Consider the following 113,056-nt stretch of genomic DNA (forward strand, 5'->3'; position numbering starts at 1 on the left):
GGGATGGGTGAAAAAACGCTGGTGTATCAGGTGGAGTAAGGTTGCCTCAGCAGGCGTCATCGGGGGCTTGCCCTCGATGGCGTCAGACGAGGCAACGAAAATCTACAGCTTGCGCCACACACTGGCCAACCACGGCTGCTGCTCCCTCGGCAATCCCGCTGGTCGATAGTAATGCTCCAGCTCCACGAACCCTGCCTGCGTCAGCAACGCTTGCCACGCCGCCAGGTCGTGATACGACCCGTACCGCGGTCCATTCCAGCCTTCCTGGTTTTCACCCCGAGGGTTGGAACTGAACAACACGCCACCCGGTTTCAACGCCCCTTGCAACTGCTTGAGCACACGCGGCAGTTCCTGCTTGGGAATATGAAATAGCACGGCATTGGCGAAAATCCCGTCGAAGCGTTCGATGGGCAGGTCCAGCTTCAGGAAGTCCTGCTGCATCACCTCACAACCACTGTCTTCCCGCGCCATCTGCGCAAACCGCTCGGAGCCGTCCAGTCCTACGGCGATATGCCCCATGCGCGTGAACGTCTGCAAATCGCGCCCCGGCCCGCAGCCGAAATCCAGCACGGTAAAGGGCGCCGTGCCCTGGATATGCCGCAGCAGCGCGTCGATGTTCTGGCTCACGTCGTGGTCGCGGGTGCCTTCGCGGAAGTCTTCGGCCACTGTGTTGTAGTGGCCGAGGGTGGTGGCGGTGATGGTGTTGAGGTCGTCGGGGGCGAGTTTCATGGCCGTGCGCACTTAGGCTGAGGTCCTCGGACTATACCTCAGGCCATCGTCTGAATCAGTTGAAACACGTGTGCTCTGTGTAGGGCGATTCAGTGCCTTTTCAGCGTACGCATCCGACTTACTGACCGCAGGATTCTAGGTACCATTCACTTCTTACTTGAAAAGGCGTTGCATACCCATGGATCAGGCACCACCACTCCCGGCTGATGAAGTCACTCAGCAAAAGAAAATGGACCGATACGCCGATGTCTTGAGTCATGGACTGTTATGGCTCAATGAGCGTGCATGGCCTTTGACCGTGGGCATTTTGTCTGTGGCTGGCCTGTATCTGTATCAATACATCCAAGTGGAAAAGGTGCCGCTGAGTATTTTGTCGGCAGCCGCGTTCACCGCATTGCCGGCGATGTTCGCCATGTTGGTATTTGTCATCGGCATGATGGGGGCGTCGATCCTGATGCCTACGTTCATCTTGTTCCTACGCCTGAATGCCACAGGTGCGCGTCTGAGCGATCAACTCAATCTCAGTCGGCAATCGCCTGAGACGACAGCTCAACATCGTCGATTATTGATGCATTGGGCTGCCACGCTCGTGGTGCTGGCGGTGTTCTGGTTGTCGGCGGTGTATCTGTCCGCGAACGCAGAAAGCGGACCGTTTCAGACGGCTTGCTGGGTAGTGGCGATCGCTGTGACGGTATTGGCCTATACCTGCATCATCATTCGCGCCCGGCCGGCCAATATCGCGCGCAGTGAGCTTTCCGTCGAGTTCTGGATCGCAAGTGCGAGTGCCGGCGTCATTCAAATGCTGATTGTTCTCATGGTCACTGTGCCTGTCTCGCGCGCGTTCGGCGAATACTCTGACAGTGTCGTGCTTTTTGCGCCTGTCATGTTGGCTGAGATGGTGGTGCTTTTTCTGATTCAGGGGCTTGGGGCGTGTCTTGTGACGTGCATGAACGATCATAAGAACCCGGTCGCGCTAGCATCTTTGACTGCCCTTGGGCTTTTGATCGTACTGGGGCTTATCCCCGTGACGGGCGCGAAGTTGGGAGGCCTGCCGCTGCAAGCCTCCGCATCGGGAGGGCGTATGTGTACAGTCATGGCTTGGTCAGAGGGGGCCAAGGCTCCCAGCATGCTGGTTGACGCCAAGAAACCCGAGGCCAGCATCAAGCTGCGCGTGCTGGCGGATTCGGACGGGAGCTACAGTGTGCGCCCTTGGCAGGCCAAGGAAAAAACCATCACCTTTGTCCCCCACTCCAGCGTCGCCCAACTGGATGAGTGCCCGTAATTTCAGCGCTTGTTCAACACTCGCGCCAACCGATCCCCACCCAACTGAATCACCGCCACCAGAATCACCAGCAGCACAATCACGGTGAGCATGATCTGCGTATCAAAACGCTGGTAGCCGTAGCGGTAGGCGATATCGCCCAGGCCGCCCGCGCCAATCGCGCCGGCCATGGCTGACGAGTTGATCATGGTCACCAGGGTGATGGTGAACCCGCCGACAATCCCAGGCAGCGCTTCCGGCAGCAGCACGTGCCAGATGATGTGCCAGCGGCGGCAGCCCATGGCTTGCGCGGCTTCGATCAGGCCGTGATCGACTTCGCGCAGGCTCACCTCGGCAATGCGCGCAAAAAACGGCGTGGCGGCGATGGTCAGCGGCACCACGGCGGCCCATACGCCGTAGGTGGTGCCGACGATCAGCCGCGTGAACGGGATCAACGCCACCATCAGGATGAGGAACGGAATCGAGCGGAACAGATTGACGAACGCCCCCAGCACGCGGTTCAACGCCGGTGCCTGGTAGATGCCGCCCTTGTCGCTGGTCACCAGGAACACCGCCAGTGGAATCCCCACCAGCAGCGCAATCAATGACGACACGCCAACCATCAACAACGTGTCGATGGCGCCCTGCACTAAACGATCAAACCACATAGCCCAGCACCTCCACCTGTTGTGCCCAATTGCCGGCGCGGTTACGCAGTTCTTCTGCGCTGTGGGGCGAGCCCTTCACCGCCAGCAGCAGTTGCCCCAGGGCATGCCCCTGGATGCGTTCCACGCCACCTTGCAGCAAGCGCACGCGCCCGCCGAGGGCGCTGAACAGCGCGGCCAGGTCCGGCTCGTCGGTATCACTGCCGGTGAATCGCAGGCGTAGCACCACCGAGGCATCGGCGGTCGCTGGTTTGGCCTGTAAACGGCTTTGCAACTCGTCCGGTAGCCCATGTTGCAGCGGTGCCAGCAGGGTCTTGCTGACCTCATGTTGCGGGTTGCCGAACACTTCCCACACCGGGCCTTGCTCGACGATGCGCCCGTGTTCGAGCACCACCACGCGGTCGCAGATGTCGCGGATCACCGCCATCTCATGGGTGATCAACACGATGGTCAGGCCCAGGCGCTGGTTGATCTCGCGCAGCAGGCCGAGGATCGACTGGGTGGTCTCTGGGTCGAGCGCCGACGTGGCCTCGTCGCACAGCAGGATCTGCGGGTCGTGCACCAGCGAGCGGGCGATGCCCACGCGCTGTTTCTGCCCGCCGGACAGCTGCGCCGGGTAGGACGTGTGCTTGTCCTGCAGACCCACCAGCTCCAGCAGCTCGCGCACCTTTTTCTCACGCTGCGGCTTCGGCACGCCCGCCACTTTCAGCGGTAGCTCGACGTTCTGCCACACCGTCTTGGCCGACATCAGGTTGAAGTGCTGGAAGATCATGCCGATGCGCCGACGCAGCGCCACCAGGCGGTCTTCGTCGAAGTCACCGATGTCGACTTGATCGATCAACACCCGTCCGCTGCTAGGCTGTTCGAGGCGGTTTATTGTGCGAATCAGCGACGACTTGCCGGCACCGCTGCGGCCAATGATGCCGAACACTTCACCGCGCTGGATCGCCAGGTCGATGCCTTGCAAAGCATGCACGGTGCCGTCGTAGGTCTTGCCCAGGTTGATAAAACGCACGTGGGCGCGGTTCAGGTCCGGATGCAGTTCGGTCTGCTCGGCGTCCCTGGGCGGCAAGCCCAAGTCGCGCAGTTGAGAGTGGGCGGCGGTCATTTTTTATCTTCCCAGCCGACCTGATAGAGCTTACCGAGGGACTTGTCCAACGCAGCACGCACCACGGGCGAATGCTGGTAGATGTCGACGAACGTGATCACCCGCGAGTCGGTCTTGCTCTTGGGCTGGATCACGAACTGGATCACGTATTCCGGATGGTCGAGGCCGTCGAACAACAGCGCCGACTCGGCATCGAAGGTCTTGGACAGGCGGATATACGCCGGGTAACCCTGCACCAGGTCGGCATCGTCATAGGCGCGCACCAATTGCACGGCCTCGACTTGCAGGATCTTGATCTTCTTCGGGTTGGTGACGATGTCTTCCTCGGTGGCCTTGTAGCCTACGCCCGGTTTGAGCGTGATCAAGCCCGCCTTGGCGAGCAATTGCAGGCCACGCCCGCTGTTGATCGGGTCGTTGGCAATCGCCACGCTGGCGCCCTCGGGCAGGTCGTTGATGCGCTTGTACTTCTTCGAATACAGGCCGACGTTGTTGATGATGCCCGGCGCGTACGGCACCAGGTCAAAACCGGCGGCGGCCTTGGCGTTTTCCAGGAACGGGATGTGCTGGAAGTAGTTCACGTCGATATCGCCGGCGGCCAGGCTGACGTTGGGCGCGATCCAGTCGGTGAACTCCACCAGCTCGACCTTCAGGCCTTGTTTACCGGCTTCGGCCACGGCGGCTTCCAATGGAATGGCGAAGGCAGCGGTGGTGCCGATTTTCAACGGTGCATCGGCGGCGAACACCGCCGAGCTGAACAGTCCGAAAGCCAAGGCCAGTGCTTTGACTGGGTGGGAGAGCAGTGTTTTTTTCATGGTCGATTTCCAGTCATAAGGTGTTGGTGAAAGCAATGGAGATCCAATGTGGGAGGGGCAAGCTCCCTCCCACATTTTTGTTCAGTGGCGGTAGGTGGATCCGGTGTGTTGTTCGGGCAGGCGAGCCGCGCCGTGGAAGACTTTTTCCCGAAGGGTGCCGGTCTCATAAGCGGTCTTGTACGACCCACGGCGTTGCAACTCCGGCACCACCAGGTCGATAAAGTCCACGTAGCTTTCCGGCGTGACGATGCGCGTGAGGTTGAAGCCATCCAGGCCGGTTTCGCTGATCCAGGATTCCAACTCGTCGGCAACCTGCTCGGGTGAGCCGACCAGGGTGATGTAGCGGCCGCCCAGGGCGTGTTGCTCCAGCAACTTGCGCCGGGTCCAGTCGTTGTTCTGCAGGTTCTTGGTGGCCGACTGGATCGCGTTGCTCTTCACGTACTGGATCGGTTCGTCCAGTGCGTATTGGGCAAAATCGATGGCGGTGGACGCTGAGAAATGTGCCACGCCGGCTTCCGGGCTGGCGTAGCTCAAATATTCAGCGTGCTTGGCCCAGGCCAGCTCCTCGGTGGCGCCCACGATCACGTTGAGGCCCATGAACACCTTGATGTCATCGGGATTACGCCCGGCCTCGACCGCACTGGCGCGCACCTTATCGACTTGGACCTTGGTCGCCGCCTTGTTCTGCCCGCTGATGAATACACATTCGGCATGCCGCCCGGCGAACAGCAAGCCGCGATCCGAGCTGCCGGCCTGGAACAGCACCGGCGTGCGTTGTGGCGACGGCTCGCACAGGTGATAACCCTCCACTTGATAAAACTCGCCGTGGTGCTCGACCTTGTGCACCTTGCCCGGCTGCGCATACACCCGCGCCTGCGGATCATTGAGCACCGCGCCGTCTTCCCAGCTGCCTTCCCAGAGTTTGTAGAGCACCTCCAGGTATTCATCGGCCTGGTCGTAACGGCGGTCATGCTCGACCTGCTCGGTAAGCCCCATGGCCTTGGCGGCGCTGTCCAGGTAGCCGGTGACGATGTTCCAGCCCACGCGGCCACGGCTCAGGTGGTCGAGCGTGGACATGCGCCGGGCGAACAGATACGGCGGCTCGTAGGTGAGGTTGGCAGTAAGGCCGAAGCCGAGGTTCTTCGTAACCGCCGCCATCGCCGAGACCAGCAGCAACGGGTCATTCACCGGCAGCTGGATGGACTCCTTGAGCGGCACATCGATCGAGTTCTGGTACACGTCGTAGACGCCGACGATATCGGCGATGAACAGGCCATCGAACAGCCCGCGCTCCAGGGTTTGCGCCAGGTCGGTCCAGTATTCAATCGTCTTGTACTGGGTGGACGTATCCCGTGGATGGGTCCACAGGCCGTGGTTGATGTGCCCGATGCAGTTCATGTTGAAGGCATTGAGCAGGATCTTCTTTTTGCTCATCAGAGGGTCCCCCGCAGTGGCGGGTTTTCATCGTTGAGGTAGTAATTGCCCACCGCGTGGTACTTCCAGCGCACCGGGTCGTGCAGGGTGTGCACGCGGGCGTTGCGCCAGTGGCGGTCGAGGCCGTGCTCGGCCAGGGTCGCCTGGCTGCCGGCGAGTTCGAACAAGGTGCTGCCGGCGGCCAGGGAGATTTCGGTGCTCAAGGCGCGCACTTCAGCGACGGCAATCGAGGCGGCCGCAACCGTCTCGGCATTGCTGTCGGCCTGGGCACGGTCTAGGAATTCGCCCGAGCGCTCCAGCAGCGCTTCGGCGGCGTGCAGGCGGATGCTCAGGTGGCCGAAGCTTTTCAGGGTCAGCGGGTCTTCGGTGGCTTTGTCGCTGCCGGAGTCGATCCATGGGCGGGTCTTGGTGCGTACGAAGTGCAGCGCGTCTTCAAAGGCCGCACGGGCGATGCCGGTGTCGATGGCGGCGTGGAGGATCTGCGCCAGAGGGCCGACCGTGGTCGGGCGCTCGAAGGCGCTCTGGAACGGAATCACGTCCTGGGCGGCGACCCACACGTTGTCGAACACCACCGAACCGCTGCCGGTGGTGCGCTGGCCGAAGCCGCTCCAGTCGTCGATTACGGTCAAGCCGTCGCTGTCGCGCGGCACAAAGGCGAGTTGCTGCACGCCCTGTTCATCCACCACCGAGGTGGGAATACGTTGAGCGTAGATCGCACCGGTGGCGTAGAACTTGCGGCCGCTGACGCGCAAACCGTCGCCGTCGCGGGTGATTGAAGTGACGCGGTCATGGGCGGTCTTGGTGCCCAGTTCCGCCAGGGCGTTACCGAAGCGTTGACCGGCCAACACTTCGGCGTACAAGCGCTGTTGTTGTGCGGGGCTGCCGTTTACACGCAGCACTTCCAAGGCATAGAAATGATTTTGCGGGATCTGGCCCAGGGACGCATCCGCCTGGGCGATCAAGGCGATGACCTTGGCCAGGGTGACGTTGGACACGCCCGCGCCGCCGTATGCCTTGGGCACGCTGATGCCCCACAGGCCGGAGCGCGAGAACACGTCCAGCTCGGGCAAGGGCAGGCGGCGCTCGCGGTCGCGCTGGGCGCTGTCGCGGCGGAAGTCTTCGGCCAGGTCGCTGGCGACAATAAGGGCTTGTTCGTCGCTGGTAATGACCGCGACGGGGTGAGAGAAAGTCATGATGTTCTCCAGATGTCTGGTCGGTCAGATCCAGGAATGGCGAGCCGGCAAGGTACCGTTCAATCGATAGGCGCCGATGGCGTGATACTTCCAGCGCACCGGGTCGTGCAGGGTGTGCACGCGGGCGTTGCGCCAGTGGCGGTCGAGGTTGAATTCGGCAAGGGTGGCGCGGCTGCCGGCCAGTTCGAAGAGCTTTTCGCTGACCAGCAGCGACACTTCGGCGGTCAGCACCTTGGCCTCGGCCACCGCGATGGATGCACGTGCCGCGGATTGCGCGGTGATCGGCGCGGCGCTGACCTGGTCCAGCACCTGGCCGGCCTTGCGCAGCAGGGCTTCGGCGGCGTGCAGTTCGATCTTCAGCTTGCCGATGTCGGCGATCACATACAGATCATCGCTGGCGCGTTCGACCTTGGCGTCGATCCACGGGCGCGAACGCTCACGCACGAACGCCACGGTGTCATCCAGTGCACCACGGGCGATGCCGGCGTCGATGGCGGCCTGGATCAGTTGCGAGACGGCGCCTTGGATATTCGGGGTTTCGCCGATACGCCAGTTTTCAACGACCAGTTCGGCGTCCACCGGCACGTGGTCCAACAGCACCGTGCCGCTGGCGGTGGTGCGTTGGCCGAAGCCGGACCAATCGTCAACGATGCGCAGGCCTTCGGTACCACGGCGCACGAACGCCATGACCTGCTTACCGTCATCGTTCAGGGCTTTTACCGCGACCCAATGGGCAAACAATGCGCCGGTGGAGTAGAACTTCTGGCCGCTGATCACGTAACCGTCACCTACGGTGGTGATGCGCGCCTTGAGTTCCAGGGTGTTTTTGGTGCCGCGCTCCGGGCCGCCGTTGCCGATGCGCCAGCCGTCGAGAACACTCTGGAACAGCTGCTTTTTCTGGCGTTCGGTAGCGGCGCCCTGCAACAGGTGCAGGATGCCGAAATGGTTCTGCGGGATCTGCCCGAGGGCCGGGTCTGCCGCGCTGATGATCGCGAACACGTCGGCCAGGGTCACGAACGACACCTGCGGGCCGCCGTATTCACGGGGAATGGAAATACTGCCCAGCCCACTGCGGGTGAACTGCTCGATCTGCGCCCATGGCAGCTTGCGCTGCTGGTCGCGCTTGGCGGCTTGCAGGCGTGCTGCCTGGGCCAGCTCATGGGCGGCCGTCAGCGCCTCCGCGTCGTTACGCAGCACGGCGGCCGGCAACAGCAGGGGGGCTACGTCCAGATCACTCTGGGGGGGTGTTAGAGCCAAGTTAGACATCAGCGCCGCTCCTTGGCTGCACGTAATGCCCTGGCGTTATGCACCGGGGTAATTCTGACCATACCGACCTCGCATTCAATGAAATAAAAACAGAAAAATCAGGAATGTCCGGTGGTCCGGTGTATATACCCTAAGCGTGTTAAATATTTAAATAAACTAACTTTTGGGAATATGCATAGAAGGTCTCTCACCCCGGTTCGCAAGGTGACCCCATTGGTCGCGGCTGGTAGATCAGCTCAGCCCCGGCCGTGCGGGTGGCGGCCTCGGCGGCAATGCGCACAGTACGGGCGGGCGCCCAGCGTGAATTGTTGCCGACGCGATCCAGAATGCAGTAGGTCACTTCCAGTCGGCAGTCGTCGCCGGCTTCGATAATCACCGTTGACGGCACCCATACCTGCAACGCCAGGCCGACGTCCTTGGCCTGGACCTGGGGCAGATCCAGGCGCGCATCGCCCCAGCGCAGCGTGATGGCATCGCCGCGGGTCATGTTCAGGTAGGGCTCGATGGTCAGGGGAATGCCGCGTCGCACCTGCCTGGCGTTGACGCCATAGCGGCGGATGGTGTCGGGCAGGCCTACGGGGGCGAGGTTGTGGTTTTCGTCGCGGTACAGGGGCGAGGGCTGGCCGCCTGGGTAGAGGGTCTTTACGCGCACTTGCGCCACCGCCGAACGTGCAGGGCAACGGCCGACTTGCATGACCTGGTAATGCACCCGGGCCGGGCCATCCAGCACGAAACTTTCCGGCACCCGAAGGTGGGTGATCGCGCCGATCCTGCAGGCCGTTACCCGGCGTGAAGCGGCAAAACAGTTGTTCCAGAACAGCTCGATCAGGTCGCCTTCATCCATGCCGGGATACGGCGCAATGTCGACTTGCAGGTGGGTGGCGGCCAGGGCATTGATGCCATGACCGATGGCCTGGGGCAGCGTCGGGGCGGTGAGCAGGGTGTGCGTCATAAGTAATCTCCTTGATGCAGCCAGCAGCAATCGTTCCGGACCTTTTGGCGCGGGTGCGCGGGGGGGCCGAAAAGAACGATTCAGTGAGTAGCCGGGATAGGATCCAATCCTCTGGGCGCTAGATAAGAGGGTTGGCCAAGGGGCGTCAATGGCGGCAAAAGGCTAAACGGCGTGTTTGGAGATATTCAGAAGGGTCTGACTGGGAGGGGGCTTTTATGGCGGCTGCGAAGAGGGCTTTTACCGGGGGGTACGCGGAATTCCTGTAGGAGCCGTTTGTTGTGGCGAGGACGCTTGCTCCCGCTGGGTTGCGCAGCGGCGCCCAGCTTTTTGGCACTCCAGCGGGAGCAAGCGGCCTCGCCACATTCAAGGGTGTATCAATGGGCGAGGAATTTACTCAGGAACTGTTTGGTGCGCTCTTCCTTGGGGTTGGCAAACAGCGCCTTGGCTTCCCCTTGCTCCACGATCACACCCTTGTCGAAGAAGATCACCCGGTTGGCCACATCACGGGCGAAGCTCATTTCGTGGGTGACGATGACCATGGTGCGGTTTTCTTCGGCGAGGCTGCGGATGGTCGCCAGCACTTCACCCACCAGCTCCGGGTCGAGGGCCGAGGTGGGCTCGTCGAACAGGATCACCTCCGGCTCCATGGCCAGCGCACGGGCAATCGCCACGCGCTGCTGCTGGCCACCGGACAGGCGCCGTGGGTAGGCGTCTTCCTTGCCCGCCAGGCCGACCCTGGCCAACAACTGGCGGCCCAGCGCGACAGCGGCGTCGTGCGGCATCTTCTTGACCACGGTGGGGCCTTCGATGACGTTTTCCAGCGCGGTGCGGTGGGGGAACAGGTTGAAGCTCTGGAACACAAAGCCCACGTGCTGGCGCAAGCGCCGCACCAGGCTCTGTTGCTGGTTGATCGGCTTGCTGGTGTCGATCTCGATGTCACCCACCTTGATGCGGCCGCTGGTGGGTTGCTCGAGGAAGTTCAGGCAGCGCAGGAAGGTGGTCTTACCGGAACCGCTGGGGCCGATGATGGCGATGACTTCGCCTTCCTTGACCTCAAGGTCGATGCCGTTGAGTACCACCTGACCGTTGAATTGTTTGGTCAGTTTTTCAACCACGATCATGCTTCAGGACTCCAGGTCATGCCGGTTGACCCGGTCTTCCAGACGATTTTGCAAATGCGCCAGGATGCTCGCCAGGATCCAGTAGATCAGGGCTGCGGAGAGGTACATGGTGAAAATTTCGAAGGTTCGCGCAGACACCAGTTGCGCCTGGCGGAAGAGCTCGGGCACCTGGATGGTGGCGGCCAGCGCCGTGTCCTTGACCAGCGAAATAAAACTGTTGCCCAGCGGTGGCAACGCCGTGCGCATCGCCTGCGGCAGGATGGCCCTGCGCAGGGTCTGCGCACGGGTCATGCCGATACTGGCGGCAGCTTCCCACTGGCCACGCTCGATGGAGGCGATGGCGGCGCGCAGGATTTCACAGGCGTAGGCGGCCATGTTCAGCGAAAAGCCGATCATGGCGGCCGGGATCGGATCCAGCTCGATGCCCACTTGCGGTAAGCCGTAGTAGATCAAAAACAGCTGCACCAGCAAGGGCGTGCCGCGAAAGAACGACACGTAGACACGGGCGATCCAACTGACCAACTTGAAGCGCGACAAACGCATCAAGGCCAGGCCGAAGCCCAGCACCAAACCGAAAAACATCCCGCCCAGGCTAAGAATCACCGTGTAATACGCGCCCTTGAGCAGAAAGGGCGCGGAGTCCAGCGCGAGTTGGAAACCTGCTTCCATTATTGAGTGACGTCAGCGTTGAAGTATTTCTCGGACAGCTTCTTCAAAGTGCCGTCGGCGCGCAGCTTGTCCAGAGCCTGGTTCACGGCGGCCAACAGCTCAGGCTCGCCTTTGCGCAGGGCAATACCGGCTTCCTGACGGGAGAAGGCATCGCCGGCGGCAGCGGTGTCCGGGGCTTTCTTGGCATATTCCAAAGCCGCGAGGCGGTCGATCAGGATGGCGTCGATGCGGCCGATGCGCAGGTCCTGAAACTTGGTCGGGTCGTCGTTATAGGTCTTGATGATGGCTTTGGGTTGGTTGTCCTTGAGCCATTGTTCGTAGTTGGTGCCCAGGCCCACGCCAACTTTCTTGCCGGCCAGGTCGTCGGCGGTCTTGATGGTGTCGACGTTTTTCTTCAGGACCAGCGCCTGGATCCCCGAGACAGTGTAAGGCTTGGAGAAGTCGTACTTCTTCTTGCGCTCTTCGGAGATGGTCACTTGGTTGACCACGGCGTCCAGGCGCTTGGACTCAAGGGCTGCGAGGATGCCGTCCCACGGGGTGGCTTGCAGCTTGACCTTGACGCCCAGCTCTTTGGCCAAGGCTTCGGAAAGCTCAACCTCGAACCCGCTGAGCTTGCCGCTTTCATCGACAAAGCTGAACGGTGGATAGGTGCCTTCCAGGCCGATCTTGATCTCGCCGGCTTTCTTGATGTTGCCCAGTTGTTCACCGGCAACCGCCTGCCCCAGCAGGCCCGCCCCGAGAGCCAGGCCCAAAGTGCCAACCAACAACGTGCGACGGAATACAGAAATAGTCATGAAGAGCCCCTGTGTTTTTTATGTTGAGCGAAGCAGGTGACGCAGTAGTCGTATCCTGCCTTAAAGCGCGTAGCGCGTCTTCGCCTACGGCGCGATGATAAAGCCGGTTTTTTAAGACTTGAAAATAATATAAATCTAAATTCATATTCTATTATCGAATATATGTTGAGTCTAATGTGGGAGGGGGCTTGCCCCCGATAGCGGTGCGTCAGTGATACATGCATAAACTGACACTGCCCTATCGGGGGCAAGCCCCCTCCCACATTTAGCCTGCGTTTATTCAGTTGAACACCGAGTCATAGGCAAACAATGCCGGGGCCCCACCGGTGTGCAGGAAAATAATCGGGCCATCCTCGAACCGCTGACGCCCGATACCGTCCAGCAAGCCGGCCATGGCCTTGCCAGTGTAGACCGGGTCCAGCAGCAGGCCTTCCTGGCTTGCCAATAGCTTGACCGCCGAAAGGGTGCCGGCGTTCGGTTCGCCATAACGCGGGCCGAAATATTCGTCCCACAGAATCACCTTGAAGGCGTCGGGGATCGCCACGCCCAGCAACTCGGCGGTGCGTTCGGCCAGGCCCTGCACTTTCGGGCGCTGGGCTTCGTCGGTACGCGACACGGTGACGCCCATCACCGGCAGGTTCGGCAGCACTTCGCTCAAGGCCAGGGCCAGGCCACTGTGAGTCCCGGCACTGCCGGACGCCAGCACCACGGCGGCAAAGTCGATGCCGCTGTCTTGGATCTGTCCGGCCAGCTCCAGGCCGGCGCGCACATAACCAAGGGCGCCGAGGGCATTGGAGCCGCCGATGGGCACCAGGTACGGCTTCTTGCCGTTGCTGCGCAGACGGTCGGCGAGGGCGTTGAGCTGGTCGTCGACGTTGTCGAGGTTCTCCACCAATTCCACCTTGGCGTCGAACAGGTCCAGCAGCAGGCGGTTGCCGTTGCCCAGGTAGCTAGGGTCTTCGGTGCCGGTGGGGTTTTCCAGCAGGGCGACACAGCCCAGGCCAAGCTTGGCGGCCAGCGCAGCCGTCTGGCGCACATGGTTGGACTGGATGGCGCCGGCGGTCACCAGGGTGTCGGCGCCCTGGGCGATGGCATCGGCGGCGAGGTATTCGAGTTTGCGCAGCTTGTTACCGCCCATGGCCAGCGGCGTGGTGTCGTCGCGCTTGACGTAGATGTCCCGGCCCAGCCAAGTCGACAGCCGCTCGAGTTTTTCCAGGGCAGTGGCGCCGCCCAGCAGGTCCAGGCGATTAAAACGGTCGAGCTGTTGTTTGATCATGGTTACGCACGGTTGCTGAGTGGTGGGGCGACTATAGGCAGGCACTTTTCATCGAGCAACCGACAATCGCTTATGTCGGATGGTTCTTAGCATCGCACCATTGGTTCTTAAGGGCGGCCAGGGTGCATACCGTAAAGTGATGGCCATTTCGTCAGGAGTGAATACCGTGAGTGAGCGTTCCAGTCATTGGCAATTACAGACCATCGTCAGCCAACTGCGCGGCGCCCGGGACCAGTGGCGAACGCGCAACGGTCGCTTGAGTGGTGAACATGGCGGCCGTGAGCTGCCATCGCGCGAAGCCGTGGCGCAGATCCTTGAAGCCTTGTGCGGTGCGTTGTTCCCGATGCGCCTGGGTCCGGTGGACCTGCGTGAAGAAAGTGAAGACTTTTACGTCGGCCATACCCTCGATGTGGCGTTGAATGCCTTGCTCGGCCAGGCCCGTCTGGAACTGCGCTACGCCGCACGACAGGGCGCCAAGGATGACAGCGAAGTCGACGCGCTCGCGATCCGCCTGATCCAGGATTTCGCCCTGGCCTTGCCGTCCCTGCGCAGCCTGTTGGACACCGACGTGTTGGCCGCCTATCACGGCGACCCGGCCGCGCGCAGTGTGGATGAAGTGCTGCTGTGCTATCCGGGGATCCTGGCAGTGATTCACCATCGCTTGGCGCACCACCTGTATCGCGCCGGTTTGCCGCTGTTGGCGCGCATCAGTTCGGAGATTGCCCACTCGGCCACCGGTATCGACATCCACCCCGGCGCCCAGATTGGTCCGAGCTTCTTCATCGACCACGGGACGGGCGTGGTGATTGGCGAAACCGCGATCATCGGCGAGCGAGTGCGCATCTACCAAGCGGTGACGCTGGGCGCCAAGCGCTTCCCGGCGGATGAAGATGGGCAGTTGCAGAAAGGGCACCCGCGCCATCCGATCGTTGAGGATGACGTGGTGATCTATGCCGGCGCGACGATCCTGGGGCGCATCACCATCGGCAAGGGCTCGACCATTGGCGGTAATGTGTGGCTGACCCGCAGCGTGCCAGCGGGAGCGAATATTACCCAGGCGAATTTGCAGCATGAGGACGGCGCGCAGAAGTAAAGCACCTGCACAAATACCCTGTGGGAGGGGGCTTGATCCCGATAGCGGAGTGTCAGTCAATAATGAATTGGCTGAACCACCGCCATCGGGGGCAAGCCCCCTCCCACATTTTGTGTGCATTTCACCTCCAGACCGCTGAACGATTTCCCCTTCTTGCCCGTCATACCAGTCCTTGAGCTAGTGTAGGAATGATCTACCACTCAGCCTTGCGATTAGTCCCAGACCGCCTATCCATGTTTAACTTGAATGCTCGTTCAAGTTAAACCCGGTGGTTCGCTGCCCGCTCACAACAGGAGGCTTACCTTTGCTGAGTCCGTTATTGACAGCCACATCTCACACACCAGGGGTGCATCGTTCATGAGTGCATCGTCCACCCCAGCCAGCGGCATGGTGCGCATGAATGCGCCCGTCTTCTACTTTGCCGCGACCTTCATCCTGCTGTTCGGCATCACGGTCATCGCTATCCCGCAACAGGCCGGTGCCTGGTTGCTGGCGGCGCAAAACTGGGCGGCCAATACGGTCGGCTGGTACTACATGTTGGCGATGACCCTGTATCTGGTCTTCGTGGTGGTCACCGCGTTATCGGGCTACGGCAAGATAAAACTCGGTGCCGACCACGACGAGCCCGAATTCAGTTACCTGTCCTGGGCCGGCATGCTGTTCGCCGCCGGCATCAGCATCACGCTGTTCTTTTTCTGCGTGTCCGAGCCGCTGACGCACCTGGTGCAACCGCCACAGGGCGCGCCGCTCAACGCCGACGCCGCGCGTCAGGCCATGCAGGTGCTGTTTCTGCATTGGGGCTTGCATGGCTGGGGCGTGTTCGCCTTTGTCGGCATGGCTTTGGCGTACTTCGCTTACCGGCATAACCTGCCGCTGGCATTGCGATCGGCGCTGTACCCACTGATCGGCAAGCGCATCAACGGCCCTATCGGTTATGCGGTGGATGGCTTCGGCATCATCGCCACGGTGTTCGGCCTCGGCGCCGATATGGGCTTTGGTGTGCTGCACCTCAACTCCGGGCTCGATTACCTGTTTGGCATCGCCCACACCCAGTGGATCCAAGTTGGCTTGATCACCCTGATGATGGGCGCCGCGATCCTGGTCGCCGTGGCCGGCGTCGATAAAGGCGTGCGGGTGATGTCCGACATCAATATGCTGCTGGCCTGTGCGCTGCTGCTGTTCGTGTTGTTCGCCGGGCCCACCCAGCACTTGCTCAACACCTTGATCCAGAACATCGGTGACTACTTGGGCGCCTTGCCGACCAAGAGCTTCGACGTGTACGCCTACGATAAGCCGAGCGACTGGCTGGGCGGTTGGACCGTGTTCTACTGGGCCTGGTGGATCGCATGGTCGCCGTTCGTGGGCCTGTTTATCGCGCGTATTTCCCGTGGTCGTACCATCCGTGAATTCGTCTTCGGCGTACTGCTGATCCCGCTGGGCTTTACCCTGGCGTGGATGTCGATTTTCGGCAACAGCGCCATCGACCAAGTGCTCAACCACGGCATGGCCGCACTCGGCCAGTCGGCCATCGATGACCCGTCGATGAGCCTCTACCTGCTGCTGGAAACCTACCCGTGGAGCAAGACCGTCATCGCGGTCACGGTGTTTATCAGCTTCGTGTTCTTCGTCACCTCGGCGGACTCGGGCACCGTCGTGCTGTCGACGCTGTCGTCCAAGGGCGGCAACGCCGATGAAGACGGGCCGAAGTGGCTGCGGGTGTTCTGGGGGGCGATGACCGCGTTGGTCACCAGTGCCTTGTTGTTCGCCGGCAGTATCGATTCGCTCAAGTCAGCGGTGGTGCTGACCTCGTTGCCGTTCTCGATGATCCTGCTGCTGATGATGTGGGGACTGCACAAAGCCTTCCATCTAGAATCGCAGAAGCAGATCGCCCAGCTGCATTCGCTGGCGCCGATCTCGGCGGCGCGCAAGGGGCGTGGCGGCTGGCGCCAGCGCCTGAGCCAGGCTGTGCACTTCCCGTCGCGTGACGAGGTGTACCGCTTCCTTGAGGCAACGGTGCGTCCGGCCATCGAAGAAGTGACGGCGGTGTTTGTCGAGAAGGGCCTGAATGTGGTGACTCAGCCCGACCCGGCCAACGACAGCGTGAGCCTGGAAATCGGCCATGGCGAGGAGCATCCCTTCGTCTACCAGGTGCAGATGCGCGGTTACTTCACACCGTCCTTCGCCCGTGGTGGCATGGGCTCCAAAGAGCTCAACAACCGTCGCTACTACCGGGCGGAAGTGCACTTGAGCGAGGGCAGCCAGGACTACGACTTGGTGGGCTACACCAAGGAGCAGATCATCAACGACATCCTCGACCAGTACGAACGGCATCTGCAGTTCCTGCACTTGGTACGTTAGTCTCCTTTGGGAGCGGGCTTGCCCGCTCCTTAAACCCCGCAAAGCCCCGTCCTAGAGGGTTTTCTTAAATTTAATTTCATCCGTCAAACCCTCGGCTTGACGCGCAACTGTCATCTGGCCACTGCGTAATTGTGTGAAGCGTTTGACGCTTTCATTTCAAAACAGTGACGGAGACCGGTACCGATGAAGACGTTATTAAGCCCCATGGTGGGTGCCGCCATGGCAAGCTTTATGCTGTCCGCCCATGCCGATTTTATCGAGGACAGCCACGCGGATGTGACCCTGCTCAATCGCTATCTCAACCAACAGGGGCGTGATGTGGTGAACAGCAACGCCAAGGCCCACAGCATTCGCGATTGGGGCCAGGGCTTCGAGTTCAACTTCAAGTCCGGCTACACCGACGGGCCGGTGGGGTTTGGCCTGGATCTGCAGGCGTTCTACGGGTTGAAACTGGACTCGGGTGGCGACCTCAACGACAAGGATCACCAGGGCCGTTACCCCGGCAGCATGTTCCCGCTGGACAACGGCAAGTCCGCCGACCAGTTCGGTGTGCTGAGCCCGACGTTCAAGATGCGTTTTGCCAAGGATGAACTGCGCGTCGGTACGCTCTACGGCAACAACCCAGTACTGGCCAACACCGACGGGCGCCTGTACCAGCAGACCAACACGGGTGTGCAGCTGGTGTCCAAGGACCTCAGCGACTTCACCTTCACCGGCGGCGATATCTTCAAGACCAAGATCCGTAACGAAACCGGCGACCAGGGCATGATCACTGCCGGGGGGACCAAAGAGAGTGATCGCTTCCTGTTCGGCGGCGCGGACTACACCGGCCTACAGAACACCACGGTCAGCCTGTGGTACTCCAACCTTGAGGATTACTACCAGCAGTTCTTCCTCGGCGCCAAGCGCCATGACGCCTTGTCCGTGGGCGCCATCGACACCGACGTGCGCGTGTTCCGCAGCCTGGGTGTGGGCGGCAACGCCGATGGCGACAAAGACTTTGCGGCGGCCGGCCTCTACGGTGACGGCACCGGCAAAGGCCGCATCAACCAGACCACCGCCAGCTTGCTCGAGAGCTACAGCCTGGACGGTCACACCGTCGGCCTGGGGATCCAGAAGAACAGCGGCGACAGCGACTTCCCGTACCTGGATTCCGGCCTGAACAGCGGCGACAACCGCCAGGGCCCCGGTTCAGGTGCCGACACCCCGGCGCTGACCAACCTGCAGTTGAATAAATTCCAGCATGCCGGTGAGCGCACCTGGCTGGCGCAGTACAAATATGACTTCGGCAAACTCGGCCTCACCGGCCTGACGTTCTCCGCCGGCTACGCCCACGGCGATGACATCCGCACGGCGCAGGGCACTACGAGTGAATGGGAGCGTGACGTTGCCGTGGCCTATCAAGTACCCACCGGCACCCTCAAAGGCCTCGGTGTGACCTGGAAAAACGCCCATGCCAGCCCGGATATCACCGGCGCCACCGTGCAGGATGAAAACCGCCTCTATGTCAGCTATGTCGTTCCACTCTGGTAGGAAATTGCTGTAAAACGGACAGGCAGACTTAAGCGATTCAGCTGGTTAAAAGGCCTGGGAATATCGTTATTCCCAGGCCTTATTTGCCTACGTCCAAGAGAGGATTCGATGACTTACATTGCTGCCGAAAACCGCTATGAATCTATCCCGTATCGCCGCGTAGGCCGCAGTGGATTGGTGCTGCCGGCACTGTCCCTGGGCCTGTGGCACAACTTTGGCGACAGCACCCCGATCGACACCCAGCGCGCCCTGCTGCGCACCGCGTTCGACCTGGGGATCAACCACTTCGACCTGGCCAACAACTACGGCCCGCCCTATGGCAGCGCCGAGATCAACTTCGGCCGTTTGCTGCGCGAAGACTTCAAGCACTACCGCGATGAGCTGATCATCTCCAGCAAGGCCGGTTGGGACATGTGGCCCGGTCCTTACGGCCAGGGCGGCGGTTCGCGCAAATACGTGCTGGCGAGCCTGGACCAAAGCCTGCAGCGCCTGGGCGTCGACTACGTGGATATTTTTTACTCCCACCGTTTTGACGCCGACACCCCGTTGGAAGAAACCGCCAGCGCCCTCGCCACCGCCGTGCAGCAAGGCAAGGCGTTGTACATCGGTATCTCGTCCTATTCGGGGGTAAAAACCCGCGAAATCGCCGCCCTGCTCAATGAGTGGAAAGTGCCGCTGCTGATCCACCAACCGGCTTACAACCTGCTCAACCGCTGGGTGGAAAAAGACCTGCTGGACACCACCGAAGAACTCGGTGCCGGGGTGATTGCCTTCACGCCGCTGGCCCAAGGGCTGCTGACCGACAAATACCTCAACGGCGTGCCGGCCGATGCGCGAGTGAATCGGCCGGGTGGTGGTTCGTTACAGGCCAAGCACCTGTCCGAAGCCAACATCGCCCACGTGCGGGCGCTGAATGAAATCGCCCAGCGGCGTGGCCAGAGCCTGGCGCAACTGGCATTGGCCTGGACGTTGCGTGATCCACGGGTGACCAGTGCGTTGATTGGTGCGAGCCGGCCGGAGCAGATTATTGAAAACGTCGGGGCGTTGAAGAATTTGAGCTTCAGCGCCGAAGAACTGGCGGAGATTGATCGATTTGCGCAGGAAGGCGGGATCAACCTGTGGGAAAAACCCTCCACTGCTGAATAACCGGTCAATGTGGGAGGGGGCAAGCCCCCTCCCACATTTGATTTATGCCAGGCTTTAGAAGGGGATGTCCCCCAAAATCGTGGCCCGATGCATCACCCGCCGTTGCGGCCTGTAGTCATCCACCGCGTAATGCTGCGTCACGCGGTTATCCCAGAACGCCACATCGTTTTCCTGCCAACGCCAGCGGATGGTGAACTCCGGGCGTGTCGCGTGGGCGAACAGAAGTTTCAGAATCGCTTCACTTTCGGCCGGTTCCAGTTCGTTGATTTTGGTGGTGAAGCCGTCGCTGACAAACAGTGATTTGCGGCCACTGACGGGATGCGTACGCACCACCGGGTGGGACAGCGGTGGGTTCTTCTTGCGCGTTTCTTCCCAGCGCACCAGGTCTTCGGCGGTGTTGCCAAAGCGCTCCAGCGGGAAGGATTTGGTGAAGTCATGCGTCGCGGTCAGCCCGTCGAGCAACCGCTTGAACGGTTCGGACAACGCCTCATACGCCGCGATCCCGCTGGCCCACAACGTGTCGCCACCAAACGCCGGCAGCAGCTTGGCGCTGAGCACCGCACCGAGCGCCGGGGTGGGCAGGAAGGTCACGTCGGTGTGCCACACGGCGTTGTCGCGCACGTCGGTGACGGCGGTGTCGAGGATCAGCACTTCGGGCTGTTCCGGTACGTTGGGGTAGATCGGGTGGATATGCAGGTCGCCGAAATTCGCCGCAAACCGCGCTTGCTGCTGCGGGTTGATGGCTTGGCCTCGGAAGAACAGCACCGAGTGCGTGAGCAACGCCTGTTCAATGGCGTGGCGCTGCTCGAGGTCCAGCGGCTGGGTGATGTCGACGCCACTGATCTGGGCGCCCAGTGCGGTACTTAAGGGGGTAACGGTCAGGCTGCTCATGCGGTTCTCACTCAATGTGCCTGGCCATGCCAAGGCACCAGTTTGCGTTGCAGTGCACGCAAGCCCATTTCCATGGCGAAGGCGATCAAGGCGATGACCAGGATCCCCAGCACCACCACGTCGGTGACCAGGAACTGCGCCGCTGACTGCACCATGAAGCCCAGGCCGCTGGTGGCGGCGATCAATTCTGCGGCGACCAATGTCGACCAACCCACACCCAGCCCGATGCGTACGCCGGTGAGGATATCGGGCAGGGCGCTCGGCAGGATCACATGACGAATCAACTGCGTACGGCTGGCGCCCAGCGACTGCGCGGCGCGCAGCTTGGCCGGGTCGACCGTGCGCACGCCGGTGGCCGTGGCGATGGCAATGGGCGCAAAGATCGCCAAGTAAATCAGCAGCACCTTGGACAGCTCGCCGATGCCGCACCAGATCACGATCAACGGCAGATAGGCCAGGGGCGGGATCGGCCGGTAGAACTCGATCAGTGGGTCGAGCACACCCCGGGCGACACGATTGGAACCGATGGCAATGCCCACGGGTACGGCGGTCAGCACGGCAAAACCCAGGCCCAGGCCGATACGGCTGAGGCTCGCGCCCAAGTGCTGCCACAAGGTGGAATCCATGTAGCCGCTGGTCGCCAACAGCCAGCCTTTTTGCAGCACGGCGGACGGCGGTGGCAGGAATAAGGGTTCGATCAAACCGGTAGCGGTCACGGCCCACCAGAGGGCCAACAAGGTGAACAGGGTCAGTAGGCTAATCCAGCGCGTACTCAAGCTGCGGCGCACCGGGATAACCGCGTGCGCCACTGGCTGGGTGGTGGTGGCGGGGAGTTCGTAGCTGCTCATGCGGACACCTGCCGTTGGGAGAACACTTTGCCCAGCACGTGTTCGCGGGTTTCGATAAAGCGCGGGTCGGACTTGATCGCCCGCGCCGATTCACCGGCGGCGTAGCGCTGGCCGAAGTCCAGGCTCAGGCGTTCGACGATCTGGCCGGGGTTGGGTGCCAGCAGGATCAGGTCGGTGGCGAGAAATACCGCCTCTTCGATGTCGTGGGTGATCAGGAACACCGGCTTGGCCGTGCGCCGCCAGACTTGCAGCAACAGCTCCTGCATCTGCTCACGGGTGAAGGCATCAAGGGCGCCGAAGGGTTCGTCCATCAGCAGTACGCGCGGGTCGGCAGCCAACGCGCGGGCCAGGCCGACACGTTGCTTCTGGCCGCCGGAAAGCTGCCAGATACGGCGGCTGTCGAAACCGGCGAGGTCAACCAGCGCGAGCATTTCCCGGGCGCGGACTTCGCGTTGCGCCTTGGGCACACCGGCCAGCTCCAGGCCGAAGCCGACATTGGCCAGTACGTCCTGCCAGGGCAGCAGGGCGTCGTCCTGGAACACCACGCCGCGCTCGGCGCTGGGGCCGTTGACCGGCACACCATCGAGGGTGATGCGCCCGGCAGACGGTTTGACAAAGCCGGCAATCAGGTTCAACAGCGAAGTCTTGCCACTGCCGGACGGGCCGAGGGCCACCAACAATTGCTGGGGCCCCAGGTCGAGTGAAATGTCTGACAGTACCGGTTCTGTGGCGCCTGGGTACTGTGCGCTGATGCGCTCCAGCTGTAGCAAGGCCATCGCAATGAACTCCTCAATCAGTGAGTGATGAATTTGGCACTGACGTAGGGGGCGTAGTCCGGCAGCACCGCGTCGACCTTGCCTTGTTCCTTCAGGAACGCAGCGGTATCGGTGACGGCTTTGGTGGTCGGTGCGCCCAGCAGGGTCACCTGGTCAGCGGCCAGCGGGTAGACGTTGCCTTGCAGCAGCAAGGGGATGTCACTGGCCTTGGCGCCGGAGAGCTTGACCAGTTTGTCGACGTTGCCTTTGTCGGCGAGCCAGGCTTGTGGGTCTTTGCGGTAGGCGGCGTAGGCGTCCAAGGTAACTTTGGCGAACGCGGTGACGATTTCCGGGTGCTTCTCGGCGAAGTCCTTGCGCACGATCCACGCATCGAAGGTCGGCGCGCCGAACTTGGCCAGTTCACCGGAGGTGATCAGCACCTTGCCGTTCTCTTTGGCGACGCCCAGGGCTGGGTCCCACACGTAGGTCGCGTCGATATCACCACGCTTCCAGGCCGCGATGATTGCCGGTGGCGCGAGGTTGAGGATGGTCACTTTGGACGGGTCGATGTTCCAGTGTTTCAGCGCGGCGAGCAGGCTGTAGTGCCCGGTGGACACGAAGGGCACGGCGACTTTCTTGCCGATCAGGTCCTGCGGGCTGTTGATCCCGGAACCGTTGCGCGCCACCAGGGCTTCGGCGCCGCCGATCTGGGTGGCGACGAGGAAGGTTTCCACCGGCACTTTGCGGGTGATCGCAGCTGTCAGCGGGCTGGAACCGAGGTAGCCGATCTGTACGTCGCCGGAAGCGATGGCGGCGATGATGTCGGCGCCATTGTCGAATTTGCGCCAGTCGATCTTGGCGTGGGTGGCTTTTTCATAGGCACCGTCGGCCTGGGCGACTTTGGCCGGGTCCACGGTGGTCTGGTAAGCGATGGTCACATCCGCCGCCTGGGCAAACAGGCTGGCACCGGCCAGGGACAATGCGGCCAAGAGGCGCAGAGGGGTTAGCAGTTTCAAGGGGAAGCTCCTCAATCAGGCGGCCGAGGGTCGGCGTGTGAGGAGACTAAATGATCTAAGAATCCGAAAATAAATAACGTTTTCGAATTAGCTTATGAGGAGAAACATGTTGCTCTGTAGTGAGCGGGCTTGCCCCGTGCTGGGTGGCGAAGCCGCCCTAAAATCTGGCGCCGCGTGTTAACTGAAGCAATGCGGTTGCCTTATTGGGGCGGCTTCGCCACCCCGCGCGGGGCAAGCCCGCTCACTACAGTAAATTACCCCAACATTTTTTAGTTGCTGATGGCGAGGATGCTGGCTTGGTAGGAGCCGACAAACACATCGAAATCGCCCACTTCGTTCTGCTCCAGCTCCGCCTGCTGTGCCAGCGACGTGCGTGCCAGCTGTTCAAAGCGCGCCTGCTCTTCGGCCGGCAGCGGCTCCTTGCGGAAGTGCTCGGCGTGCAGCTGGCTCTGGTGCAGGGAAAACTGCGCAAAACTTTCCTTACGCTCGGCCATCGCCGCCAGCACCTGGGCCGATGGTGTCAGGGACGGGTCCTTGACCTTGGCCAACTGAGCGTCCAGCGCCTGGCTGTGCTCGGTAATGCCGTGGCTCTGATCCAGCAAGGCGGCCAGCGGTGCGATCTGCTCCAACAGCTCGGCGGCCCATTCCTTCATGTCCACCGCCTGGCCCTGGCGCTGCAGTTGCAGGCCCGGACGGCGACCTTCCTTGACCACGCTGAGGAAGTTGGAGGTGGCGTTGCCGCACTCGTTGTCGGCGAACAGCGGGCTGTCGTTCAGCGCGCAGTACAGCAGGAAGGCGTCGAGGAAACGCGATTCCGGCAGGTCGATGCCCATTGGCAGGAACGGGTTGATGTCCAGGCAGCGCACTTCGATGTACTGGATGCCACGCGCCACCAACGCCTGGATCGGCCGCTCGCCAGTGTAGGTCACGCGCTTGGGACGGATGTTGGAGTAGTACTCGTTTTCGATCTGCAGGATGTTGGTGTTGAGCTGCACCCACTCACCATCCTTGTGGGTGCCGACCTCGACGTACGGCGCATAGGGCGTTGCCACCGCTTCGCGCAGGCTGTCGGTATAGCTGGCCAGGTCGTTGTAGCACGGCGTGAGGCCGGCCTGGGCGTTGCTCTGGTAACCCAGGTCGCTCATGCGCAGGCTGGTGGCGTACGGCAGGTACAGGGTGTCGGCGTCCAAGACTTCCAACTGGTGCGAACGACCGCGCAGGAAACCGGCGTCCAGGGCTGGCGAGGCACCGAACAGGTACATCAGCAGCCAGCTGTAGCGACGGAAATTACGGATCAGCGCGATGTAGGCGGTGGACTGGTAGTCGCGGTCGGTGCCGACGAACCCTTCAGTCTCCTTGAGCAACGGCCACAACGCTTCCGGCAGGGAAAAGTTGTAGTGGATGCCGGCGATGCATTGCATGGTCTTGCCGTAACGCAGGGCCAGGCCCTTGCGGTACACGTACTTGAGCTGGCCGATATTGGAGGTGCCGTAGTAGGCAATCGGAATATCTTCCTCGGCCGGCAACGGGCACGGCATCGAGGGGCTCCACAGGTATTCGCTGCCGAGCTTGGTGTAGGCAAAGCGGTGGATCTTGTCCAGGCTGCTGAGGGTATCGGCCGGGTTGGGCAGCGCGGGAGTGATGAACTCCAGCAGCGATTCCGAGTAGTCGGTGGTGATCAGTTCGTTGGTCAACGCGGCGCCCAGGGCTTCGGGGTGCGGCGTTTGTGCCAGGCGGCCCTCACCCGTGACGCGCAGGCATTCGCGCTCGATGCCGTGCAAGCACTGCTCTAGCAGGGAGAGGTGTTCGCGCTTGCCGAGCAAAGCCAGGCGGCGGTTGAGAAGTTCGCTCAAGTTGGATTCCTTCACGCGTCAGTCGCCCCAATATGGGGGTGGGCAGGACGGTCTACAAGGGTGAAGTTAAAACTGGCGTTATCGCCTGGTTTAGAGTCGATTTGACCCGCTGTGAAAATGCCTACTTCACTCCATGAATTTGGCTACAGCGCGGCAAGAAAATTCCGACGCTGTTGTCGCAGCGCCGAAATTAACTCAAATCGAGGGTGAGGAGCTATAGGACAGCGAAGGTGCCCTGCGCTTTTGCGACAAGTCTTTCGTCCTGGTACACATCCGCCTCGACCACCAGCGTGCGGCGGCCGGCATGAATCACCCGGCTGGTGCACAGCACGTCGCCGTCTTCCACGGCACGGATGTAATTGATCTTGCACTCGATGGTCGCGCTCTGCTGGTCGAAACCATGTGAGCTGGAACAGGCCAGCCCCATCGTAATGTCCACCAGGCTGAAAATCGCCCCACCATGGAGCTTGCCCGCGCGGTTGCGCAAGTGCGGCTCCAGGGTCAGGGCCACCTCGGCAATGCCTTCTTCAAGGCGCTGCAGGCGGCAGCCGATCAGCTCGCTGAATGCGCTCTGGGTCAACCCGGCCGGGATCTCCATCAGCGTTTCTTCAACTGTTTGGCGTTAGCGAACAGCGAGGCCATGGCGTTGTTGCTTGGGGCTGCCGTGGCGGCTTCCTTGCGCGGTGCAGTGTTTTGCGACTGGCGCGGCGCCGAGCCTGGGCGTGCGCCACGGGCACCGTCGATTTTCTCGCCGGGGGTGTCACTCATGCGCATCGACAGGCCGACGCGTTTGCGTGGGATGTCGACTTCCATGACCTTGACCTTGACCACATCACCGGCTTTTACCGCTTCGCGCGGATCCTTGATGAATTTCTCCGAAAGCGCGGAAATATGCACCAAACCGTCCTGATGCACGCCGATGTCCACAAAGGCGCCGAAGTTGGTCACGTTGGTGACCACACCTTCCAGGATCATGCCCAGCTGCAGGTCCTTGAGGTCTTCGACGCCGTCCTGGAACTCGGCAGTCTTGAACTCGGGACGTGGGTCGCGGCCAGGTTTTTCCAGCTCTTGCAGGATGTCGGTGATGGTCGGTACGCCGAAGGTTTCGTCGGTGTACTTCTTTGGGTCCAGGCGCTTGAGGAACGCGGCGTCACCGATCAGCGAACGGATGTCACGGTCAGTCTCGGCAGCGATGCGTTGCACCAGCGGGTAGGCTTCCGGGTGAACCGCCGAAGCGTCCAGCGGGTTGTCACCGTTCATTACGCGTAGGAAGCCGGCGGATTGTTCGAAGGTTTTTTCACCCAGGCGTGCGACTTTTTTCAGTGCCGCACGGGTTTTGAAGGCGCCGTTTTCGTCACGGTGAGTGACGATGTTCTGCGCCAGCGTGGCGTTAAGGCCGGAAATACGCGCCAGCAGTGCCACGGAGGCCGTGTTCACATCCACGCCCACGGCGTTTACGCAGTCTTCCACGACCGCATCCAGGCCGCGCGCCAGTTTCAGCTGCGACACGTCGTGCTGGTACTGGCCGACGCCGATGGATTTAGGGTCGATCTTCACCAGTTCGGCCAGGGGATCCTGCAGGCGACGGGCGATGGACACCGCGCCACGGATCGACACGTCGAGGTCCGGGAACTCCTTGGACGCCAGTTCCGACGCCGAGTACACCGAAGCACCGGCTTCGGAAACCATGACCTTGGTCATCTTCATGGCTGGGTATTTTTTGATCAGTTCGGCGGCCAGCTTGTCGGTTTCACGGCTGGCGGTGCCGTTGCCGATGGCGATCAGGTCCACCGCGTGCTTGGCGCACAGGGCGGCAAGTATCGCCAGGGTCTGGTCCCATTTATTGTGCGGCACATGCGGATACACAGTGGCGTGGTCCAGCAGCTTGCCGGTGGCGTCGACGACGGCGACCTTGCAGCCGGTACGCAAGCCTGGGTCGAGGCCCAGGGTGGCGCGCGGGCCGGCCGGAGCCGACAGCAGCAGGTCATGCAGGTTGTGGGCGAAGACGTTGATCGCCTCGGTTTCGGCGCCGTCGCGCAGCTCGCCGAGCAGGTCGGTTTCCAGGTGGGTGTAGAGCTTGACCTTCCAAGTCCAGCGCACCACTTCACCGAGCCACTTGTCCGCAGGACGGTTCTGATTCTGGATGCCGAATTGTTGACCGATCATGCCTTCGCACGGGTGCATGGTGCCCGGCAGCTCGTCGCCAACCTTCAGCGCGGAGCTGAGAATGCCTTCGTTGCGGCCACGGAAAATGGCGAGTGCACGGTGGGACGGCATGCTCTTGAGCGGTTCGTCGTGTTCGAAGTAATCGCGGAACTTGGCGCCTTCTTCCTCTTTGCCGGCGATGACGCGGGCGCTGAGAATGGCTTCCTGCTTGAGGTAGGTACGCAGTTTCTCCAGCAGGCTGGCGTCTTCGGCGAAGCGCTCCATGAGGATGTACTTGGCGCCTTCCAGGGCGGCCTTGACGTCGGCGACGCCTTTTTCGGCGTCGATGAAACGGGCCGCTTCGGTGTCGGGGGTCAGCGACGGGTCGTTGAACAGGCCGTCAGCCAGCTCGCCCAGGCCGGCTTCCAGGGCGATCTGGCCCTTGGTGCGACGCTTCTGTTTGTACGGCAGGTAGAGGTCTTCGAGACGGGTCTTGGTGTCGGCGAGCTTGATGTCGCGCTCAAGCTGCGGGGTCAACTTGCCCTGTTCCTCGATGCTGGCGAGAATGCTGATACGCCGTTCGTCGAGTTCTCGCAGGTAGCGCAGGCGCTCTTCCAGGTGCCGCAATTGGATGTCGTCGAGGCTGCCGGTCACTTCTTTACGGTAACGGGCGATGAAAGGCACCGTGGAGCCTTCATCCAGTAGAGCGACGGCCGCTTCGACCTGTTGTGGGCGTACACCGAGTTCCTCGGCGATGCGGCTGTTGATGCTGTCCATAAAACCACCTGAAATTCTTAAAAGCAGCTCGCAGGCCCGGAGAACAAGGCCTTGGGAGGCTGGTTGAGCGGCCCGACTGGCGCCGCTGCCTGGGTCAAGAGGCAGCCTATTGACCCTCGAAATCGAAAAAATCACGACAAGCGGGTGAAAAAAGCCTCGGCATCAAACGGTAACGATCTGACGTTGCCCTGCACGACGGCGCCGCATTATAACCAGCGTTCTGCCCTTGGGGGGGATTGCGCCAACGGTTGTAGGGCGCGGGTTCGCTGGCAGTAGAGGAAAAATCTGCTAACAATGCACACGGTGCGTATAACGGCAGCTAGGCCATAATGCGCGCCGAGATAAGAGGAGCATCCAATGAGCAGCACTGCACAAACTGCTGAAGGCGAAAAAATTCTCATCGTTGACGACGATCCAGGGCTGAGCAGCCTGTTGGAGCGTTTCTTCAACTCCAAGGGCTACCGCGCCCGCGCGGTGCCGAACACCGAGCAGATGGACCGTCTGCTGGGGCGTGAGGTATTCAACCTGGTCGTACTCGACCTCATGCTGCCCGGCGAAGACGGCCTGACCGCCTGCAAACGCCTGCGCGGCGCGAACAACCAGATTCCCATCATCATGCTCACCGCCAAGGGTGATGAGCTGAGCCGCATCAAGGGCCTCGAACTGGGCGCCGATGATTACCTGGCCAAGCCGTTCAACCCTGATGAGCTGATGGCCCGGGTCAAAGCCGTACTGCGTCGCCAAGCCCTGCCTGTGCCGGGCGCACCGGGCAGCGAAGACGAAAGCGTGACCTTTGGCGACTACGAACTGTCGCTGGCCACGCGTGAGCTCAAGCGTGGCGATGAAGTGCATATGCTGACCACCGGCGAATTCGCCGTGCTCAAGGCCCTGGTGATGAACGCTCGCCAGCCCCTGACGCGCGATAAGCTGATGAACCTGGCCCGTGGCCGGGAATGGGACGCCCTGGAGCGCTCTATCGACGTGCAGATCTCCCGTCTACGCAGGATGATCGAGCCGGATCCGTCCAAGCCACGGTACATCCAGACGGTGTGGGGCGTGGGTTATGTGTTTGTGCCGGATGGCAATAAAACCAGTTGACCGATGATTTGCGGGGCGGGCCTCTCGGTGTTTGACTCCACCAGAGTCGACGGGATGCCCGGCGTCTGCAATTCTGCGAGCGCCGCTCGTTCCTGCAAGGTATCTAGCTGTCTTCTATGAAAACCCCGCTGTGGTTCCCGCAAAGTTTCTTCTCTCGCACCCTTTGGCTGGTGCTGATCGTCGTTCTGTTTTCCAAGGCACTCACGCTGGTTTATCTGTTGATGAACGAAGACGTGCTGGTGGACCGGCAGTACGCCCACGGTGTTGCCTTGACCTTGCGTGCCTACTGGGCCGTAGATCCTGAGAACCGCGAAAAGGTGGCAAAGGCGTCGACGCTGATTCGGGTCGAAGGGGCCGGTGTGCCCGAAGGCGAGCAGCACTGGCCGTACAGCGAGATCTACCAGCGCCAGATGCGCGACGAACTGGGAGAGGACACTGAAGTACGCCTTCGCATGCATGTTTCTCCCGCACTGTGGGTAAGAGCGCCGAGCCTTGGCGATGCCTGGATCAAGGTGCCGCTTTACCCGCACCCGTTGCGCGGACAAAAAATCTGGAATGTATTGGGATGGTTCCTCGCCATCGGATTGCTTTCAACGGCGTCCGCGTGGATTTTCGTCCGCCAGCTCAACCAGCCACTTAAACGCCTGGTGTTTGCCGCCCGTCAGCTGGGGCAGGGGCGCAGTGTGCGCCTGCCGGTCAGCGATACCCCCAGTGAGATGACCGAGGTGTACGGCGCGTTCAACCAGATGGCGGAGGACGTCGAGCAGGCGGGTCGCGAACGCGAGCTGATGCTGGCGGGGGTTTCCCATGACTTGCGCACACCGTTGACGCGACTGCGCTTGTCGCTGGAGTTGATGGGCAACCATACCGACCTTACCGACGACATGGTCCGCGACATTGAGGACATGGACGCTATTCTCGACCAGTTCTTGGCCTTTATCCGCGATGGCCGTGATGAGGTGGTAGAAGAGGTCGACCTGACGGACCTGGTGCGTGAGGTCGTCGCGCCCTACAACCAGAACGGTGAGCAGGTGCGCATGCGCCTGGAGCCGATCCAACCGTTTGCGTTGCGTCGGGTATCGATGAAGCGCCTGTTGAACAACTTGATTGGCAACGCCTTGCACCACGCAGGCTCCGATGTGGAAGTGGCGGCCTATGTGTCTGGCGACAGTGCCGCGCCCTATGTGGTGTTGAGCGTGATGGACCGGGGGGCAGGTATCGACCCGGACGAATTGGAGGGCATTTTCAACCCGTTCACCCGTGGCGACCGTGCTCGTGGGGGCAAAGGGACTGGCCTGGGGTTGGCGATTGTGCGGCGGATTGCCTCGATGCATGGCGGCAATGTTGAGTTACGCAACCGCGAAGAAGGTGGCCTGGAAGCGCGTGTGCGCTTGCCGCTTGGTTTGATGCTGCCTAGAGACGCAGTCTAAGCAACAACGCACAGCCAATATGGGAGCAGGCTCCCACATTGGTTTGTGGCGTTTCAAAAGCAGGGTTTAATCAGCCCTTGCCCTTGGTCCGAGTCATATTCGGCCCGCCATTCTTCTCCAGATGCTCAATGATGATCCCTGCCACATTTTTCCCAGTGGTGGTCTCGATCCCTTCAAGCCCCGGCGATGAATTCACCTCCATTACCAGGGGGCCGTGGTTGGAGCGCAGGATATCCACACCCGCCACGCTCAACCCCATCACCTTGGCCGCTCGCAGTGCGGTCATGCGCTCTTCGGGGGTTATCTTGATCAGGCTGGCGCTGCCGCCACGGTGCAGGTTGGAGCGGAACTCCCCCGGCTTGGCCTGGCGCTTCATTGCCGCAATCACCTTGTCGCCCACCACGAAACAGCGGATATCGGCCCCGCCGGCTTCCTTGATGTATTCCTGCACCATGATGTTCTGCTTGAGGCCCATGAATGCCTCGATCACGGACTCCGCCGCTGTCGCGGTTTCACACAGCACCACACCGATGCCCTGGGTGCCTTCCAGCACCTTGATCACCAGTGGCGCGCCATTGACCATGTCGATCAGGTCGGGGATGTCGTCGGGAGAGTGGGCAAAGCCGGTCACCGGCAGGCCGATTCCCCGGCGCGACAGCAACTGCAGCGAACGCAACTTGTCCCGTGATCGGGCAATGGCTACGGATTCATTGAGGGGAAACACCCCCATCATTTCAAACTGGCGCAACACCGCGCAGCCATAAAACGTCACCGATGCACCGATCCGGGGGATGACGGCATCAAACCCTTCCAGCGGCTTGCCCCGGTAGTGGATCTGCGGCTTGTGGCTGGCAATGTTCATGTAGGCACGCAACGTGTCGATCACCACCATTTCGTGGCCACGTTCGATGCCGGCCTCAACCAGGCGGCGGGTGGAATACAGACGCGGGTTTCGCGACAGCACAGCAATCTTCATGCAGCACCTGGGGCAGAAATAGTGGAGACCGGGAACACCGGCTTGTCTTGAACGTACTTGATGCCGGGATTGACCACCAACTGGCCGTCAATCAAGGCCTTGGAGCCCAGCAACAGGCGGTAGCGCATGGCTTTGCGGCAGGCCAGGGTGAACTCCACCCGCCAGACCCGATCACCCAGCGCCAGCGTAGTGCTGATGACATAGCGCACCTGCGCATGACCGTTGGAGCTCTTGATGGTTTTCATCGTCACCAGGGGCGCTTCGCAGCGACGGTGACGCAGTTGCACCACGCTGCCCAGGTGTGCGGTAAAGCGCACCCAGTTTTCACCGTCGCGCTCAAACGGCTCGATATCGGTGGCGTGCAGGCTGGAGGTGCTGGCACCGGTGTCGATCTTCGCACGCAGGCCTGCCACTCCCAGGTCGGGAAGTGCCACCCACTCACGCAGACCCACAACGGTCAAATGGTCAAATGTCTTCAATATGGGTAACCGGTCAATTCGCCCAGGCCTGGGGTGAAACCTCGGCCAGGGCGTTGAATGCAGGCTTGGCGAACCAATAACCCTGCATCAGAAAAATTCCGCAGTCGGACAGGAAGTCGCGCTCGCCGGCACTTTCGATGCCTTCGGCGATGACAGTAACCCCCAACTGCTCACAGATTGTGACAATCCCTTGGACGATGACCTGACGGACACGATCCTGGTCAACATCGCGGATAAGCGCCATGTCGAGTTTGATCAGGTCAGGTTGGAAATCGGCCAGCAGGTTCAGCCCCGAATAGCCCGCGCCGAAATCGTCGATGGCGGTCTTGAAGCCGAATTCGCGGTATTCACGCAGAATATTGGTCAAATGGCGATAGTTATCTACATGCTCGCTTTCCAGTGTCTCGAAAATCAGTTGGTTCAGTGGAAAATTGTGTGCGCGAGCCGCTTCCAGGGTGCTACGGATACACAATTCCGGACGGTACACGGCATTGGGCATGAAGTTGATCGAAAGGTGGGTTTGCATCCCCAGGGCCGCCGCCCCGGCTATCGCCTGGGTTCGGCAACGTTGGTCGAAGCGGTAGCGGTTGCTTTCGTTGACCTGGTCCAGCACCGACAGCGCCCCTTCGCCGTGGGTGCCGCGCACCAAGGCTTCGTGGGCGAAGATCGAATGGTCCCGAAGGTCTACGATAGGCTGGTAGGCGAACGCAAAATCGAACCCCAAGGGCTCGCTTTGCTGGCAACCCACGCAGCGCTGGTTGGGCGAGGTGAGTGAAAGGGGGAAGTCGGTCACAGCGTATCCTCGCGAAAACAGGGTGCTACCTGGCGTATCTTAGGTGAGCCTTGGGGTTTATGCGTCGAAGGGTTTCAACGGTAAGGTTGCGACATTTTTCAGAGCGAGGAATTCAAGTGGCTCAAAAGCAGGAAGAGGAAGAAAAGGTCCGTCTGGACAAGTGGCTGTGGGCAGCGCGGTTCTATAAAACCCGTGCCTTGGCGAAGGCCGCTATCGAGAGTGGCAAGGTGCATCATCGGGGTGAGCGCTGCAAGCCGGGCAAGGAGCCGCGCGTCGGAGATGAGTTCCAGATTCGTACTGGATTTGATGAAAAGACGGTCGTCGTCCAGGCGCTTTCCATCGTGCGCCGTGGTGCGCCCGAAGCGCAGGCGCTCTACACCGAGACCGAAGCCAGTATCGCCAAACGCGAAAACGCGGCGGCCATGCGCAAGGCGGGCGCCACAGGCATGACCACCGATGGCAAGCCGAGCAAGAAACAACGTCGCGATCTCTTCAAGTTTCGCGGCAGTGGCAACGATGACTAGCCTCAATCGAACGGGCTTTTGTAGTGAGCGGGCTTGCCCCGCGCTGGAGTGCGCAGCGCTCCCTTTTTTGGGGCCGCTCCGCAGCCCCGCGCGAGCAAGCTCGCTCACCACAAATTATTGCGCAGTTCTAACGACGCTCATTCGCCTCACTACGGGTAGACGAGCAGCCAGCCCAAACAGCGGCGCCGATACCCGCGACAACCCACTCGATACCTTTGCCGCAAACGGCGTGTAATACCCCCAGCCTAACGCCAACAGCGCCAGCAACACCCCGCCGATGTAATCGTCCTGCCCCCAATGCGCCCCCGCTACCAGCCGAGGCATCATGAATAGCAGTGCCAGCCCCCAGATCACCAGAAGTTGCCCGAAGCGCCTGGCGAATACCGTCATGAACATCGCCCAGATCAACAACACCGAAGCATGATCTCCCGGGAAGCTCTGGCTCGAACGGTCCTTCAATTCCCAGGTCTTCTCCAGCCCAGGGAAATAGTCACTCATCTGCACCGCCCCGCTGATCACCATAGACGGGCTGCTGTGTTGCCAGCCCATTTGCGCGGCGAGTTTGGAAAACAGCATGCGGATAAACAACAACAGCAGCAGAACACCGACAAAACCTAACACTGCCTGGCGCACCTGCACGGCCTTGAACACCCAGTCACCACGAATCAGCAGTGCCAGCAGAATCACCCCAACCACCGCATCAAACGGCCGCAAACTGGCCACAGCCCATATGTGCAGCCACGTGGAGTGGGTTGCCAGCGGGTCATTCAGCAGATGAAACAGCCACTCGTCGAAAATCACACATAGCATCTGCCCCGTGGGCCACAGCCAAAAACACAGCAGTCCGATAGCGAGTAGATTGCAAAGAGCCCATCGCCGGAGGTTCCACTTGGCTTGGAACAAACCCGGATTGTTCATAAACTGTCCCTCTTCGCTCTATGAAGCTCTCTGTTTCCAGGAGAAAGCCGCACCAAGATGGTGCTAAAGCGTTTAATTTTATAAACCTTGTAATCATTTTGTCATCAATTCAGATACCCAGACCTATGACTGATCTACCGGATACCGACTTCACCCAACGCTTCATCTTCGACGAGAACGACGCCCGCGGCGAACTGGTCTCGCTGGAGCGCAGCTATGCCGAAGTCCTCGCCAAGCACCCCTATCCGGAGCCGGTCGCGCAACTGCTCGGCGAGCTGATGGCGGCCGCTTCGCTGCTGGTAGGCACCATGAAATTCGACGGTCTGCTGATTTTGCAGGCACGCTCCGAAGGCCCGGTTCCGATGCTGATGATCGAATGTTCCAGCGAGCGGGAAATCCGCGGCCTGGCCCGTTACGAAGCGGACCAGATTGCCCCGGATGCGACCTTGTCCGACTTGATGGCCAACGGCGTGCTGGCGATCACCGTGGACCCGACCGAAGGCCAGCGCTACCAGGGCATCGTCGATCTGGACGGCGAAACCCTGTCGGACTGCTTCACCAACTATTTCGTGATGTCCCAGCAAGTCGGCACCAAGTTCTGGCTCAATGCCGATGGCAAGCGGGCCCGTGGCCTATTGTTGCAGCAATTGCCGGCTGACCGCATCAAGGACGACGATGAGCGCACCGACAGCTGGCGCAAGCTGACCGCCCTGGCCGGCACCCTGACGGCTGAAGAGCTGTTGGGCCTGGACAACGAAACCATCCTGCACCGCCTGTACCACGAAGAGGCCGTGCGCCTGTTCGAAGAGCAGTCCCTGCGCTTCAACTGCAGTTGCTCGCGCGAGCGTTCGGCCAATGCCTTGGTCAGCCTGGGCCTTGAAGATGCGCAAAATCTGGTGGTTGAGCACGGTGGAAATATCGAGATTGACTGCCAGTTCTGCAACGAGCGTTACCTGTTCGATGCCGCCGATGTTGCCCAATTATTCGCGGGCGCAGGCATCGACAGCCCTTCCGATACCCGCCACTAAAACGTTTAAGCACAGGTAAATCACCTGACAAATGCCGGATTAGCGCTGTTCTGACGGGAGGGCCCTACTCTTTTTGGGCTTTTCTGGCATAATCCGGCCCACTTTTTTCGCGGTAGTAGTGCGCAACTTTCTACTACAAAACGTTTGGAGCACTCGGCCATAGGCCGACGGGGAACCTCATGACGCAAGCCAATAACGCCGTATACACCGATCTGAGTGTTGACGATCTGGTCAAAGAAGCCCTGCAGCGCGGTGAAGGCGTGCTTGCCGATACTGGCGCGCTGGTTGTCGAAACCGGTCACCGTACCGGCCGTTCGCCAGTCGATCGTTTCATCGTTGAAGAGCCTTCCACCCAGGACGCTATCGCCTGGGGCCCGATCAACCGCAAGTTCCCGGCCGACAAGTTCGATGCCCTGTGGGCTCGTGTCGAAGCGTTCAACAACGCGCAAGAGCACTTCGTTTCCCACGTGCATGTAGGGTCCGCCGAAGACCACTACCTGGCTGTGAAGATGACCACCCAGACTGCCTGGCAGAACCTGTTCGGTCGTTGCCTGTTCATCAACCCGGCAAAATACAACCCGGCCGGTCGTGATGAGTGGCAAGTGCTCAACGTCGCCAACTTCGAATGCGTGCCAGAGCGTGACGGCACCAACTCCGATGGTTGCGTGATCCTCAACTTCGCGCAGAAAAAAGTCCTGATCGCCGGCATGCGTTACGCCGGTGAAATGAAAAAAGCCATGTTCTCGGTGCAGAACTTCCTGCTGCCGGCTTCCGACGTACTGCCGATGCACTGCGCCGCCAACATCGGCGAAGCAGGCGACGTGACCCTGTTCTTCGGTCTGTCCGGCACCGGCAAAACCACCCTGTCCGCCGACGAAAGCCGTTACCTGATCGGTGACGACGAACACGGCTGGGGCGAGGGCGTAGTGTTCAATATCGAAGGCGGTTGCTATGCCAAGTGCATCGACTTGTCCGAGAAGAACGAGCCGGTCATCTGGAAAGCCATCAAGCACGGCGCTGTGTTGGAAAACGTCGTCATCGACGACGCCAAGCACGCCGACTACACCAACGTCAGCCTCACTCAGAACAGCCGCGCGGCGTATCCGCTGGAGCACGTCGCCAAGCGTTCCGAGAAGAACCTGGGCGGCGAGCCAAACGCGGTGATCTTCCTGACCTGCGACCTGACCGGCGTACTGCCGCCCGTGTCGATCCTCAGCGAAGAACAAGCGGCCTACCACTTCTTGTCCGGCTACACCGCACTGGTGGGTTCGACCGAAATGGGGTCCGGCGGCGGCATCAAGTCGACCTTCTCCACCTGCTTCGGCGCACCGTTCTTCCCACGTCCGGCTGGCGAATACGCTGAGCTGCTGATCAAGCGCATCCGCGGTTTCGGCTCCAAGGTCTACCTGGTCAACACCGGCTGGACCGGCGGCGGCTACGGCGTCGGCAAACGCTTCAACATTCCGACCACTCGCGGCGTGATCGCAGCGATCCAGAGCGGCGCGTTGATCGGTGCTGAAACCGAGCACCTCGACACCATCAACCTCGACGTGCCACTGGCAGTGCCGGGCGTTGAGACTGGCCTGTTGAACCCACGTAACACTTGGGCTGACAAGGCCGCTTACGACGAAGCGGCGAAGGCGCTGGCCGGTCTGTTCATCGAGAACTTCAAGAAGTTTGAAGTGAGCGATGCGATCAAGGCTGCGGGTCCTAAGTTGTAAGAGTCGATCGTTATGAAAAAGCCGCCTCTTGTGGGCGGCTTTTTTGTGGGTGCGATGTTAGCCGGCGATGTGCAAAACCACAGCGCCGACCAGCAGGCCCCCAGCAGGCCCATTGTTACGTCCATATGTTTGCAACACAGCTCGCCAACTTAGCGTAGATCCAATGTGGGAGGGGGCTCCCGATGGCGGTGTATCAGTCGCACATCTGCTGACTGACACTCTGCTATCGGGGGCAAGCCCCCTCCCACATTTGAGTTCCGGTGTGCCTGGAATTCATGTTTCCTCAGCTCAGGTTTTCCAGCGTCTGCGTATCCCAGCTATGGGTCTTGATAGCCAGGTAGAGCATGCCGATGGTCAGCGGCACTTTTTCGCCGCGCCCCTTGGCCCTGCGTTTGAGGAACACATCAAACACCGGCGGGTTGAAGTAACGATAAGTGTCGTAGTCACCCAGGTCGAGGGCAAATTCCTGCTCCAGCGCTTCCATCAGTTGCTTGGCCTCGCCGCCATCGCAACCGAGGTCGAAATTGAGTGAAGTTTGCAGGCGGATCGTCTTGTGTTTCGGCAGGCCGATTTCTTCGTGCAGCAGTTGCAGGAGTTGCTGCATGACGGGGTCTTCGGGGAAGTTGGGGGCGAGGTTCATGGTGGGGGCACGCAGGAGTGGGTGAGGGGGATGGTTGCGTTGGGGGCGATATTTGTTTCGGGTGATCAGCAAGCGAATGCCGTAGCTAAAAGCAAGCACCGGAATGCTGTCGAATTGTAGCTCGGTTATCCAGCGTGTGGCGCCAAACAGAAGTACTGGGCCTGCAACTATCAGGGTGAACCCAACCCATGTTCTGAGGGCAGGACGCTTGATCTTTCTGTCGAGCAATACGGCGAGTGTGACGAGGGTGATGAGAATGATCCAAGGAGCATATTCGGTCATCGTTTCATCCACCTTGGTAAGGTCGGACGAAGGCTGAGGGTGATCGCTGAGGGCTGACCCCAATGGGGTGATTACCGGGCACCCCTGCGAAGGTGGCGCCATAGTGGTCGATGTGTTGAGTCCTTTCGATGTTCACGGGTTTCTGCCGAGAAAGTGGAGACCGCGCTATTTTCATTCAGCAGCGGGTAACTTCTGTAGAGGGGAGAGTGGGTGTTTGAAGCAGTTTGGGAAGAGGATGTCGCAGCGTTTGGAGATTTCTTACAGCGGTTTCCGGCATTTATGGCTTGGCAGCGAGGCAACAGGTAAAAGCGGCCAAATGTGGGCGCCGAGCTTGCCCATGATGACAATGCTCAGGCGCTGGCAGGCCGACTCACACACCGCTCAAAAATCGCCTCCAACCCCCGGTAATCACACGCCACCGCATCAATATTCGCCGGTACCCACGCCGCGTGTTTGACCAGCCACCAGTTCACCGAAAAACCCGCGTTCACGATGATCTGTTCGAATAGGATCCGCTGCGCCCGGCCGTTGCCTTCTCGGAAGGGGTGGATGACGTTGAGGTCGCCGTAGGCTTTAGCAATCTGTGTGATCAACTCGGCCTGACTCGCGCCGACATACCAGTTCGCCTCTGCCATGCGCCGGATGATTTTCGCCGCTTCCGGCGGGATGCGTTCCGGGGTGCAGAACAGGGTGTCGCCTTTCTGGATGTTGACGCTGCGCAGTTCTCCGGCCCAGTTGTAGATATCGCCGAACAGGGTGCGGTGGATATGTTGCAGGCGCTCAAGATCGTAGGGCGGCGCGAAGAGGGGGAGGCTGCCTACGGCGATTTCGGAAAGCTCCCGCTCGGCCTGGTGCAGGCGCGTTTCGTCGAGCAAATCGAGGCGGTTGCGCAGGACGCTGCTACCGGGATAGCAGTACGGATCCTGGCCCACCCCGTATTTGTCGAGCATCAGCGTGGGGTGTTGCGGTACTTGGCGAGGACGGCTTCGCGGGTCGGCAAGGGTTTGTCGACGTCCGCCGGTTGGGTGTCGAACCCTTCCAGGCGCAGGCTGGCCAGGTAATTGGAACGGCGGATCTTGTGGTAGTGATCCTGTTTTTGCTCAAACGTCAGTTCGCTCATCGCAGCGTACTCCTGGGTGGCAAGGCTTGATTGTAGCGCAATGCTTCAATGGGCAGGCGGGATAAAAACCACGTCACATTTTGTGCAAAAAATCCGCCAGTAGCCTGATTTCAGGGTATGTTTCACCGCAAAATCTTGTAGGGCGATTCCGCCCACTACTTAAAGGGAAGTTAAGCATGGGTTTGCTGCGTATCGCCTCGGCGATGTCTTTGTGTGCGGTGGCTTTTTCGGTTCAGGCCGAGCAATTGCCGATTGAAGTGCTCAGTGCAGTGGTCAAGGATCAGAAGATCGCTGACGCCGAAGTGTTGCTGCAACGCAATGGCGCGCAGAACATAGTGGGCCGCACCAACGCCCAGGGTCAGGTGACGCTCACCAGCGAAGGTGCAGACGATGGCACCAACCTGCTGATCATCAAGAAGCCCGGCTACTCCAATCTGGTGGTGAAGTGCCCGTGCGCAGGCATGACGTATGCCATCAGCCCGGTAATGGAAAACCTCGACGGCCTGCGCGTGGTGCTGACGTGGGGCAAGACCCCGCGTGACCTCGACTCCCACATGATTTTCCCCGGCAATAACATCTATTTCGAGAACAAGAACGGCACCGATGCCGAGCTGGATGTGGATGACACCGACAGCTACGGCCCGGAAACCATCACCTTGCAGAAGAAGCACTACGGCGAAAGCTACGTGTACGCCGTGCACGACTTCAGCAATGGCGGCAATCCGGGCTCGCGTCAGCTGTCCAACAGCGAAGCCAAGGTGTTCGTGTACATGGGTCAATCGCTGGTGCGCACCTATTACGTGCCGAAAAACCGCAGCGGTAACCTGTGGACGGTGTTCCGCATGACCGGCAGCGGTGACTTCCAGGACATCAACACCTTCAGCGGCGTGACCGTGAATGCCGCGAGTGTACTGAACGAAGTCAAACCGTTGCTGGACGACAGCGTGGCGATTACCGCTGTCGCGGTCAGTTCTTCCGCACAAACCGATGCGAAACGTCTGAACCTCCAAGGTGAGGCGGTCTACCAGGCGGGTAACCTAGACCAGGCCATCGACCTGTTCCGTCAGGCGATCGAACTGGACAATGGTTTCGGCAAGGCCTACGGCAACCTGGGCCTGGCGTATCAGAAAGCCGGCAATACTGCCGAGTCTATCTGGGCCAACCGCAAGGCCATCGCCCTGGCGAACGGCGCGAACGCTGCGACGGTGCGGGCTGGCGCTTATTACAACATTGCGCGGATCTACGAAGCGGCAGGGCAGTTTGCCGATGCGTTGCGTCACTACCAGTTGGCCAAGGAACAGAAGGCCAATCCGGTGTATGACACGGCGATTGAGCGGGTGCAGAATCGCTGATTCAGCTGCCGTGCAGCGCTAAGGTGCAGGAGGGGGCTTGCTCCCGATGGTGGTGTTATCAGTACAGAGGTACTGCTGACACTCTGCTATCGGGAGCAAGCCCCCTCTCACATTTGGTTGGTGTTATTCCTACAACTGCATTCGACCTTGTCGCATTTGGCCCAAGGCCACCGCAGTACCCTGTGTATCATCCTGTCTCTTTTTTCCTCGCGACCTTTCTCGATTCGCTGAGATTCCCAGGCTATGTTTTGGAGCCAACTCAGCGGTCAATGGAGTGACAGCCTATGCACGACACCCTCCAGCAGGTCTTCGGTTATCCACAGTTTCGTTTGGGCCAGGAGCAAACGATCAGCGCAGTACTGGCCGGTCGTTCGGCGGCGGCAATTTTCCCCACCGGGTCGGGCAAGTCCCTGTGTTACCAGCTGTCGGCGGTGTTGCTGCCGCACCTGACAGTGGTGGTGTCGCCGTTGTTGGCGTTGATGCAGGATCAGTTGGGTTTCCTGCAGCGGCATGGCATTTCGGCAGGCAGTATCGATTCGGCCCAGAGCCGTGACGAGGCCAATGAGGTGATGGCCCGTGCGCGCTCCGGTGAGCTGAAAATCTTGATGATTTCGGTGGAACGCTTGAAGAACGAGCGATTTCGCAACTTCCTGCAAAGTGTGCAGATTTCGCTGCTGGTCGTGGACGAGGCGCACTGTATTTCCGAATGGGGCCACAACTTCCGCCCGGACTATCTGAAGCTGCCGGACTACCAGCGTCAGTTCAACATCCCACAAGCGCTGCTGCTGACGGCTACAGCGACGCCTAAGGTGATTGCCGACATGCAGGCGAAGTTCGCCATTGCGCCGGACGATGTGGTGACTACGGGCTTCTACCGGCCCAATCTCAACCTGTTGGTGGAGCCGGTCAGCGGCTCTGACAAGCGCCGACGCTTGGTGGAGTGGATGAACGAGCGCGCCAATCAGCCCAGCATCGTCTACGTCACCCTGCAGAAAACCGCGGAGCAGATTGCCGAGCACCTGAACCGTAATGGCATCCAGGCCGAGGCTTATCACGCGGGTTTACCTCACGATAAGCGCGAGGGCATCCAGCAGCGTTTCATGGGCGGGCGCTCCCATTGCATTGTCGCTACCATCGCGTTTGGAATGGGCATCGACAAGAGTGATATCCGCAACGTGGTGCACTTCGACCTGCCCAAATCCATCGAGAACTACAGCCAGGAAATCGGCCGTGCGGGGCGTGATGGGCAGCCGTCCGACTGCCTGGTGTTGGCCAACCGCGACAGCCTTAATGTGCTGGAAAACTTTGTGTACGGCGATACGCCCGAGCAGGACGGTATTCGCCGGGTACTCGATGGGTTGCAGGCAGCACGCAGTGAGGGGCAGTGGGAGTTCCTGCTGAGGTCGCTGTCGGACCACAGTAATATCCGCGAGCTGCCGCTCAAGACGTTGCTGGTGCAGCTGGAGCTCAAGGGCGTGATAGCGCCGCGCTACGCGTTCTACGCCGAATACCGTTTCAAATACCTGATCGAACCTGAGGCTTTGCTGGCGCGTTTCTCCGGCGAGCGACAACAGTTTGTCGCGGCGATCATCCAGGTCTGCAAACGGGCAAAGACCTGGGCGACGGTGGATTTTGACGCGCTTTATCAACAGCACAATGCCGAACGTGGGCGGGTGGTGAAGGCGCTGGACTATTTCCAGGAGCAGGGCTTGATCGAGCTGGAAAGCAAGCAGATGACCGAGGTCTACAGTTTGCTGAATACAGATTTTGACCCACAGGCACTGAGCGAATCGTTATACACAGGCTTCAAGCAGCACGAGGTGGGCGAAGTGGCGCGAATTCACGCCATGCTCGATCTGTTCGCCACCGAGCATTGCCTGGGGCAGCGCCTGGCGAAGTATTTTGGTGATGAAAACGCACCGCAACGTTGCGGTCATTGCTCGGTGTGTCACGGGCACGTTGCGCACCTGCCGCCACCGCCAAGCTTGCCGCCGCTTGTGGATAAAAACTTCATGGGACTGTGCGGTGATTTTATCCACAGGCATCATGAACACACCGGCCAACTGCCAGGTGCGGAACGCCTGACGCGTTTCCTTGGGGGCATCAGTGTGCCGTTGTTTACCAAGTTGAAGGCGCGGGGGATACCGGGTTTTGCAGCCTTGGAAGAGTACCCGTACGCAGCGGTAAGAACGTGGGCGCAGACGGGGCTGAGTGCTTTGGATCAGTAACCCTGTGTGAAGATATTTCCGGCTTGTCGTGTGGATTTCATCGGGGCTGATCAGCGAGTCGGATGACAGTCGCTATGCGTTCGGAATGCGAGTCTATGGGGCTCTATCTTTCTACATAGGCAATTCCCATGGACATCCCTTCACCGAAGCTTCTCACTGCATTACTGGCGTTCTGTGGTCTGGTGACTGCCTGGCCGCTGATGGCTGCTATCGAGCCGTTGAAAGACGCCGACTGTCGACTGATGACGGAGCGCAGTACCATCAGCGAGAAGAACCCGCTTGCGTGCCAGCGTTTGAGCCGGGTTACGTTCAGCTATGTGAACTTTGACGGTGTGCGCCAGGACGATGGAAGTATCGTGGTAATGGACGCCGTCGCGCCCTTTGTCCAGGAAATCTTCAGCGGCTTGTTGCAACGCGGGTTTCCATTGAGGAAGGCCGTACCGCTTGAGCATTACAAGGGTGATGACAAGGCATCGATGGATGATAACAACACCAACAGTTTCAATGGGCGAGCGCTGACAGGCCGCCCCGGCTGGTCTATCCACGCCTATGGTGCCGCCATTGATATCAACCCGGTGCAGAATCCGTACGTATCGTTCATGCGTGACGAAAAGGGCGAATACACAGGGATGGCTAAGATCGAGCCTAAGTCTGCGACGCCCGTGGGGCTCAACCGCCTCAACGTCCGTGCTGACGAGCCTGTCTACCCAGGTAGGACAGAAGATGTCATCGATCTGTTTGCTAACAACGGTTTTTTGACATGGGGGGGTTACTGGGACACCCGCATCGATTACCACCATTTCCAGATCGGCCGGGCGTCGTTCGCGGAGTACCTGGCCAGCGTTTCACCTAAAAAGGCAAAGCTGGCCATGGAGACCTATGTTCAGTCCTATCGAGATTGCGTGTCGACCTCGCTGGAGAAGGACCATGGCATGGCGCGTGCCGTCTGCGTACGCCAGGTAGTTGAGGCCAGCCCTGAGTAGGTGGTTGCGGGAGCGCTCGGAAACCCGTATCTAAGAGGCACGACTCTCCAGGGCCTCATCGATGACTCAAACCACGCCACAACGCTCGGACTACCGTCATTTTCAGCCGATCATCACGCGCTGGCACGACAACGATGTGTATGGCCATGTGAACAACGTGACCTACTACAGCTTTTTCGACACGGCGGTGAATACCTACCTGATCGAGCACGGTGGGTTGGATATTCATGACGGCGAAGTGGTGGGGTTTGTGGTGAGCTCAGCGTGCGATTACTTTGCGTCGATTGCTTTTCCCGAGCGCATTGAAATCGGCCTGCGGGTGGGCAAGTTGGGCAATAGCTCAGTGCAGTACGAGTTGGCGGTATTCAAGGCCGGCGAGGAAGAGGCCTGTGCGGCAGGGCGCTTTGTGCATGTGTTTGTGGATCGGGGGTCGAACCTGCCGGTGAGTATTCCGGGGTCGTTGCGTGAGGCGTTGCAGCGATTGGTGAGCTGACCTGATACCCCGAACACCGTGGCGCTAAGTGTCGGAGGGGGGATGTTGTGGTGAGCAGGCTTGGTGGTGAGCAGGCTTGCCCTGCGCTGGGCTGCGAAGCCGCCCCAAAACCTGACAATCAGTTCTGCCTGAAAGAACGCGGCGCCTGAGTCAGGGGCGCTTCGCGCCCCAGCGCGGGGCAAGCCCGCTCACTACGACAAACCCGCACACACCTTGGATGTGGGGTGTATTTCAGATGTTACCGGTGACGGTAGTGATGCTTGTTCTTGCGATGCCCATAGGCATGCCCGCGTCCACGATGGTCATCCCGGTCATAACGACGGTTATCACGCCCACGATAACGACGGTCATCGTCATCGCTCTTGTTGCCCATGTAGTTACCCAGCGCGCCACCTGCACCACCACCCGCGGCTGCGCCGATCAGGCTGCCGGTGTTGCCGCCCATGCTGCGGCCTACCACGTTACCGCCGGCTGCGCCGAGGGCACCGCCAATGGCTGCTTCGCCGCGGCTGCGCTTGTCTGCACCGACCGCACTGCCGCCTGCGCCGCCGAGGGCTGCGCCGATGGCCGAGCCGGTGTTACCGCCGATCTGTTGGCCGACAACCGAACCGAGTACCCCGCCCAATGCGCCGCCCACACCGGCTTCGGTGGTGCCACCGGCCATGGCTGCGCCACTGACCAGGCCAAGGGACAACAAGAGAATCGAGGAGAACTTCATAGAGAGACCTCAAGAGGATGACGGCGCGATCCTGAGGCTGTGTCGAGATTGTGACAATAGAAATCCGACCAGTAACACGAGTTGTACACAATTCTATAAGTTGCTGTTTTAACAAGGGAACTTAAGTTGAATTCGTCAGTCTTTAGCTACTTGGGAACGGCCGCTTTTATGCAAAAGCGGCCTTTTTTGTGCCCGCAATTCAGCATGATCAACACACCATTGTTGTAGTGAGTGGGCTTGCCCCGCGCCGGGCTGCGCAGCAGCCCCAATAAGAACGCCGCGTTGTCTCAGACACTCTGCGGCGCCTGGTTTTAGGGCCGCTTCGCAGCCCAGCGCGGGGCAAGTCCGCTCACTACAGGTCCGGTGATCAGGCCGAGCGTGCCATGATCAAGCCATTGTTACTCGCCGCTTCCAAACGGATCGCCACGAACTTCGACGTCGGCGTATGGCTGCCATCCCCGGTGCTTTCCAGCGGCACCAGCGGGTTAACCTCCGGATAGTAAGCCGCTGCCTGCCCTGCCGGGATATCAAACGCCAGCAAGGTAAAGCCCTTCACGCGGCGTTCACGGCCGTCTTCCCACAATGACACGATGTCGGCCTTCTGCCCCGGCTTGAAGCCCAGGCGAATAATGTCGGCTTCGTTGACGAACAACACATCACGCTGGCCCTTGACCCCACGGTAGCGGTCGTCCAGACCATAGATCGTGGTGTTGTACTGATCGTGCGAGCGCATCGACTGCATGATCAGGTCCGGCACGCGGCCGGTGGCGTGGGTGCGTTCGTGGATCAAATCCTTGGGCAGGATGTTGGGGCGGAAGTTGGCACGACCCGATGGCGTGTTCCAGCGGCGCGCACCGGCGGAGTTGCCCAAGTAGAAGCCGCCTGGGTTTTTGATCTTCTCGTTGAAGTCCTTGAAGCCTGGGATGGTGTCGGCGATCAGGTCGCGGATGCGGCTGTAGTCGGCCACCAGCCAGTTCCAATCCACCGGTTTGCTGCCCAGGGTCGCGGCGGCGATACCGGCCAGGATCGCCGGCTCCGATTTCATCAATTTCGACAGCGGCTGCAACTGGCCGTTGGAGCCGTGGACCATGCTGAACGAGTCTTCCACCGTCACCGCTTGCGGGCCTTCGGCCTGGATGTCGATGTCGGTACGGCCCAGGCACGGCAGGATCAGCGCGTCTTTGCCGTGCATCAAGTGGCTGCGGTTGAGCTTGGTGCTGATCTGCACGGTCAGGTCGCAATTGCGCAGCGCTTCGAAGGTGCGCGGGCTGTCCGGCGTGGCTTGGGCGAAGTTGCCGCCCAGGCCGATAAACACTTTGGAGCGGCCTTCAAGCATGGCGTGAATCGCTTCCACCACATTGTGGCCGTTGTCGCGCGGCACCTTGAATTGGAAGCGACGTTCCAGTGAGTCGAGGAACGCCACCGGTGGGCGTTCGTTGATACCCATGGTGCGGTCGCCCTGCACGTTGCTGTGGCCACGCACCGGGCACAGGCCGGCGCCCGGGCGCCCGATATTGCCGCGCAGCAGCATCAGGTTGGCGATTTCCTGGATGGTCGGCACCGAATGGCGGTGCTGGGTGATGCCCATCGCCCAGCACATGATCACGTTCTTGCCTTTGGCGTACATGCGCGCGGCTTGTTCGATCTCGACCAAGGGCAGGCCGGACTGAGCGACGATTTCATCCCACGAGGTGTCGTCGATCTTGCCCAGGTAATCCAGCACGTTGGTGGTGTGTTCGTTGAGGAAGTCGTGGTCGAACACGGCCTCTTTGCCTTCGGCCTGGGCCTCGCGTTCCCACAACAACAGGAACTTGGCCATGCCGCGCAGGATGGCCATGTCGCCACCCAGCGCCGGGCGGAAGTACGCGGTGTTGGTCGGTTTGTCGCCGTTGGTAAGCATTTCCAGCGGGTGTTGCGGATGCTGGAAGCGTTCCAGGCCGCGCTCTTTCAATGGGTTGATACACACCACCTGAGCACCGCGCTTAACCGCTTCACGCAGCGGTTCGAGCATGCGTGGGTGGTTGGTGCCGGGGTTCTGGCCCCAGACGAAAATCGCGTCGGCATGTTCGAAGTCATCAAAGGTCACGGTGCCTTTGCCCACGCCCACGCTTTGTGCCAGGGCAACGCCACTGGCTTCGTGGCACATGTTCGAACAGTCCGGAAAGTTGTTGGTGCCGTAGGCGCGCACGAACAGCTGATACAGGTAAGCCGCCTCATTGCTGGCGCGGCCCGAGGTGTAGAACTCGGCCATGTCCGGGCTGGGCAGGGCGTTGAGATGCTTGCCGACCAGGTCGAACGCCGCCTCCCAACTGATGGGCGTGTAGCGGTCGGTTTCGGCGTCGTAGCGCATCGGCTCGGTCAGGCGGCCCTGGTATTCCAGCCAATAGTCACTTTGCTCCAGCAAGGCCGTGACGCTGTGTTTGGCAAAGAACGCAGCATCCACACGACGCTTGGTGGCTTCCCAGTTCACCGCCTTGGCGCCGTTTTCGCAGAACTTGACCATGCCGCTTTCGGGCGAGTCGCCCCAGGCACAGCCGGGGCAGTCGAAGCCGCCGTTCTGGTTGGTCTTGAGCATCATGCGCAGGTTTTTCAGCGCATTGTCGCTGGTCAACCAGGCTTGGGCCACGCTGATCAGTGCCCCCCAGCCGCCCGCCGGGCCTTTATAAGGCTTGTAGCGCGGGGTTGGGGTTTGGTCGGCTTGATGATGATTGCTCACGGCTGGTTCTCCATCGCAGGGCTGTAGACCCGCGGCGCACTTTTCTGCGGCAGGTGGATGAGATTGAGGTTATGCCGGCGTGCCCATTGCAGGGCCAGGCCGGTGGGCGACGACAGGCTGACCAGGGTCTGGATGCCCGCACGCAGGACTTTCTGGATCAATTCAAGGCTGCAACGGCTGGTGACAATCGCCAGGCCGCCTTCGGTCGGAATCTTTTGGCGGATCAGCGCGCCGATCAGCTTATCGAGGGCGTTATGCCGGCCGATGTCTTCGCGACCCAGGAGCAATTCGCCTTGGCTGTTCATAAATACCGCGGCGTGCACGGCGCCGCTGTACTGGCCCAGGGGCTGGAACGCACTGATGCGCTGACGCAGGCCATCGAGCCATTCGGCGGGCGGCAGCGGCGCACCGGGCAGTACCTGAAGGTCTGGCAGCGCTTGTTCCACGGCTTCCACACCGCACAGGCCACAACCACTGGTACCGGCCAATTGGCGGCGTTGCTGCTTGAGGTTCCAGAAGGCGCGGCTGGAAATCTGCACCTGTGCATACTGGGTAGAGCCGGTTCCGCTGAGTTTCAGGTCATAAATATCGCTAACGTCGGCAATAATGCCGCTGCCGATGCTGAAGCCGACGATAAAGTCTTCCAGGTCCGTCGGCGTCACCAGCATCACCGCCTGGCTGATATCGTTGAAAGCAATCGCCAACGCCACTTCTTCCGCCAAGGCTGTGCTGGCGGATTCCGTGTGTTCGAGGTTGCAATACTGATAGCTCTGGCTGGCGGCGGGCGCGGGCGTTTCAAGAGCGGGCGCCGCGCAGACTGGGCGCTTGGCGTTCATGGGGCAGTACCACCGGCGGATTGGTCAGTGTTTAGACTAGGCGCGACAAAGCGTCGCGTCTAATTGCCAGTACTGATCTACCGATAGATGACGTCGATCAAGACTCTTTTTGCGATTTCTGAAACAGCGCGAAACACGCTTCCGCCAAGGCAGAGCGGGGTGCGCTGCGGCGCATGATCAGCCCCAAGCGCGCCAGGGTGTGGGCGTCGTCGATGGGTTGCAGGCGCAAATGCTCGGTGAGCGCGTCCAGGCCCCCGTCCAGGGGCATCACCGCGCAACAGAGTCCGCCGTGCACGGCTTGTAACAACTGATGGACGGCATCGGTTTGTAACAGCGGCTGTGGGTGCAAGCCCCGGCTGTGGAAGTTGTGGTCGATGGACTGGCGAAAGTGCATGCCGCTGGTGAGCATGCCCAAGGGCAGTTCGATCAGTGCTTCCCAGCTCAGCGGTGTGTCGCCGAAGCTGAAAAAGCGCTGGTCGTAAAGCAGGCCCATGCGCGTTTCGCCCAAGGCCAGCGAGTCGAAGCGTTCATTGTCCAGCCGCTCCAAGTAGGACACGCCCAAATCCAGGCGATTGCTCGCCAGTTGTTCAAGGATTTGTTCGGAGCTGAGTGCCGACAGCTCGAAACGCAGGCTTGGGTGCTCTTTGTGCAGTTGCTGCATTAATGCCAGTGGATCAAAGCTCGACAGCGGCACCACGCCCAGGCGCAACGTACCCACCAGGTTGCCGCGACAGGCGGCCGCTTCAGCCTGCAAGCCGTCATACGCCGCCAGCACGGTGCGTGCCCAGGCCAGTACCCGTTCGCCAGGCGCGGTGAACCCCTCAAAGCGCTGGCCGCGATTGACCAGGGGAAGATCAAGTTCTTCCTCAAGGCTGCGCAGGCGCATCGACAGGGTCGGTTGGGTGATGTGGCATCGTGCCGCCGCCTGGCCGAAGTGACGCGTCTCGTCGAGGGCGATGAGGAATTTCAGCTGTTTGATGTCCATCTTCGCTCCAGGGCTTATTCCAATGGCGGGGGGATTCTAGCGCGTTTGGGTCTTTGGTCGGGCTGGAACCCAAGTCTGTGGGACTGGTCTAGTCTTTGGCATCTGGAAACCAAACATCAAGGAGAGCGCACCATGAGTCTTATTAGCTTTATTAAGGAAGCGGGCGAGAAGTTGATCGACCTGTTGACGCCGGGTAATGCGAACGCGAGTGAGCAGTTGAAGGAGCACGTGGCGAAAGTGGGTCTGGGTAATCCGAATGTGCAGGCCACGGTGGATGGCGACAAGGTAACCGTCACCGGTGAAGTCGCCACCCAGGAAGAGAAAGAAAAGATTTTGCTGGCGCTGGGCAATATTGCCGGTGTGGCCAGTGTGGATGACCAGATCACCGTATCCGGCCCGGCCGTAGCTGCCGCCCGTTTCGTTGTGGTGAAAAAGGGTGACACCCTGAGCGCGATTTCCCTGGCGGTGTATGGCAACGCCAACCAGTACAACAAGATCTTTGAGGCCAACAAGCCGCTGTTGTCTCATCCAGACAAGATTTATCCAGGGCAGACGCTGCGTATTCCTGAGTAAGCCCAATACGAAAGGTGGGAGGGGGCTTGCCCCTCCCACATTGGTTCAAAGGCCGACAATGAGATCACGGTAGTCGCCGACGGCGGCAAATTCTGCCGTGTCCTTGGGCCCTTTTTTGCTGTCCGGCTCCTTCACCGCGAGCAAATGCTCCACACCAAACGCCTGGGCACTGCGCAGGATCGGCAGGGTGTCGTCGATAAACAAGCTGCGGGCCGGGTCGAAGTTAATGTCGGCTTGCAGGGCATCCCAGAACTGCGGGTTTTCCTTGGCGAAACCGTAGTCGTGGGAACTGATCAACCGCTCGAAATACGGCGCCAGTTCAATGCGTTCCAACTTCAATGACAGCGAATCACGATGAGCGTTGGTGATCAGGATCACACGCTTGCCGGCCTGTTTGATCGCCGCCAGAAAGGTATCGGCGTCTGGGCGCAGCGCGATCAGGTGGGCGGTTTCCAGCTTGAGTTTACGTACCGGGATATTCAGCTCGGCACTCCAGAAATCCAGGCAATACCATTGCAACTGTCCAGCGTTACGCTCGAACAGTGGCTGCAACTCCATCTCGGCCATGGCGCGGCTCACCCCGTGCAACTCGGCGTAACGCTGCGGCAGGTGCTCCATCCAGAAGTGGTTGTCGAAATGCAGGTCGAGCAGCGTGCCGTCCATGTCCAGCAGGACAGTGTCGATGGCGTGCCAAGGCAAAGAGGGCATGGGACGTTCTCATGTAAGTAAAGATATCCGACACAGACAATCGGAAAAGCCACGGTATAGTAACCCGATCACGCCAAGGAGCCGCTTATGCGCCAGAAACCCACCGTCCTCGCCCGCGAAATAGTCGCCAGTAGTCGTTTGTTCCGCGTGGAGGAAGTGCAATTGCGCTTTTCCAATGGCGTTGAACGGACCTACGAGCGCCTGGTGGGCCGCGGTGCCGGCTATGGGGCGGTGATGATTGTGGCGATGATCGACGAAGATCATGCGTTGCTGGTGGAAGAGTATTGCGGCGGCACGGATGAATATGAATTGTCCCTGCCAAAGGGCTTGATCGAGCCCGGCGAGGATGTGCTGGCGGCGGCGGACCGCGAGTTGAAAGAAGAAGCGGGCTACGGCGCGCGACAGTTGGAGCACATCACCGAGCTGTCGTTGTCGCCTGGTTATATGAGCCAGAAAATCCAAGTGGTGCTGGCCACCGATCTGTATGAAGAGCGCCTGGAAGGCGATGAGCCTGAGCCCATGCGTGTGGAGCGGGTCAACCTGCGTGAGCTGTCGCAGCTTGCGCAAAACGAGCAATTCAGTGAGGGCCGCGCCCTGGCCGCGCTGTACCTGGTACGAGACCTGCTGACCCAGCGAGGAGCGTTTAGCGCATGAGCGAACTGTTTTTAGGTCACCCGTTTATTGCCCCTGTGATCGAACTGGCCCGCCAGGCCGGTGAAGTGATATTGCCGTACTGGCGAGCCGACGTGGCCGTCACCTCCAAGGCTGACGATTCGCCCGTGACGGCAGCGGACTTGGCCGCTCACCATCTGATTCTCGCCGGCCTCACCGCGCTGGACCCCAGCATCCCCGTGCTGTCTGAAGAGGATGCCGATATCGACCAAAGCGTGCGTGCCGGCTGGCAGCGCTGGTGGTTGGTAGACCCGTTGGATGGCACCAAGGAGTTCATCGCCGGCAGTGAAGAGTTCACCGTCAATATCGCCTTGATCGAACAAGGCCGGGTGATATTTGGCGTGGTGTCGATGCCCACCAGTGGCCGTTGCTACTTCGGTGGCGCGGGCCTGGGCGCCTGGCGCTCGGATGTGAATGAAGCGCCCAAGCAGATTCAAGTTCGCGAGGCGCCGGCGGCGGGCGAGTCGTTTACGGTGGTGGCCAGTCGTCGGCACACCAGCCCCGAGCAGGAACGCTTGTTGGACGGTTTGAGCGAAGGCCTGGGCGCACTGAAGCTGGCGAATATCGGCAGTTCGTTGAAGTTTTGCTTGTTGGCCGAGGGCAGCGCGGATTGCTACCCGCGCCTGGCGCCGACGTCGCAGTGGGACACCGCAGCCGCCCAAGGCGTGCTGGAAGGCGCGGGCGGTGAGGTGTTGGAGTTGAGCGGTGAACCGTTCAGTTACCCGGCGCGTGCATCGTTGTTGAACCCGTTCTTCCTGGCGTTGCCGGCGAAGGCAGCATGGCGTGAGCGGTTGCTCACCCTGGCCAGGTCTTAAGGCCACAGCCGATCAAAATGTGGGAGGGAGCAAGCCCCCTCCCACAGGTGTTTTGTGTTGGGGCGGTTAGCGGTGCAGGACGTACTGGCCAGTAAACGTCACCGCTCGTTCCTCACTGCCCTCATTCACAATCCACGTCTCCAACGTCAATCGCGCGCGGCCATAGCGCTTGTACGTCGCCACGAAACGTTTCCACACCTTCTCCTCCGGCGCCTGGCACACCACCGTCGCATCCCGCGTAACCGGCAGCGGATAACTGATCTGCCCCTCCTGAATCACGATATGCCCGTCTTCAATGCCTGCTTCGCGCAACTGCAAGTGCAGCCAGCCCCAGCCCGCCAGCACCGCGCCGCAATACAGGCTGCCGCCGAACATGGTGCTCTTGTGGTTGATGTTGGCGTGCAAGGGCAGATGCAGTTCCAACCGTTGGTCGTGCCAGTCGAGCACCTTGAGGCCCATTTCCCGGGTAAGGGGGATGTCATGGTGAAGGATGGATTCCAGGTAACGGCTGTCGCGGCTCATGGCGGCCTCATGGCGGGTGGGAGTGGTCATTCGTCGTCGCCACTTTGGTTGGCGAAATTCAGGCCGTGCTTGCGCAGTTTGTCGTGCAGTGTCTTGCGCGGTACGCCCAGGGCTTCGGCGAGGCTGCGCATGGAACCGTGGGGGCGAGTCAGTTCGGCCGCGATCAGGCTCTTTTCGAACTGCTCGACTTGCTCGCTCAGGCCGCCGGGTGTGGAGGTCAGGACGCCAGCCGCTGGGTTATCCGGCGAACTGTCCAGCGCCAGTTCCAGGCCCAGGGCGAAGCGTTCGGCGGCGTTCTGCAATTCACGTACGTTGCCCGGCCAGCTATGGCGCAACAGCAGCGCGCGCTGCCCCGGTTGCAGCTCATGCAGTGGCAGGCCGTGGCGGCTGCTGGCTTCGTCGGCGAAGTGCTGGAACAACATCAGTGCATCTTCACCGCGCTCACGCAGTGGCGGAATGCGCAGCGGCGCGACGTTGAGGCGGTAATACAAGTCGGCACGGAAGCGGCCCTGGTCGGCGGACTGGCGCAGGTCTTCCTTGGTCGCGGCGATGATGCGGATATCCAGCGGGATCAACTGATTGCCGCCCAGGCGCTCCACCACGCGCTCCTGCAACAGGCGCAAGAGTTTGACCTGTACATCCAGGCTCATGCTTTCAATTTCATCGAGGAACAAGGTGCCGCCGTTGGCGAATTCGAACTTGCCGATACGACGCTTCTGCGCGCCGGTAAAGGCGCCGGGCTCATGGCCGAACAGCTCGCTTTCGACGACCGATTCGGCCAGCGCCCCGGCGTTGATCGCCACAAAGGGGCCGCTACGACGACTGGACAGGTCGTGCAGTGCGCGGGCGACCACCTCTTTGCCGGCGCCGGTTTCGCCGAGAATCAGCACATCGGCCTTGGTCGCGGCCAACGCGCCGATCTGTTCGCGCAGGCGCAGCATTTGCGGGGAGTGCCCCACCAGGCGCGTGCTCAGTTGCTGGCGGTCGCTGAGGGCCAGGCGCAGGCTGCGGTTGTCCAGCACCAGGCGGCGCAGGGCCAGGGCGCGACGCACGCTGTCGAGCAGGGCGTCGCTGGCGAACGGCTTTTCCAGGAAATCATAGGCGCCGGCGCGCATGGCTTGCACCGCCAGCGGCACGTCGCCGTGGCCGGTGATCAGCAGCACCGGCAGGTCCGGGTCCTGGCCGTGCAGTTCTGCCAGCAACTCCAGACCGTCCATGCCGGGCATGCGGATGTCGCTGACCACTACGCCTGGCCAGTCCCGCGACAAGCGCGCGGTGAGGCCGGTGGCTTCGCCCAGGGTCAGGACTTTCAGCCCGGCCAGGTCCAGGGTCTGGCACAAGGCCTGACGCAGGTGTGGATCGTCGTCGATCAACACCACCTGAATCTGGTTATCGATACTCATACACTGCGGTCCTCGGACGGTTGCAGACTGACGCCCGGCGAGCCGGCACGCAATTTCAAGGTTAACAGCGCGCCGCCTTCCTTGTGGTTGGCGAACAGCAGTTCGCCGCCAAAGGCACGCATCAGGGTGTCACAGATCGCCAGGCCCAAGCCCAGGCCCTGGGTGCGTGTCTTGGTGGTATAGAACGGCTCGCTGGCGCGGCCCAGGGCCTCCATGCAAAAGCCCGGGCCGTTGTCGCGAATGTACAGGTTGACGCCCTGTTCGGTGGTTTCGGCACTCAGCCACAGTTTGCGCGGCGGGCCTTTTTCGGTGAGGGCGTCGAGGGCGTTGGCCAGCAGGTTGCCGAGCACCTGTCGCAGGCGAGTTTCGCCGGCTTGCACCCACAGGGTCGCTTCCGGCAAGTCACGGATCAGCTCCACCTCCATCGACCGCCGCCGCTTGGCCAGCAACGCCAGCGCATCGTCCAGCGCCGGTTGCAGGGCCACGCTCTCTGGCGCATGGCGGTCGCGGCGGGCAAAGGCGCGCAGGTGGGCGATGATCGAGGCCATGCGCCCGGTCAGTTCGCTGATCAGCTTGAGATTGCCGCGCGCATCAGTGGTGCGCTCATGGTCGAGCAGGATCTCGGCGTTTTCCGCGTAGCTGCGAATCGCCGCCAGGGGTTGGTTGAGTTCATGGCTGATGCTCGCCGACATGGTGCCCAATGCCGACAGTTTGCCCGCCTGCACCAGGTCATCCTGGGCGCGCACCAATTCCTGCTGGGCGTGTTCGCGTTCCAGCACTTCCTGTTTCAGGCGACGGTTGAGGCCTTCCAGGTCGCTGGTCCGCTCGACCACGCGCGCTTCCAGCTCGCGACGGGCCTTGGCTTCAAAGGCAATGCGTTCCAGGTAATGGCGGCGGCGTTGCATCATCAACCCCAGCAGCAACATCAAGACCAAGAGCGTGGCGCCGCCCACCGCAACGACTGTACGCACCGGCCGGTTGATCAGCGAGCGCGGCGCGAGGATCTCCACGTTCCAGCCCGTCTCGGCGATGGCCGTGGATTGACGCAGCCAAGCGGTGCTGCTCAGGCTCAGCGGCTGCGGATCGCGGGTCGGGTAGGGCTGGATGGCGATGATGGCCTGGCGCTCTGCGGCGGTCAGCGGCCGGGTGGCGCGAAATCGCCATTGCGGGCGCGACGTCAAGATGACCACGCCGTTATGGTCGGTCACCAAGAGCTGTTCCGGGGTATTGCCCCACAGGCTTTCGGTGTGGTCCAGGTCCACCTTGACCACCAGCACACCGATGATTTTCTCGCCATCACGCACGGCGGCAGCAAAGAAGTAACCGCGTTTGGCCGAGGTGGTGCCCAGGCCGAAAAAGCGCCCCAGGCGTCCGTCCATGGCTTCGCTGAAGTAGGGGCGGAACGAGAAGTTGCGCCCGACAAAGCTGTCCTGTTTATCCCAATTGGACGCGGCGAGGGTCTTGCCGCGGGTGTCCATCAGGTACATCACTTCCACCCCGGCCTGGGCGGCGACATCCTTGAGCAGCAGGTTGGCGTTGACCAGGTTGGTGCTGACTTGGGGCGCATCCAGCGCTGTGCGCAGGGCCGGCAGGTCGCCGAGGATCTGCGGCAACACTTCATAGCGGTGCAGGGTGCCGAGCAGGTTGGCCACGTACAGATCGAGGGTCTGACGATTCTGCCCCGCCAGCTCGCTGCGGTAATAACGCTCAGCCAGGTGCTCCAGCGGCCACAGCAGCGGTGCCAAGCACAACGCCAGCAGGGCGAGGCTGCGCCAGCGGGGTCTACGCGGGAGGGATGGGGTCATGGGAGTCATGCGCCTGTGGGGACAGGCGCATTATGCCTAGTGCGGCTGTGCAAGACACTCGCGTAATGCGTCTTGCCAGCTCGGCTGGCTGACGTGCCATTGCTGCTGCAGGCGGCTGCAGTCAAGGCGCGAGTTCAAGGGGCGCTTGGCTGGCGTCGGGTAGGCACTGGAAGGGATCGCTTCCAGTTCGGCGCACGCTTTGCCCTGCGTGCGCAGATGCGCGCCGATGGCCTCGGCAAAACCGAACCACGAGGTCTCACCTTGGTCGGTCAGGTGGTAGACACCCCATTCTCCCGGTTCGCCCGCTTGCCAGCGCTCGATCAGCGCACGCGTGCTGCGCGCGATGCTGCCAGCCCACGTCGGCGCGCCGATCTGGTCGGCGACGATGCGCATCTGAGGTTTCTCCTGCAGCAGGCGCTGCATGGTCAGCAGGAAATTCTTGCCATGGCTGGAATAGACCCAGCTGGTGCGCAGGACCAAGTATTCGCCGCCCACCGCCGCAATCGCCTCCTCGCCCGCCAGTTTGCTCTGGCCGTAGACGCCCAGCGGGTTCGGCGTGTCAGCTTCGGTATAGGGGGCCGGCTTGCTGCCGTCGAACACGTAGTCGGTTGAGTAGTGGATCAACGGGCTGCCCAGGGCCTTGGCTTCTTCTGCGAGAACACCAGGAGCAATGGCGTTGATCGCGAACGCCGCGTCCGGCTCGCTTTCGGCTTGATCGACGGCAGTGTGGGCTGCGGCGTTGATGATCAGGTTGGGGCGATGGGCCCGGATTTGCTGGCGGATCTGGTCGACGTTGGCCAGGTCAAGCTGGTCGCGGCCCAGGACGATGAGCTCGCCCAGGCCTTGGAGCTGCAGTTGCAGTTCTCGGGAGACTTGGCCGTGTTGGCCGGTGATCAAGACCTTCATGGGAAAAGGTCTGCCTCTTTCAGGCTTTTGCCGTTTTGATCCTTGCCGGACAGCGTCGGGGTACCGGCAAACTGCCAATCGATATCCAGATCAGCATCGTCCCAGCGAATGCAGCGTTCCGCAGAGGGCGTGTAGTAATCGGTGGTTTTGTAGAGGAATTCAGCAGAGTCACTGAGCACGACAAAACCATGGGCAAACCCCGGCGGAATCCACAGTTGACGGCTGTTTTCGGCAGACAAGCGCACGCTGGCCCATTTGCCAAAATGCGGTGAGCTGCGGCGGATGTCCACCGCTACGTCCAGGACTTCACCCGCTGTGACACGCACCAGTTTTCCCTGAGCGTGTTCGATCTGGTAGTGCAAACCGCGCAAGACGCCTTTTTGCGAACGCGAGTGGTTGTCCTGGACAAAATCCACGTGCTGACCAGTGGCTTGTGCGAAATTCCGGGCGTTGTAGCTCTCATAGAAAAAACCGCGTTCATCGCCAAAAACCTTCGGCTCGATGATCAGTACACCGGGCAACTCAGTGGCGGTCACCTTCATGCAGTTTCCCCTGCGAGCGTGAAAAGATATTGACCATAGCCGGTCTTGCCAAAGTACTTGGCACGCTCCAGCAGATAGTCACGGTCGATCCAGCCATTTTCGTAGGCGATTTCTTCCAGGCAGGCGACTTTCAAGCCCTGGCGATGCTCGATGGTCTGCACATAGGTGGAGGCTTCGAGCAGGCTGTCATGGGTACCGGTGTCCAGCCAGGCAAAGCCGCGGCCGAAGCGCTCTACGTGCAGGTCGCCACGCTTGAGGTAGGCGTTGTTGACGTCGGTGATCTCAAGCTCCCCACGGGGCGAAGGCTTAACGTCCTTGGCGATCTTGATCACGTCGTTGTCGTAGAAATACAGGCCGGTGACCGCATAGGGCGACTTGGGCTTGGCCGGTTTTTCTTCGATGGACAGGGCACGGCCTTCCTTGTCGAAGTCGATCACGCCAAAACGCTCCGGGTCCTTGACCCAGTAGCCGAATACCGTGGCCCCGCTAGCGCGTTCGGCCGCGGTGCGCAATTGATCGCCGAAGTGCTGGCCGTGGAAGATGTTGTCGCCCAGGATCAGGCACACCGGGTCTTCGCCGATAAACGCCTCGCCAATCAGGAACGCCTGGGCCAAGCCATCGGGCGACGGCTGTTCGGCATAACTGAAACGCACGCCAAACTGGCTGCCATCACCCAGCAGGTTGCGGTATTGCGGCAGGTCCACCGGTGTGGAAATCACTAGGATGTCTTTGATCCCCGCCAGCATCAGCACCGAGATCGGGTAGTAGATCATCGGCTTGTCGTACACCGGCAGCAATTGCTTGGAGACGCCCAGGGTAATGGGGTGCAAACGCGTGCCGGAACCGCCGGCCAATACGATTCCCTTCATCATGCAATCAGATCCTTAAAGTCGGTGTTGCCCAAACGTTCGCCCTGATAACTGCCGTCCTGGACCCTGCGGCACCATTCCAGGTTATCGAGGTACCACTGCACGGTCTTGCGCAAACCGGATTCGAAGGTTTCTTCAGGAACCCAGCCCAGCTCGCGTTCAATCTTGCTCGCATCGATCGCATAGCGCTGATCGTGGCCTGGGCGGTCCTTGACGAAGGTGATCAGGTCGGCAAATTGCGCGACCCCGGCCGGGCGCTGTGGCGCGAGCTCTTCGAGCAGGGCGCAGATGCCGCGCACTACGTCGATATTCTTCTGCTCGTTGTGCCCGCCAATGTTGTAGGTCTCGCCGACCACACCTTCGGTGACTACTGTGAGCAGTGCGCGGGCGTGGTCTTCGACGAACAGCCAGTCGCGCACCTGCAAGCCGTCACCGTAGACCGGCAGTGGCTTGCCCGCGAGGGCGTTGAGGATCACCAGCGGGATCAGCTTCTCGGGGAAGTGGAACGGCCCGTAGTTGTTCGAGCAGTTGGTCAGCAAAACCGGAAGGCCGTAGGTGCGCTGCCAGGCGCGGACCAGGTGGTCGGACGCTGCCTTGCTGGCCGAGTACGGTGAGCTGGGCGCATAGGGTGTGGTTTCAGTGAACAGATCGTCCACACCATGCAAGTCGCCGTACACCTCGTCGGTGGAAATGTGATGGAAGCGGAACGCGCGCTTGGCCGGCTCATCGAGCTTCTGCCAATAGGCGCGGGTGGCTTCAAGCAAGCTGTAGGTACCGACGATGTTGGTCTGGATAAAATCCGACGGGCCGTCGATGGAGCGGTCGACATGGGACTCGGCTGCCAGGTGCATGATCGCCTGCGGCTCGAAGCGCGCCAGTACGGCGCTGACGGTGGCCTGGTCGACGATATCGGCCTGGACGAACTCATAGCGGCTGTCGGACGCGATGCTGGTCAGCGACTCCAGGTTGCCGGCGTAGGTGAGTTTGTCCAGGTTGAGCACTTGGTGCTCGGTGTTTTCAATCAAATGGCGGATCAGGGCAGAGCCGATAAAACCAGCGCCGCCGGTGATGAGAATGCGCATGTCGGGGGCCTTTTCCTTAGACGGACATTAAGCGAATGAAGCATAGCTTGAGTTGTGACGCAGGGCTGCGCAAGCGCGGTGTGCATTGGGGGTTGCCTTAACCCCCTTAAAGGTGGCGATATAGACGCCTGAAAAAACAGAGGTCGTCACAATGTTGCTCGCCACGTTGATTCATCGCGCCAGCCTGCCTTGCCCACACGTCAGCTCCGACCGGGCCGCACAGTTGCTCGAGCAGCATTACGGCCTCACCGGCACCTTGCAGTCACTGGGTAGCCAGCAAGACCTCAATTATAGAGTCGACAGCGACCGTGGCCGCTTCGTTCTGAAGATCTGCCGGGGTGACTACGCGGCCGTTGAGCTGCAGGCGCAGCACGCGGCGCTGAACAGTCTGAAGGCCGATGCACACGTGCAGGTGCCCGAGGTCATCCAGGCGCTCACCGGTGAAGAGTTGCTCTCGGTCGTGGTGGACGGCCAGACCCTGCATCTGCGGCTGTTGGGGTACATCGACGGCCAGCCGTTGACCCATCAGCCCCATCTGGGCCGTGACGTGATCGCAGGCTTTGGTGAGCTGTGCGGGCGCATGAACCTGGCGCTGGCCGATTTCAAGCACCCTGGTCTGGATCGCACCTTGCAGTGGGACCCGCGTCACGCCCAGGCATTGATTGCCCACCTGCTGGCGACGCTTGAAAACCTGCCCCAGCGCGCCGCACTGGAGCAGGCGGCCGAGCAGGTCGCGACGCGCCTGCACGCCGTGGCCGACCGCCTGCCGTGGCAAGCGGTGCACATGGACATCACCGACGACAACGTCGTGTGGCAGCGTGATGCGCAGCGGCATTGGCAGGTCCGGGGCGTGATCGATTTCGGCGACCTGGTGCACACCTGGCGTATTGCCGACCTGTCGGTCACCTGCGCCGCCCTGTTGCATCACGCTGAGGGCGATCCCTTTGCGATCTTGCCGGCGATCCAGGCCTGTCACGCGGTGACACCGTTAGAGCCGGCAGAATTGCAGGCGCTGTGGCCGCTGATCGTCGCCCGTGCGGCGGTGCTGGTCTTGAGCAGCGAGCAACAGCAGCGCCTGGACCCGGATAATACTTACCTGTTGAAAAACGCCGAGCATGAGTGGGAAATTTTCCATGTGGCGACGTCAGTGCCGTTTGAGCTGATGGAGGCGGCGATTCTAAGCAGCGTCGGGCAGGCACCGGCACCGATCGACGGGCAAGGCTTCGCGCCTTTGCTGCCGGGGCTGGTCGGGCGTGAGTTCGCGCTGATCGACCTGGGTGTACTCAGCCCGCATTTCGACGCCGGGAATTGGGAGCAACCCGGTATCGATCAGCGTTTGTTGCAGGATGCGGCGCTGCTGCACGGCCTGGCCGCGAGTCGCTATGGGCAATACCGTTTGTCGCGTACCCAGCCGGACAGCGCCCACGAGCCCGAGACCTTCCCGTTGCACGTCGAATTACAGGTGCCTCAGGGGACTGCCGTTGAAGCGCCGTTCGCCGGCATTGTGCGATCGGGTGTCAATGGCGAACTCCAGGTGCACAGCAACGCGATAAACGTACGACTGTGGGGCGTAAAAGCGCTGGTTCAGCCGGGTGGGGCGGTGCTCAAGGGCCAGGTGATCGGTGCGGTTGAAGGCCCGCTGACCGTGCAACTCTGCCGCACTGACGGGCCCGCACCGCTGTTTTGCACGCCTTCCCGCGCGCAGGCCTGGCAAACGCTGTGCCCTTCACCCGCAGCGGTGCTGGGATTGGCCTGCGACGCCGAACCTGAGTTGGACCCCGAGGCCCTGCTGGCCCGCCGCGACGCCAGTTTCGCCCGTTCGCAAAAGCACTATTACGTCGACCCGCCGCGCATCGAGCGCGGCTGGCGCAATCACTTGATCGATATGCAGGGCCGTTCCTACCTGGACATGCTCAACAACGTGGCCGTGCTGGGCCACGGTCACCCGCGCATGGCGGCGGTGGCGGCGCGGCAATGGTCATTGCTCAACACCAACTCGCGCTTTCACTACGCGGCGATTGCCGAGTTTTCCGAACGTTTGCTGGCGCTGGCACCGGAAGGCATGGACCGGGTGTTCCTGGTCAACAGTGGTACCGAAGCCAATGACCTGGCGATCCGCCTGGCCTGGGCCTACAGCGGCGGGCGCGACATGCTCAGCGTGCTGGAGGCTTACCACGGTTGGTCGGTGGCGGCGGATGCAGTGTCCACGTCGATTGCCGACAACCCCAAGGCCTTGAGCAGCCGCCCGGATTGGGTGCACCCGGTGACGGCGCCCAACACCTATCGCGGTGAGTTCCGTGGGCAGGACAGCGCGCCCGATTACGTCAGAAGCGTGGAGCACAACCTGGCGAAAATCGCCGCGAGCAAGCGCCCATTGGCGGGCTTTATCTGTGAGCCGGTGTACGGCAATGCCGGTGGTATTTCGTTGCCACCGGGCTATCTGCAGCAGGTGTATGCGCGGGTACGCGCCCAGGGTGGCGTGTGCATCGCCGATGAGGTGCAGGTGGGTTACGGCCGCATGGGGCATTTTTTCTGGGGCTTTGAAGAGCAGGGTGTGGTGCCCGATATCATCACCATGGCCAAGGGCATGGGCAACGGCCAGCCCCTCGGCGCGGTGATTACCCGGCGTGAAATTGCTGAGGCGCTCGAGGCCGAGGGGTATTTCTTCTCGTCGTCGGGAGGCAGCCCGGTGAGTTGCCGGATCGGCATGGCCGTGTTGGATGTGATGCAAGAAGAAAAGCTGTGGGAAAACGCCCAGGTGGTCGGTGGGCATTTCAAGGCGCGACTGGAACAACTGATCGATCGCCATCCTCTGGTGGGCGCCGTCCACGGCTCCGGGTTTTATCTGGGCCTCGAGTTGGTGCGCGACCGGCAAACGCTGGAGCCCGCCACCGAAGAAACAACGTTGTTGTGTGACCGCCTGCGGGAGTTGGGAATTTTCATGCAGCCCACCGGTGATTATTTAAACATTCTCAAGATCAAGCCGCCGATGGTCACGTCCCGACGCAGTGTGGACTTCTTTGTCGACATGCTGTCGAAGGTGCTGGATGAGCAGCTGTAAATAATCGATTGTTATCGGTTAATTGCTGTCATATTCATCGCCTATCATATTTTTTAGCTTATAAAGCCGATTTTTATCCGCTATAAAGTCGGCCTTCACCCCATTCGGAGTCCTGAACGCCATGACCACCCTGCACAGCACCCCTCGCGCCGATGGCTTCCACATGCCTGCCGAATGGGCGCCACAGACCCAGACCTGGATGATCTGGCCTGAGCGCCCGGACAACTGGCGCCTGGGCGGCAAGCCGGCGCAGGCCGCTCACGTGGCGGTGGCCAAGGCCATTGCGCGGTTTGAGCCGGTCACCGTGGCGGTTTCCGCCGGCCAGTATGAAAATGCCCGTGCGCGCCTGGATGTGCCAAATATCCGTGTGGTGGAGATGTCCAGTGACGACGCCTGGGTGCGCGACACCGGCCCTACTTTTGTGATCAACCACACTGGCGAAGTGCGCGGCGTGAACTGGGACTTCAACGCCTGGGGCGGTTTTGACGGCGGCCTGTATTCGCCGTGGAACCGCGACTCGCAGGTCGGCGGCAAAATCCTCGAGATCGAACGCGCCCCGCGCTATCGCACCGAAGGCTTTGTGCTGGAGGGCGGTTCGATCCATGTCGACGGCGAAGGCACCCTGATCACCACCGAAGAATGCCTGCTCAACCCCAATCGCAACCCGCACCTCGACCGTGCCCAGATCGAAGCGGTGCTGAGCGCCAATCTGGCGGTGGATAAGATCATCTGGCTGCCGGACGGTCTGTTCAACGACGAAACCGACGGCCACGTGGATAACTTCTGCTGCTACGTGCGTCCAGGGGAAGTGCTGCTGGCCTGGACCGATGACCCGCAAGACCCGAACTACGCACGCTGCCACGCCGCGATGAAGGTGCTGCAAAGCAGCACTGACGCCCAGGGTCGCTCGTTCACAGTGCATAAAATGCCGATCCCCGGGCCGCTGTATGCCACCGAGGCAGAGTGCGCCGGTGTAGACCCGGTTGACGGCACCCAGGAGCGTAATCCGACCGTGCGGTTGGCCGGTTCCTACGTCAACTTCCTGATCGTCAACGGTGGCATCATCGCGCCGAGCTTCGATGACCCGCTGGACAGCCAGGCCAAGGCGATCCTGCAGGACCTGTTCCCGCAGCACGAAGTGGTGATGGTGCCCGGCCGCGAACTGTTACTGGGTGGCGGCAATATCCACTGTCTGACCCAACAGCAGCCCGCGCCGCACAAAAATTGAGTGCAGTTGTAACAGCATCCTGGCGATAGCCGGGGCCACCCGGTTTCAACGCCCCCAGCAAGCCCGCGCCCCAGCAAGGTCGCGGGCTTTTTTGTGTCCACCTGCCTATGAACACGAGACATTGGCATAGCTCTTGTATCGCTGTTGTCACAGTGGCCCAGGGTGATGACTGCGCAGTTCTGTCATAAACCTTGAGTAAGTTAGCCGCTCACGCAGTAGGAGAGAGCGCTGAAATGAATGCCGATATCAACCTGATGTACACGCGTACCTTCCACCCCTTGCGGGTCGACGGTGACGCGATTCATGCGCTGGCGCTCTGGTTGAAGGAAAACGGCTCGCGGCAGATCCGGCAGCAGCCTGATTGGCGCAGCGTGATGAGTGAACGGTACCCGGTGGGCTTGTTCAGTGAGGACGAAGTGCACGCGTTGTGCGAGTTGATAAACAACTAGAGAACACTGAGATCAAAATGTGGGAGCGAGCAAGCCCGCTCTCACATTTGAAGGGTGTGTAGCTTTAGAAACTGTACGTGCCTGTCACCACCAGACTGCGCGGATCCCCTGGCTGAATCTGCGCCACACTGGTCGCAGACGCGTAGTAGGTTTTATCCGCGATATTGTTCAGCGCCGCCCGCACATCCCACTCCTTCTGGCGGAAGCCGGCCAATGCGTCCCAACGGCCATAGCCCGGCAGCACCACGGTGTTGAGGCTGTCGGCATAGCGATCGCCCACCAACGTCAAACCGGTTTCCGCATACCAGCCCATCTCCGGTTTCCAGGTGATGAACAGGCTGGCATTGCGCTTGGCCACATCGCTGACGCGCTTGCCTTCGAAGCCGTTGTTGTCCTTCTCGACCTTGGCGTCTTGCAGGCCCACACCACCGCGCACGTACCAGTTGCCGACGAGCTTGCCGGTGGCGGTCAGCTCAACGCCGCGTGAGCGCTGCAAACCGCTGAGCAGGGTGATGGTGCGGTTCAGTGGGTCGCTGGTGCGGCGGTTGTAGAGTTCCAGTTCGTACACCGCCAAGGTGGTGCTCAGGCGGTCGTCGAGCCAGTCGCTCTTGACCCCGATTTCCTTCTGCTTGGTCAGCTCGGGACTCAGGTCGTTGACGCTGCCGGCGGCGTTTGGCGTGATGCCGATCAGGCCGCCACCCGCAGGCGAGAAGGTCTTGCTCCATGAGGCGTAGAACGAATGATGCTCCAGCGGCGTCCAGACCAGGCCGAAGCGCGGGCTGGTGCTGTGGCTTTTAACGTCCTGCTGGGTGTTGAGCAGCTTGTTCTTGGTGTCGACCTCGAAGCGGTCGTAGCGCAGGCCTGCGAGTATCTGCCACTGGTCATTCAGGCGCAGTTGGTCCTGTACATAAAGGGCGCGGCTTTCGACTTCGGTGTGGTTGTCACTCGACACACTCATCCGCCCGGTATGGCTGAGGTTACGATTGGGCTGGTTGAGGTCCAGAGGCGGTACGACGCGGCCGCCTTGTGCGACGGTAGTGGCGGTGTACAGCTTCGGATCACGGCGCTGGCTGCCCAGTTCAAGGCCGGTGAGCAGGCGGTGTTCCAGGCCGAAGGTGCTGAAGCCACCTTCGAGCTCGACGCTATTGAAGATGTTGAGGGTGGTCAGGTCCTGCTGCCAGCGCTGGCGCGTGACGCTGTTGGTCGCCGGGGTGTAGCCGGTGAGGTAGGTGTTGTCGAAATCACTGTCGAGCTTGAACACACCTAAGGTCTGGCGCAGTTGCCAGTTGTCGTTGAGCTCATAGGCCAACTTGGAGCGCAGCGACTGCGTCTTGTCGTCGATGTAATCGCGGCTGTCGCCGTAGGTCGTGCTGCGGCTCACATCTGCCGGCCGGCCGTTGACCCCGGGAATGCCACGGTCCGGCGTGCGGTTGTAGCGGCTGTATTCGTACTGCACCAGCCAGTTCAGGTCCGGCGTGAGCTGCCAGCTCATGGACGGGGCGAACAGTTGGCGATTGCCGCTGACGCCATCACGAAAGCTGTTGTTGTCCTGGTTGCCCATGTTCAGGCGCAGGCTGATGTTGTCGGTGGGGTCGGTGCTGAGGTCGGCATACACACTGCGCAGATCGTTGCTGCCGCCTTGGGCCTCGATGCTCGACGTGTGCCCGGCGGTGGGCAGTTTGCTCACGCGGTTGACGATCCCTCCCTGACCGCCTCGCCCGTAGAGTACCGCGGCCGGGCCTTTGAGCACTTCGATGCGCTCGATGTTATGCAGGTCGCGAACGTACTGGCTGTCGTCGCGGATGCCATCCAGATAGAAGTCATTGCTCGCGTCGAAACCGCGGATGCGCAAACTGTCAAAACGCGTGTCGGCGCCGCTGCTCACGTTGGGAATCCCGCTCAACGCCTGGCCCAGGTCATTGGTGCCGTAGGAACGCAGGCTTTCGGTCTTCACTGAATCGATAGCCTGGGGCACATAACGCACCGGTGTGGCGGTGCGGGTGGCGGTGCTGGTTTCCTTGATGCGCGGGTCGTCTTCGTCAGCTTCGGCGCTGATAGAGGTTTCGGGCAAGGTGGTGGCCGCACAGGCAAAACCGGCAGACAGCAGAACAGAAAGCCCAAGGGTAAGGGGCGTCAGGCGAGGGGCTGGCATGAAGGAATGTATCCGAATTGTTAGGGAGGAAAACTGCGCGTTAATGGTAATGCTTTGCATTTGCGTAAGTTATGTATTCCCAAACGTACCGGCTTTGAAATGTATTACTAAATGTGTTTTTTGACGTTTCAGGTGCGGTTTTTTGTCGCTTTCAGAACGGCTGAAGCGCATCGCTTAGAATTATTTCGCCTAAATACAGACGATTCGCGAAATTGACACATAGTTCCGGGCGCGACTAGGATTGCGCCCAACGCCTGTGGCTAACCGCCATGACTCATCCAATAAAAAAGGCCCGCGGCATGTTCAGTCGTCCGCGGGCCTTCTTTTTTCCGGAATCAGTCGACACCAGAAAAGCGACACGGAGCCTGGTGTCACAGCGCGTACTCAACCAGGAATAAGGAATACAAGAAAATGTTGAAGCAACGGATGAGTCTGATCGCTCTGGGGATTTTGAGCGCATCGACAGCAATGGCAAACGACCAGGACCAGTCCAAGGGTTTTATCGAAGACAGCCACCTGAACATCGCCGCACGTAACGCCTACATCAGCCGTGACTACAAAAACGGCAAGCAAGACAAAGCCGAATGGGGCCAAGGCTTCATCGGCAAGCTCGAGTCTGGTTTCACCCAAGGCACCGTCGGTGTGGGTGTGGACGTGATCGGCCAATACGCTATCCGTCTGGACGGTGGTAAAGGTCGCGCCGGCGCGGGCGGTATCGACTTCTTCAAACCGGGCAATGGCACCACCGACAACCCTGGCTCGGCACCACACGACCTGGCCAAGGGCGGCGCTGCCGTGAAGTTCCGCGTTTCCAACACCGTGCTCAAGTACGGTGACCAGTTCCCGGCCGTGCCTGTGCTGCAGTACGACAACTCCCGTCTGTTGTCGGAAACCTACACCGGTACGTCGATCGTTTCCAAAGAGATCGCCGGTCTGCAACTGGACGCGGGTCACTTCACCAAAGAAGCGCGCAAGAGCGCGGAAGGCACCGACAGCGGCCGCCTGAAAAGCATCGACTACATCGGTGGTAGCTACAAATTCACCGAGAGCTTGTCGGCTGCGCTGTATGCCTCGGACATGCAGGACGTGCTGAAGAAGCAATACGTCAACGTCAACTACGTCCTGGCCCTGCCAGAGAAGCAATCGCTGACGTTTGACTTCAACGGCTACAAAACCAAGCTGGACCGCAGCTTCGCCCTGGAAAACCAGAAAGATGCTGACGCCCGCGACAACAAAATCTGGAGCCTGGGCGCCACGTGGGCTGTTGGCCCGCACAGCTTCACCGTCGCTCACCAGCGCAGCACCGGTGACACCGGCTACCTGTACGGCGGCTACCGCAACGCTGGCGGCATCGGCGACGGTGGTAACACCATCCTGCTGGCCAACTCTTACTGGTCTGACTTCAACGGTAAGGACGAGCGTTCGTGGCAAGTCGGCTACGGCATCGATTTCGCCACCTTCGGCGTACCGGGCCTGACCTACAACGTCGCCTACGTGCGCGGTACCAACATCGACGACGGCACCAACCGCGGCGATGGCTCCGAGCGTGAAATCTGGAACCAGTTCAAGTACGTGGTCCAGAGCGGTCCGGCCAAAGACCTGAGCCTGCGTGCTCGTGCCTCGTGGCTGCGCGTCTCCAATAACGCTGACCAGTACAACGTAGGCGGTAACGAAATCCGTCTGTTCGCCGACTACCCGATCAACGTTTTCTAATTGATCTGGCGTCGCGCCTGATGCCAGGCGCTAAAAAACCCCGACTGGTTCGGGGTTTTTTTTTTGCCCGCCAGTGCGAGGCATGTTTGTTACACCACGGCACTGATGATGTACCCGGCCCCATCTTTATCCCCTCCCGATGCACGCCTACGGCTTCTTCTATATCACTCAACTTGCCATTGCCGAGATGGAAAAGAACAACGCCGGCGACATCGTCCACATCACCAAAGGCGGCCTGAACTCAGCGCCCAAATCATTGGCGATTGAATACGCCAAGCGCGGTATCCGAGTGAATGCGGTAAGCCCGGGGATCATCAAGACGCCGATGCATGGCGAGGAAAGCCATGCTGCGCTGGGGCAAATGCACCCGGTTGGGCACATGGGGGAGGTGAGTGAAATCGCCCAGGCGATTATTTATCTGGAGAATGCGGGGTTCGTGATGGGGGAGAGTCTTCATGTAGATGGCGGGCAGAGTGCCGGGCATTGATCTACACGTCCCGGCTTGATTGGGCCGGGCGTTATCTTGTCTTGGTGAGGTTGTGCGCAGGCTGGGAAGGGGGTTCACCTGCCATTTGGCACTTTAAGAAATTGAGCTCTTCCGGGAAATAGGCAGAAGGTGACAAGGTCGGAGAAGCTATCAACCAGGTGAGGGCGTCGGTTGAGCAAAAATGAAGTGTGGGCTTTTTTTGGGCATTTCGGCCAAAACGGCGCCCAAAATTTTTCGTGCTTTCCAACCCTCAGAAACCAAAAAGCCCCGCATTGCGGGGCTTCGAGATATGGTGCGGCACCAGACGAACGGTAGCATTCGGTGCGGCTAGGTTTTTTGTGGGTCTGGAAGTCGGTGGAAAATTTGGCGTACCCCAACTGGTAACTATAAATAAATCAGCTAGTTATGGCGTTTGATGGACTCGAATCGGGCTTCTGAAGCAGTTGACTACATTGCCCCACGTCGGCCGAACTCTTCGTATCACCCATAGGTGGGGATGATCGATGACTTGCGAACTCTATAGGTTTACCACCTAGCGATGCATCGTCGGATGTGGACGATCGAGTGGCATTTTGCTACCTTCCAAGGGCAACAAATGAAAAACCTTATAACGCCATTTAAATGGAATATAAAAGTGGGAATGGATGAATATTAATTTTGATATTTCAGATCAGTTCAATAATTGGCTTCTATCGAAAGCTTAAGTTATTTCCCCTTAAAGACGTTCTGATTAGCGTGGAGGGTTAATGGCGGTTGTTGAATTATTAGATCGACTAAGATATTCTTCTACGATAAAGAAACATGGAAGTAAGATATGATGACTTGGCCTGCACATTATCCTAATCAGTGTCCTCCCTCTTCTGCCAGTTCTACTGCTGGGGTCGTATATCGATTTATCAACGGTCGCAACCCAGCTGCTAAAGATTTTTTAAGCTATTATCATCTAAAGCCAGAGCATGATTGGGGAACTCAGGAATGTAATGCGCGTGGGCTTTCTGTTTATGCAGATCTTTCCGCTTGTTACGAGTTGGCGGAGGCTGTGCCGGCCATGAAAAAGAAGAAAATCGCGGTGGCGAAGTTTAGTGCCCCGTTAGGAGTATGGGCCAGTACGCCTTCGTCTAATTGCCAGGGGCATAAAACTTGGTGGCTTCCGGAAAATATCCAAAATATTGTTGATGTATTTACAGTAATTGCTAGGGAGTCAAGCAATGCTTAGTCTTCCAGTATCTACGCAGCTCGGAGAGTTGACGTTCTTTGAGGTTTTTGAGTTCTTTGATTTTCCACGTCTTTTTACATGTAGAAATCGGTCAGGCTCTTTTTTTCTAGTGGTCTCAACTTATGATGATGGTGAGCGCTTTGAATGGCTTTATTTGCCTATTTCTATAGATCGAATTAATACATTAATCGATCGGAGAATGAATTTAAATCAAGCTTTTTTGTTACCAGAGGACGGATATCTAGCAAAGGTTGAAACGAATTTCTATGGGGTGGGGTTAGTAGAATTCATTTTTCCAGAACAGGTTCCCCTAGATGATCTTCCGACAGAAAATGCATTTCTTAAGTCTACAACTAGAAAGAAGTACGGTTTAGGCGCTATTGATGCAGAGGAAGCAGCATTATCATCAAATAGGGAGACTTATAATATACATCTATATCCTGTTGACACCAATTTACCCGAGATCGGAATTAGATCATTGGGTCATATGTTAATTACCTCTCAGGAGTTGGTTGACGCTCTTGGTCAAACAGTTGAGGGGAACGTCACAGTCAAAGGTCCAATTCCTGCGGCGGTTTTAGATAAAACCAGATTGAATGCTTGTCAAATATTCGAAGGTTCTTTTGGTATTCAATTTAAATCAAATTTAAATGTCGAGCTTTTTTCTAATTCGTTATTGGCTGAGTCATTGCAGTTAATGATGGTGTTGATGTTGGCTGGTGATGATGAAGATCAGCTGAGCAATCAGCTTCACTTGTTACGTGCGCGTGTAACCTCTAAATATAGGGCTTTCTTGAAAGAGGTAAAAATGCTTGGGTCCCCGATTAAAATAGAATGGGGATCACCAAATAAAGAGCTGAGTAAGTCAGTGACCTTGTCAAGGGAGCAAGTTGACAAAGCATATGAAATTGTATCGCAGATCGAAGTTGATATGTCTACTGAGCACGTAGTGATTGCAGAGTTGCTTGGATTGGATACCCGAACTAATCGCTATAGATTGCGTACTAATGATAATGTTGAGTATAGTGGTAAGGTTTTGGATGAGGCTGTAACAAGTGTAAGGCATTCGAAAATAAATGATATGTATAAAGCTGTTTTGAAGAAGGCGGTCCAAGTCAGTTCGATGTCTGGACATGAAACGGTACGGTGGTTGCTTGTTTCGCTTTCTAAGATAGAGTGATTTTGTTTGAGTATTCGGGAAATATACTCCAAAAAATAACCAATGATTTAAATGTGCGCTACGGGTATGCGAGTTTCTGTATGGTATTTATAGTTTTTTCTCTCGGAAAAAATTAGGTATGTTTTCTAGTTTAAGCTTGAATCGTCTATTGGAGATGGTTTGCTAGACGGAAAATAAATCTGTGCCCATGTTCTATACCTGCTGAAGGAATATTTTAGGTTGGGATTACCCCCCCCCTCGCGGTGGAGGAAAAATAAATCTGCGGCCTTTTTCGTTTTGAGCTTGACCATATTGTTTAGGTTTTTCTGGAGTACTATAAATGCGTAGCGATGAGATGTCGTCATTGGTTCCAATATCTCCTGAGTCTTATATTGCTGATAGGGTGGCTCAATATAAAGGCTGGTATGATAAGAAAGCTGTAAGAATGAAAAGTCGGTATTTGTATATGCGTGCCTTCTCTGTGGTTGGAGGAAGTGTTGTACCTGTTTTAGCGAATGTGTCATTTTCGTATATTGTTTTAGGTGTTTCGGTAATACAGCTTCTCCTTACTGTTATTAGTTTGTTGGTTGTTATTGCGGTGTCGTTAGAGAGCGTTTACCACTATAGGGAACAGTGGAAAAATTATCGATCTACCGAACAGTTGTTAGGTCATGAAGAGTTTTTGTATCGGTCTAGGGTGGGTCGATATTTCGGAATGAATGATCAAGAGGCGTTTCGGCTATTTGTAGAAAGAGTGGAGGAGGCTATAGCGATAGAAAATTCCGCGACGCTAAATGTGATGACTATGGCAAGTGAAACGGTTGAAGCGACAAAGCATGCCCAGCCAAGAGTTTCGCCTCAGGAGTGAGTGCATAAGTAGAAGTCAGGGGGGCAAGCCACCTTATCTGAGTCGAAACATGGCGTCTGTTAATGTACTTGGGCGCCTAAGAATCAAGAAGAACTTTAGTATATGCTTCATTTTAGGAGCTCCCGTCCGAAGTCGAACCGTTAAACGAAAGAACTTTCCAGATGGCAGGTTTTCGGGGGGGGGCGGGGATAGACGCTAGATTAATCTAGCGTCTGCATATCATTTAAGCTAGGAATTGTGGTCTGTCCCCGAATTATCCAGTACGAGGGTGGCTTTGTGCCGATCGAGCTACTCTATAAGAGTTGAAGTCGTGACTAGTTCCTTATGGCTGAAACTATCAGTGTTTTTTTTGAATTCGTTTCGCTCAACTATAGTTCGCTGCGCTGACACCAAGTTCAATATTATAGTATTTAGAAAAATTTTAGAAAGATGGCTCGACTCCCACTCGTCTCAGTAGCTCACATTGAATTTCTACTGCGGACAATCGTCGCTTTCCTGCGTCAGTTTTAACGTAAACTTCTTGACTTCCCGTTGCGAATAGCAAGGTGCGGCGAACTGCTGGGATTCTCACCTCGACGAGATATAGACTGTCAATAATTTTCATACCGTCACTTACGGGATGCAATTCTATTTGATAAGCAGTCGGTGCTATCGCGGGTGCAATTTTATGGAGCTTCTCTGTGACAACTCGCCGAAGCTCATCACATTCTCGCTCTGATAAAGACACACCAATAATAGATAAGTCTTCGTCGCGAACACCCCAATATATTGAGCCATTTTGCGAAACTCCAGCGTTCATGAACGCTACCGCATATTGATCGACGAGTGATTTTATTGACCCTATTGGATTATTTCCTTTTATCTCCTTCAGTTCGCAAACGCGGTTCTCTTGGTTCGGGAATTTAGCCCCTTTTATCCACGCTGGAATTTGCCTCCGTCTGCGCCCAGTGCTTTGTGGCGCGAAGAGACGGTTGTTGTAACCCGCCAATGCATCTGACCTCCTCTCAGGTTGAAAAATTTCGATGGTTGTGCCATTCACGAAAAAGTCCTCCCGGTTTGTGAAAACGACTACTTGGGAAATTTTTGCTATTTCGTTTAAAACCTCAATTGCAAAGACCCCAGTTGCTTGATCCCAATGCATCCCGAGGCCATCTATCAAAAGCGGCAGGTTTGATTTTGTTTTTTTTCGTATAGCTAACTCTCGCACAACGAGAGCTAAGTCGTTCTCGCCTCGTGATCCGATATATTGATTGGATGACCAGTTGTTACGCATCTGTAACCATCGCTCGTGATACTTAATACTTTCCGGTAACTCGCTCTCGATTACTTTCAGATCGTCATTTATCAGGTCATGCGATTCGCCTCCTTCCGCTAGAACCAGGCGCGCCCCGTAAGGGTCACTCATTGTGGCTAAGATTTGAATCGCCAATGGACATGGCTCCTGTGAAACGGAAACCCTCCCAGGCGAGTTCTCTGTGACATAAAGCGTCGCCATCTCAGTTAAAAAACCTTCAATCAGTGTGACTGATACCTCTGACGGTCCAGTGGCACCTTCGCGAGTCTGGATAGCAGGCCGTCCCACGATCGCAGCAATTATGGCACCACAAAGCTGAGTCTTCCCGGTTGCGTTGGCCCCCACCACGATGTTGATGGCAGCCCCCGAAAACTCGAAATCTGCCTTGATAAATGGACCAAAATTTATAAGCGAGACGTGTTTTACATACATATATGATCCTCTAAGCCCGTAGTCCGGCTTGCAGACGTCAATTAGCCAAATTATAGAGATGTTTATGATATTCGAATGACTGCCCTTAGCGGACTTCTGTACGTGGTTGCTGGTAGCTTTGAGTCGATATCTGTCTTTCGCGAAGGACAGTGTCGACCCATTGTTGTCATTCATAACACTCAGGTTATAAGGACACAGCACTCGTTTTTAGTAAGGAAAAGACTTCAACGCAGTGCATGCGTTCTCACACAGCCTGGACTTAAAGTTGCCGTTCAGATGGATCTCCCTTCGGAGAGAAGTCTTCAGTGCTACGTCAACAGGACTGGCAGTCAAAACTATCTACTCCTCTAAAAAAAAGATATTGATATAATGTGGTTCTACTCCATTTTCTGCACACCATAAGTCAAACCGCTCAAGCTCTGATGCAACGAACCCTGTTTCATCCTCGTTTGTAATTAGGTATGTTTGCATATGTATTGGCCTTATGTACTCTCCATCTCTCATGAATTCGCGAGTTAATATGAGCTGTTCTGCGACCTCCTGTGTAGTCGTACCGTGCTCGTTCAATAAATATTTGTTCATGTCTTCATCAGTCGGTAGGTACCCACCACGCATCGCCATAATATCTATTGCGGATACTGCTGCCTTACTTAGTTTCGAAGGCTCCCAACAGTTGTTATCGTCGCGTTTAAGATGCTTTTCTTTTAGTTCTCGCGTATTGTACATCCAGCCGGCACTGACATCTGATTCTACTGCCGTAGCAATCAAGAGAGGTTCGATGCTATCCATATGAAGTCCATCGTCCCACGGCATATTTACATCAAAGTAAATTGCGATTTTTGACCAGATAAGCTCTAGTATTAACTTTGCTGAGTTATGGCAAGTCGAAAATACGGATACCCACTCGTTTTTTTCTGTTAGAACCAAAAATGGCACTCCATTTCCTTTTACAAGGCAATACCTATTAGAGGTTACCAGTGTGGGAATGCTTGGGATCCCTAAACCTTCGCCGCCTTGCTTCCATTTCTCCTCAATAATGTCTAAAAAAGCGGATCTTAGACCTTGTTCTGTTTTGTATCCTTCGTATCCATGGATAATAGTCATCGGGGCCAATGACTCTTGGATAAGGGTATAAAAAAGTATTCCTTCACTCTTTGGGAGAGAGTGCATGTCCAGATAATTTTCTGGGGCGATTTTTCCTGTTATTTGCGAGAACCATCTTCGGGCAGGGGCAATATTGGGTTTGTAATTTTCGTTTATTAATTTTTTTTCGAAATTTTCTGCAAATTTTTTCCTGATAGTAGCAAGGTGATCAATAGCGTCAACGTAGTCGCTCTTTCGAAGTGTTTTTTTAACTTCGAAGATGCATAGAACACTCTCTATGTCGTAATCGAATTGTTGCGTCCGTCCAAACTGCTTGCCTTCACCATGTACCAGCATGCAGTCGATTTGTTGAGGCAGCATTCGGCCCTCAATAGATATAAAACCAGATACCACTCTTAGATCTAGGTGTTTGGGGATCGCAAAGTCTTGATATATGCCTTGCTTTGTAATTTCCTCATATGCACTTCCTAGCGTCGGCATGTGAGGCATGTCAAAGCCATCTAGCTTTTGCGTCTCAACTTCTATGAAACGCTCAAGTAGTTCGGATGCCTTGCGAATCATTTGTTAGTCCCCATTATTTGCTAGGTTCATTGTTCTGAGTAGATCAGGTTACCAAGTTGGTTACAGGTTAACAGGCGCCCGCGCTATGGTTGAATAAGGCCTCGCCTGAGGCCAATATGAACCATAATCGGATGTCCGCTATTGACCCTAGCGGCATTTTCACACAGCTTGGGTTGGTTGCTGACCTTCGCCTAGTCGTTGAGCTTCCAGGATTTTCCTAAGCGAGTCGTGACCAATTGTATGGTCAGCAAATAGTAATAGCGCGTCGATTCAGTGTGCTGGTTTAGGTGGTGATTCAAAAACCACGCAAGGTGTTTTCTCTGCCAAGTCCATGGATTGTCGCGTTGCCAGCGTTCAGCGATAGCTGTTTGGATAGCCTTCGCCTGACGCAGGTGGCGTTGGCGGGTGGTGTGCGATCCGGTCAGGACTCCAGCCAGGAACAGTTCCATATCGAATACCTTACTCATGCTGGGCCCCCGATGTAAGCCGAAACTACGTCGATACGACCGTGCCCCAGTTCATAGCTGATTTTTGCTCGGGCCTCCTGATTTAGGTGTCGGTTAAGCTGATCGCAATGGCCACCGTTGATGGGCGCAGGATGATGGGTGATTTGCTCGTAGCGTTCGCATGCATAGGCCGCCCGCAATTCGTGGAAACCTTTGAGGTGGTGCTTATTGAGGATGTTCCGTGAGGGGCGGACGATTCTCTGTTGGAAATCGAGGTAGCTTTCGTGCGGTGCAAGTAGGTTGCGGCTACCGTCGGGCGAGACCTGATCGGCAAACCTCAGCACATCACGAATATGATCATCTACCGTAATCCAACGAGGAGCTGACGCACCCGAGCGGCCACCTTTGGTGCCGTCCTGAATGTTGATCTTGCCGTATTGTTCGGCCTCACGCTTTAGGCGCGGAAGGTCGGCTAAAATGGCCTCACGTAGACGCTTGCCGGTGGCTCGCGCTAACTGAGCGATGGCCGCGGCACGCGGCTGCTGGTGTGCGCAAAACACCTCTACGATCCGCTTCACGTGTTCGCGGTCTTGGCCTTGCGGCACTGAGCGACGAGCACTGGCCCGCTGCATTCCCAACGCCTTGCTTGGGCGCGGTACTTTCACGGACTGATCACCGCGAAGCGCGGCCATGGTTCGGTTCACGCTGGACAATCGGTTTTGCGCAGTCGCGATGCCGATAGCTCCTTGTGCAACCTGCTGGCGTAAGTGTCCTGCGTAATCCAGTAAGGTCTGCCGATCAATCTGCCGCGCATCGTTAAATCCTGGTCCATCCTCCGACCGACACCACCGTACAAACGCCTGCCAGCGATCACTGTGCGCTTTGACCGTCCCATAATGCCCATCGCCAAACAGATCTTTCAGCGCTTGCGGCCCGGCATAGCTCAATTGCCGGCCATAGCAAAAGTTCCGCCCATCCCGTTTACCGACCAGTGCCATGATCGAACTCCTCTCGAAGCCAAAACGTTTCAAACCTTCCCCACGTCATCCCGCCAAGAATGTTGAGTGTTATCAGGGATCAAGGCCCCTGCGACCTGTGAGGGTTGTCCGCTAACGCGGGACTGGCGGCTCTTTACGACCGGGAGCTTGGGCATCTCATGATCTGGCCTCCTGAGCACTTCCTAGGAAGTGGGCGGGTGGAGGCTGCACTGGCTGACGAGACCGGCGCCGCGAGATCCTGAGTCGGGTGAAGGCAGCTATGCGATGATCGGAGCATGCCTGACTGTCAGTCAGGTGCAGCCCATTCCGTGGGCTGCGGCACCATCATCTGCATCGCTGTTGCTGGTGACTTCGGTGATTGTCACGCCGATTGTCACGAGGGGAAACGCCGCAAAGCCTTGTACGAGTTGGGCTGCAGCAGCGGTAGGAGCGCCCGTCTCTTTCCGGGAGAAAGAGACGGGCGCAGGTTGGCGCAATGAAATGGCCAAGCGAATAGGTTGCTGCAGGGCAGCTATAAAAGGGTATGAGTTGCCGCAGTGGCACTCTGGTAGAAGTGGGCATCCATCACATCGCTGTGGCCGTGCGAGCCGCCGGACTCTAATCGCACTTTGGGGGAACCACCACGGTATGGCGTAGCCATAAAGGTTCTGGCTACTTGGGTTGCTGTCAACGACAGCGCTTTGCCCGATCTTTTCTACGCCTGTGGATAATTTGGGTCAAGGCTCGAATTTTCGGGAGTACTGCGGCTGTGGATGAAATTATCCACCGGTGGAAATCCGTGGTTTTCCACAGACAGTTGGATGAGCTTTAGATTTTTTAAGTGAGGTCCATCCAAGCAGGGCGGCTTTGCAGCCCTGTTTGGATGGACCCGCGTGGACAAACGGATCATCGAGATTTCGAGAACGTACGCTTACTTTGCTGCGCCGCGATTGGCTTTTGGCCGTGTGACATTCGTGCAGAGTCGTGAGGAGTGACATCCTCCTGCTGATGGGTGACTGGGAATCGGCTCCACCAGTTCATGATCAGTCTCCGCTCGTCGAGTTGCGTGCGACTATGGAAGACTGAGTACAATCCCCGCACGTATGTCTTTTCTTCGACCTTTTGCAGCTACGTGAAGCAGGCTGATCATTTAGGAAGTCTTTGATGTCACTCAATCCCCACACCCTTGAAGACCTGCCCTCGCTGGTTGAATCTGTCGAGCTCGAATGCAAGCTCGCTCAGGGGCAGGATGGGAAGGGAGAGTTGCCTAAGGATTTCTGGTTAACCTACTCCGCTTTTGCTAACACTCAGGGTGGGGTAGTACTGCTTGGCGTGCGCGAGAAGGATGGGCAGTTCAGCGTTGCAGGCCTATCAAATATCGAGAAAGTACGTACTGACCTGTTCAATACCCTCAACAATCCGGCCAAGGTCAGTGTCAATCTGCTGACTGACCGGGAGGTGGTCGTCAGAGAGTTGGAGGGCAAGCAGGTACTTGAAGTGAAAATCCCGGCGGCTTCGCGTAAGCAGAAGCCGGTATTTCTCAATGGTCAGCCGCTAGGTAACACTTATCGTCGATTACATGAGGGTGATCGGCGTTGCTCTGAGGAAGATGTTCGCCGCATGTTCGCAGAGCAAGTGGAGGACTGTCGGGACGAGCGGATTTTGCCGAATTACGACTTCGCGGACATTGATCCGGACAGTCTGCGTATCTACCGCCAGATGCTAAGCGACATAAAACCAAGCCATCCAGCGCTGGAGCACCAAGGGATTGAGTTTCTTCGACAGATAGGCGGCTGGCGAAAGGACCGAGCGAACGGAGTCGAAGGGCTGACTCTGGCAGGTTTACTGATGTTCGGACGCTGGCTTTCGATCCAAGAGAGTGTGCCGCATTATTTTGTGGACTATCAGGAGCGGCCGCAGGCCAAAACAGAACTACGTTGGGTGGATAGACTCGTCCCTGATGGAACCTGGTCAGGAAATCTGTTTGATTTCTACCGGCGGGTTTATCGCAAGTTGGTTGAGGACCTAAAGGTACCGTTCGCTCTCAAAGGTGATCAGCGCCAGGATGACACACCGGTACATGAAGCTCTGCGTGAGGCTTTGGTTAATACCTTGGTCCATGCGGACTATACCGGGCGGGTTTCTGTGTTAGTCGTGAAGCGTCCTGACTTGTTTGGCTTTCGCAACCCAGGCGGCTTACGTTTACCCCTTGAGCAGGTGTTGCAAGGTGGTACCAGCGATTGCCGGAACAGGCTAATGCACCAAATGTTTCTTCTTATCGGTCTTGGCGAGCGTGGTGGTTCTGGGGTTCCAAAAATCTACAGTGGGTGGCGCAGCCAGCATTGGCGACCGCCAGCCCTTTATGAAAAGCCCGAGCCCGAGCAAACCCTTCTAGAGCTTCGCATGTTGGACTTGCTTCCTGAAGGGGTGGTGGAGCAGTTACGAGAGCGATTTGGGGTTCGTTTCGAGAGCTTGGAACATACTGCCAGGTTGATTTTGGCCACGGCCGCGATTGAGCGGGTGGTCAGCCATAATCGTCTCCTTGAGATTTGTGATACTCATGCTCATGACTTGAGCCAACTGCTTGCGCGGTTGGTACGCGAGGGATTCCTTGTGCCCGACGGGCGCTCACGGGGCATGATTTATCACCTGCCGGGTGAGCAACTGCCTACGCCGGAGCAAGTGTTCGCAGGTCCGCTACAGAGCTCCGAACATTACGCCGGCAGCTCCGAACATAACGGGGCTAGCTCCGAACATAACGCAGGTAGCTCCGAACATAAGGTCGAGCTGGATATGCAGCAAAACGATGATGGCTGCTTGTTGAGCGATCATATTGACGCGCCGCTGATCGATGCTTTGGACAGGCTTGATGCAGGGTTTCGAGAAAAGCTCGAAATACTGGCTGAGGAGCCGCGCAATCGAGAGCGCATGCAAAAGGATCGTATGCAACAGGTGATTATCACCCTATGCAAGGAGCACTATCTGACGCTCAACGTGTTGGCTAATTTGGTAAAGCGCAGTCCAGATGCCCTCCGTCAGCAGTACCTGAATGGAATGGTGAAAAGTAGGCAGATTCAGTTGGCATTTCCGTCCAAGCCGACTCATGAAAGGCAGGCGTACAAAGCGTACGTTGGTGGGCAGGACGAGGAGTAGGCTAACGGCCTACTCCCTCAAGCGGCTTTTCGCCTTGAGCCGCGTGACGTTCGTCCCGGTCTGGTTTGCAAACTCGTGTGGAGTGACATGCTCCTGCTGGTTGGACTCTAGATACCGGCTCCACCAGTTCATGATCAGCCTGCGCTCCTCGATGAACTCTGCCTTGTGGATGTAAGCAGCTCGGACGTTATTCCGCTCCTTGTGGCTCATCTGCCTTTCAATGGCGGTCTCGGACCACAGTCCTGATTCAATCAGCGCGCTACAGGCCATTGAGCGAAAGCCATGGCCGCAAATTTCGGTTTTGGTGTCGTAGCCCATCTTTCTGAGTGCGCTGTTCACCGTGTTTTCAGACATGGGTTTCCAGGGCTTGGCATCGCCTGCAAACACCAGGTCGAATTTGCCGGTGAGGGCGTGGATCTGTTCAAGTAGGGCCACGGCTTGCGGCGATAAGGGTACAAGATGGATGTCCCCGGCCATCTTCGTACCTCTTGTTGAAAAGGGTACTCCCTCCAACGCGGGTCGAGTGTCCGGTATCTCCCAGGTGCCGCGCTTGAGGTCGAACTCGCTCCAGCGGGCGAAGCGCAGTTCGCTGGAGCGTACGAACACATGCAGCGAGAGCATGACCGTCAGCCGGGTAAGTGCGCGGCCTTTGTAGGTGTCGATACGTTCCTGCAATTCAGGCAGACGCGATAAGGGTAGAGCGGGGCGATGAATCACTCTCGGGGATTTGATCAAGCCTTCGAGGTCGTAGGCAGGGTTTGCGCTGATCTGCCGTGAACGCTTCGCCTCGCGCATGATGCTTTGCAGGTAGTTTTGTACCCTTAAAGCGACGTCAATCGTGCCGCGCTTCTGGATCGCTTCCAGAGGTTGCATCAGGTCATGGGTGTCCAGATCGACAATGGAGCGAGCGCCGATCAGCGGGAAGACATGGGTTTTGAGGCGGCTCAGAACGGTCTTGGCATGGCCCGGTGCCCATTTGGCAGACATCGCCTTGTGCCAGTCCAGTGCGGCGCTTTCAAAAGTTCGGCCTTTGATTGCGGCCTGCGTCTTGGCTTGGTGTTTGGTCTCTATGGGGTCGACGCCTTTCGCCAGCATCCGCTTGACCTCCAGGCGCTTGTCGCGCGCATCGGCGAGGCCGACCGCGGGGTAGTTGCCGAAGGAGGTCAGTCCTTCACGGCCATCAGGTTTTACATACCTGAAACGCCAGCCTTTACGGCCATTGGGTTGGACTAGAAGGTAGAGGCCGTCGCCGTCGAAAAGCTTGTAGGCGCGGTCGGTGGGCTTGGCTGAGCGGCAAGCCGAATCGGAGAGTGGAGCAGTGGTGCGCGACATAAGGGTACTCCCCCTTTATCGAATTACCTTACCCCTAAAACGATTGGAATCCACCAGTTTCTGACGGAAACCGATGGAACCCCAAAACGAAAAAACCCGCCAGAAGGCGGGTTTTTCGGGGGTTCCAGAGATTTTGAAAGCCTTCTCTGGAACTTTGTATGGTGCCGGCACCAGGAGTCGAACCCGGGACCTACTGATTACAAGTCAGTTACCTTAGCTTAGATAATCATAGGCTTGCGAACATTTTATGTACGCGACGCACAAGCTGCGCCTCATGTTTCACAGGTTGCTGCCGATTGAATGTACGTGGTAAACACACGCTTTTTTATTGGTGATTTGGCTCCGGTTGTGGATAACTGCTCCAGATTCGCAGGCATCTATGCGCCGTCGTGCTTCGCTTTTGGCGTTAGACGGACGAGTACGCTGTGCTACTATCGGCGGCCACAGCGGTAGGGTGAACGACGCAGGCGAGTCATGCGCATTCCTTTTGCAGCTGCTATATATAGTGCTAAAGCTTTGTACAAGATCCTTTGAGGTTCCATGGCAGCTACTATCAAGCCGCACGGCGGTAAACACGCGATCAGTAACGTATTGTTTCTGTTCGAGTTCTCTGCGCCATTGCCTCCGCATGCTTTCGCCAGCTTGCTTGAAGGGACTCAGCTCCACGACCAGTTGGTGGGGGAGTTGCCTCGGGTTTCTAAGCAGCAGCAGATGATGTTGAACATCCCCCAAGGGGCGGGTGTTGAGCAATTTTTCGGCGCGCCGTTTCCCAGTCCATTTGGTGGACCCTTTGGCCCAGCAGGGCCAATCTCAGGCATTGCTTTCGATAGGGTTAAGCCAAACGGCGAGCCAGCGCTTTCAGTCAACATTCAGGCCAATGCGCTCATCATTTTGTGCGGCGAATACGTGCGCTGGGCTGGATTGTGGGCAGAGGTCAGGAAGTATCTGTCAATTCTCACCCCTTGGCTGGGAGACACGAAGTTCTCTGCGCTGTCTTTGCAGTATACGGACGCCTTCAAGGTGAGTTTCCCACGAGGTGAAGCTCAGCCCCTTATAGAGCTTTTTAGCCCGCGGAATAAGTACTTGCCGTCGACTTTCACTTCGCTGACTGACGCTTTCCATTCTCATCATGGCTATTTCAGCCGGCCCGATTTCGGCCTTCGTGGTAAGCTTCTGACCAACGTGAATGTAAATGTCACCGAAACAGCTTCGGTGTTCGACGTTCAAATTACGACAGCCCACAAGTATCAGCTGTTCGAAATGTTCAACCCGGTTGTAAATGGTCAGTTGAACGATCAGATGAATGACGTATTCCAATACCTGCATGACCAGAATAAATTGGTAGTGGGGGATATGCTGACGGATCAGGTTAAAGATATGATCTCGTTCAACACAGTCCATCCCAACTAAGGAGAGTTGCTATGGCCGTAGCTATGGAAACACAGTCCACGATTGTGGATCAGCCTCCACCATATGTGGTGCAGATCCCGACTACCAAAAACGCGCCTAAAACGGTGATCCCTCAAGGGCTTACGGGTTTTTTTGTGCAGCTACCTCCCACACACTCCAATAGCAGGGATGTGGGTATGAGCAGGCTTTACGCGAAGCTACATTCGTATCTCCATGCGGATCACGACTGGGACGGATACGGCGGAGTGCCCGCCACCTATGCCTCGTGGGTCAACGCCGTTGAGTTTCTGCACGTCCTTCCGATTAGATTTGAAGCTCCCATCCCCATGCTGGCCGGTGACGGGGAGATTTCCCTCTTTTGGAAGGAGGCCGATAGCTACATCGAGATATCCTTCCCTGGTGACGGGACATTCCACTACATATACAACGCGCCTGACCTAAGATTCGCGAGTGCCGATTTGGCGCTTAACGAAGCGGTTCTTCATTCCGGCTTCTTGGCCCATTTGGGTTTGGTCTGACTTATATATGTCGTGTAGGGCATTGTTTGAAGGATTACCGACTGGAAGGGGCGAGGTTTCTACCCGCGCTAAGCTGATCGACGCCAGCTTTCCGAATGCATACTGCGAGTGTGAATCCGTCAGTAAATTCTCTCCTTGCGTGGTACGCGCGGAGGAGCATTTGCACAGATTCGTTTTTTCACCGCTGCATTTGCACGATGGTGAAGTGCTCCCTGCGCTGTTTTCCGATGCAAAGGATAAAGGCTTATCTTGCGAAAGAGCTGATACGGCAGCGATCGACCCGCAAAGTCATGAGCGTGGACGCCAGCAGGCTGTGGCTTACAATCTGGCCAAGCCAGATGACAGGCCCGAGAGAACTTACCTTGGAGCCGTCACTGCGACCTGCGTGGCGCTTCGTAGCCTGATGATGGATAACAAGAGGCTCTTAGCGGTGTACGATACTGCTCTCGAGGACAACGTAGTTCATGTCGACGTTTTCGAAGTTGCGGGACGTTCGAATGCGGAAAAGAAGCAAGCTCGCAAGGACCTCGCAGACGCATTCACAAAGGTGCCGGTAAACGGTTAGCCTCCGGATGGATCTACCAAAGGCAAGCTCAAATCATAGACGTCCATCATCGCTTCATCTTTGTGACCTGATGCTTGCTGCTTGTCGGCTCGCGTGCCCGCCGTGTCGGTGATGCCTTTGCGTTTGAAGTCGTGCATCCCGAACCGTTGTTCTTCTGTAAGTACCTTTTTTTCGATTGCCTGGCTGATCAGCCGCTGAAATGCGGTATCAAGGCCAGATTTCGACAGCGGTCCACCGCTAGCTGAAACGATCAGAAAGCGCTGTCCAGGTCGGAACGGTACTGGCTTCTTCATTCTCTCCCAAGTGCTGGTCCTCACAGCCTTAGCCGCATCCCAGGCCGCGCGCAGCCGAGGCGTCCAACGGACAATATTATCCCGGCTGCCCTTGCGGCGGTTAGTGAGCACGCCTTCGGCAAGTTCGTTCTCGTCAGTGAGCGTTATTGTCTCAATCCCTCTTAGCCGGCACAGGTACCCAATTTCCATCACGTACCATAGGTAAGGTGAACACGCGCCTTTCTCGCCGCGCTTCAACTGGCCTTGTTGGTGGGCGAACTTGATTAGGTTCACCATAACGCTGGAGTCTGGCAGCCTGCGCTGCTTGCGTTCTTTCGGCGACTCGATGCCCTTGGCCGGGTTGTCCTTCACGAATCCACGGTTACGCCCCCATTGCATCACGCGGCGCAGATAGCGTAGGGCATGTGCCGCTTTAGATGGCTTGCCTTCCTGGGCGATCTTATCAATGATCCGCTGGACCAGCGCCGGCGTGAACTTCAACACTGCCAAATCGCCCAGCGGCTTGCCGAGCTTGGTAGGGAGCGCCAACAGAACATCTCGAGAGTAAACGTAGTCGTCGTGCGTCTTGGGGCTGAGACCCTTGTACTGATCGCTTTTGTGGAATTCATCACAGAGGTACTGCAGGCTGTCGCGGTCTACGCCGTTGCGCTCTTCGATGAGGCGGTGAAGCTCTGAAAGCGTCACATTACCCGCGCAAAGATTCTGCCGCTGTCGCCGCCCGGCCTCATTGAAATACAGGATGTACCAGCACCCAGAGCCCCTATGGTCGAAATAGACTGAGCGCGGTAAAGCCGCCTGGTCAATGTGCCCAGGGATGTTTGGATTGTGTTGGCGCTTTCGACCACGTTTCATACGATGTCCGCACCGTAGCTGTCGCTATCCACGGGTTTTAGTCCGCCTGCCTGATTGACCAAATCCACCGTAGTCCAGGGCCCCTTTCGTCCACTGAAAATTCGAATTCCTTGGGAGCGCAGCGCTTTTTCAACGTCTGCCCGGCGGCTATATCCGGTTACGCGTTGTAAGTCTTCAAACTCAAGTACACGGGCTGCGCTCATGCTGCCTCCCGCTTACGGATATGCAGCCCTTCGATCATTCCGTTGTAAACAATATCAATAATTACCACTGGCTCCCCCTGGGGCTTGGCTTGAGCGTCCTGAAATTGGGCTAGTAACAACGTGTTTCGCTCCAATTCCCACTTCAGGGCAGCCTCGGCGTTAGCGAGTCGTTGCACTAGAGCGTCGTAGTCCGACTCACGAACGCAGCGGATGTTTTGTGCGTTGTAGGACCAGAAGCGCTGCACGCTGTCACGACGATCTCGGCCATCAAGCAGGTCGCGCAATGCCGAAACCGATTTGAATAAGCCCTCGTTCATCTCATCAATGTCAGAACACAGGTATACCGATTCAGTCCTAGACGCACCCCATTTGCCAATGCTTGCTCGGTATCGTTTCGGCATGCAGTCAATCGTTTGCGTATTACTCGCCAGTGCTCTGCCAATATCAGTACACATCCAGTTTTCTCGGCGGCTATATGGATTGCCCACTATCCGTTCTACCCATTCAAGTCGCACAAGTCCGCGCTTCTCCAGCGCTTTCATAGTCAAGTTTGTGCATGAGCGCTCGGAATAAAGGCGACTACCTGCTGCTAAACCATCGAGCATGCGGCACTGAATGGGCGATAGCCCGTCGCGAGTTATCGGTTTCGGATCACTCATAAATCACCTCAGCAAATCAGTTGTGCCAGTGCCAGCAGGCACCAGCAGTACGCTAGGAGTTGGGTCATGGCTGATCTCCCTGTTACATCCGAAACGATTGATGAGCGCGCGATGGCGGTAACTTCTGGTCGGCGGTATGTGCGCCGTTGGATTGGATTTCACAAACGAAGCTGTGTCGTTTACGGTTGGGCGCAGTCAGCGCTTTGGTCAGACCTGGCACGACGTCGATGCATTGCTCGTAGGCGTGAGGTCCCTTCCAGCTATCAGCCTCTACCACCTGGCAATCTGTACGGGTTGCGTCTGCGCACAGGTACAGCAGTAGGAAAACGGTCATACGCCAACCTCCTGCTGGGCCATACTCAGAGCAATCGCCACCGGCTGCACCCAAACCGAAACGTTGCTGAGCATGAACGTCTCTCCTGCCTCGGAAAGCAGCAGTGTCATGCCGAACACATCGGCCATTGCCCTAGCTGCCGCACGGGGTACTGCATTCCCAATCCGCTCTCGGTGCTGGCCGTCGTTGATTCCGTCCAGTCGGAAGACTCCCGCCTGTTCAATCTTGCGAACGCGCTGCATGCGCTCGATCTCATGGGCGGTCTGTGGATCTGCTGAACAGTGATCTTCTGGGTCGAACAGTGATTGCAGCGCGGCCAACTCCAGCGTGGTGAACGGCCGGTGCCAGGTCCCGTCGAGGCTGGTGATCATGCAGGTCAGCCGATCGTTGTGCGCCGGCATGCGCTGATCTGCAACCGACCACCGCCCATTGTCGTGACAAGCGCTGGCGGACACGGCTCCGGCCGGCGTGTGGTAGTCGACCACGCCGTAATGCCCGCCAGTCAGGTACGCATCGCCCTTGCTGCGCGACATTCCTGGGCGAGGATCTGCGATCGATAACGCCCCACTGGCAACCTGTTGCGAGCCAGTCACGGTCTTAGTGCTTTCGCACCAGGGCGTGATCCGCAACTTTTGCGTGCTGGCATTCGGGTGCCATTTTTTGTAGGCGGGATCGGCCACGGCGAAAGCGCCTTGTCCGGTGGTACTGTCGGCGATGACGGTGCCGGCCAGCTTGCTGTAGTCGGTGACCAGGTATTTGCCGAAACCCTTGGACGGTTGCCGAGGTTCGGCCACTGCCTGCCCGCCAGAGCTCGGCCCGTGCCCTGCAGTGACAGTGCCGGCGGTTTGGTCATTGCGTACCACGCGGAACACATTATTGTGACGCTCGCCTGTCATGCGCGGGTCAGCAACGCTGAACGTCCCTTGCCCCGCGCTGCGCTGACCGGTTACTACACCGCAGTGGCGGTCATAGGGCAACACGCCGAATTGGGTGTACTCGAATTTGTTGGTGGGTCGCGGATCTGCCACGGAAAACTTGCCGTTCATTGGGCGGCTCGCACCTGCAACCACCCCGGCTGTATCGTCCCAATCGACAACCCCGAGTACGCCGTTGTGGTAGTCAGGCACGATCACGAAGTCGCGCAGGTGCCCGTCCTCGATCGCAAAGCGGCTCAGGCTGCGCCAATCCTTCCCGGCCTCGACCAGGGCCAGGCGTACCCATGTTTTCCACTGCAACGCCGGCACGCGCTGCATCGGCCCTGCCTGATCTATATCGCCTGCCAGGGGCATGCGGCTCAGCACGTCACCGACTGCACGCAGGCTGCGTTTCTCTGGTTCGTACAGGAACGCGGGGACCTTCTCGACATGCCTGGCCACCAGCAAGAAGCGTTTTCGGCTCTGGGCCAATCCGCCAATTTCGCCACAGTCGTGGGTGGTTTCAGCCACCGCGTAGCCGTAGTGCCTTAGCAGTTTGGTGATCTGGTCCAGCAAGTACCGGCCACGAGTGGCCAGGCGCGGTACATTTTCGAACACGATCAGCGACACCGGGTTGTGCTTCCAGGCTTCGCACATAAGCCATACGCAGCGCAACGTCAGCTCATTGAGCGCCCGGTATTTGGGTGTCTGGCTCATGGTCTCGGACAAAAGGCCCGAGGCACCCTTGCAGGGACTGCTGATGAACACTGCATCCGGATCTTCGTTGCCGGCAGCGCGGCGCAGATCCTCGGCGGTGGCTTCCTTCCAGCCGGCGGGAGGCTGCTGGCCGTGGAACGCCGTGAATTGCTCGCGTGTGAACAGGTCCATCAGCGTGCCAGGTACGCCGGTCATCATTTGGAAATCGCGTAACCCGGCGGGGTCGACGTCGACCCCGCCGAGGCAGCGCCATTCAGCTTGCACAGGTCCCAGGACCGGTTTGGAGTCGCTGAAACCAGCAGCGCCGCTGCCGAGGCCGCAGCAAAGATGGAAGTGGGTGAGGGTGCGCTTAAGCATGGGAGGCCTCCCGCGCGGCAAAGCAGCAATTCCCCGAAACGTGCATATACCCCACGACAGGCTGCGCGGGCGGGCGTCCCGAAGCGGTAAGCGTTGCATCACTGGCCGCTGCCCCGCGCAGCTTTTCGTGGGGTATACGTGCCTCGGCAGTGGCGCTTGAAGGAGCAATAATGCCTGCTGCTGCGCAGCAGAGACTGTTTGTTTCTGACGTGTCGACACCACTAGTGCTGCGGAGCACAGCGGGCAGGGCGCTGGTGTTTTCCTGTTGGTTCTTCATGCCGCTTTCCTCCGATGTTCGACAGCGAGTTGGTCCATCAGGCGCTGGTGGTACGTGAGTCGGGCTTCTGCGGCAGGCCATGGACGGATGATTTCGGCCATAGGTTGTATGCCGACCAAACAATCCCAGATAGCCGGATCGGTTGGCATGAGGTCGCGGCGTTCGGTGGCCAGCGCAATCAAGTCGGCCTGGTGAACGCATGCAGGAAGTTCTGCAGCAATGTCGAAGCGCTGGCACACGCGTTGCCATACCCAGTCTTCAAAGTCCTGGTATGCATGTATCCACTGCTTAAGTGGCTTGGTCATGTCGCCCAGGTACGCCTCTGGCGCGTCGTGGAGCAAGGCGGCGAGCTTGTGTTCTTCCGGCACCAGCTCGGCGACGATGCAGCTGTGTTGCGCCACGCTGTAGAATTCGCGGCTGTGCCCGTTGAAGCGGCAGAGGTGTGCCAGTGAGTGGGAGATGTCCCGGGGATCGATCATATCGGCGTCAGGCTCGAACAGATCAAAACGTTTGCCGGTGTGGGTGAGGATCCAGTTCATGCGGCCTCCTTCACGAGATCTGCCAGCAACAGGGCATTGTCAGCTGCCTTATGCAACTCGCGCAGGGCGTCGTAACCGATCAGCGCTTTCAACTGCCGGTCGAACTCTTTGTTATGGCGAGTCACTGCGCTCAGTTCCTTCATGGCCTTGGTGTACTGCTGTTGCAGTGTTCCGGCGGCCTGGGGCGTCAGACGCAGCGCTCGGATTGGGCGGCTCATGCTGGATCCTCCTGGTGAAAGGAATCCGACTCGGCAGCCATGCTCAAAGCGTGGTCACGCAAAACGAGTGCTTGAGTGGCGTGGCTTTCCGAATTGATCGCTTGAAAGAAATCGGCGGCGAGTTTGAGTTTTCCCGCGATGGCCGTCAGGATCTGACGGTCCTGGGGTTCCCTGATCAAAATCAGTTCCAGGCGTTCGCATCGGCGCGTGGCCTTTTCAAGAGCGGTAGCACTCGACGACTCGCCCTCTTCAATGCCCTCGATGTAGCCATTAGTGTGGCCATCGTCGTAACCTTCGCTCCAGCCATCCTTCAGTCCGCCTCGATACCCGACCCAGTACAGAATGGCGACGGCGATTACGAAGCTGATCAGGGCGAAAATTTCAAATGCTGTCATTTGGTTTGCTCCTTGGGTTGTATACCGCTTGGCTGGTGGTGCAGCGGTTGCGGTGGTGCAACTGTTATCGACGTGTGTCGGTCAAAAAGTCATCGCTCGTCTGGCTGGGGTTGAGTGTTTGTCAGCTCCTCGTCCGCAGCATCTGCCTGTGTATCAATGAAGATGGCCAGATGGCGGATGTCGATAAAGCGGGGGCGCTTGGCGCTGGTATCCAGAGTGGTGATGGGTAGCGCTACACGGCCGCTTGTCAGTGCACGAGTGAAGTTGTCCTGGTTGAGATTGCTGAAGTAGCGTTCACGTACCTGTTCGACGGGTACGAGCAGATCCCCGAGCGTTCGGTACAACAGGTCAACGGTCTGACTTCTGGGCGCTATCGGCAGGCGCAGTTCGCGCTGTACGGAGGCCGTCATGCTGCATTCGCCTTATCTACTTGCGCCTTGAGCGTGCCGAGCGTCAGCTTTCCAGATTTACGTTGCGTCGGTTCTTTAGTGCGGGGTTGGTGGCTCGCTCGAATGTCTCGGTTGATGGCTGCCAGTGCTGTACGTGCCGTGCTGGCAAACGCTACGAAACGCGGTAGTGGTGAGGTACTGTCTAGCGGTTCGAGAACGGCACCCAGTTCAACGCCTTCAATGCCATTGCCAAGGCGCAGCATGGCTCGAGCACGGTAGTTGGGGCCGAGATCGATCACGAGTTGGTCGAGAGCGGCCGCCAGTTGAAGGTGCTCGATTTGCAGCGGTGCGCCGGTGATGGTGAGGGAAACGTCGGCGGCAGTTGCGGCCAGGGTGAGGTTGGCAAGAATTTTCTCAGCCGTACGACGTTCTTCAGGCAGGTTCAGTAGTTCGATCAGTAGGGTGTCAATCAGTTTGCGGTCCATGTGTGTTCCCTCGGGGGTGGTTCCATGCGATCTCAACGTGGGTACGTACCAGAGCGCGTAGGTGCTCCGGTACTTCTGCCAGCGCGGCGACGCGTTCCTCGCGGGTTCGCATCGCCGTGATCTTGCGGGCGTACTGGCGCGGCCATGCTTCGGGCTGTCTCATTACGCGACTTCTCGCGGATCAGGCACTGCGGGTGGGGCTGGGCGCTCAATACCGATCTGCCTGGCCAGCCAGGAAATGCCAATATCGGTCACGCGCGTAGTGCGCTTGTATTGCATGCCATGCTTCTCGTGAAACCAGCGACTTTCACGGGTGACCAAAAAGTCTTTGGTCAGGGCAGGGTTGGTTGGAAGGTTGCGTTGATCCAGCAGGCCTTTGTCGCGCATGCGTTTCATCAACTCGCGGTGCCCCAGGCCCAGGCGTTCGGCTACGCGTTTGAGGGATAGGCTCATGGCGGCACCTCATACAGCGGCTGCGAGGCTATTGCGGTAGCCCTGCAGGAATTGGTTGAGGTATTCAGCCAGGATTGCGTGGGCACGCTGGTTGTCGGCGGGCAGGGTGAACAAGTAGCCGGCGTCGTCGAGTTCGAGCGTGGCGATATAACCGCCGCGTGGGTTGCGCTGGATCTGAAGTGACGGCTCTAGTTCATCGGCGATAAGGTGGTAGATGCCGCGCCCACGTCGGATAGCCAGACGTAGGGTGGCCTCTATATCGCTGACAGCTTCATGCTTATCTACGTCGGGCACACCGGTAGGGCTGCGGCCATTGGCGATACCTTCAATAAAGCTCGCAACGCGCGTGGCGTTGTTTTTGCGGTGCTTATCAAGGGTGACGGAATTGAGCGTCCCGCAGATCTGCACCAAGACCGTGATGCCGGCATTGCACTGATCGATCTCGACCCGAGCCGCTACGGATTGGCAGCCATCACACGAATGCAGGATGTGATTGAACGTGCCGCTAAGGTTTACCTGGGCCTGTAGACGGATGTAGGCGCTGGCATTGAGAGAGAGTCTACTCATGCTGCACGCCCTCCATCGTCTGGATTGAAGGGGGAAGGAGTTGGGCTGGTGGTTGATTTGCGTTTAGTGGGGGCGAAGGCGCAGCCGTGGATTATGGCTAGGCGGCGCACCTCGAAAACGCGGCTTTCTGGGCACGTTGGTAGGACGTGCAAGGTTGCGGTTTGCATGGGAATTGCCTCGCTCTGTGGTGGGAGAGTGAGGCAATTAAAGTTCTCTTAACTTTTTAAGTCAAGGATACTTAATATATTTTGTTAAGAGATCTACAGCTAGAGGGCTCCAGCGTGCCATACGGCCCGTCCGATGATGAGTAGATGACCAATGCTTGTATCGGTAGCGCTCTCATCCGGATAAGCGCGTTTGTCCTCGTTGTCGCTTCGAATTATCCAACCGTTGGTGAGCGTGTGGACTAAGCGCTTGATGCTGATGTCTCCGTCTGGGCGCTGAATTGCATAGATTCTGCCGTTCAACGGCTCGCGCTGGCCTTCGTCAATCAGCAGCACATCATCATCAGCAATGGTCGGGAACATGCTCATTCCTGTGCTGTAGATGACCTTGAGGTTCTTTTCCTTCAAGCCCATTCGGGTAAGCCAGTCTCTCCTAAACATTAGGCCGCCGAGGTCTTCTATGTGGTGGTTTGTGTGACCCGGGCCTGCACCCGCCTTGGCGGTGAATTGGGGAATCAGCACATGGCCCTCCTCGAGGGCACCGGCGTCATATTTGTCCCCTATGCCTTCGGCGAGCCACTGTGCTGAGAACCCGGTAGCGCGTGCGAATAGGAAAAGATTTTCAGCTTTGAGGCTCCCGTCTCCCTGGGCTAACTGGCTAATTCTGGCAGCACTCAGGTTGGACTCTATGGCCAAGACGCTGGCTTTCTTTCCGCACTTGGAAATGGCGTATGCGATTCTTTCTGCTGGAGTATTCATTAAGCTAGCTTAAGGCTTACTTTGTTTGGAGTCCTTCATTTGCTTGCCAAATAAGTTAAGTATACTTACTGTATTGGGCAGGCAAACAGGAGAGCACCATGCTCACGACAGACGTAATCGCCTTCTTCGGAGGGAAATCTAAAGTAGCTGCGGCTCTGAAAGTCTCCCCCGCTGCAGTATCGCAATGGGGTACTGAGCCGCCGCAGTCACGCCAATACCAGGTTCAAGTGCTTACAGATGGAAAGCTCCGGGCGACAGTTAAAGCGTCAACCCAGCAAGCCGCTTGAATGAAGTAAAGGGCAGAGCGGTGCGGAGCAAACCAATACCACGCGCCGTTCTACCACCCCCCTAGGGCACGGATGCCTTGGGTTGCCTGCTAACCCACCACGGTCTGCAGGCTGTAACGACAGGGCACATGCGGAGCGTGCGCCTTGCCATTGGCGTGCAGCCGGGTTTTCTACCACAGAGCAACCGGCTGCATGCGACCACCTGTGAGTGACCACGGCGCAACTGTACCAAACAGGCATGCGGCGGTCACTGGCAGAGTTTTTGGAGTTTTGCCATGAACCGTAAACAGTTCAATTCCATTGAGCGCGCACGGCGTTCGCTGTTGACTCTACCGCAAGCTTTGCTCCACGCCGCACGTGATTATCCGGGCGGAGCCACTGCCATTGCCGCTATCGACGGCGGCAACGCCACCACCCTCAATCATAAGCTGAGCCTGACCAACACCAGCCACACGCCTAACATTGGCGATCTTGAATTGGTGCTGGATGCCACGCGCGATCCGCGCATCGTAGATGCGCTACTGCATCCCATTGGTTGGGTGGGAATCGACGTTTCCGAGTTGAGCGACACCGACACGGCGCAGTCGCTAATGGCAGGCATTGGCGAGCTGCTTTCTCGTGAGGGGGAGTTAGCCACGCATGTATCGACCTCATTGTCCGATGACAAATTGGACGATGACGAACTAGCTGAGTTTGAGCTGTTGGCCGAGCGTATGGTGCAGGCGGTGTTCAAGTTGCGCGCGGTGCTCCGCAAGATGCATGCGGAGGATCTGACCTATGTCTGACAACGCAGATGTTGCTGATAAGGTCATTGCTCTTAATCTCGCAGTGGCCATGGCCGTGCGACCTACTGCCAATCCAGGCCAATGTACGCTCGAGTGCGTGGACTGCGGAGATGTCATCCTAGAGGCTCGGCGGTTGGCAATGCTTGATCGCGGCTGTACGCGCTGTACTGACTGCCAGGAGCTGGCAGACCGGCGTGGGGTACGGGCATGACCAATCACGAACTACTCGATGATGTGTTGGCCCAATTGCAGGACTACGGGCTTAAACCAGAAACCCCACTGGAGATTGGCAAGCGAACGCGTTGCGAGTGCGATGGTGATAAGGCCCCGGAGAAAACGGGTTGGTATGTGATCTATGAGCATCTGACTGGTGACGCCAAAACACTCTATTGCGGCGCGTTTGGCGACTGGCGTCAGGGTGAAAAAGGCAGTTGGCAGAAGATCAAGCCTAAGGGCGGGCGGCTGAGCCCTGAAGATCGAGCGGTGATGCGCGCCAGGGCCGAGGACGGCCAGCGTAAGGCCGCCTTGGCCGAGGATCGAAAGCATCGCACTGCCGCACGGCGCGCTGCTGGTATGTGGAAGCACTTATCTGAAAAGGGTGGTTCGCGTTACTTGGATTCCAAGCGGGTAGTCGGCATCGGTCTGCGTTACAAGGCGAAGAGTGGTACGGCTTTTGTGCCGATGCGCAATGTGAAAGGCGATATTGTTGGGCTACAGGTGTTATACCCGGAAAAGCAGGCTTCTACGGGGCGGAACAAAACCTACTGGCCGTACGGTTTGGCGAAGGAAGGCGCGTTTCATCTGATCGGCCCAGAGCCCGAACCGGGCGATGTGATTTTGATCGCTGAGGGATACGCGACCGGCGCCAGCCTGCACATGGCGACCTCACTGACGGTGTGCATTTGCTTTGATGCCGGCAACCTGCTGCCGGTGGCACAAGCCATGCGCACAAAGTATCCCGGCCGGCAGCTGGTGTTTTGCGCAGATGATGATTGGAAGACTGTAGTGAATGGGCACCCGTACAACGCGGGGGTAATCAAGGCTGGCAATGCGTCGGTTGTGGTCGGTGGGCAGGTGGTTATGCCGGTATTCGACAACGACCGGGAAGACGGCTGGACGGACTTTAACGATTTGCACTGTGCCGAGGGCATGGATACGGTCCGCCGCCAGGTGTTGGCGGTGGTTCGACCCTCTACCGATGAGGGGTGGCGTGAGAAGCTGCAGTACTCTGAAAAGGGAGGATTGATCGTACATCCATTCAACGTGGCATTGATTCTGGGTAACGATAAACGCTGGGCCGGGGTCATTGCCTGGGATTCGTTCAGTTCAAAGACCCGCAAGTTACGTACGCCTCCATATGGCGGGTGCAAGGGCGACTGGAGTGATCTGGACGATATTCGAGTGGCTCTGTGGCTTGCTGATGTGTACGGGTTGCGGGTGAAAACTGCCCACGTGGTTGAGGCTGTAAGTGCGGTGGCAAATGACAACGCTTACCACCCGGTGCGCGAATATCTAGAAAGCCTTGAGTGGGGTGGCCTGCCGCGCCTTGAGCGTTGGTTGCAGGACCGGCTGGGCGTCAAGGATAGTTCGTACACCCGCAAGGTGGGTAAGCGCTGGATGATTTCTGCGGTGGCCCGCGTTTTCCGGCCTGGCTGCAAGGCTGACTCAATGTTGATTTTGGAAGGTTTGCAGGGTGAGGGGAAATCCACCGCTGCACGTGTGTTGGGCGGCGAGTGGTTCATGGATACGTCATTTGACCTGAGCAGCAAAGACGCCTATCAGGCGATCCGGGGCAAATGGATTGTGGAGATGGCCGAACTGGACTCTCTGAACAAGGCCGAGTCGACCAAGGCCAAGCAATTCGTCTCATCGCCTATCGACACCTACCGCGAGAGCTATGGCCGGCGGATGCTGGATGTGCCCCGGCAGAGCGTTTTTATCGGCACCACCAACCAGGATGAATACCTGAAGGACGACACAGGTAACCGCCGTTACTGGCCGGTGATGTGTACCAAAGTTGATCTTGAGGGCCTGAGAGCCGACCGTGATCAACTCTGGGCCGAAGCGTTAGTCTGTTTTCGCGCAGGTGACATATGGTGGGTGGAGCGTGATGAGGCTGAAGTGTTTGCGGCTGAGCAGGATCAACGTTATCAGGCAGATATGTGGGAAGACCTAGTGGTCGGCTACCTGGCCAACAAGCATATTGGCGATACGGTGACAGGCGCGCACTTGCTTGAGCATGCGCTCAACATCGATCCAAGCCACTGGGGTAGACCCGAGCAAATGCGAATCGGCAAGATTATGCATCGGATGAATTGGCCCCGGCGGCGCAAGGGTAACTGTGTGCGTGGTGTGCGCAGCTATGAGTATGTGAAACCGCCGGAGTGGAAGCGAGGGTCGGCGGCGCCTATACAGGAGACCGCATTTTGATCCCTGAAATGGATGAGATGTTGAAGCTGTGGGCGCTCGATATGCACGGCGGTGGCGGCCCTGACGGATCTGCCAGCAGCATGTTGGGTCAGTTGATCGATTGCCGGGGAGAATTGATTCGAGGCACACGCGGCGGTTCAAAAATGCTTCTGCCGTGGAGTGCAGACATTGAGGTGATCGTAAACAAGCATCTGTCCTGGCATCTGGTCCAAGTGGTGCAGGAGCATTACCTGAACCGTGAAAGTGTGGAACGCCAGAAATGGGCGCACTGCGGGTGTGGTCGGACGCAGTTCTATGCGCGCTTGCACTCGGCACATCTTGAGATCGCAGGCATGCTGTTGGAGCGCGTAGCCTGATGAGGGCGCGGCGCGTCCGTATACGGCCTGCTAGTGTTTTGGCTAGTGGGCCATCTGCGCGCCGCGTCTTAATTGATGATGGCCCACCGTCCCACCTTTTTTCAATCTCTCGCATGTGACGCACCCACCCACATACGCGCGCGCACACGCGCAGCGTTTATTAAATCTCCCTTTACATGGAAAAAGTAATAAATAGTAGGACGGAAGGGCGCCGCTTTGATTTATCGGTGTTTCAGACGTCGCGCCTCTCTTGAGATCAGTGGGACAAGAGGGTCCATGCCTGCGGCGCTAGAGCCAGTAACGTTATATGTCCGTTGATTGCTGGTGTATTGCCGTTGATTGCAGGGTGGCAGCGCTGAGCTCTTGCTGCCACCGGACTGGAGGGGTATAAATCAGTCATGTTCAAAGAGGTACGCACACAGCGATCTCACCAAAAAACCCGGCCTCTGCGCCGGGTTTTTTCATTTCTCCTCAGACGTACTACTTCGTACAGATAATTTTTCCTTTGGAGCTGAGAAATGGAACGAGATCAGAATCTGTTGGTGAAAATCTTAGACGTCTGCATCAAGGACTCCGATGACTGGAAGCTTGATTTATCGGGGAAGGATATTCGCAGCAAATTCTCCAGCGCCGAGTGTGTCCATTGGTCCGGTGTAGTCGTGGATGGCCATATCGAGCTGCTTGTAGATTTGGGTTGTATCAATGTTGAAGGGGAAGCTCCGGATATACGTATCCAGCGCGTCACCAATGCGGGATATAACTATCTCGACAGAAGTAGAAGGTTGAGTTCGCGTAGCAGTGAACTCCCCATCCACTAGACAACAACGTTTTTGAGCCCTGCCTAGCGCAGGGCTTTTTCGTTTACGGAGTAGGCCAATGACGAACGAACAGCAAGCGCTGGCAGAAATGCCGATCTGGTTAGTGATCGTCCTGGCCCTGGTGGGCGGTGTGTCGGGCGAGATGTGGCGAGCGGACAAGGAGGGCGCCCGGGGTTGGGCATTGATACGGCGGCTGGCCCTTCGGTCCGGCGCCTGCGTGGTGTGCGGGGTATCGGCAATCATGCTGCTGTACGCGGCGGGCATGTCGATCTGGACGTCCGGCGCACTGGGATGCCTCACCGCAATGGCAGGGGCAGACGTTGCCATCGGGCTGTACGAGCGCTGGACTGCCAAGCGCCTGGGCCTGCAGGAAGCAGAAGCCAAGGGTGAGGCCGGACCTTAAACATCCAGGGGCAATGACCATGATGCGACTTGAGATGCGCGACAACATCGACAAGATCGTCAGGGAGATGCGTGGGCTCAGCAAGTCGAAGGTGCCGATAGCCGCTGCCAAAGCGCTGACCTTCACCGCCGAACGCGTCCAGGCAGCTGAGAAGGCCGAGCTTGAGCGAGTCTTCGATAGGCCCACACGGTGGACGCTTAACTCGGTCTTCAAGCGCAGTGCCACGACCAGCCGCCTGTTTGCCCGGGTTTGGGTCAAGGACGAAGCCAGCTCAGGCGTGCCCGCGTCCAAGTACCTGCCGGTCCACATTGACGGTGGCAACCGACCACACAAGCGATTTGAGAAAGCGCTGATCCACTACGGCTTGATGCCAGCGGACATGTACGCCGTCCCTGGTCGGCGTGCCAGGATAGATGGCAACGGCAACATCAGTCGCGGCCAGATCGTGCAGATCCTGTCTGCACTCGGAGCAGCTGAGCGGGTGTCGGGCTTCATGGCCAACCGCACTAAGCGCAGCCGACGCCGCAACCGCAACGCACCAGACTATTTCGTGGGTCGGCCTGGCAACGGCACCGGCCCTTTGGGTATCTGGCAGCGGATCGGCAACGGGGCACGGCCCATCCTGATCTTCGTCAAGCGCCCGACGTATCGGCGGCGCTTTGACTTCTACGGGGTAGCCAATCGCGTAGCGGAGGCCGAGTTCGAGCCGCTGTTCCGACGTGCCCTGGCACGGGAGATGGAGCGAGGCTGACCTCTTGTCGGCTTCGTGCATTTCTCCTCAAAAAGTGGCGATTTTTCAATGATTTGTCGGGGTTTTGGCTTGACAGGTCGACCTGCGGCCCAAAATCAATGGGTCCTTCCAGGCAGCGGGGCCATCGGGGTAATTCGAACCCCGACTTTTTTGCAGATTCAACCCGACATGGGGGGTTCCGCTTCCCTCCCAGCGACAGGACCAGACCATGCCAACTCAACATGAAATCGCCGAGCATCTGGACATGAGCGAGCGTAATGCGCGCGATGTGCTCAAAGGGCTGACTCTGGATTGGCAAACGGCAAGCATGGACGAGATCCGAACAGCCTACATCCGCGATTTGCGCGCGAAAGCCGCTGGGCGCGGCGGCAGCCAACTTGAGGAACTCAACAGAGCGCGGATCGATGACCTGCAGCAGAAGTCAGCCAACGGCCGGTTGGTGTATTACGAAAAACTGCGCTCATTGATTCCCTCCGGTGAGGCAGAGCGTGCGCTGTCTGACTGGGCCAGTTTCGCAAACCGGGAATACCTGGGCGGCCTTGAACGCATCATTCAGGAAATCGAGAACGTGCAGAAACTCACGGTAGATCGAACAGTGGTGGCCAAAGTTGCTGGACCTACGACCGAGCGAATTGCAGGCTACGCGCGAAAACTTGGCGCGGAGCTTGTCGGCAGCAGCGGGCAAATTCAACCCGCCGCGTGACATCCCGACCGCGCACTACCTGAGCACCGAGTTTTACCTGCCCGCTGAGAGCGGCGTGCTGCACGGCCTGTACGATTTCCAATACACGCCTTACTTCCTCGGCGTTGCTGCCGCCCTGGATGATCCCCGGGTGAGCGAGGTGGATCTGATGAAAGCGGCGCAGATCGGCTGGACGTGGTTCTTGATCGGCTACCTGTTCAAGTTCATCCATAATTTGCCGCGCCCGATCATGATCCTGTTCGCCAAGGAAAAAGACGGCAAAAACTTCCACGATGAAAAACTCAAGTTCGGTGTTACGGCGAACACTGAGGTGGCCAAGTTGATGCCGGTCGACGTCAGCCGCACCTCGGGCAACCGTTGGGACCATAAGACATTCCCGGGCGGGTTCCTCAAACTGGTGGCGTCGAACTCTCCCGGCAACGTTAAGTCCACGTCCTCGGTGGGCTTGTCGGTGGTGGAAGAACCGGACGACACCAGCGACGACGTGAAGGGGCAGGGTGATGCGATCGCTCTTTTGGAGGAGCGCGGCAAGCGCTACCCCGGCTCGAAGATGTTGGTGGGCGGTACTCCGGCGATCAAGGGCGCGAGCAAGACCGAAGCGCGTCTGGCCCAGACCGATTGCCGGGTTTTGCCGATCATCTGCCACAGCTGCGGCCAGTCGCATGTGTTGGATTTCGCCCATATCAAGTGGCTCGACATTGAAGATGACGCCCAGCCCCACGAGATCTACGGTCGCGCCGATCCTGAGACCGCCGGCTACGGGTGCCCGCACTGTGGCGAAATTTGGGACGACTACCAGCGCAAAGAGAACATCCGCAACACGGTGTTCAATGCGATCGATGCCGGCGACCCATACTGCGGCTGGGTGCCAACCAAACCCTTTGCCGGTCGTGCCGGATTCATTGAGCTAAACGAACTGTACGCGTGCCTGCCCGGTACCAGCCTGGCAGACATCGTACGGGAGAAACTCAACGCCGAGCATCAGGCGTCGATTGGCAATCTGTCGTTGCTGATCAAGTTCGTCAACCAGAAACAGGGCCGTGCTTACGAGTACAAATCCGATCTGCCTGAGGCCGATAAATTGGCTGAGCGGGCAGAGGACTACCCGGAGATGTTTGTGCCCATGGGGGGCCTGGTGGTTACCGCCGGCGTCGACGTGCAGCACGATCGCCTGGCGGTGGTGATGCGGGCCTGGGGCCGAGGCGAGGAATCCTGGCTGATCTACTGGGGCGAGATCTACGGCGAGGTGGTGCTGCCTGACCAGGGCGTCTGGCTTGATCTGGAAAAGCTGCTGTTTGCGCCGATTCCACACGCCTGCGGCGCCAAGCTGAGGGTGCTGGCTACTTCGCTGGATACCTCGGACGGCACCATCACTCAAGACGCAGCGTATGCATTTTGCCGTAAGCATCAGCGCAACGGCGTGATGGCGATCAAGGGTGCGAGTGAGCGTGGCAATACACGCGACGATGAGCGCCGGGAGATCTTCAGCGCCCCTCGGCAGGGTGTCGATACGGACAAAGAGCAAAAGGCCTCTAAGTACGGCCTTCGCCCTTACATTGTCGGTACCTCGCGGGCCAAAGATCTGTGGATTGAGGGCCGTCTGCCATTGACCGGTGACGGCCCTGGTCGGATGCACTTTTACAAAACGGTGCGTCCGGATTATTTCCGGCAAATCACCGCTGAAGTGAAGGCGCCCAGCCGGCGACACCACTACCGCAAGGTCTGGCAGAAAAAGGCCGGCCAACCGAACGAAGGTACCGACTGTGAAACGTACGCGTTGCACGCAGCCCGTTCCCTGAAAACGCATTTGATGCGGGAGCAAGATTGGGCGGGGCTCGATGCACAGATCCGTCAGGGTGCGTTGTTTGATCCACCCGAGCAGGATCAATCCGAGGCAGAACCCGCTCCGGAAATGGACGGGGCTAGCCCGGAACCGACACCACCCGTCGAACCACCCAATCTCCCGCCCTCTGGCGGGAGAATTGTTTCTGAGCGCCGTAGTGCGATGCGCGTGCTCTCCCAACGCAGGAATTAATTCATGGCTATCACCCTGGAACAAGCGCAGGGCCAGCTGCAAGCTTGGCTCGATGCGAGCATGAAGGTCAGCCAAAAGCAGAGCTACCGCATCGGCACCCGGCAGTTGGAATACGCCGACCTTGCCGAAATAACCAAGACGATCGACTACTGGCAACAGCAAGTTGATCGCCTGGAAAGTGGCCGTCCTCGGGGTATCGTCCTACGTGGGATTACGCCGCGATGAGCCGCTCGCCGAAATTACCAGAGCCGACGCTGTTGGATAAGGCCATCACCTGGCTCAGCCCCGAGCGCGGCGCCAAGCGCATGAACGCCCGGTTGACCATAACCGCCTTGGGGGGGTACAGCGGCGCGTCGAAGGCCAAGCGTTCGCTGAGTGCTTGGACACCGACAGCCGGCAGTGCGGCGGCTGATCTGCTGCCCGACTTGCCCACGCTTCGCGAACGCTGCCGAGACCTTGAACGCAACAACCCCATCGGCGGCGGTGCGATCAATACGGTGACGACTAAAACGGTCGGCACGGGCCTGGCGCTCAAATCGGTGGTCAATCGCTCGATTTTGGGCTGGGACGAAGACCAGGCCAGGGAGTGGCAGCGCAAAACCGAATCGCTGTTCAAGTCCTGGGCAGAAACCACCAGCTGCGACATCACTCGCGAGCAGAATTTCTATGGCCTGCAGGACTTGACCTGGCGGTCGGTGCTGAGCAGCGGTGATGTGTTTACGTTGCTGACCCACAAAGAACAACCCGGCCAGCACTACTCGGCGTGTATCCAGCTGATTGAGGCCGACCGGGTGTGTAACCCGAGCAACAAAGCCGACACGGAAGCCCTCACCGCCGGCATTGAACGTGACGCTGATGGTGCGCCGATCAAGGCTCACATTCTGCGCAGCCACCCGGGGGCGCTGGGCGTCAAAGAGCGCGTCTGGGATGACCGTCCGTTCTTCAACGAGCGCGGCGGTCGGGTGCTGCTGCATGTGTACCGGCGTCGTCGGGTGGGCCAGCCACGCGGTGTGCCGTACCTGGCGCCGGTGATCGAAAAGCTCAAGCAATTGGACCGTTACACCGATGCTGAACTGGAAGCGGCGGTAGTGTCTGCGTTCTTCGCCGTGTTTATTAAACCGGGGCAGAGCGGCAACCTCAGTCCTTTGGCCTCAGCGGCGACCGGAAACACGCCGGTTGGCACTGATCGTCCTGCTGGCCGTGAACAAGGCGGTTGGGACGGCTCACTCAGTGGCGGCATTGTCGCCGAGCTGGACGACGGTGCGTCGATCGATACCGCATCACCCGGTCGCCCGAACATGGCGTTCGATCCATTCGTGCTCGCCATGCTCCGGCAGATCGGCATGGCCCTGGAACTGCCCTATGAGGTGCTGATCAAGCACTTCACCGCCAGTTACACCGCCGCGCGCGCCGCGGTGATGGAGGCTTGGCAGTTCGTTCGCGGTTGCCGTGACTTTCTGGGCCAGCATTTCTGCCAGCCCGTGTACGAGCATTGGCTTGAAGAGGCCGTGGCACAGGGAGACATCGAGGCTCCCGGTTTTTTCGACCACCCGTTGCTGCGCTATGCGTACAGCGGCTCGCTATGGGTTGGTGATGGTCCTGGCACCGTTGATCCGCTCAAAGACATCAATGCCGCCGAAAAGCGCGTCGATATTGGTGTCAGCACGCTCGCCAAGGAATCCATGCTTTACGACGGCAGCGACTGGGAAGAGAACCACGAACAGCGTGCGCTTGAAGTGAAGCGCAGGCGCGATGACGGCTTATCCGTCTCACCAACGGCTCGCCCCGAGGATGAGCCTGCGGCCAATCCTGATCTTCCTGAACGGACCTAACTATGAGCGACAACCCAACCGATGCACCTCCCGTGCATCGGGTGACGGCGTTCGACCTGGTATCACGCGAGCCTTGGGCCATCACCCCGGACATGCTGCAGACCATCACCGCCATCGCCCGCCGGGAGCATGAAGGTCCGGAAGCCCTGGAGGCCAGGCAGGGCAAGCCCTTGCAGAATAGCCGCGCGGTAACTCAACGCGGCAATGTGGCATTGCTGCCCGTCACCGGCCCGGTGTTCCGCTACGCCAACTTGTTTACGGCGCTGTCCGGTGCGACATCGCTGGATGTGCTGGCCAAGGAGTTCACCACCGCCGTCGACGATCCGCGCACCGACACCATCATTCTGGTGATGGATACACCCGGTGGCATTGCGAGCGGCATCGCTGAATTCGGCCAGATGATTCGGGCCTCGCCCAAGCGGGTGGTGGCCTACGTGTCCGGTAACGCGGCCAGCGCTGGCTACTGGATAGCTGCAGCAGCCCATGAAATCGTCATGAGCCGCACCGGCGCGGTGGGCTCCATCGGCACGGTGCTGACGGTGCGCAAAAGCGACGACGACGGCAGTTTTGAGATCGTCAGCAGTCAGAGCCCGAAAAAGCGCCCTGACTTCAGCACTGAATCAGGACGTGCTGTGGCCCAGGCCCATGTCGACCGGCTGACTGACATCTTTGTCGAAGACGTCGCCAATTACCGTGGCCTCAGTGTTGAAACCGTTTTGGCCGACTTCGGCCAGGGCGATATGCGCATTGGCTCCGATGCCGTGGCATTGGGCATGGCCGACCGTGAATCCACCCTTGAACAACTCATCGCTGAGTTCAACAGCAGTTCTTCTGGAGAAAGACCTATGTCTACTACCACCAACAGTAACGCACCCGCTCCAACTGCAGAAAAACCCATGATCAACCGCGAATACCTTGCCGCGAATCATGCCGAGCTGCTCGCCAGCCTGGAACATGACGCACACGCCGCAGGTGCCGCCGCCGGTGCCCGCGCTGAGTGCGAACGCATCCAGGCGGTGGAAGCGGCCGCGCTGCCCGGGCATGAAGAGTTGATCGCCACGCTCAAGTTCGACGGCAAAACCAGCGGTGCCGAAGCGGCGGCGCAGGTTATCGGCGCCGAAAAAACCAAACGTGCCGGTGCTCTGGCCGACATTCGCACCCAGGCGCCTGCGCCGGTGCCCAACGTGTTGACGCCACCGGCAGCCCCTGAGGCTGTGAAGGAGGATCCAGAGGCGCCGCTGGAGGACCGCGCCAAGGCGACCTGGGACAGCGACAAGGAGCTGCGGGCCGAGTTTGGCACCTTCGAGGCCTATCACGGCTACCGCAAGGCCACCGAGCGTGGTCTGGTCAAGGTCCTGAAAAAGTAAGTACCGGGTAACCCCTTCCCACCCATGGCTCTGGAGAATCCTATGCCTCTTACACTCGACACCCCCCGCGCTTACGAGATCGGGGAAATTAACGATCTATCGGTTGCGGCCGGCGTGCAGATTTTCGAAGGCTCGGCGGTTGGAATTGTTGCGGCTAACGGACTCGCACGTCCCCTGACGGCAGGCGATCTGTTCGTGGGCTTCGCCGATCGCGGCGTCGACAATCGAATCGGTGCCGCTGCAGCAGCGCGCGTGCGTCTTCGCGAAGTGGGCAAAGTTGAACTGCCCGTCACTGCGCTGGCGATCACCGACATCGGTAAGCCGGTGTATGCCAGCGATAGCGGCACGTTTCTGCTAACCGCCGCTGGCAACAGCCTGATCGGGCATGTTCACCGATTCGTGCGCACCGGCGTCGGCATCGTCAAGTTCACCGCCCAGGCCATGCCGGTAGCGGCCTGACGCATCACTCAACCCGTTTTTTCAAACTTTTCTCTGACCGTATCCTTTTTCAGGAGAATCACCCATGGGTGCTGAAGTACTTTCCAGCCGTGCCATCATCGGCATGTTTTACGAACTGCTCGAGCAGAATGTGGGGTCGAACTGGATCGACGCTGTGTCCAACCTGTTCGACTCCGACCAGGCCAAAGAAACCTATCCGTGGATCGGCATGGTGCCGACCTTGCGTGAGTGGATTGGTGGTCGCCACGCCAAGGGCTTTATCAGCGCTGATCTCGAAATCGAAAACCTGCATTTTGAGGCCACCCTCGAAGTGCTGGTCACCGAGCTGCGCCGCGACAAAACTGGACAGTTGCGCATCCGCCTGGGCGAGCTGGCCGACCGCACTAACGCGCACTGGGCACGACTGCTGTCGGTGCTGCTGCTCAACGGCGAAAGCCAGACGTGTTATGACGGCCAGTACTTCTTCGATACCGACCACGAAGAAGGCCAGAGCGGCGTGCAGTCCAACAAGATCACCACCGACATCTCCGAACTCCCAGCGACACTTCACGGGACGTCCAGTCGGCCGAGCGTTGAGGAGTTCCAGCAGGCGGTTGCCCGATCGGTCACCCAGTTGACCAGCTTCAAGGATGACCAGGGCGAACCCATCAACGAACTGGCACGCGAGTTTCTGGTGATGGTGCCGTTCAACCTGCTGAGCGTTGCGCAGACAGCGCTCAGCGTGCCGCGCGGTACCAACATCAGCGAGATCGTCATGCCGGACAACGTGGTGGTTCGCGTGGTGGGCAACGTGCGCCTCAACGCCTGGGTGGACAAATTCGTGACCTTCCGCACGGACGGTCGTTTGAAAGCGTTCATCCGTCAGCAAGAGACCGACGTGGCCATGAAGGCCAAGGCCGAAGGCTCGGAGTTCGAATTCGACAACGATGCCCATCAATACGGTGTCGACACCTGGCGCAATGTGGGTTTTGGCCGCTGGCAGTACGCCGTTCTTAACCAACTGGTGGCGTAAGCCTTTCGGCCTGACACCTCACTGAGGGCATTGATATGCCGAAATACCGCGTGGAACAGACGATTACCCTTTATGGGGGGGAACTGATCCTTAATGCGGCCCAGGCCAATGCGCGTGCGCACAACCTGGAGCCGGTCGCAAACAAGAAGGGCCGCTACACCATTGCGTCGCCTGTTCAGTTCAAAGCCGGGGAAGTGATTGTGATCCCCGGCGAGCCGGACAAGGCGTTGGGGCAGCGGTTGACGAAACTGGACAAGGTCGCAGGAGAGCGTAATGCCGAATAAATCCTACACGGTGCTATCCGGCTCCTTTCGCGGGCCAGATGACAAACTGACCGGGGCGGGGGGCGTGATCGAGTTGCCTGATGACGTGGCCCAGCGCTTTCGCCACCAGTTGGAAGTGTTGGTGGTCGAGCCAGCACCGGCACCTTCCGCTGCAGGTGAGGGCGGACGCAAGCCCGTCAAGGTGAGCCCCGATGCTTGACGAAGATCTCAGGGGCTTCCTTGAGGACTTCGACGTCGGCGGGATGGTTGATGGTCAGCCGTTTCTGGCCACGCGGGATATGCCGGACGAGATCCACGGCATGGGTGGCACCAACAGCCAGTCCACCGGCTACGAGATCCTGATCATCACCGCCGAGGCCGAGCGCCTGGGCATCGACAACCCCAAACTGATCACTGTCGCCGGTGTGAATTTTCGCGTCCGTGACCGCCGGATGATTGATGACGGCGCCTTTAGCCTGGCCTCCCTCACCAAGGTTTAACCCTCATGCCTTCGATTCAAGAACGCATCGTCGCAAAGGCGCAGGCGCTGATTCTGGCCGCCGGTTCCTTGGCGGCAGACCGGGTGTATCGCAGTCGTACTGAGGCAATCAGACGGGATATGACGCCGGCGATCGTGCTGCGCCCTGACCTTGAAACCTGTGAGCGCGAAAGCGCTGCTGTGGATCGCAACCAGTTCGAGCTGACGGTGGAAATCATCGCCCGGGAGGACACGGTCACAGGTGCAGCCTGGGATCAGGTGGCTGACTTGGTCAAGGTGGCCGTGCATGCGGTGCTGATGGCAGAGGACGCCTTTGAAGAGGCGGATCGGGTGCAACGCTTCTATATCGACTGGATTGAGGACGAAGGCGACAACACCGCCGGCAACTGCATGGTGCGCTACCGCTTCACCTACCTGTGCAACACCGGCGACCTGACGGCCGGACCTACTTTTTACTGAGGAACACATTATGCAAATCGCATTCGGCAGCGGGTTGTTTTACGCCACTCCGCTGATGGACGCCTATGGCAATGCCATTTCCGCGCCGACCCCCATCCTGCTGGGCATCATGCAAGAAGCCTCGGTGGATCTGTCGTTTGATTCCAAGGAATTGTTCGGCAGCGAGCAGTTTGCGATCGATGCGGCACGGGGCCAGGGCAAGCTGACGGGCAAGGCCAAGTCCGCCCAGATCAGTCTGCTGCAGTGGAATCAACTGGTGTTCGGGCAGACCCTGACCACCGGCCAGATGCTAGTCCATCACGCGACAGTGCCCACGGTGATCCCCGCAGGTGCCACGATAACCGTGGCGCCCCCAGCGGGCGGGACGCTCTCCGGTGATCTTGGGGTACGGGGCGCTGGTGCGATCCCTTACGTACGGGTATTGAGCGCGCCGACTGTTGGGCAGTACACCTTTGATGCCGCCACGGGGGAATATGCATTTGCCGCTGCAGACGTGGCCAATTCCGTGTTCATTGATTACCGCTACACCGTTACGACGGGCAAAAGCCTGTCGGTGAAAAACCTGCCCATGGGCGACATGCCTGTGTTCCAGGGCGAGTTGGTCCTGAAATACAAGGGCAAGACCGTGTATGTGCGCGTACCTAATTTCGTCAGCAACAAGCTAGGCATCGCCACCAAACAGGACGACTACGCCATCCCGGACTTTGAATTCACCGGCTACGCGGATGAGTTTGGGGAGGTTTGCTATTGGAGTGCCAACGAATGAACGTCGTAAATGTGCCTGGAGTTTCGTTTCCGTTTCCAGGGAAAACGCTCGTCATCCCACCCCTGGCGCTGGGGGATCTGGAGCAACTGCTGGAGCGGATCAACGCGGTAATGGCCGGCAATATGGACCGGGACAGTATCGCCACGGTGATCGATGCCACCCATGCAGCATTGCGTCGGAACTACCCGGACATTGAGCGTGCAGAGGTGGCTGCGCTGCTGGACCTTCGCAACATGCGTGACGCGTTGGATGCTGTTATGAGCGCCTCGGGCTTGGAGGTCACAGAGTCCGCGCCGGGGGAAGGATTGGCCCCTTCGACTGGGGTCAACTCTACGCTCACCTGATCGCCAGTACCGGGCAAAGCCCGGTCACGCTTCGGCGTGATTGGGACATGGTCATGGTTGGGCATATGACTGATTACTGGCGTAGCTATCCGCCGGTTCATGTTCTAGTCGCTGGCTATATGGGCTACAAACCGGATCGAGATCTCACAGATGCGCCTTATTTTGCAGAAGCCCTTACAGGTATTGCTGCAGATATGCGTGATGAATTACCTGAACATCTCCGGAGCGCCCTAGACAACTTTTTTAAGAGTAATAATTGTTAGCCTACGAGTTCAGTACCGGTGATAAAGCTAACGGCACTAATATGTTTGTGTAATAGGACAGTCTTCCCGTTACGCTCAATCTCAACTAGAACGTAGTCTTCTGAAACTGCGGCTATTCTTCCAGAGAATAGGTCGCCTGCGAATTCAAAAAGCGCTCTTACGTCTTGGTTGTGCATGTGTTTAAGTTTTTCTTTAAATGCCGGCATAGTGCTTCCTGAGATAACTCTCTATATCGTTTAAATGTGTAGCTTTTCCATCTTGCATGTGTGTTAGGCATGTCAAGTTGTTAAAAGTTTAAAAAGAATTATTTTACGATGTTGCTGAATTTTGACTCTTTTTGAGAGCGCTTATTATTTGGTTTTGTTTCGCGTTTCTTTAGGTCTCGGTGTTTGAATGAGGTAGCGGTATGGACAGGAATATTACTTATCAATTCACAGCCGGCACTCAAGGTTTTGATCGCGCAGTTGAAAGTATAGAGCGCAATATGCGTGATGCCCGTGCGACGTTTGGTCGCGAGCTGAGGGCAATCAACACCGAGATGGTGGGCAGCCAAACCCGGCTCGCTCGTTTTGGTCCGGCGGTGAATGAGGCTTTCTCCGGCGTCAGTACCATTATGCGTTCGGGCCTCGGTGGTGTGGCGGCTGGCATTGCGGGTGTGTTTGGTCTTGGCGCTTTCAAGCTGGGTCAAATCGTTAGCGATAGCAAGGACGCGGCGATCCAACAGGAGGCTGCTTATCGTGGACTCGAAGCGGTGGCCAATCATGCCGGCGTCGGTATTGGCCGGGCCATGGATGAGGCCAACAAGCTCGCCTCCGACGGCTTGCTCAGCGTTGGTGACGCGGCCAAGGCCCTGCAAAATCTGCTCAGCCGTGGCTACAACGTCGACCAGGCGGTGGCGGTGATCAACCGCCTGAAAGACGCAGCGGCGTTCAATCGGCAAGCCAATCTCAGCATGTCGGAGGCTGTGGTGTCGGCCACCGAGGGCTTGAAAAACGAAAACTCGGTGCTGGTGGATAACGCCGGTGTCACGAAGAACGTCGCCAAAATGTGGGACGAGTACGCCAAGAGCATCGGCACTAGTCGCGACAAGTTATCGGATTCGCAAAAGATTACGGCCGAATACAACGGCATCATGAAAGAGACCGAGGCGCAGGTCGGTAATGCTGCCAAGGCGGCAGATGGGTTGATCGGCAGCCAGGCCGAGCTCGACTCCAAAAGCAACCAGCTGCAGGTCACCATTGGCACCATTCTTGAGCCTGTCTTCATCAGCCTGAACAAGCGGCTGTCTGAGACTGCCAGCTGGTTCAATAACCTTCTGAAAAGCATGACGGGTGTTGGGGTGACCGTTGATGAGGTCGCTGCCAATGTCGCCCGCTATGAACAAGTGCTGGCGAATTTTACGGCAGGTCCACGTGCTGGAGGCAGTAAGGCACCGCTTGAAGCCACACTGGCCGAGGAGCGCCTGCTGCTGGAAAACATGCAGTTGGTGTCCAACAAGCTAGAAGAAGTGGACGCGGGTATGCGCTCCCGTTCCGCTCGCATCGAAGAGCAGCGGCGCAAAGTGGCGCAGATGGCGGCTACGGGTGATACCGCCCTGACCAAAGCACCACAGCAGGGCAGGACAAGTCCGACCGCTTACGGCGTTGAAGTCGCCAAGTTGACCAAGCTCGAGCAGGCATACGCTGCAGCTGTCGAGCATCGGAAAAAAGTGGTTGATTCCACGACGCCTCCCAAAAAAGCGGATGACCCGGTAAGCGCACCGGCGAATACCAAATCACGGGTCAGTGAGTGGGCGGAAGCATTGGACGCGCAGAAGGTCGCTCACGCCCAGCAGCAGGCCGAGCAGGGCACGTTTCTGCAGTTCTCCGAACAGCAGGAAATGAAATATTGGCAGGGCATTCTCAAGCGCACGGATTTGAGCGCGGCCGAACGCTTGAGTGTTCAGCGCAATTACCTGGCGTCATTGAATGCTTTGCGCCGGCGGGACGAAGGCCAGGCCTTTGCCGATCTGCAGGCCCAGGCACAGCAGTATCGCAACAATATGGACGCGCGCCTGCAGATCGCTCAGCAGACATTAGAGCGCAGCCGGCAACTCTATGGCCAGGACAGCCAGGAATACCGCAAGGCTGCGGCTGAGGTGGTTGCTGTAGAGCGCGAAAAAAAGCAGCAAATCACCAACATGAAACAGCAACAGCTGGCCGCTGATCAGCAGGCGCGGCTTACCGATGTTGCCCATGCCGAACAGATGGCCCAGCTGGATCTGCAGGCCAACCTGATCACCCAAGGCCAATTGCTGCAGGCCCAAGCCGAGTTCGAAAAGCAACGGTATGCGATCGAAGCTCAGGCATTGGCCGAGCGTAAAGCGCTGCTGGAGCAGGATCCTGACCGTAACCCGGTCGCCCTGCAGCAGGTCCAGCAGCAGATCCTGGCGCTGGAGCAAACCCACCGAAACAGCATGGCGGTGATCGGCAGGCAGCAAACCTTCGAGTCGCAAAGCAACTGGACGGGCATGGTCGACAGTTTGCGTACTAGTTGGTCGAGCGGGTTGAGCGGGATCTTGAGCGGCACCATGAGCACCCAGGGCCTGCTGCGAGGGATCTTCACCAGCATCGGGACCGCATTCGTTGAAAACATGGTCACGAAGCCATTGATGGCCTGGATTTTTGGAGAGACGGCTAAAACCGGTGCGACGGTAGTCGGAGTTGGCGTTCGAACGGCAGCAGAGGCGGGCGGTGCAGCTATGTCCGTAGCGATCTGGGGTGCAGCCACAATCAAAAACATCATCGCCAGCGCTTGGCAAGCCATGGCCGGTGCCTTTGCAGCCATGTCCGCCATTCCAATCATTGGTCCGATCCTCGGTGCGGCGGCTGCAGTGGCTGCCGGCGCATTCGTATTTGGCCTGGTGAAAAACGTCGCCTCGGCCGAGGGCGGCTACGACATCCCCGCTGGTACCAATCCCATGACGCAACTCCACGAGCAGGAAATGGTGCTGCCCAAGCAATACGCCAATGTCATTCGCCAGGCAGCCAATGGGGAAGGGCAGTTGGGAGGCACTGGCAACAGCTATCACTACCACGACAACAGTGGGCGAATGTCACCTGCTGATATTCGGCGTGGTGCCCGAGTGCTGGCCGAGGAAATGCAAAAAATGCGGCGCAACGGCGCTATCAAAACTTAGGGGGCGAGATGTCGTTAGGACCTTTTTGGCCGGCGCGCTGGATCGCCAATTACCCCGATATGGGCGCGGCGGTTGAAGGTGTGCTACCGCGTCTGCCCGGGCAAACCCTGCTGTCAAAAAAGGCGCCTGAGTGGAGTACCGGTGTGCAGAAAGCTGCCAGTGGTCGACGCCGCACAACGGCGTACTACCCCGCGCCGCTGTGGTCTTTCCAACTGAGCTACAACGCCGTGCGCAAGCGCCCAGGTTTAGATGAGTGGTCGAGGCTGATTGAGTTCTTTAATCAGCGCAAAGGGCAATTTGGCGAGTTCCTGTTCTTTGACCGTAGCGATCATCTGGTAACGCTTCAGCGCTTCGGCACCGGGGACGGCACCACGCGAACATTTCAGCTTTCCCGGGAGATCGGTCACTGGGTGGAGCCGGTGTATGGCGTCGTCAATGTGGATGCTGTGACCGTCGGAGGCGTTTCCATTTCTGCCTACAGCGTGGATGAGTTGGGGCTTATCACCTTTGCGGTGGCGCCTCCCATTAACGCTGCGTTGGTGTGGAGCGGGGCGTTCTACTTTCGCTGTGCTTTCGAGGCCGATTCGCTCGACGGGGCTCAACCCTATCGCACGATCTGGGAACTCAAAAACATCGCGTTCACGAGTATCAAACCATGATCGATGCCACACCTGAATTGAAAGCCTTTCTGGCTACGGCGCGCAGTTTTGTCATGGCGGATCTGTACACGATTGCCCTGGCCAGCGGCCAGGTGCTGCGTTACACCGATGCGGGTTTGCAGATCTTCTATTCCGGACAGAACTACTCGGCCAGCGGCCCCCTGATCAAGCGCACCGGTGTCCGGGCGGTGCGCGGGATTGAGGTCGACACGTTGAGCGTGACCTTTACCGCCGGCATGGACGACACCGTGTTCGGCGAGCCCTTGTTGCCATTCATTGCCGGTGGCGGTTTTGACGGGGCCACCTTGAACCTTGTCCGAGCGTTTATGGCGGACTGGCGGTCGCCCGTGGTGGGCACGGTCACACGTTTTATCGGGCGTGTCGCCGAGGTGGATCCTGCCGACCGCGAGCAGGCGACGGTGACAGTGAAGTCGCCGATCGAGCTGCTGGATACCAAGGTGCCCCGGGGTGTCTATCAGCCCTCGTGCCTGCGCACGGTATACAGCGCCGATTGCGGGGTGAACCGTGCCCTATTTGAAACCGTGGGTGTGGTCCAGGGCGGCAGCACGGCTCTACGTGTGAACTCCAATGTGCCGGCCACTCAGGGCTGGTTCGATCAAGGCGTGATTCGTTTTGTGAACGGTGCCAACGCAGGTGTGACAAGAACCGTACGCCGATTCACGGCAGATGGCGCCGTGACGATGATCCTGGGACTGCCAGGTGTGCCAGTGGCGGGTGATCAATTTTTGATTTACCCGGGTTGCCCACGGACGCTGGATGCTTGCACCAACAAATTTGGCAATCGAGCGCGGTACCGGGGTATGCCGTTCATTCCCGTCGCGGAGACCTCCGTATGAGCGCGTTCGAAGTACTGCAGCGAGATGCTGTGGTCGCGCAGGCCGAGCGTTGGTTGCGCACGCCCTACCAGCACCGGCAGCACCTGCTCGGCGTTGGTGTCGATTGCGCCTGGTTGCTGATTGAGGTGTATCACGCCGCCGGGTTGATTCCCTGGATCGATCCTGGGGCGTACGCCCAAGACTGGCACCTGCATCGCAGTGAGGAGCGGTATCTGGGCTGGCTGGAGCTGTACGGCCGGCAGATCGACGTCCCGCAACGTGGCGATGTGGCGGTCTGGAAGTTCGGCCGGACCTTCAGCCACGGCGCAGTGGTGGTCGATGAGCACTGCATCATTCACGCCTATCGAGACATCGGCGTCGAGTTTGCGGATATGCGCGAAGAGCGGCTTTCCAGCCACACCGTGCGTTATTACACACTTAACGGATATGGAGTCAGTGATGGGGGGCAGCAGTAGTACCATTTCCAACAGTGCGACACGTATCAACGCGTTGCAGATCCAGAGCAGTGCCAGTGGCAAGCCGATCGCCTGGATCGCCGGCCGTAATCGCATCAGCCCTAATCTCATTTACTACAGCGACTTTGAAGCAGTCGCAAAAACCACGACGAAAAAATCGGGGGGTAAAGGCGGTGGGGGGGCTACCCAGAAGGACACGACCTACACCTACTATGCGGCCATCATTTTGGCTGTCGGGCGAGGGCCGCTGGGGGCGATACACCGAGTCTTTCGCGACAAGGAAGTGTTTTCCTCACTGGCGCAGATTGGCTTGAACTACGCCAATGGCACTCATGACCAGGCCGTGTGGGGCTTTCTTCAGACTCGCCACCCAGCTGAAGCGATCGCCTACGCTGACACGGCCTACGTGTTTTCCAGCAGGTATCTGCTCAACGATAACGCAGGCGTACAGAATCATACTTTT

General features: G+C 58.7%; 113 protein-coding genes and 1 pseudogene (2 of these 114 only partly in view). 56 read left to right on the forward strand and 58 right to left on the reverse strand.

Going from position 1 to position 113,056, the window contains the following annotated elements; genetic code table 11:
* On the forward strand, positions 1–39 hold the final stretch of the coding sequence (locus ACI512_RS04215; protein ID WP_236380380.1) for a glycoside hydrolase. The gene continues 2,139 nt to the left of window position 1, outside the view; only the last 39 of its 2,178 coding nucleotides appear in the window; its start codon lies off the left edge, out of view; the stop codon is at positions 37–39.
* 63 nt (positions 40–102) lie between these two features.
* Here the strand turns inward: ACI512_RS04215 and ACI512_RS04220 are convergent, their stop codons facing one another.
* Positions 103–729, reverse strand: coding sequence for a bifunctional 2-polyprenyl-6-hydroxyphenol methylase/3-demethylubiquinol 3-O-methyltransferase UbiG (locus ACI512_RS04220; protein WP_236380381.1), 627 nt, complete (start codon positions 727–729; stop codon positions 103–105).
* A gap of 178 nt (positions 730–907) precedes the next feature.
* Here ACI512_RS04220 and ACI512_RS04225 point away from each other — a divergent pair, with 178 nt between their 5' ends.
* The gene (locus ACI512_RS04225) at positions 908–2,011 is read left to right on the forward strand and encodes a hypothetical protein (RefSeq protein WP_236380382.1); all 1,104 of its coding nucleotides are present in this window, start codon (positions 908–910) and stop codon (positions 2,009–2,011) included.
* A gap of 2 nt (positions 2,012–2,013) precedes the next feature.
* On the opposite strand, the gene ACI512_RS04230 is transcribed toward ACI512_RS04225, so the two are convergent.
* The 11 genes from ACI512_RS04230 to ACI512_RS04280 form a co-directional block, all read right to left on the reverse strand.
* Positions 2,014–2,658, reverse strand: a complete 645-nt coding sequence (locus ACI512_RS04230) for a methionine ABC transporter permease (RefSeq protein ID WP_016974994.1) — start codon at positions 2,656–2,658, stop codon at positions 2,014–2,016.
* Complete coding sequence (locus tag ACI512_RS04235) at positions 2,648–3,763, reverse strand: methionine ABC transporter ATP-binding protein (RefSeq protein WP_012721663.1); 1,116 nt, start codon at positions 3,761–3,763, stop codon at positions 2,648–2,650. Before ACI512_RS04235 ends, ACI512_RS04230 begins: the two co-directional genes overlap by 11 nt.
* Entirely contained in the window at positions 3,760–4,575 is an 816-nt protein-coding gene (locus tag ACI512_RS04240; protein WP_236380383.1) for a MetQ/NlpA family ABC transporter substrate-binding protein, read from the reverse strand. Before ACI512_RS04240 ends, ACI512_RS04235 begins: the two co-directional genes overlap by 4 nt.
* Positions 4,576–4,656: 81 nt before the next feature.
* Positions 4,657–6,009, reverse strand: coding sequence for an LLM class flavin-dependent oxidoreductase (locus ACI512_RS04245; RefSeq protein WP_236380385.1), 1,353 nt, complete (start codon positions 6,007–6,009; stop codon positions 4,657–4,659).
* Entirely contained in the window at positions 6,009–7,202 is a 1,194-nt protein-coding gene (locus ACI512_RS04250; RefSeq protein ID WP_236380387.1) for an SfnB family sulfur acquisition oxidoreductase, read from the reverse strand. Before ACI512_RS04250 ends, ACI512_RS04245 begins: the two co-directional genes overlap by 1 nt.
* A 24-nt stretch (positions 7,203–7,226) precedes the next feature.
* The gene (locus ACI512_RS04255; protein WP_405121631.1) at positions 7,227–8,468 is read right to left on the reverse strand and encodes an SfnB family sulfur acquisition oxidoreductase; all 1,242 of its coding nucleotides are present in this window, start codon (positions 8,466–8,468) and stop codon (positions 7,227–7,229) included.
* Between the two features lie 187 nt (positions 8,469–8,655).
* Positions 8,656–9,420 (reverse strand): hypothetical protein, encoded by a 765-nt coding sequence (locus ACI512_RS04260; RefSeq protein ID WP_236380389.1) that lies wholly within the window; start codon positions 9,418–9,420, stop codon positions 8,656–8,658.
* A gap of 374 nt (positions 9,421–9,794) precedes the next feature.
* The gene (gene tcyN, locus ACI512_RS04265) at positions 9,795–10,541 is read right to left on the reverse strand and encodes an L-cystine ABC transporter ATP-binding protein TcyN (protein WP_012721669.1); all 747 of its coding nucleotides are present in this window, start codon (positions 10,539–10,541) and stop codon (positions 9,795–9,797) included.
* 3 nt (positions 10,542–10,544) lie between these two features.
* Entirely contained in the window at positions 10,545–11,210 is a 666-nt protein-coding gene (gene tcyL / locus ACI512_RS04270; RefSeq protein ID WP_012721670.1) for a cystine ABC transporter permease, read from the reverse strand.
* Positions 11,210–12,004 (reverse strand): cystine ABC transporter substrate-binding protein, encoded by a 795-nt coding sequence (gene tcyJ, locus ACI512_RS04275; RefSeq protein WP_012721671.1) that lies wholly within the window; start codon positions 12,002–12,004, stop codon positions 11,210–11,212. The genes tcyL and tcyJ overlap by 1 nt, the downstream gene beginning before the upstream one ends.
* Before the next feature lie 280 nt (positions 12,005–12,284).
* On the reverse strand, positions 12,285–13,280 hold the full coding sequence (locus ACI512_RS04280) for a D-cysteine desulfhydrase (RefSeq protein ID WP_012721672.1): 996 nt from the start codon (positions 13,278–13,280) through the stop codon (positions 12,285–12,287).
* Between the two features lie 166 nt (positions 13,281–13,446).
* Here ACI512_RS04280 and epsC point away from each other — a divergent pair, with 166 nt between their 5' ends.
* The 4 genes from epsC (at position 13,447) to mgrA (ending at position 19,410) form a co-directional block, all read left to right on the forward strand.
* Complete coding sequence (gene epsC / locus ACI512_RS04285; protein ID WP_236383176.1) at positions 13,447–14,373, forward strand: serine O-acetyltransferase EpsC; 927 nt, start codon at positions 13,447–13,449, stop codon at positions 14,371–14,373.
* 396 nt (positions 14,374–14,769) lie between these two features.
* Positions 14,770–16,731, forward strand: a complete 1,962-nt coding sequence (gene betT, locus ACI512_RS04290; RefSeq protein WP_163825780.1) for a choline transporter BetT — start codon at positions 14,770–14,772, stop codon at positions 16,729–16,731.
* 204 nt (positions 16,732–16,935) lie between these two features.
* Positions 16,936–18,264 carry an OprD family outer membrane porin gene (locus ACI512_RS04295; protein WP_236383187.1) on the forward strand — a complete coding sequence of 443 codons (1,329 nt, stop codon included), beginning with the start codon at positions 16,936–16,938 and terminating at the stop codon, positions 18,262–18,264.
* A gap of 108 nt (positions 18,265–18,372) precedes the next feature.
* The gene (gene mgrA, locus ACI512_RS04300; RefSeq protein WP_012721676.1) at positions 18,373–19,410 is read left to right on the forward strand and encodes an L-glyceraldehyde 3-phosphate reductase; all 1,038 of its coding nucleotides are present in this window, start codon (positions 18,373–18,375) and stop codon (positions 19,408–19,410) included.
* Positions 19,411–19,464: 54 nt separating this feature from the next.
* On the opposite strand, the gene tauD is transcribed toward mgrA, so the two are convergent.
* From tauD to ACI512_RS04335, 7 genes are all read right to left on the reverse strand, one after another.
* Entirely contained in the window at positions 19,465–20,301 is an 837-nt protein-coding gene (gene tauD, locus ACI512_RS04305; protein ID WP_012721677.1) for a taurine dioxygenase, read from the reverse strand.
* 11 nt (positions 20,302–20,312) lie between these two features.
* Positions 20,313–21,149: a taurine ABC transporter permease TauC gene (tauC, locus tag ACI512_RS04310; protein WP_236383178.1), complete on the reverse strand. Its 837-nt coding sequence runs from the start codon at positions 21,147–21,149 to the stop codon at positions 20,313–20,315.
* The gene (gene tauB, locus ACI512_RS04315; protein WP_064054146.1) at positions 21,146–21,925 is read right to left on the reverse strand and encodes a taurine ABC transporter ATP-binding subunit; all 780 of its coding nucleotides are present in this window, start codon (positions 21,923–21,925) and stop codon (positions 21,146–21,148) included. The genes tauC and tauB overlap by 4 nt, the downstream gene beginning before the upstream one ends.
* 17 nt (positions 21,926–21,942) lie before the next feature.
* Positions 21,943–22,920: a taurine ABC transporter substrate-binding protein gene (gene tauA, locus ACI512_RS04320; protein ID WP_046034591.1), complete on the reverse strand. Its 978-nt coding sequence runs from the start codon at positions 22,918–22,920 to the stop codon at positions 21,943–21,945.
* 269 nt (positions 22,921–23,189) lie between these two features.
* Entirely contained in the window at positions 23,190–24,773 is a 1,584-nt protein-coding gene (gshA, locus tag ACI512_RS04325; RefSeq protein WP_093546780.1) for a glutamate--cysteine ligase, read from the reverse strand.
* 214 nt (positions 24,774–24,987) lie between these two features.
* Entirely contained in the window at positions 24,988–25,371 is a 384-nt protein-coding gene (locus ACI512_RS04330; protein ID WP_064054145.1) for a PaaI family thioesterase, read from the reverse strand.
* Complete coding sequence (locus tag ACI512_RS04335) at positions 25,371–27,695, reverse strand: Tex family protein (RefSeq protein WP_236379591.1); 2,325 nt, start codon at positions 27,693–27,695, stop codon at positions 25,371–25,373. The genes ACI512_RS04330 and ACI512_RS04335 overlap by 1 nt, the downstream gene beginning before the upstream one ends.
* 357 nt (positions 27,696–28,052) lie before the next feature.
* Between ACI512_RS04335 and ompR the strand changes: the two genes are divergently transcribed.
* Both ompR and ACI512_RS04345 read left to right on the forward strand, forming a co-directional pair.
* Positions 28,053–28,793 carry a two-component system response regulator OmpR gene (gene ompR / locus ACI512_RS04340; RefSeq protein ID WP_012721684.1) on the forward strand — a complete coding sequence of 247 codons (741 nt, stop codon included), beginning with the start codon at positions 28,053–28,055 and terminating at the stop codon, positions 28,791–28,793.
* 116 nt (positions 28,794–28,909) lie between these two features.
* Positions 28,910–30,223: an ATP-binding protein gene (locus ACI512_RS04345; RefSeq protein ID WP_012721685.1), complete on the forward strand. Its 1,314-nt coding sequence runs from the start codon at positions 28,910–28,912 to the stop codon at positions 30,221–30,223.
* Positions 30,224–30,293: 70 nt separating this feature from the next.
* Here the strand turns inward: ACI512_RS04345 and rimK are convergent, their stop codons facing one another.
* From rimK to ACI512_RS04360, 3 genes are read right to left on the reverse strand one after another with little or no spacing between them, the layout of a single operon-like run.
* Positions 30,294–31,199 (reverse strand): 30S ribosomal protein S6--L-glutamate ligase, encoded by a 906-nt coding sequence (rimK, locus tag ACI512_RS04350; protein ID WP_046034594.1) that lies wholly within the window; start codon positions 31,197–31,199, stop codon positions 30,294–30,296.
* Positions 31,196–31,645 (reverse strand): ATP-dependent zinc protease, encoded by a 450-nt coding sequence (locus ACI512_RS04355; protein ID WP_173390392.1) that lies wholly within the window; start codon positions 31,643–31,645, stop codon positions 31,196–31,198. The genes rimK and ACI512_RS04355 overlap by 4 nt, the downstream gene beginning before the upstream one ends.
* A gap of 46 nt (positions 31,646–31,691) precedes the next feature.
* On the reverse strand, positions 31,692–32,471 hold the full coding sequence (locus tag ACI512_RS04360; protein WP_012721688.1) for an EAL domain-containing protein: 780 nt from the start codon (positions 32,469–32,471) through the stop codon (positions 31,692–31,694).
* Between the two features lie 116 nt (positions 32,472–32,587).
* Between ACI512_RS04360 and ACI512_RS04365 the strand changes: the two genes are divergently transcribed.
* Positions 32,588–32,995 (forward strand): RNA-binding S4 domain-containing protein, encoded by a 408-nt coding sequence (locus ACI512_RS04365; RefSeq protein ID WP_012721689.1) that lies wholly within the window; start codon positions 32,588–32,590, stop codon positions 32,993–32,995.
* 114 nt (positions 32,996–33,109) lie between these two features.
* Here the strand turns inward: ACI512_RS04365 and ACI512_RS04370 are convergent, their stop codons facing one another.
* The gene (locus ACI512_RS04370) at positions 33,110–33,913 is read right to left on the reverse strand and encodes a phosphatase PAP2 family protein (RefSeq protein WP_012721690.1); all 804 of its coding nucleotides are present in this window, start codon (positions 33,911–33,913) and stop codon (positions 33,110–33,112) included.
* A 125-nt stretch (positions 33,914–34,038) separates the two neighbouring features.
* Between ACI512_RS04370 and hslO the strand changes: the two genes are divergently transcribed.
* Both hslO and ACI512_RS04380 read left to right on the forward strand, forming a co-directional pair.
* Positions 34,039–34,941, forward strand: coding sequence for an Hsp33 family molecular chaperone HslO (hslO, locus tag ACI512_RS04375; RefSeq protein ID WP_012721691.1), 903 nt, complete (start codon positions 34,039–34,041; stop codon positions 34,939–34,941).
* 179 nt (positions 34,942–35,120) lie between these two features.
* Positions 35,121–36,662 (forward strand): phosphoenolpyruvate carboxykinase, encoded by a 1,542-nt coding sequence (locus ACI512_RS04380; protein WP_012721692.1) that lies wholly within the window; start codon positions 35,121–35,123, stop codon positions 36,660–36,662.
* Between the two features lie 283 nt (positions 36,663–36,945).
* On the opposite strand, the gene ACI512_RS04385 is transcribed toward ACI512_RS04380, so the two are convergent.
* The 3 genes from ACI512_RS04385 to ACI512_RS04395 all read right to left on the reverse strand — a co-directional run bounded on the left by ACI512_RS04385 (position 36,946) and on the right by ACI512_RS04395 (position 38,704).
* A complete protein-coding gene (locus tag ACI512_RS04385; RefSeq protein WP_043206099.1) occupies positions 36,946–37,302 on the reverse strand; it encodes a DUF1493 family protein in 357 nt (118 codons plus the stop codon).
* 632 nt (positions 37,303–37,934) lie between these two features.
* Entirely contained in the window at positions 37,935–38,534 is a 600-nt protein-coding gene (locus tag ACI512_RS04390; protein ID WP_236379592.1) for a putative adenosine monophosphate-protein transferase Fic, read from the reverse strand.
* On the reverse strand, positions 38,534–38,704 hold the full coding sequence (locus ACI512_RS04395) for a YhfG family protein (protein ID WP_003236014.1): 171 nt from the start codon (positions 38,702–38,704) through the stop codon (positions 38,534–38,536). Before ACI512_RS04395 ends, ACI512_RS04390 begins: the two co-directional genes overlap by 1 nt.
* A gap of 176 nt (positions 38,705–38,880) precedes the next feature.
* Here ACI512_RS04395 and ACI512_RS04400 point away from each other — a divergent pair, with 176 nt between their 5' ends.
* The 4 genes from ACI512_RS04400 to ACI512_RS04415 all read left to right on the forward strand — a co-directional run bounded on the left by ACI512_RS04400 (position 38,881) and on the right by ACI512_RS04415 (position 43,760).
* Positions 38,881–40,056, forward strand: coding sequence for a tetratricopeptide repeat protein (locus ACI512_RS04400; RefSeq protein WP_236379593.1), 1,176 nt, complete (start codon positions 38,881–38,883; stop codon positions 40,054–40,056).
* Positions 40,057–40,340: 284 nt separating this feature from the next.
* Positions 40,341–42,284 (forward strand): ATP-dependent DNA helicase RecQ, encoded by a 1,944-nt coding sequence (locus ACI512_RS04405; protein ID WP_236379594.1) that lies wholly within the window; start codon positions 40,341–40,343, stop codon positions 42,282–42,284.
* A gap of 128 nt (positions 42,285–42,412) precedes the next feature.
* Positions 42,413–43,267, forward strand: coding sequence for a M15 family metallopeptidase (locus ACI512_RS04410; RefSeq protein ID WP_236379595.1), 855 nt, complete (start codon positions 42,413–42,415; stop codon positions 43,265–43,267).
* Between the two features lie 61 nt (positions 43,268–43,328).
* Entirely contained in the window at positions 43,329–43,760 is a 432-nt protein-coding gene (locus ACI512_RS04415; protein WP_046034599.1) for a thioesterase family protein, read from the forward strand.
* Between the two features lie 238 nt (positions 43,761–43,998).
* Here ACI512_RS04415 and ACI512_RS04420 read toward each other — a convergent pair whose 3' ends face one another.
* From ACI512_RS04420 to ACI512_RS04435, 4 genes are all read right to left on the reverse strand, one after another.
* Positions 43,999–44,478: a glycine zipper domain-containing protein gene (locus ACI512_RS04420; protein ID WP_012721700.1), complete on the reverse strand. Its 480-nt coding sequence runs from the start codon at positions 44,476–44,478 to the stop codon at positions 43,999–44,001.
* 367 nt (positions 44,479–44,845) lie between these two features.
* Entirely contained in the window at positions 44,846–47,194 is a 2,349-nt protein-coding gene (locus ACI512_RS04425) for an FdhF/YdeP family oxidoreductase (RefSeq protein ID WP_012721701.1), read from the reverse strand.
* Entirely contained in the window at positions 47,191–48,030 is an 840-nt protein-coding gene (gene fdhD, locus ACI512_RS04430; protein WP_064054138.1) for a formate dehydrogenase accessory sulfurtransferase FdhD, read from the reverse strand. The genes ACI512_RS04425 and fdhD overlap by 4 nt, the downstream gene beginning before the upstream one ends.
* Positions 48,031–48,127: 97 nt before the next feature.
* Positions 48,128–49,015: a LysR family transcriptional regulator gene (locus ACI512_RS04435; protein ID WP_012721703.1), complete on the reverse strand. Its 888-nt coding sequence runs from the start codon at positions 49,013–49,015 to the stop codon at positions 48,128–48,130.
* Positions 49,016–49,147: 132 nt separating this feature from the next.
* Between ACI512_RS04435 and lysM the strand changes: the two genes are divergently transcribed.
* The gene (lysM, locus tag ACI512_RS04440; RefSeq protein WP_236379596.1) at positions 49,148–49,588 is read left to right on the forward strand and encodes a peptidoglycan-binding protein LysM; all 441 of its coding nucleotides are present in this window, start codon (positions 49,148–49,150) and stop codon (positions 49,586–49,588) included.
* A gap of 45 nt (positions 49,589–49,633) precedes the next feature.
* On the opposite strand, the gene yrfG is transcribed toward lysM, so the two are convergent.
* A complete protein-coding gene (gene yrfG, locus ACI512_RS04445; RefSeq protein ID WP_236379597.1) occupies positions 49,634–50,296 on the reverse strand; it encodes a GMP/IMP nucleotidase in 663 nt (220 codons plus the stop codon).
* 87 nt (positions 50,297–50,383) lie between these two features.
* Between yrfG and nudE the strand changes: the two genes are divergently transcribed.
* Both nudE and cysQ read left to right on the forward strand, forming a co-directional pair.
* Positions 50,384–50,950 carry an ADP compounds hydrolase NudE gene (gene nudE, locus ACI512_RS04450; protein ID WP_012721706.1) on the forward strand — a complete coding sequence of 189 codons (567 nt, stop codon included), beginning with the start codon at positions 50,384–50,386 and terminating at the stop codon, positions 50,948–50,950.
* Complete coding sequence (gene cysQ, locus ACI512_RS04455; RefSeq protein WP_012721707.1) at positions 50,947–51,783, forward strand: 3'(2'),5'-bisphosphate nucleotidase CysQ; 837 nt, start codon at positions 50,947–50,949, stop codon at positions 51,781–51,783. Before nudE ends, cysQ begins: the two co-directional genes overlap by 4 nt.
* Before the next feature lie 66 nt (positions 51,784–51,849).
* Here cysQ and ACI512_RS04460 read toward each other — a convergent pair whose 3' ends face one another.
* From ACI512_RS04460 to rfbB, 7 genes are read right to left on the reverse strand one after another with little or no spacing between them, the layout of a single operon-like run.
* Positions 51,850–52,305 carry a YiiD C-terminal domain-containing protein gene (locus ACI512_RS04460; RefSeq protein ID WP_064054136.1) on the reverse strand — a complete coding sequence of 152 codons (456 nt, stop codon included), beginning with the start codon at positions 52,303–52,305 and terminating at the stop codon, positions 51,850–51,852.
* Positions 52,306–52,331: 26 nt separating this feature from the next.
* Positions 52,332–53,708 carry a sigma-54 dependent transcriptional regulator gene (locus ACI512_RS04465; protein ID WP_012721709.1) on the reverse strand — a complete coding sequence of 459 codons (1,377 nt, stop codon included), beginning with the start codon at positions 53,706–53,708 and terminating at the stop codon, positions 52,332–52,334.
* A complete protein-coding gene (locus tag ACI512_RS04470) occupies positions 53,705–55,513 on the reverse strand; it encodes an ATP-binding protein (RefSeq protein ID WP_012721710.1) in 1,809 nt (602 codons plus the stop codon). Before ACI512_RS04470 ends, ACI512_RS04465 begins: the two co-directional genes overlap by 4 nt.
* Positions 55,514–55,549: 36 nt before the next feature.
* Positions 55,550–56,419, reverse strand: a complete 870-nt coding sequence (gene rfbD, locus ACI512_RS04475; protein ID WP_236379599.1) for a dTDP-4-dehydrorhamnose reductase — start codon at positions 56,417–56,419, stop codon at positions 55,550–55,552.
* Entirely contained in the window at positions 56,416–56,961 is a 546-nt protein-coding gene (gene rfbC, locus ACI512_RS04480; protein ID WP_236379600.1) for a dTDP-4-dehydrorhamnose 3,5-epimerase, read from the reverse strand. The genes rfbD and rfbC overlap by 4 nt, the downstream gene beginning before the upstream one ends.
* A complete protein-coding gene (gene rfbA, locus ACI512_RS04485; RefSeq protein ID WP_046034607.1) occupies positions 56,958–57,833 on the reverse strand; it encodes a glucose-1-phosphate thymidylyltransferase RfbA in 876 nt (291 codons plus the stop codon). The genes rfbC and rfbA overlap by 4 nt, the downstream gene beginning before the upstream one ends.
* Complete coding sequence (gene rfbB / locus ACI512_RS04490) at positions 57,830–58,912, reverse strand: dTDP-glucose 4,6-dehydratase (RefSeq protein WP_012721714.1); 1,083 nt, start codon at positions 58,910–58,912, stop codon at positions 57,830–57,832. The genes rfbA and rfbB overlap by 4 nt, the downstream gene beginning before the upstream one ends.
* A 151-nt stretch (positions 58,913–59,063) precedes the next feature.
* Here rfbB and ACI512_RS04495 point away from each other — a divergent pair, with 151 nt between their 5' ends.
* The 3 genes from ACI512_RS04495 (at position 59,064) to ACI512_RS04505 (ending at position 63,650) form a co-directional block, all read left to right on the forward strand.
* The gene (locus ACI512_RS04495) at positions 59,064–61,973 is read left to right on the forward strand and encodes an aminotransferase (protein ID WP_405121632.1); all 2,910 of its coding nucleotides are present in this window, start codon (positions 59,064–59,066) and stop codon (positions 61,971–61,973) included.
* A 121-nt stretch (positions 61,974–62,094) separates the two neighbouring features.
* Complete coding sequence (aguA, locus tag ACI512_RS04500; RefSeq protein ID WP_236379603.1) at positions 62,095–63,201, forward strand: agmatine deiminase; 1,107 nt, start codon at positions 62,095–62,097, stop codon at positions 63,199–63,201.
* A gap of 233 nt (positions 63,202–63,434) precedes the next feature.
* Positions 63,435–63,650 carry a hypothetical protein gene (locus tag ACI512_RS04505; protein ID WP_043204643.1) on the forward strand — a complete coding sequence of 72 codons (216 nt, stop codon included), beginning with the start codon at positions 63,435–63,437 and terminating at the stop codon, positions 63,648–63,650.
* 64 nt (positions 63,651–63,714) lie between these two features.
* Here ACI512_RS04505 and ACI512_RS04510 read toward each other — a convergent pair whose 3' ends face one another.
* Complete coding sequence (locus ACI512_RS04510) at positions 63,715–65,802, reverse strand: TonB-dependent siderophore receptor (RefSeq protein ID WP_236379604.1); 2,088 nt, start codon at positions 65,800–65,802, stop codon at positions 63,715–63,717.
* 411 nt (positions 65,803–66,213) lie between these two features.
* Here ACI512_RS04510 and ACI512_RS04515 point away from each other — a divergent pair, with 411 nt between their 5' ends.
* The 5 genes and pseudogenes from ACI512_RS04515 to ACI512_RS04535 all read left to right on the forward strand — a co-directional run bounded on the left by ACI512_RS04515 (position 66,214) and on the right by ACI512_RS04535 (position 71,245).
* Positions 66,214–67,515 carry an OprD family porin gene (locus ACI512_RS04515; protein ID WP_064054129.1) on the forward strand — a complete coding sequence of 434 codons (1,302 nt, stop codon included), beginning with the start codon at positions 66,214–66,216 and terminating at the stop codon, positions 67,513–67,515.
* 133 nt (positions 67,516–67,648) lie between these two features.
* Positions 67,649–68,002 (forward strand): annotated as a pseudogene (locus ACI512_RS04520) (SDR family oxidoreductase); the annotation flags it as partial.
* A gap of 814 nt (positions 68,003–68,816) precedes the next feature.
* Positions 68,817–69,218 (forward strand): hypothetical protein, encoded by a 402-nt coding sequence (locus tag ACI512_RS04525; RefSeq protein WP_405121633.1) that lies wholly within the window; start codon positions 68,817–68,819, stop codon positions 69,216–69,218.
* Positions 69,211–70,398: a DUF6575 domain-containing protein gene (locus ACI512_RS04530; protein ID WP_405121634.1), complete on the forward strand. Its 1,188-nt coding sequence runs from the start codon at positions 69,211–69,213 to the stop codon at positions 70,396–70,398. Before ACI512_RS04525 ends, ACI512_RS04530 begins: the two co-directional genes overlap by 8 nt.
* A gap of 319 nt (positions 70,399–70,717) precedes the next feature.
* Entirely contained in the window at positions 70,718–71,245 is a 528-nt protein-coding gene (locus ACI512_RS04535) for a DUF4231 domain-containing protein (RefSeq protein WP_236383469.1), read from the forward strand.
* A gap of 421 nt (positions 71,246–71,666) precedes the next feature.
* Here the strand turns inward: ACI512_RS04535 and ACI512_RS04540 are convergent, their stop codons facing one another.
* The 4 genes from ACI512_RS04540 to ACI512_RS04555 form a co-directional block, all read right to left on the reverse strand.
* Complete coding sequence (locus ACI512_RS04540; protein ID WP_236383470.1) at positions 71,667–72,971, reverse strand: ATP-binding protein; 1,305 nt, start codon at positions 72,969–72,971, stop codon at positions 71,667–71,669.
* Between the two features lie 339 nt (positions 72,972–73,310).
* Positions 73,311–74,636 (reverse strand): DUF6602 domain-containing protein, encoded by a 1,326-nt coding sequence (locus ACI512_RS04545; RefSeq protein ID WP_405121635.1) that lies wholly within the window; start codon positions 74,634–74,636, stop codon positions 73,311–73,313.
* Between the two features lie 191 nt (positions 74,637–74,827).
* Positions 74,828–75,103, reverse strand: a complete 276-nt coding sequence (locus tag ACI512_RS04550; protein WP_236383475.1) for a hypothetical protein — start codon at positions 75,101–75,103, stop codon at positions 74,828–74,830.
* On the reverse strand, positions 75,100–76,080 hold the full coding sequence (locus ACI512_RS04555; protein ID WP_236383477.1) for an integrase domain-containing protein: 981 nt from the start codon (positions 76,078–76,080) through the stop codon (positions 75,100–75,102). Before ACI512_RS04555 ends, ACI512_RS04550 begins: the two co-directional genes overlap by 4 nt.
* A 1,143-nt stretch (positions 76,081–77,223) precedes the next feature.
* Here ACI512_RS04555 and ACI512_RS04560 point away from each other — a divergent pair.
* Positions 77,224–79,212, forward strand: coding sequence for an RNA-binding domain-containing protein (locus ACI512_RS04560; RefSeq protein ID WP_405121636.1), 1,989 nt, complete (start codon positions 77,224–77,226; stop codon positions 79,210–79,212).
* Between the two features lie 9 nt (positions 79,213–79,221).
* Here the strand turns inward: ACI512_RS04560 and ACI512_RS04565 are convergent, their stop codons facing one another.
* Complete coding sequence (locus ACI512_RS04565) at positions 79,222–80,544, reverse strand: integrase arm-type DNA-binding domain-containing protein (RefSeq protein WP_236383763.1); 1,323 nt, start codon at positions 80,542–80,544, stop codon at positions 79,222–79,224.
* Between the two features lie 540 nt (positions 80,545–81,084).
* On the opposite strand from ACI512_RS04565, the gene ACI512_RS04570 reads away from it, so the two are divergent.
* The 3 genes from ACI512_RS04570 (at position 81,085) to ACI512_RS04580 (ending at position 83,037) form a co-directional block, all read left to right on the forward strand.
* Positions 81,085–81,954, forward strand: a complete 870-nt coding sequence (locus ACI512_RS04570; protein ID WP_405121637.1) for a TIGR04255 family protein — start codon at positions 81,085–81,087, stop codon at positions 81,952–81,954.
* An 11-nt stretch (positions 81,955–81,965) separates the two neighbouring features.
* Positions 81,966–82,472: a hypothetical protein gene (locus ACI512_RS04575; protein WP_405121638.1), complete on the forward strand. Its 507-nt coding sequence runs from the start codon at positions 81,966–81,968 to the stop codon at positions 82,470–82,472.
* Between the two features lie 160 nt (positions 82,473–82,632).
* Positions 82,633–83,037 carry a hypothetical protein gene (locus ACI512_RS04580; protein ID WP_405121639.1) on the forward strand — a complete coding sequence of 135 codons (405 nt, stop codon included), beginning with the start codon at positions 82,633–82,635 and terminating at the stop codon, positions 83,035–83,037.
* Here ACI512_RS04580 and xerC read toward each other — a convergent pair.
* The 13 genes from xerC to ACI512_RS04645 form a co-directional block, all read right to left on the reverse strand.
* Complete coding sequence (xerC, locus tag ACI512_RS04585) at positions 83,034–84,182, reverse strand: tyrosine recombinase XerC (protein WP_405121641.1); 1,149 nt, start codon at positions 84,180–84,182, stop codon at positions 83,034–83,036. The two genes, ACI512_RS04580 and xerC, sit on opposite strands and share 4 nt — an antisense overlap.
* On the reverse strand, positions 84,179–84,385 hold the full coding sequence (locus ACI512_RS04590) for a DUF4224 domain-containing protein (RefSeq protein ID WP_405121642.1): 207 nt from the start codon (positions 84,383–84,385) through the stop codon (positions 84,179–84,181). The genes xerC and ACI512_RS04590 overlap by 4 nt, the downstream gene beginning before the upstream one ends.
* Positions 84,382–85,044 carry a hypothetical protein gene (locus ACI512_RS04595; RefSeq protein ID WP_405121643.1) on the reverse strand — a complete coding sequence of 221 codons (663 nt, stop codon included), beginning with the start codon at positions 85,042–85,044 and terminating at the stop codon, positions 84,382–84,384. Before ACI512_RS04595 ends, ACI512_RS04590 begins: the two co-directional genes overlap by 4 nt.
* Positions 85,045–85,126: 82 nt before the next feature.
* Positions 85,127–85,378: a hypothetical protein gene (locus tag ACI512_RS04600; RefSeq protein ID WP_405121644.1), complete on the reverse strand. Its 252-nt coding sequence runs from the start codon at positions 85,376–85,378 to the stop codon at positions 85,127–85,129.
* The gene (locus ACI512_RS04605) at positions 85,375–87,366 is read right to left on the reverse strand and encodes a DNA cytosine methyltransferase (protein WP_405121645.1); all 1,992 of its coding nucleotides are present in this window, start codon (positions 87,364–87,366) and stop codon (positions 85,375–85,377) included. Before ACI512_RS04605 ends, ACI512_RS04600 begins: the two co-directional genes overlap by 4 nt.
* A gap of 273 nt (positions 87,367–87,639) precedes the next feature.
* The gene (locus tag ACI512_RS04610; protein ID WP_405121646.1) at positions 87,640–88,182 is read right to left on the reverse strand and encodes a phosphohydrolase; all 543 of its coding nucleotides are present in this window, start codon (positions 88,180–88,182) and stop codon (positions 87,640–87,642) included.
* Positions 88,179–88,400 (reverse strand): hypothetical protein, encoded by a 222-nt coding sequence (locus ACI512_RS04615; protein WP_405121647.1) that lies wholly within the window; start codon positions 88,398–88,400, stop codon positions 88,179–88,181. Before ACI512_RS04615 ends, ACI512_RS04610 begins: the two co-directional genes overlap by 4 nt.
* Positions 88,397–88,795, reverse strand: coding sequence for a hypothetical protein (locus ACI512_RS04620; protein ID WP_405121648.1), 399 nt, complete (start codon positions 88,793–88,795; stop codon positions 88,397–88,399). Before ACI512_RS04620 ends, ACI512_RS04615 begins: the two co-directional genes overlap by 4 nt.
* Positions 88,796–88,884: 89 nt before the next feature.
* Positions 88,885–89,205 (reverse strand): pyocin activator PrtN family protein, encoded by a 321-nt coding sequence (locus tag ACI512_RS04625; RefSeq protein WP_184744335.1) that lies wholly within the window; start codon positions 89,203–89,205, stop codon positions 88,885–88,887.
* Positions 89,202–89,669, reverse strand: a complete 468-nt coding sequence (locus tag ACI512_RS04630; RefSeq protein ID WP_405121649.1) for a hypothetical protein — start codon at positions 89,667–89,669, stop codon at positions 89,202–89,204. Before ACI512_RS04630 ends, ACI512_RS04625 begins: the two co-directional genes overlap by 4 nt.
* A 162-nt stretch (positions 89,670–89,831) precedes the next feature.
* Positions 89,832–90,122: a phage antirepressor KilAC domain-containing protein gene (locus ACI512_RS04635; RefSeq protein WP_053130847.1), complete on the reverse strand. Its 291-nt coding sequence runs from the start codon at positions 90,120–90,122 to the stop codon at positions 89,832–89,834.
* A 9-nt stretch (positions 90,123–90,131) separates the two neighbouring features.
* On the reverse strand, positions 90,132–90,689 hold the full coding sequence (locus tag ACI512_RS04640; protein WP_405121650.1) for a hypothetical protein: 558 nt from the start codon (positions 90,687–90,689) through the stop codon (positions 90,132–90,134).
* 266 nt (positions 90,690–90,955) lie between these two features.
* Entirely contained in the window at positions 90,956–91,612 is a 657-nt protein-coding gene (locus ACI512_RS04645; protein ID WP_065927349.1) for a LexA family transcriptional regulator, read from the reverse strand.
* A 98-nt stretch (positions 91,613–91,710) separates the two neighbouring features.
* Between ACI512_RS04645 and ACI512_RS04650 the strand changes: the two genes are divergently transcribed.
* The 21 genes from ACI512_RS04650 (at position 91,711) to ACI512_RS04750 (ending at position 107,444) form a co-directional block, all read left to right on the forward strand.
* Positions 91,711–91,899: a Cro/CI family transcriptional regulator gene (locus ACI512_RS04650; RefSeq protein ID WP_405121651.1), complete on the forward strand. Its 189-nt coding sequence runs from the start codon at positions 91,711–91,713 to the stop codon at positions 91,897–91,899.
* Positions 91,900–92,174: 275 nt separating this feature from the next.
* Positions 92,175–92,684 carry a phage regulatory CII family protein gene (locus ACI512_RS04655; protein WP_074844100.1) on the forward strand — a complete coding sequence of 170 codons (510 nt, stop codon included), beginning with the start codon at positions 92,175–92,177 and terminating at the stop codon, positions 92,682–92,684.
* Positions 92,685–92,891: 207 nt separating this feature from the next.
* Entirely contained in the window at positions 92,892–95,114 is a 2,223-nt protein-coding gene (locus tag ACI512_RS04660) for a VapE domain-containing protein (RefSeq protein WP_405121652.1), read from the forward strand.
* Positions 95,111–95,470: a hypothetical protein gene (locus ACI512_RS04665; protein WP_405121653.1), complete on the forward strand. Its 360-nt coding sequence runs from the start codon at positions 95,111–95,113 to the stop codon at positions 95,468–95,470. Before ACI512_RS04660 ends, ACI512_RS04665 begins: the two co-directional genes overlap by 4 nt.
* A gap of 518 nt (positions 95,471–95,988) precedes the next feature.
* On the forward strand, positions 95,989–96,288 hold the full coding sequence (locus tag ACI512_RS04670) for a hypothetical protein (protein ID WP_405121654.1): 300 nt from the start codon (positions 95,989–95,991) through the stop codon (positions 96,286–96,288).
* 58 nt (positions 96,289–96,346) lie between these two features.
* Positions 96,347–96,691 carry a phage holin family protein gene (locus ACI512_RS04675; RefSeq protein ID WP_053130823.1) on the forward strand — a complete coding sequence of 115 codons (345 nt, stop codon included), beginning with the start codon at positions 96,347–96,349 and terminating at the stop codon, positions 96,689–96,691.
* A gap of 19 nt (positions 96,692–96,710) precedes the next feature.
* Positions 96,711–97,442, forward strand: coding sequence for a hypothetical protein (locus tag ACI512_RS04680; protein WP_405121656.1), 732 nt, complete (start codon positions 96,711–96,713; stop codon positions 97,440–97,442).
* Between the two features lie 208 nt (positions 97,443–97,650).
* A complete protein-coding gene (locus ACI512_RS04685; protein ID WP_405121657.1) occupies positions 97,651–98,145 on the forward strand; it encodes a hypothetical protein in 495 nt (164 codons plus the stop codon).
* Positions 98,108–100,180, forward strand: coding sequence for a phage terminase large subunit family protein (locus tag ACI512_RS04690; protein ID WP_405121658.1), 2,073 nt, complete (start codon positions 98,108–98,110; stop codon positions 100,178–100,180). The genes ACI512_RS04685 and ACI512_RS04690 overlap by 38 nt, the downstream gene beginning before the upstream one ends.
* A 3-nt stretch (positions 100,181–100,183) precedes the next feature.
* A complete protein-coding gene (locus tag ACI512_RS04695; RefSeq protein WP_065899722.1) occupies positions 100,184–100,405 on the forward strand; it encodes a DUF6148 family protein in 222 nt (73 codons plus the stop codon).
* A complete protein-coding gene (locus ACI512_RS04700; protein ID WP_405121659.1) occupies positions 100,402–102,012 on the forward strand; it encodes a phage portal protein in 1,611 nt (536 codons plus the stop codon). Before ACI512_RS04695 ends, ACI512_RS04700 begins: the two co-directional genes overlap by 4 nt.
* 2 nt (positions 102,013–102,014) lie before the next feature.
* Positions 102,015–103,379, forward strand: coding sequence for a S49 family peptidase (locus ACI512_RS04705; protein ID WP_405121660.1), 1,365 nt, complete (start codon positions 102,015–102,017; stop codon positions 103,377–103,379).
* 42 nt (positions 103,380–103,421) lie between these two features.
* Complete coding sequence (locus ACI512_RS04710; RefSeq protein WP_405121661.1) at positions 103,422–103,838, forward strand: hypothetical protein; 417 nt, start codon at positions 103,422–103,424, stop codon at positions 103,836–103,838.
* A 64-nt stretch (positions 103,839–103,902) separates the two neighbouring features.
* Positions 103,903–104,850, forward strand: a complete 948-nt coding sequence (locus tag ACI512_RS04715) for a Mu-like prophage major head subunit gpT family protein (RefSeq protein ID WP_405121662.1) — start codon at positions 103,903–103,905, stop codon at positions 104,848–104,850.
* Positions 104,851–104,885: 35 nt separating this feature from the next.
* Positions 104,886–105,134, forward strand: a complete 249-nt coding sequence (locus ACI512_RS04720; protein ID WP_405121663.1) for a hypothetical protein — start codon at positions 104,886–104,888, stop codon at positions 105,132–105,134.
* Positions 105,124–105,333: a hypothetical protein gene (locus ACI512_RS04725; RefSeq protein WP_231808685.1), complete on the forward strand. Its 210-nt coding sequence runs from the start codon at positions 105,124–105,126 to the stop codon at positions 105,331–105,333. The genes ACI512_RS04720 and ACI512_RS04725 overlap by 11 nt, the downstream gene beginning before the upstream one ends.
* Positions 105,326–105,613: a hypothetical protein gene (locus ACI512_RS04730; protein WP_405121664.1), complete on the forward strand. Its 288-nt coding sequence runs from the start codon at positions 105,326–105,328 to the stop codon at positions 105,611–105,613. The genes ACI512_RS04725 and ACI512_RS04730 overlap by 8 nt, the downstream gene beginning before the upstream one ends.
* Before the next feature lie 5 nt (positions 105,614–105,618).
* A complete protein-coding gene (locus ACI512_RS04735; RefSeq protein ID WP_405121665.1) occupies positions 105,619–106,071 on the forward strand; it encodes a hypothetical protein in 453 nt (150 codons plus the stop codon).
* 10 nt (positions 106,072–106,081) lie between these two features.
* Complete coding sequence (locus ACI512_RS04740; RefSeq protein WP_405121666.1) at positions 106,082–106,837, forward strand: hypothetical protein; 756 nt, start codon at positions 106,082–106,084, stop codon at positions 106,835–106,837.
* Positions 106,834–107,181 (forward strand): hypothetical protein, encoded by a 348-nt coding sequence (locus ACI512_RS04745; RefSeq protein WP_405121667.1) that lies wholly within the window; start codon positions 106,834–106,836, stop codon positions 107,179–107,181. Before ACI512_RS04740 ends, ACI512_RS04745 begins: the two co-directional genes overlap by 4 nt.
* Before the next feature lie 65 nt (positions 107,182–107,246).
* Positions 107,247–107,444, forward strand: coding sequence for a hypothetical protein (locus ACI512_RS04750; RefSeq protein WP_405121668.1), 198 nt, complete (start codon positions 107,247–107,249; stop codon positions 107,442–107,444).
* Here ACI512_RS04750 and ACI512_RS04755 read toward each other — a convergent pair.
* Positions 107,441–107,650, reverse strand: coding sequence for a hypothetical protein (locus ACI512_RS04755; protein WP_405121669.1), 210 nt, complete (start codon positions 107,648–107,650; stop codon positions 107,441–107,443). The genes ACI512_RS04750 and ACI512_RS04755 overlap by 4 nt on opposite strands.
* Positions 107,651–107,850: 200 nt before the next feature.
* Between ACI512_RS04755 and ACI512_RS04760 the strand changes: the two genes are divergently transcribed.
* The 5 genes in view from ACI512_RS04760 to ACI512_RS04780 are tightly spaced (at most 8 nt apart) and all read left to right on the forward strand, a layout consistent with a single transcriptional unit that may run on beyond the window.
* The gene (locus ACI512_RS04760) at positions 107,851–110,622 is read left to right on the forward strand and encodes a hypothetical protein (protein ID WP_405121670.1); all 2,772 of its coding nucleotides are present in this window, start codon (positions 107,851–107,853) and stop codon (positions 110,620–110,622) included.
* Positions 110,623–110,630: 8 nt separating this feature from the next.
* Positions 110,631–111,281 (forward strand): DUF2460 domain-containing protein, encoded by a 651-nt coding sequence (locus ACI512_RS04765; RefSeq protein ID WP_083221317.1) that lies wholly within the window; start codon positions 110,631–110,633, stop codon positions 111,279–111,281.
* Positions 111,278–112,138 carry a DUF2163 domain-containing protein gene (locus ACI512_RS04770; RefSeq protein WP_405121671.1) on the forward strand — a complete coding sequence of 287 codons (861 nt, stop codon included), beginning with the start codon at positions 111,278–111,280 and terminating at the stop codon, positions 112,136–112,138. The genes ACI512_RS04765 and ACI512_RS04770 overlap by 4 nt, the downstream gene beginning before the upstream one ends.
* Complete coding sequence (locus tag ACI512_RS04775; protein ID WP_405121673.1) at positions 112,135–112,593, forward strand: hypothetical protein; 459 nt, start codon at positions 112,135–112,137, stop codon at positions 112,591–112,593. Before ACI512_RS04770 ends, ACI512_RS04775 begins: the two co-directional genes overlap by 4 nt.
* Positions 112,577–113,056 carry the 5' end (the start) of a phage tail protein gene (locus ACI512_RS04780; RefSeq protein WP_405121674.1) on the forward strand. 2,031 nt of this gene lie beyond the right edge of the window, so the window shows 480 of its 2,511 coding nt (coding positions 1–480); the start codon lies at positions 112,577–112,579; the stop codon falls past the right edge of the window. Before ACI512_RS04775 ends, ACI512_RS04780 begins: the two co-directional genes overlap by 17 nt.

It is taken from the genome of Pseudomonas petroselini, assembly GCF_045037875.1.
GTDB classification, from domain to species: Bacteria; Pseudomonadota; Gammaproteobacteria; order Pseudomonadales; family Pseudomonadaceae; genus Aquipseudomonas; species Aquipseudomonas petroselini.

Bases quoted from the DNA above. Each gene is read 5' to 3' on its own strand.
- ACI512_RS04220 (WP_236380381.1), bottom strand. From the start codon at position 729: ATGAAACTCGCCCCCGACGACCTCAACACCATCACCGCCACCACCCTC.
- ACI512_RS04225 (WP_236380382.1), top strand. From the start codon at position 908: ATGGATCAGGCACCACCACTCCCGGCTGATGAAGTCACTCAGCAAAAG.
- ACI512_RS04230 (WP_016974994.1), bottom strand. From the start codon at position 2,658: ATGTGGTTTGATCGTTTAGTGCAGGGCGCCATCGACACGTTGTTGATG.
- ACI512_RS04235 (WP_012721663.1), bottom strand. From the start codon at position 3,763: ATGACCGCCGCCCACTCTCAACTGCGCGACTTGGGCTTGCCGCCCAGG.
- ACI512_RS04240 (WP_236380383.1), bottom strand. From the start codon at position 4,575: ATGAAAAAAACACTGCTCTCCCACCCAGTCAAAGCACTGGCCTTGGCT.
- ACI512_RS04245 (WP_236380385.1), bottom strand. From the start codon at position 6,009: ATGAGCAAAAAGAAGATCCTGCTCAATGCCTTCAACATGAACTGCATC.
- ACI512_RS04250 (WP_236380387.1), bottom strand. From the start codon at position 7,202: ATGACTTTCTCTCACCCCGTCGCGGTCATTACCAGCGACGAACAAGCC.
- ACI512_RS04255 (WP_405121631.1), bottom strand. From the start codon at position 8,468: ATGTCTAACTTGGCTCTAACACCCCCCCAGAGTGATCTGGACGTAGCC.
- ACI512_RS04260 (WP_236380389.1), bottom strand. From the start codon at position 9,420: ATGACGCACACCCTGCTCACCGCCCCGACGCTGCCCCAGGCCATCGGT.
- tcyN (WP_012721669.1), bottom strand. From the start codon at position 10,541: ATGATCGTGGTTGAAAAACTGACCAAACAATTCAACGGTCAGGTGGTA.
- tcyL (WP_012721670.1), bottom strand. From the start codon at position 11,210: ATGGAAGCAGGTTTCCAACTCGCGCTGGACTCCGCGCCCTTTCTGCTC.
- tcyJ (WP_012721671.1), bottom strand. From the start codon at position 12,004: ATGACTATTTCTGTATTCCGTCGCACGTTGTTGGTTGGCACTTTGGGC.
- ACI512_RS04280 (WP_012721672.1), bottom strand. From the start codon at position 13,280: ATGATCAAACAACAGCTCGACCGTTTTAATCGCCTGGACCTGCTGGGC.
- betT (WP_163825780.1), top strand. From the start codon at position 14,770: ATGAATGCGCCCGTCTTCTACTTTGCCGCGACCTTCATCCTGCTGTTC.
- ACI512_RS04295 (WP_236383187.1), top strand. From the start codon at position 16,936: ATGGTGGGTGCCGCCATGGCAAGCTTTATGCTGTCCGCCCATGCCGAT.
- mgrA (WP_012721676.1), top strand. From the start codon at position 18,373: ATGACTTACATTGCTGCCGAAAACCGCTATGAATCTATCCCGTATCGC.
- tauD (WP_012721677.1), bottom strand. From the start codon at position 20,301: ATGAGCAGCCTGACCGTTACCCCCTTAAGTACCGCACTGGGCGCCCAG.
- tauC (WP_236383178.1), bottom strand. From the start codon at position 21,149: ATGAGCAGCTACGAACTCCCCGCCACCACCACCCAGCCAGTGGCGCAC.
- tauB (WP_064054146.1), bottom strand. From the start codon at position 21,925: ATGGCCTTGCTACAGCTGGAGCGCATCAGCGCACAGTACCCAGGCGCC.
- ACI512_RS04330 (WP_064054145.1), bottom strand. From the start codon at position 25,371: ATGGAGATCCCGGCCGGGTTGACCCAGAGCGCATTCAGCGAGCTGATC.
- ACI512_RS04335 (WP_236379591.1), bottom strand. From the start codon at position 27,695: ATGGACAGCATCAACAGCCGCATCGCCGAGGAACTCGGTGTACGCCCA.
- ompR (WP_012721684.1), top strand. From the start codon at position 28,053: ATGAGCAGCACTGCACAAACTGCTGAAGGCGAAAAAATTCTCATCGTT.
- ACI512_RS04345 (WP_012721685.1), top strand. From the start codon at position 28,910: ATGAAAACCCCGCTGTGGTTCCCGCAAAGTTTCTTCTCTCGCACCCTT.
- rimK (WP_046034594.1), bottom strand. From the start codon at position 31,199: ATGAAGATTGCTGTGCTGTCGCGAAACCCGCGTCTGTATTCCACCCGC.
- ACI512_RS04370 (WP_012721690.1), bottom strand. From the start codon at position 33,913: ATGAACAATCCGGGTTTGTTCCAAGCCAAGTGGAACCTCCGGCGATGG.
- hslO (WP_012721691.1), top strand. From the start codon at position 34,039: ATGACTGATCTACCGGATACCGACTTCACCCAACGCTTCATCTTCGAC.
- ACI512_RS04380 (WP_012721692.1), top strand. From the start codon at position 35,121: ATGACGCAAGCCAATAACGCCGTATACACCGATCTGAGTGTTGACGAT.
- ACI512_RS04385 (WP_043206099.1), bottom strand. From the start codon at position 37,302: ATGAACCTCGCCCCCAACTTCCCCGAAGACCCCGTCATGCAGCAACTC.
- ACI512_RS04390 (WP_236379592.1), bottom strand. From the start codon at position 38,534: ATGCTCGACAAATACGGGGTGGGCCAGGATCCGTACTGCTATCCCGGT.
- ACI512_RS04395 (WP_003236014.1), bottom strand. From the start codon at position 38,704: ATGAGCGAACTGACGTTTGAGCAAAAACAGGATCACTACCACAAGATC.
- ACI512_RS04400 (WP_236379593.1), top strand. From the start codon at position 38,881: ATGGGTTTGCTGCGTATCGCCTCGGCGATGTCTTTGTGTGCGGTGGCT.
- ACI512_RS04405 (WP_236379594.1), top strand. From the start codon at position 40,341: ATGCACGACACCCTCCAGCAGGTCTTCGGTTATCCACAGTTTCGTTTG.
- ACI512_RS04410 (WP_236379595.1), top strand. From the start codon at position 42,413: ATGGACATCCCTTCACCGAAGCTTCTCACTGCATTACTGGCGTTCTGT.
- ACI512_RS04415 (WP_046034599.1), top strand. From the start codon at position 43,329: ATGACTCAAACCACGCCACAACGCTCGGACTACCGTCATTTTCAGCCG.
- ACI512_RS04420 (WP_012721700.1), bottom strand. From the start codon at position 44,478: ATGAAGTTCTCCTCGATTCTCTTGTTGTCCCTTGGCCTGGTCAGTGGC.
- fdhD (WP_064054138.1), bottom strand. From the start codon at position 48,030: ATGAACGCCAAGCGCCCAGTCTGCGCGGCGCCCGCTCTTGAAACGCCC.
- ACI512_RS04435 (WP_012721703.1), bottom strand. From the start codon at position 49,015: ATGGACATCAAACAGCTGAAATTCCTCATCGCCCTCGACGAGACGCGT.
- lysM (WP_236379596.1), top strand. From the start codon at position 49,148: ATGAGTCTTATTAGCTTTATTAAGGAAGCGGGCGAGAAGTTGATCGAC.
- yrfG (WP_236379597.1), bottom strand. From the start codon at position 50,296: ATGCCCTCTTTGCCTTGGCACGCCATCGACACTGTCCTGCTGGACATG.
- nudE (WP_012721706.1), top strand. From the start codon at position 50,384: ATGCGCCAGAAACCCACCGTCCTCGCCCGCGAAATAGTCGCCAGTAGT.
- cysQ (WP_012721707.1), top strand. From the start codon at position 50,947: ATGAGCGAACTGTTTTTAGGTCACCCGTTTATTGCCCCTGTGATCGAA.
- ACI512_RS04460 (WP_064054136.1), bottom strand. From the start codon at position 52,305: ATGAGCCGCGACAGCCGTTACCTGGAATCCATCCTTCACCATGACATC.
- ACI512_RS04465 (WP_012721709.1), bottom strand. From the start codon at position 53,708: ATGAGTATCGATAACCAGATTCAGGTGGTGTTGATCGACGACGATCCA.
- ACI512_RS04470 (WP_012721710.1), bottom strand. From the start codon at position 55,513: ATGACCCCATCCCTCCCGCGTAGACCCCGCTGGCGCAGCCTCGCCCTG.
- rfbD (WP_236379599.1), bottom strand. From the start codon at position 56,419: ATGAAGGTCTTGATCACCGGCCAACACGGCCAAGTCTCCCGAGAACTG.
- rfbC (WP_236379600.1), bottom strand. From the start codon at position 56,961: ATGAAGGTGACCGCCACTGAGTTGCCCGGTGTACTGATCATCGAGCCG.
- rfbA (WP_046034607.1), bottom strand. From the start codon at position 57,833: ATGATGAAGGGAATCGTATTGGCCGGCGGTTCCGGCACGCGTTTGCAC.
- rfbB (WP_012721714.1), bottom strand. From the start codon at position 58,912: ATGCGCATTCTCATCACCGGCGGCGCTGGTTTTATCGGCTCTGCCCTG.
- ACI512_RS04495 (WP_405121632.1), top strand. From the start codon at position 59,064: ATGTTGCTCGCCACGTTGATTCATCGCGCCAGCCTGCCTTGCCCACAC.
- aguA (WP_236379603.1), top strand. From the start codon at position 62,095: ATGACCACCCTGCACAGCACCCCTCGCGCCGATGGCTTCCACATGCCT.
- ACI512_RS04505 (WP_043204643.1), top strand. From the start codon at position 63,435: ATGAATGCCGATATCAACCTGATGTACACGCGTACCTTCCACCCCTTG.
- ACI512_RS04510 (WP_236379604.1), bottom strand. From the start codon at position 65,802: ATGCCAGCCCCTCGCCTGACGCCCCTTACCCTTGGGCTTTCTGTTCTG.
- ACI512_RS04515 (WP_064054129.1), top strand. From the start codon at position 66,214: ATGTTGAAGCAACGGATGAGTCTGATCGCTCTGGGGATTTTGAGCGCA.
- ACI512_RS04525 (WP_405121633.1), top strand. From the start codon at position 68,817: ATGATGACTTGGCCTGCACATTATCCTAATCAGTGTCCTCCCTCTTCT.
- ACI512_RS04530 (WP_405121634.1), top strand. From the start codon at position 69,211: ATGCTTAGTCTTCCAGTATCTACGCAGCTCGGAGAGTTGACGTTCTTT.
- ACI512_RS04535 (WP_236383469.1), top strand. From the start codon at position 70,718: ATGCGTAGCGATGAGATGTCGTCATTGGTTCCAATATCTCCTGAGTCT.
- ACI512_RS04540 (WP_236383470.1), bottom strand. From the start codon at position 72,971: ATGTATGTAAAACACGTCTCGCTTATAAATTTTGGTCCATTTATCAAG.
- ACI512_RS04545 (WP_405121635.1), bottom strand. From the start codon at position 74,636: ATGATTCGCAAGGCATCCGAACTACTTGAGCGTTTCATAGAAGTTGAG.
- ACI512_RS04550 (WP_236383475.1), bottom strand. From the start codon at position 75,103: ATGAGTAAGGTATTCGATATGGAACTGTTCCTGGCTGGAGTCCTGACC.
- ACI512_RS04555 (WP_236383477.1), bottom strand. From the start codon at position 76,080: ATGGCACTGGTCGGTAAACGGGATGGGCGGAACTTTTGCTATGGCCGG.
- ACI512_RS04560 (WP_405121636.1), top strand. From the start codon at position 77,224: ATGTCACTCAATCCCCACACCCTTGAAGACCTGCCCTCGCTGGTTGAA.
- ACI512_RS04565 (WP_236383763.1), bottom strand. From the start codon at position 80,544: ATGTCGCGCACCACTGCTCCACTCTCCGATTCGGCTTGCCGCTCAGCC.
- ACI512_RS04570 (WP_405121637.1), top strand. From the start codon at position 81,085: ATGGCAGCTACTATCAAGCCGCACGGCGGTAAACACGCGATCAGTAAC.
- ACI512_RS04575 (WP_405121638.1), top strand. From the start codon at position 81,966: ATGGCCGTAGCTATGGAAACACAGTCCACGATTGTGGATCAGCCTCCA.
- xerC (WP_405121641.1), bottom strand. From the start codon at position 84,182: ATGAAACGTGGTCGAAAGCGCCAACACAATCCAAACATCCCTGGGCAC.
- ACI512_RS04590 (WP_405121642.1), bottom strand. From the start codon at position 84,385: ATGAGCGCAGCCCGTGTACTTGAGTTTGAAGACTTACAACGCGTAACC.
- ACI512_RS04595 (WP_405121643.1), bottom strand. From the start codon at position 85,044: ATGAGTGATCCGAAACCGATAACTCGCGACGGGCTATCGCCCATTCAG.
- ACI512_RS04600 (WP_405121644.1), bottom strand. From the start codon at position 85,378: ATGACCGTTTTCCTACTGCTGTACCTGTGCGCAGACGCAACCCGTACA.
- ACI512_RS04605 (WP_405121645.1), bottom strand. From the start codon at position 87,366: ATGCTTAAGCGCACCCTCACCCACTTCCATCTTTGCTGCGGCCTCGGC.
- ACI512_RS04610 (WP_405121646.1), bottom strand. From the start codon at position 88,182: ATGAACTGGATCCTCACCCACACCGGCAAACGTTTTGATCTGTTCGAG.
- ACI512_RS04615 (WP_405121647.1), bottom strand. From the start codon at position 88,400: ATGAGCCGCCCAATCCGAGCGCTGCGTCTGACGCCCCAGGCCGCCGGA.
- ACI512_RS04620 (WP_405121648.1), bottom strand. From the start codon at position 88,795: ATGACAGCATTTGAAATTTTCGCCCTGATCAGCTTCGTAATCGCCGTC.
- ACI512_RS04625 (WP_184744335.1), bottom strand. From the start codon at position 89,205: ATGACGGCCTCCGTACAGCGCGAACTGCGCCTGCCGATAGCGCCCAGA.
- ACI512_RS04630 (WP_405121649.1), bottom strand. From the start codon at position 89,669: ATGGACCGCAAACTGATTGACACCCTACTGATCGAACTACTGAACCTG.
- ACI512_RS04635 (WP_053130847.1), bottom strand. From the start codon at position 90,122: ATGAGCCTATCCCTCAAACGCGTAGCCGAACGCCTGGGCCTGGGGCAC.
- ACI512_RS04640 (WP_405121650.1), bottom strand. From the start codon at position 90,689: ATGAGTAGACTCTCTCTCAATGCCAGCGCCTACATCCGTCTACAGGCC.
- ACI512_RS04645 (WP_065927349.1), bottom strand. From the start codon at position 91,612: ATGAATACTCCAGCAGAAAGAATCGCATACGCCATTTCCAAGTGCGGA.
- ACI512_RS04650 (WP_405121651.1), top strand. From the start codon at position 91,711: ATGCTCACGACAGACGTAATCGCCTTCTTCGGAGGGAAATCTAAAGTA.
- ACI512_RS04655 (WP_074844100.1), top strand. From the start codon at position 92,175: ATGAACCGTAAACAGTTCAATTCCATTGAGCGCGCACGGCGTTCGCTG.
- ACI512_RS04660 (WP_405121652.1), top strand. From the start codon at position 92,892: ATGACCAATCACGAACTACTCGATGATGTGTTGGCCCAATTGCAGGAC.
- ACI512_RS04670 (WP_405121654.1), top strand. From the start codon at position 95,989: ATGGAACGAGATCAGAATCTGTTGGTGAAAATCTTAGACGTCTGCATC.
- ACI512_RS04675 (WP_053130823.1), top strand. From the start codon at position 96,347: ATGACGAACGAACAGCAAGCGCTGGCAGAAATGCCGATCTGGTTAGTG.
- ACI512_RS04680 (WP_405121656.1), top strand. From the start codon at position 96,711: ATGATGCGACTTGAGATGCGCGACAACATCGACAAGATCGTCAGGGAG.
- ACI512_RS04685 (WP_405121657.1), top strand. From the start codon at position 97,651: ATGCCAACTCAACATGAAATCGCCGAGCATCTGGACATGAGCGAGCGT.
- ACI512_RS04695 (WP_065899722.1), top strand. From the start codon at position 100,184: ATGGCTATCACCCTGGAACAAGCGCAGGGCCAGCTGCAAGCTTGGCTC.
- ACI512_RS04700 (WP_405121659.1), top strand. From the start codon at position 100,402: ATGAGCCGCTCGCCGAAATTACCAGAGCCGACGCTGTTGGATAAGGCC.
- ACI512_RS04705 (WP_405121660.1), top strand. From the start codon at position 102,015: ATGAGCGACAACCCAACCGATGCACCTCCCGTGCATCGGGTGACGGCG.
- ACI512_RS04710 (WP_405121661.1), top strand. From the start codon at position 103,422: ATGCCTCTTACACTCGACACCCCCCGCGCTTACGAGATCGGGGAAATT.
- ACI512_RS04715 (WP_405121662.1), top strand. From the start codon at position 103,903: ATGGGTGCTGAAGTACTTTCCAGCCGTGCCATCATCGGCATGTTTTAC.
- ACI512_RS04720 (WP_405121663.1), top strand. From the start codon at position 104,886: ATGCCGAAATACCGCGTGGAACAGACGATTACCCTTTATGGGGGGGAA.
- ACI512_RS04725 (WP_231808685.1), top strand. From the start codon at position 105,124: ATGCCGAATAAATCCTACACGGTGCTATCCGGCTCCTTTCGCGGGCCA.
- ACI512_RS04730 (WP_405121664.1), top strand. From the start codon at position 105,326: ATGCTTGACGAAGATCTCAGGGGCTTCCTTGAGGACTTCGACGTCGGC.
- ACI512_RS04735 (WP_405121665.1), top strand. From the start codon at position 105,619: ATGCCTTCGATTCAAGAACGCATCGTCGCAAAGGCGCAGGCGCTGATT.
- ACI512_RS04740 (WP_405121666.1), top strand. From the start codon at position 106,082: ATGCAAATCGCATTCGGCAGCGGGTTGTTTTACGCCACTCCGCTGATG.
- ACI512_RS04745 (WP_405121667.1), top strand. From the start codon at position 106,834: ATGAACGTCGTAAATGTGCCTGGAGTTTCGTTTCCGTTTCCAGGGAAA.
- ACI512_RS04750 (WP_405121668.1), top strand. From the start codon at position 107,247: ATGACTGATTACTGGCGTAGCTATCCGCCGGTTCATGTTCTAGTCGCT.
- ACI512_RS04755 (WP_405121669.1), bottom strand. From the start codon at position 107,650: ATGCCGGCATTTAAAGAAAAACTTAAACACATGCACAACCAAGACGTA.
- ACI512_RS04760 (WP_405121670.1), top strand. From the start codon at position 107,851: ATGGACAGGAATATTACTTATCAATTCACAGCCGGCACTCAAGGTTTT.
- ACI512_RS04765 (WP_083221317.1), top strand. From the start codon at position 110,631: ATGTCGTTAGGACCTTTTTGGCCGGCGCGCTGGATCGCCAATTACCCC.
- ACI512_RS04770 (WP_405121671.1), top strand. From the start codon at position 111,278: ATGATCGATGCCACACCTGAATTGAAAGCCTTTCTGGCTACGGCGCGC.
- ACI512_RS04775 (WP_405121673.1), top strand. From the start codon at position 112,135: ATGAGCGCGTTCGAAGTACTGCAGCGAGATGCTGTGGTCGCGCAGGCC.